The organism is Pseudomonadota bacterium (assembly GCA_016719885.1).
Taxonomy (GTDB): Bacteria; Pseudomonadota; Gammaproteobacteria.
In genome coordinates, this window is the sequence record JADJYF010000011.1 from 57,672 (window position 1) to 173,014 (window position 115,343).

At 66.5% G+C, this 115,343-nt stretch carries 92 protein-coding genes, 3 tRNA genes and 3 pseudogenes (2 of these 98 cut by a window edge); 59 read left to right on the forward strand and 39 right to left on the reverse strand.

The window, feature by feature from the left end:
* From IPM80_12605 to IPM80_12670, 14 genes are all read left to right on the forward strand, one after another.
* A protein-coding gene (locus tag IPM80_12605; GenBank protein ID MBK8959244.1) for a PQQ-binding-like beta-propeller repeat protein crosses the window boundary here: on the forward strand, positions 1 to 1,572 show its 3' portion. The gene continues 531 nt to the left of window position 1, outside the view; the window shows 1,572 of its 2,103 coding nt (coding positions 532-2,103); its start codon lies off the left edge, out of view; the stop codon is at positions 1,570 to 1,572.
* Between the two features lie 124 nt (positions 1,573 to 1,696).
* Positions 1,697 to 3,772 carry a hydantoinase/oxoprolinase family protein gene (locus tag IPM80_12610; protein MBK8959245.1) on the forward strand — a complete coding sequence of 692 codons (2,076 nt, stop codon included), beginning with the start codon at positions 1,697 to 1,699 and terminating at the stop codon, positions 3,770 to 3,772.
* Between the two features lie 3 nt (positions 3,773 to 3,775).
* Positions 3,776 to 5,782, forward strand: a complete 2,007-nt coding sequence (locus IPM80_12615) for a hydantoinase B/oxoprolinase family protein (GenBank protein ID MBK8959246.1) — start codon at positions 3,776 to 3,778, stop codon at positions 5,780 to 5,782.
* Positions 5,783 to 5,966: 184 nt separating this feature from the next.
* On the forward strand, positions 5,967 to 7,256 hold the full coding sequence (gene soxC / locus IPM80_12620; protein MBK8959247.1) for a sulfite dehydrogenase: 1,290 nt from the start codon (positions 5,967 to 5,969) through the stop codon (positions 7,254 to 7,256).
* Positions 7,243 to 8,205 carry a c-type cytochrome gene (locus IPM80_12625; protein ID MBK8959248.1) on the forward strand — a complete coding sequence of 321 codons (963 nt, stop codon included), beginning with the start codon at positions 7,243 to 7,245 and terminating at the stop codon, positions 8,203 to 8,205. The genes soxC and IPM80_12625 overlap by 14 nt, the downstream gene beginning before the upstream one ends.
* Before the next feature lie 78 nt (positions 8,206 to 8,283).
* On the forward strand, positions 8,284 to 8,742 hold the full coding sequence (gene soxY / locus IPM80_12630; GenBank protein ID MBK8959249.1) for a thiosulfate oxidation carrier protein SoxY: 459 nt from the start codon (positions 8,284 to 8,286) through the stop codon (positions 8,740 to 8,742).
* An 18-nt stretch (positions 8,743 to 8,760) separates the two neighbouring features.
* Positions 8,761 to 9,072, forward strand: a complete 312-nt coding sequence (soxZ, locus tag IPM80_12635; GenBank protein MBK8959250.1) for a thiosulfate oxidation carrier complex protein SoxZ — start codon at positions 8,761 to 8,763, stop codon at positions 9,070 to 9,072.
* The gene (locus IPM80_12640; GenBank protein MBK8959251.1) at positions 9,069 to 9,503 is read left to right on the forward strand and encodes a DsrE family protein; all 435 of its coding nucleotides are present in this window, start codon (positions 9,069 to 9,071) and stop codon (positions 9,501 to 9,503) included. Before soxZ ends, IPM80_12640 begins: the two co-directional genes overlap by 4 nt.
* 60 nt (positions 9,504 to 9,563) lie before the next feature.
* A complete protein-coding gene (gene soxB, locus IPM80_12645) occupies positions 9,564 to 11,273 on the forward strand; it encodes a thiosulfohydrolase SoxB (GenBank protein ID MBK8959252.1) in 1,710 nt (569 codons plus the stop codon).
* Positions 11,274 to 11,356: 83 nt separating this feature from the next.
* The gene (locus IPM80_12650) at positions 11,357 to 12,253 is read left to right on the forward strand and encodes an MBL fold metallo-hydrolase (protein MBK8959253.1); all 897 of its coding nucleotides are present in this window, start codon (positions 11,357 to 11,359) and stop codon (positions 12,251 to 12,253) included.
* 14 nt (positions 12,254 to 12,267) lie between these two features.
* Positions 12,268 to 12,558: a metal-sensing transcriptional repressor gene (locus IPM80_12655; GenBank protein MBK8959254.1), complete on the forward strand. Its 291-nt coding sequence runs from the start codon at positions 12,268 to 12,270 to the stop codon at positions 12,556 to 12,558.
* Positions 12,559 to 12,699: 141 nt separating this feature from the next.
* Positions 12,700 to 12,975, forward strand: a complete 276-nt coding sequence (locus IPM80_12660; GenBank protein MBK8959255.1) for a hypothetical protein — start codon at positions 12,700 to 12,702, stop codon at positions 12,973 to 12,975.
* A 120-nt stretch (positions 12,976 to 13,095) separates the two neighbouring features.
* A complete protein-coding gene (locus tag IPM80_12665; protein MBK8959256.1) occupies positions 13,096 to 13,359 on the forward strand; it encodes an NAD(P)-binding protein in 264 nt (87 codons plus the stop codon).
* A 213-nt stretch (positions 13,360 to 13,572) separates the two neighbouring features.
* Complete coding sequence (locus IPM80_12670; protein MBK8959257.1) at positions 13,573 to 14,700, forward strand: NAD(P)/FAD-dependent oxidoreductase; 1,128 nt, start codon at positions 13,573 to 13,575, stop codon at positions 14,698 to 14,700.
* Positions 14,701 to 14,720: 20 nt separating this feature from the next.
* On the opposite strand, the gene IPM80_12675 is transcribed toward IPM80_12670, so the two are convergent.
* Together IPM80_12675 and IPM80_12680 are read right to left on the reverse strand one after the other, a co-directional pair.
* On the reverse strand, positions 14,721 to 16,373 hold the full coding sequence (locus IPM80_12675; protein ID MBK8959258.1) for an alkaline phosphatase family protein: 1,653 nt from the start codon (positions 16,371 to 16,373) through the stop codon (positions 14,721 to 14,723).
* Between the two features lie 62 nt (positions 16,374 to 16,435).
* Positions 16,436 to 17,302, reverse strand: a complete 867-nt coding sequence (locus IPM80_12680; protein ID MBK8959259.1) for an EamA family transporter — start codon at positions 17,300 to 17,302, stop codon at positions 16,436 to 16,438.
* 1,091 nt (positions 17,303 to 18,393) lie between these two features.
* On the opposite strand from IPM80_12680, the gene IPM80_12685 reads away from it, so the two are divergent.
* From IPM80_12685 to IPM80_12710, 6 genes are all read left to right on the forward strand, one after another.
* On the forward strand, positions 18,394 to 19,143 hold the full coding sequence (locus tag IPM80_12685; protein ID MBK8959260.1) for an OB-fold domain-containing protein: 750 nt from the start codon (positions 18,394 to 18,396) through the stop codon (positions 19,141 to 19,143).
* A 100-nt stretch (positions 19,144 to 19,243) separates the two neighbouring features.
* The gene (locus tag IPM80_12690) at positions 19,244 to 19,462 is read left to right on the forward strand and encodes a hypothetical protein (protein ID MBK8959261.1); all 219 of its coding nucleotides are present in this window, start codon (positions 19,244 to 19,246) and stop codon (positions 19,460 to 19,462) included.
* Positions 19,463 to 19,528: 66 nt separating this feature from the next.
* Positions 19,529 to 20,620 carry a nitronate monooxygenase gene (locus IPM80_12695; GenBank protein MBK8959262.1) on the forward strand — a complete coding sequence of 364 codons (1,092 nt, stop codon included), beginning with the start codon at positions 19,529 to 19,531 and terminating at the stop codon, positions 20,618 to 20,620.
* A 68-nt stretch (positions 20,621 to 20,688) separates the two neighbouring features.
* Positions 20,689 to 20,937, forward strand: coding sequence for a zinc ribbon domain-containing protein (locus tag IPM80_12700; protein ID MBK8959263.1), 249 nt, complete (start codon positions 20,689 to 20,691; stop codon positions 20,935 to 20,937).
* A 284-nt stretch (positions 20,938 to 21,221) separates the two neighbouring features.
* Positions 21,222 to 22,400: an acetylornithine transaminase gene (locus IPM80_12705; GenBank protein ID MBK8959264.1), complete on the forward strand. Its 1,179-nt coding sequence runs from the start codon at positions 21,222 to 21,224 to the stop codon at positions 22,398 to 22,400.
* Positions 22,401 to 22,621: 221 nt separating this feature from the next.
* Positions 22,622 to 23,287: a hypothetical protein gene (locus IPM80_12710; protein MBK8959265.1), complete on the forward strand. Its 666-nt coding sequence runs from the start codon at positions 22,622 to 22,624 to the stop codon at positions 23,285 to 23,287.
* A 77-nt stretch (positions 23,288 to 23,364) separates the two neighbouring features.
* Here the strand turns inward: IPM80_12710 and IPM80_12715 are convergent, their stop codons facing one another.
* The 6 genes and pseudogenes from IPM80_12715 to IPM80_12740 all read right to left on the reverse strand — a co-directional run bounded on the left by IPM80_12715 (position 23,365) and on the right by IPM80_12740 (position 29,620).
* Entirely contained in the window at positions 23,365 to 24,555 is a 1,191-nt protein-coding gene (locus IPM80_12715) for a CoA transferase (GenBank protein ID MBK8959266.1), read from the reverse strand.
* On the reverse strand, positions 24,552 to 25,760 hold the full coding sequence (locus tag IPM80_12720) for a CoA transferase (GenBank protein MBK8959267.1): 1,209 nt from the start codon (positions 25,758 to 25,760) through the stop codon (positions 24,552 to 24,554). The genes IPM80_12715 and IPM80_12720 overlap by 4 nt, the downstream gene beginning before the upstream one ends.
* Complete coding sequence (locus tag IPM80_12725; protein ID MBK8959268.1) at positions 25,757 to 26,596, reverse strand: enoyl-CoA hydratase/isomerase family protein; 840 nt, start codon at positions 26,594 to 26,596, stop codon at positions 25,757 to 25,759. Before IPM80_12725 ends, IPM80_12720 begins: the two co-directional genes overlap by 4 nt.
* Positions 26,597 to 26,760: 164 nt before the next feature.
* Positions 26,761 to 28,168, reverse strand: a pseudogene (locus tag IPM80_12730) (class II fumarate hydratase).
* Positions 28,169 to 28,505: 337 nt separating this feature from the next.
* The gene (locus IPM80_12735; protein MBK8959269.1) at positions 28,506 to 28,901 is read right to left on the reverse strand and encodes a hemerythrin family protein; all 396 of its coding nucleotides are present in this window, start codon (positions 28,899 to 28,901) and stop codon (positions 28,506 to 28,508) included.
* Positions 28,902 to 29,068: 167 nt separating this feature from the next.
* Positions 29,069 to 29,620: a hemerythrin domain-containing protein gene (locus tag IPM80_12740; protein ID MBK8959270.1), complete on the reverse strand. Its 552-nt coding sequence runs from the start codon at positions 29,618 to 29,620 to the stop codon at positions 29,069 to 29,071.
* Between the two features lie 246 nt (positions 29,621 to 29,866).
* On the opposite strand from IPM80_12740, the gene IPM80_12745 reads away from it, so the two are divergent.
* The 4 genes from IPM80_12745 to IPM80_12760 all read left to right on the forward strand — a co-directional run bounded on the left by IPM80_12745 (position 29,867) and on the right by IPM80_12760 (position 36,893).
* The gene (locus IPM80_12745; GenBank protein MBK8959271.1) at positions 29,867 to 32,089 is read left to right on the forward strand and encodes a hydantoinase B/oxoprolinase family protein; all 2,223 of its coding nucleotides are present in this window, start codon (positions 29,867 to 29,869) and stop codon (positions 32,087 to 32,089) included.
* A gap of 71 nt (positions 32,090 to 32,160) precedes the next feature.
* On the forward strand, positions 32,161 to 32,745 hold the full coding sequence (locus IPM80_12750; GenBank protein MBK8959272.1) for an acetone carboxylase subunit gamma: 585 nt from the start codon (positions 32,161 to 32,163) through the stop codon (positions 32,743 to 32,745).
* A complete protein-coding gene (locus IPM80_12755; GenBank protein ID MBK8959273.1) occupies positions 32,742 to 34,910 on the forward strand; it encodes a hydantoinase/oxoprolinase family protein in 2,169 nt (722 codons plus the stop codon). The genes IPM80_12750 and IPM80_12755 overlap by 4 nt, the downstream gene beginning before the upstream one ends.
* 33 nt (positions 34,911 to 34,943) lie before the next feature.
* The gene (locus tag IPM80_12760) at positions 34,944 to 36,893 is read left to right on the forward strand and encodes an AMP-binding protein (GenBank protein MBK8959274.1); all 1,950 of its coding nucleotides are present in this window, start codon (positions 34,944 to 34,946) and stop codon (positions 36,891 to 36,893) included.
* A 195-nt stretch (positions 36,894 to 37,088) separates the two neighbouring features.
* Here the strand turns inward: IPM80_12760 and IPM80_12765 are convergent, their stop codons facing one another.
* The 3 genes from IPM80_12765 to IPM80_12775 all read right to left on the reverse strand — a co-directional run bounded on the left by IPM80_12765 (position 37,089) and on the right by IPM80_12775 (position 42,378).
* The gene (locus tag IPM80_12765; protein MBK8959275.1) at positions 37,089 to 39,107 is read right to left on the reverse strand and encodes a c-type cytochrome; all 2,019 of its coding nucleotides are present in this window, start codon (positions 39,105 to 39,107) and stop codon (positions 37,089 to 37,091) included.
* Between the two features lie 217 nt (positions 39,108 to 39,324).
* Positions 39,325 to 41,511 carry a TonB-dependent receptor gene (locus IPM80_12770; protein MBK8959276.1) on the reverse strand — a complete coding sequence of 729 codons (2,187 nt, stop codon included), beginning with the start codon at positions 41,509 to 41,511 and terminating at the stop codon, positions 39,325 to 39,327.
* 183 nt (positions 41,512 to 41,694) lie between these two features.
* Positions 41,695 to 42,378 (reverse strand): hypothetical protein, encoded by a 684-nt coding sequence (locus tag IPM80_12775; GenBank protein ID MBK8959277.1) that lies wholly within the window; start codon positions 42,376 to 42,378, stop codon positions 41,695 to 41,697.
* 389 nt (positions 42,379 to 42,767) lie between these two features.
* On the opposite strand from IPM80_12775, the gene IPM80_12780 reads away from it, so the two are divergent.
* The 10 genes from IPM80_12780 to IPM80_12825 all read left to right on the forward strand — a co-directional run bounded on the left by IPM80_12780 (position 42,768) and on the right by IPM80_12825 (position 53,225).
* Entirely contained in the window at positions 42,768 to 42,938 is a 171-nt protein-coding gene (locus IPM80_12780) for a hypothetical protein (protein ID MBK8959278.1), read from the forward strand.
* 36 nt (positions 42,939 to 42,974) lie between these two features.
* A complete protein-coding gene (locus IPM80_12785) occupies positions 42,975 to 43,514 on the forward strand; it encodes a cytochrome C oxidase subunit II (protein MBK8959279.1) in 540 nt (179 codons plus the stop codon).
* A gap of 10 nt (positions 43,515 to 43,524) precedes the next feature.
* Complete coding sequence (locus IPM80_12790) at positions 43,525 to 45,225, forward strand: cbb3-type cytochrome c oxidase subunit I (protein ID MBK8959280.1); 1,701 nt, start codon at positions 43,525 to 43,527, stop codon at positions 45,223 to 45,225.
* A 28-nt stretch (positions 45,226 to 45,253) separates the two neighbouring features.
* Positions 45,254 to 46,150 (forward strand): protoheme IX farnesyltransferase, encoded by an 897-nt coding sequence (cyoE, locus tag IPM80_12795; GenBank protein MBK8959281.1) that lies wholly within the window; start codon positions 45,254 to 45,256, stop codon positions 46,148 to 46,150.
* The gene (locus IPM80_12800) at positions 46,134 to 46,970 is read left to right on the forward strand and encodes an SCO family protein (GenBank protein ID MBK8959282.1); all 837 of its coding nucleotides are present in this window, start codon (positions 46,134 to 46,136) and stop codon (positions 46,968 to 46,970) included. Before cyoE ends, IPM80_12800 begins: the two co-directional genes overlap by 17 nt.
* Before the next feature lie 17 nt (positions 46,971 to 46,987).
* A complete protein-coding gene (locus IPM80_12805) occupies positions 46,988 to 48,541 on the forward strand; it encodes a hydrogenase iron-sulfur subunit (GenBank protein ID MBK8959283.1) in 1,554 nt (517 codons plus the stop codon).
* Positions 48,534 to 49,073 carry a hypothetical protein gene (locus tag IPM80_12810; protein ID MBK8959284.1) on the forward strand — a complete coding sequence of 180 codons (540 nt, stop codon included), beginning with the start codon at positions 48,534 to 48,536 and terminating at the stop codon, positions 49,071 to 49,073. Before IPM80_12805 ends, IPM80_12810 begins: the two co-directional genes overlap by 8 nt.
* Entirely contained in the window at positions 49,070 to 50,476 is a 1,407-nt protein-coding gene (locus IPM80_12815) for a cbb3-type cytochrome c oxidase subunit I (GenBank protein ID MBK8959285.1), read from the forward strand. The genes IPM80_12810 and IPM80_12815 overlap by 4 nt, the downstream gene beginning before the upstream one ends.
* Complete coding sequence (locus IPM80_12820) at positions 50,476 to 52,395, forward strand: cytochrome b N-terminal domain-containing protein (protein ID MBK8959286.1); 1,920 nt, start codon at positions 50,476 to 50,478, stop codon at positions 52,393 to 52,395. Before IPM80_12815 ends, IPM80_12820 begins: the two co-directional genes overlap by 1 nt.
* 131 nt (positions 52,396 to 52,526) lie before the next feature.
* Positions 52,527 to 53,225: a Crp/Fnr family transcriptional regulator gene (locus IPM80_12825; protein ID MBK8959287.1), complete on the forward strand. Its 699-nt coding sequence runs from the start codon at positions 52,527 to 52,529 to the stop codon at positions 53,223 to 53,225.
* A gap of 96 nt (positions 53,226 to 53,321) precedes the next feature.
* Here IPM80_12825 and IPM80_12830 read toward each other — a convergent pair whose 3' ends face one another.
* Both IPM80_12830 and IPM80_12835 read right to left on the reverse strand, forming a co-directional pair.
* Positions 53,322 to 54,731 carry a hypothetical protein gene (locus tag IPM80_12830; GenBank protein ID MBK8959288.1) on the reverse strand — a complete coding sequence of 470 codons (1,410 nt, stop codon included), beginning with the start codon at positions 54,729 to 54,731 and terminating at the stop codon, positions 53,322 to 53,324.
* A 231-nt stretch (positions 54,732 to 54,962) separates the two neighbouring features.
* A tRNA-Val gene (locus IPM80_12835) sits at positions 54,963 to 55,037 on the reverse strand.
* A gap of 104 nt (positions 55,038 to 55,141) precedes the next feature.
* Between IPM80_12835 and gltX the strand changes: the two genes are divergently transcribed.
* The 4 genes from gltX to IPM80_12855 all read left to right on the forward strand — a co-directional run bounded on the left by gltX (position 55,142) and on the right by IPM80_12855 (position 57,589).
* Complete coding sequence (gltX, locus tag IPM80_12840) at positions 55,142 to 56,554, forward strand: glutamate--tRNA ligase (protein ID MBK8959289.1); 1,413 nt, start codon at positions 55,142 to 55,144, stop codon at positions 56,552 to 56,554.
* Between the two features lie 140 nt (positions 56,555 to 56,694).
* A tRNA-Ala gene (locus IPM80_12845) sits at positions 56,695 to 56,770 on the forward strand.
* 5 nt (positions 56,771 to 56,775) lie between these two features.
* Positions 56,776 to 56,851, forward strand: a tRNA-Glu gene (locus IPM80_12850).
* Between the two features lie 342 nt (positions 56,852 to 57,193).
* Positions 57,194 to 57,589 (forward strand): HIT family protein, encoded by a 396-nt coding sequence (locus tag IPM80_12855; protein ID MBK8959290.1) that lies wholly within the window; start codon positions 57,194 to 57,196, stop codon positions 57,587 to 57,589.
* On the opposite strand, the gene IPM80_12860 is transcribed toward IPM80_12855, so the two are convergent.
* Positions 57,578 to 58,420 carry a trypsin-like peptidase domain-containing protein gene (locus tag IPM80_12860; GenBank protein MBK8959291.1) on the reverse strand — a complete coding sequence of 281 codons (843 nt, stop codon included), beginning with the start codon at positions 58,418 to 58,420 and terminating at the stop codon, positions 57,578 to 57,580. The genes IPM80_12855 and IPM80_12860 overlap by 12 nt on opposite strands.
* Positions 58,421 to 58,729: 309 nt before the next feature.
* On the opposite strand from IPM80_12860, the gene IPM80_12865 reads away from it, so the two are divergent.
* Positions 58,730 to 60,814 (forward strand): elongation factor G, encoded by a 2,085-nt coding sequence (locus IPM80_12865; protein ID MBK8959292.1) that lies wholly within the window; start codon positions 58,730 to 58,732, stop codon positions 60,812 to 60,814.
* A gap of 81 nt (positions 60,815 to 60,895) precedes the next feature.
* Here the strand turns inward: IPM80_12865 and pepN are convergent, their stop codons facing one another.
* From pepN to IPM80_12885, 4 genes are all read right to left on the reverse strand, one after another.
* Positions 60,896 to 63,538, reverse strand: a complete 2,643-nt coding sequence (gene pepN, locus IPM80_12870) for an aminopeptidase N (protein MBK8959293.1) — start codon at positions 63,536 to 63,538, stop codon at positions 60,896 to 60,898.
* A 9-nt stretch (positions 63,539 to 63,547) separates the two neighbouring features.
* On the reverse strand, positions 63,548 to 63,853 hold the full coding sequence (locus IPM80_12875) for an EthD family reductase (protein ID MBK8959294.1): 306 nt from the start codon (positions 63,851 to 63,853) through the stop codon (positions 63,548 to 63,550).
* A 120-nt stretch (positions 63,854 to 63,973) separates the two neighbouring features.
* Complete coding sequence (locus IPM80_12880) at positions 63,974 to 64,762, reverse strand: enoyl-CoA hydratase/isomerase family protein (GenBank protein MBK8959295.1); 789 nt, start codon at positions 64,760 to 64,762, stop codon at positions 63,974 to 63,976.
* Positions 64,763 to 64,783: 21 nt separating this feature from the next.
* Positions 64,784 to 65,998, reverse strand: a complete 1,215-nt coding sequence (locus IPM80_12885; protein MBK8959296.1) for an NAD(P)/FAD-dependent oxidoreductase — start codon at positions 65,996 to 65,998, stop codon at positions 64,784 to 64,786.
* 114 nt (positions 65,999 to 66,112) lie between these two features.
* On the opposite strand from IPM80_12885, the gene IPM80_12890 reads away from it, so the two are divergent.
* Both IPM80_12890 and IPM80_12895 read left to right on the forward strand, forming a co-directional pair.
* Complete coding sequence (locus IPM80_12890; protein MBK8959297.1) at positions 66,113 to 66,592, forward strand: peptidylprolyl isomerase; 480 nt, start codon at positions 66,113 to 66,115, stop codon at positions 66,590 to 66,592.
* A 71-nt stretch (positions 66,593 to 66,663) separates the two neighbouring features.
* On the forward strand, positions 66,664 to 67,974 hold the full coding sequence (locus IPM80_12895; protein MBK8959298.1) for a M18 family aminopeptidase: 1,311 nt from the start codon (positions 66,664 to 66,666) through the stop codon (positions 67,972 to 67,974).
* 12 nt (positions 67,975 to 67,986) lie between these two features.
* Here IPM80_12895 and IPM80_12900 read toward each other — a convergent pair whose 3' ends face one another.
* The 8 genes from IPM80_12900 to IPM80_12935 form a co-directional block, all read right to left on the reverse strand.
* Entirely contained in the window at positions 67,987 to 68,439 is a 453-nt protein-coding gene (locus tag IPM80_12900) for an acyl dehydratase (protein MBK8959299.1), read from the reverse strand.
* Between the two features lie 136 nt (positions 68,440 to 68,575).
* Entirely contained in the window at positions 68,576 to 69,757 is a 1,182-nt protein-coding gene (locus tag IPM80_12905) for a hypothetical protein (protein MBK8959300.1), read from the reverse strand.
* Positions 69,758 to 69,955: 198 nt separating this feature from the next.
* Complete coding sequence (locus tag IPM80_12910) at positions 69,956 to 70,735, reverse strand: EthD domain-containing protein (protein MBK8959301.1); 780 nt, start codon at positions 70,733 to 70,735, stop codon at positions 69,956 to 69,958.
* A gap of 130 nt (positions 70,736 to 70,865) precedes the next feature.
* A complete protein-coding gene (locus IPM80_12915; GenBank protein ID MBK8959302.1) occupies positions 70,866 to 72,614 on the reverse strand; it encodes a serine/threonine protein kinase in 1,749 nt (582 codons plus the stop codon).
* Positions 72,615 to 72,774: 160 nt separating this feature from the next.
* Positions 72,775 to 73,551: a nitrile hydratase subunit alpha gene (locus IPM80_12920; protein ID MBK8959303.1), complete on the reverse strand. Its 777-nt coding sequence runs from the start codon at positions 73,549 to 73,551 to the stop codon at positions 72,775 to 72,777.
* Entirely contained in the window at positions 73,544 to 73,846 is a 303-nt protein-coding gene (locus tag IPM80_12925; protein MBK8959304.1) for a nitrile hydratase subunit beta, read from the reverse strand. Before IPM80_12925 ends, IPM80_12920 begins: the two co-directional genes overlap by 8 nt.
* Before the next feature lie 40 nt (positions 73,847 to 73,886).
* Entirely contained in the window at positions 73,887 to 74,567 is a 681-nt protein-coding gene (locus IPM80_12930; GenBank protein ID MBK8959305.1) for an SDR family oxidoreductase, read from the reverse strand.
* A 125-nt stretch (positions 74,568 to 74,692) separates the two neighbouring features.
* Positions 74,693 to 76,030, reverse strand: a complete 1,338-nt coding sequence (locus IPM80_12935) for an aspartate aminotransferase family protein (GenBank protein ID MBK8959306.1) — start codon at positions 76,028 to 76,030, stop codon at positions 74,693 to 74,695.
* 253 nt (positions 76,031 to 76,283) lie between these two features.
* Between IPM80_12935 and IPM80_12940 the strand changes: the two are divergent.
* The 6 genes and pseudogenes from IPM80_12940 (at position 76,284) to IPM80_12965 (ending at position 81,457) form a co-directional block, all read left to right on the forward strand.
* Positions 76,284 to 76,439: pseudogene (locus IPM80_12940) on the forward strand (hypothetical protein).
* Positions 76,440 to 76,616: 177 nt separating this feature from the next.
* Positions 76,617 to 77,153: pseudogene (locus tag IPM80_12945) on the forward strand (hypothetical protein).
* 186 nt (positions 77,154 to 77,339) lie between these two features.
* Positions 77,340 to 78,143, forward strand: a complete 804-nt coding sequence (locus tag IPM80_12950) for a hypothetical protein (protein ID MBK8959307.1) — start codon at positions 77,340 to 77,342, stop codon at positions 78,141 to 78,143.
* A gap of 77 nt (positions 78,144 to 78,220) precedes the next feature.
* Positions 78,221 to 79,852, forward strand: a complete 1,632-nt coding sequence (locus IPM80_12955) for an acyl-CoA synthetase (protein ID MBK8959308.1) — start codon at positions 78,221 to 78,223, stop codon at positions 79,850 to 79,852.
* A complete protein-coding gene (locus IPM80_12960; GenBank protein MBK8959309.1) occupies positions 79,849 to 81,030 on the forward strand; it encodes a cupin domain-containing protein in 1,182 nt (393 codons plus the stop codon). Before IPM80_12955 ends, IPM80_12960 begins: the two co-directional genes overlap by 4 nt.
* Positions 81,020 to 81,457: a GNAT family N-acetyltransferase gene (locus IPM80_12965; GenBank protein MBK8959310.1), complete on the forward strand. Its 438-nt coding sequence runs from the start codon at positions 81,020 to 81,022 to the stop codon at positions 81,455 to 81,457. Before IPM80_12960 ends, IPM80_12965 begins: the two co-directional genes overlap by 11 nt.
* 76 nt (positions 81,458 to 81,533) lie before the next feature.
* On the opposite strand, the gene IPM80_12970 is transcribed toward IPM80_12965, so the two are convergent.
* Positions 81,534 to 82,349: a mechanosensitive ion channel family protein gene (locus IPM80_12970; protein ID MBK8959311.1), complete on the reverse strand. Its 816-nt coding sequence runs from the start codon at positions 82,347 to 82,349 to the stop codon at positions 81,534 to 81,536.
* A gap of 196 nt (positions 82,350 to 82,545) precedes the next feature.
* Between IPM80_12970 and IPM80_12975 the strand changes: the two genes are divergently transcribed.
* A complete protein-coding gene (locus IPM80_12975; GenBank protein MBK8959312.1) occupies positions 82,546 to 83,337 on the forward strand; it encodes a hypothetical protein in 792 nt (263 codons plus the stop codon).
* Between the two features lie 24 nt (positions 83,338 to 83,361).
* Here the strand turns inward: IPM80_12975 and IPM80_12980 are convergent, their stop codons facing one another.
* Positions 83,362 to 84,774 carry an amidase gene (locus IPM80_12980; protein MBK8959313.1) on the reverse strand — a complete coding sequence of 471 codons (1,413 nt, stop codon included), beginning with the start codon at positions 84,772 to 84,774 and terminating at the stop codon, positions 83,362 to 83,364.
* 162 nt (positions 84,775 to 84,936) lie between these two features.
* Between IPM80_12980 and IPM80_12985 the strand changes: the two genes are divergently transcribed.
* From IPM80_12985 to IPM80_13005, 5 genes are all read left to right on the forward strand, one after another.
* Positions 84,937 to 86,199, forward strand: a complete 1,263-nt coding sequence (locus IPM80_12985) for an MFS transporter (protein MBK8959314.1) — start codon at positions 84,937 to 84,939, stop codon at positions 86,197 to 86,199.
* Entirely contained in the window at positions 86,196 to 87,182 is a 987-nt protein-coding gene (locus IPM80_12990; protein ID MBK8959315.1) for an LLM class flavin-dependent oxidoreductase, read from the forward strand. The genes IPM80_12985 and IPM80_12990 overlap by 4 nt, the downstream gene beginning before the upstream one ends.
* Before the next feature lie 122 nt (positions 87,183 to 87,304).
* Positions 87,305 to 90,274 carry a response regulator gene (locus IPM80_12995; protein ID MBK8959316.1) on the forward strand — a complete coding sequence of 990 codons (2,970 nt, stop codon included), beginning with the start codon at positions 87,305 to 87,307 and terminating at the stop codon, positions 90,272 to 90,274.
* Between the two features lie 79 nt (positions 90,275 to 90,353).
* A complete protein-coding gene (locus IPM80_13000; protein MBK8959317.1) occupies positions 90,354 to 90,911 on the forward strand; it encodes a hypothetical protein in 558 nt (185 codons plus the stop codon).
* 185 nt (positions 90,912 to 91,096) lie between these two features.
* The gene (locus tag IPM80_13005; protein ID MBK8959318.1) at positions 91,097 to 92,533 is read left to right on the forward strand and encodes an amidase; all 1,437 of its coding nucleotides are present in this window, start codon (positions 91,097 to 91,099) and stop codon (positions 92,531 to 92,533) included.
* Between the two features lie 21 nt (positions 92,534 to 92,554).
* Here IPM80_13005 and IPM80_13010 read toward each other — a convergent pair whose 3' ends face one another.
* Positions 92,555 to 92,866: a Rieske 2Fe-2S domain-containing protein gene (locus tag IPM80_13010; protein MBK8959319.1), complete on the reverse strand. Its 312-nt coding sequence runs from the start codon at positions 92,864 to 92,866 to the stop codon at positions 92,555 to 92,557.
* Between the two features lie 148 nt (positions 92,867 to 93,014).
* Here IPM80_13010 and IPM80_13015 point away from each other — a divergent pair, with 148 nt between their 5' ends.
* On the forward strand, positions 93,015 to 93,491 hold the full coding sequence (locus IPM80_13015; protein ID MBK8959320.1) for a VOC family protein: 477 nt from the start codon (positions 93,015 to 93,017) through the stop codon (positions 93,489 to 93,491).
* Between the two features lie 230 nt (positions 93,492 to 93,721).
* Positions 93,722 to 94,855 (forward strand): PAS domain-containing protein, encoded by a 1,134-nt coding sequence (locus tag IPM80_13020; GenBank protein ID MBK8959321.1) that lies wholly within the window; start codon positions 93,722 to 93,724, stop codon positions 94,853 to 94,855.
* Positions 94,856 to 94,871: 16 nt separating this feature from the next.
* Here the strand turns inward: IPM80_13020 and IPM80_13025 are convergent, their stop codons facing one another.
* From IPM80_13025 to IPM80_13035, 3 genes are read right to left on the reverse strand one after another with little or no spacing between them, the layout of a single operon-like run.
* Entirely contained in the window at positions 94,872 to 95,180 is a 309-nt protein-coding gene (locus IPM80_13025; GenBank protein MBK8959322.1) for a DUF1272 domain-containing protein, read from the reverse strand.
* Positions 95,181 to 95,209: 29 nt separating this feature from the next.
* Positions 95,210 to 95,932, reverse strand: a complete 723-nt coding sequence (locus IPM80_13030) for a DJ-1/PfpI family protein (protein ID MBK8959323.1) — start codon at positions 95,930 to 95,932, stop codon at positions 95,210 to 95,212.
* Positions 95,932 to 96,966, reverse strand: coding sequence for a GlxA family transcriptional regulator (locus tag IPM80_13035; GenBank protein MBK8959324.1), 1,035 nt, complete (start codon positions 96,964 to 96,966; stop codon positions 95,932 to 95,934). The genes IPM80_13030 and IPM80_13035 overlap by 1 nt, the downstream gene beginning before the upstream one ends.
* 163 nt (positions 96,967 to 97,129) lie before the next feature.
* Here IPM80_13035 and glnD point away from each other — a divergent pair, with 163 nt between their 5' ends.
* Both glnD and IPM80_13045 read left to right on the forward strand, forming a co-directional pair.
* Positions 97,130 to 99,724, forward strand: a complete 2,595-nt coding sequence (gene glnD / locus IPM80_13040; protein MBK8959325.1) for a [protein-PII] uridylyltransferase — start codon at positions 97,130 to 97,132, stop codon at positions 99,722 to 99,724.
* Positions 99,725 to 99,760: 36 nt separating this feature from the next.
* On the forward strand, positions 99,761 to 100,897 hold the full coding sequence (locus tag IPM80_13045; protein ID MBK8959326.1) for an alpha-hydroxy-acid oxidizing protein: 1,137 nt from the start codon (positions 99,761 to 99,763) through the stop codon (positions 100,895 to 100,897).
* 186 nt (positions 100,898 to 101,083) lie between these two features.
* Here IPM80_13045 and IPM80_13050 read toward each other — a convergent pair whose 3' ends face one another.
* From IPM80_13050 to IPM80_13070, 5 genes are all read right to left on the reverse strand, one after another.
* Positions 101,084 to 104,440 (reverse strand): hypothetical protein, encoded by a 3,357-nt coding sequence (locus tag IPM80_13050; GenBank protein MBK8959327.1) that lies wholly within the window; start codon positions 104,438 to 104,440, stop codon positions 101,084 to 101,086.
* Positions 104,422 to 107,472 (reverse strand): hypothetical protein, encoded by a 3,051-nt coding sequence (locus tag IPM80_13055; GenBank protein MBK8959328.1) that lies wholly within the window; start codon positions 107,470 to 107,472, stop codon positions 104,422 to 104,424. The genes IPM80_13050 and IPM80_13055 overlap by 19 nt, the downstream gene beginning before the upstream one ends.
* Positions 107,469 to 109,208, reverse strand: coding sequence for an ABC transporter ATP-binding protein/permease (locus tag IPM80_13060; protein MBK8959329.1), 1,740 nt, complete (start codon positions 109,206 to 109,208; stop codon positions 107,469 to 107,471). Before IPM80_13060 ends, IPM80_13055 begins: the two co-directional genes overlap by 4 nt.
* Positions 109,209 to 109,283: 75 nt before the next feature.
* Positions 109,284 to 109,886 carry a response regulator transcription factor gene (locus IPM80_13065; GenBank protein ID MBK8959330.1) on the reverse strand — a complete coding sequence of 201 codons (603 nt, stop codon included), beginning with the start codon at positions 109,884 to 109,886 and terminating at the stop codon, positions 109,284 to 109,286.
* A 49-nt stretch (positions 109,887 to 109,935) separates the two neighbouring features.
* On the reverse strand, positions 109,936 to 111,717 hold the full coding sequence (locus IPM80_13070; protein ID MBK8959331.1) for a hypothetical protein: 1,782 nt from the start codon (positions 111,715 to 111,717) through the stop codon (positions 109,936 to 109,938).
* A 224-nt stretch (positions 111,718 to 111,941) separates the two neighbouring features.
* On the opposite strand from IPM80_13070, the gene hpnK reads away from it, so the two are divergent.
* Positions 111,942 to 112,772, forward strand: coding sequence for a hopanoid biosynthesis-associated protein HpnK (gene hpnK / locus IPM80_13075; protein MBK8959332.1), 831 nt, complete (start codon positions 111,942 to 111,944; stop codon positions 112,770 to 112,772).
* Positions 112,773 to 112,865: 93 nt separating this feature from the next.
* The gene (locus tag IPM80_13080; protein MBK8959333.1) at positions 112,866 to 114,026 is read left to right on the forward strand and encodes a DegT/DnrJ/EryC1/StrS family aminotransferase; all 1,161 of its coding nucleotides are present in this window, start codon (positions 112,866 to 112,868) and stop codon (positions 114,024 to 114,026) included.
* A gap of 106 nt (positions 114,027 to 114,132) precedes the next feature.
* Here IPM80_13080 and IPM80_13085 read toward each other — a convergent pair whose 3' ends face one another.
* Both IPM80_13085 and IPM80_13090 read right to left on the reverse strand, forming a co-directional pair.
* Positions 114,133 to 115,125, reverse strand: a complete 993-nt coding sequence (locus IPM80_13085; GenBank protein MBK8959334.1) for a flippase-like domain-containing protein — start codon at positions 115,123 to 115,125, stop codon at positions 114,133 to 114,135.
* Positions 115,122 to 115,343, reverse strand: partial view of a glycosyltransferase gene (locus IPM80_13090; protein ID MBK8959335.1) — the end only. Its footprint extends 933 nt past the window's final position; the window shows 222 of its 1,155 coding nt (coding positions 934-1,155); its start codon lies beyond the right edge, outside the window; its stop codon occupies positions 115,122 to 115,124. The genes IPM80_13085 and IPM80_13090 overlap by 4 nt, the downstream gene beginning before the upstream one ends.

Genomic DNA, 115,343 nt, shown 5'->3' on the forward strand with positions numbered 1-115,343 from the left:
ACCGACGACGGTCATGGCTTCAGTCCGCTCACGCAGATCAACAGCGCCAATGCCCGTCACCTGCGCCTGGCTTTCAGCCTGTCGTTGACGGCCGGTACCAATCAGATCACGCCGCTCGTGCATGACGGCGTGATGTTCGTCGACAGCAACGGCGCGGTGCTGGCCATCGATGCGCGCAACGGCGACATCCTGTGGAAGTTCAACCGCGTGGCCGCGCCGGTCACGCCCGCCGGGCCACCCACCACGCAGCCGCGCAATCTCGCGCTGTTCGGCACCACGCTCTACGTGCCGACCCTCGACAATCACATGCTGGCGCTCGATGCGCGCAGCGGCAAGCTGCTGTGGGATCACACCATCGAAGGATCCGACGGCGTGTTGCGCCTGACCGGCGGGCCGATGGTGGTGCACGGCAAGGTCATTCAAGGCGTGTCCGGCTGTTCCGGCGCCGGTCATGCCGGCGGCTGCTTCATCCTTGCGTTGGACGCTGCATCGGGCAAGGAGCTGTGGCGATTCAATACCATCGCGCGTCCCGGCGAGGCCGGCGGCGACAGCTGGAACGGCGCGCCGCTCGACAAGCGCTTCGGTGGCTCGGTGTGGGTGGCGGGCACCTATGACGCGACGCTCAACCTGGTGTATTTCGGCACCGGCCAGACCTATCACATCACGCCGCTCATGAAGGGCGATGGCGCCAGCGAAGCATCGAACGATGCGCTCTACACCGACACCACGCTGGCCTTGAATCCCGATACCGGACAACTGGTGTGGCACTACCAGCACCATGCGCGCGAAGTGTGGGATCTCGATTGGGCCTTCGAGCGCACGGTGCTGACCTTGCCGCTGCCCGGCGGACCGACGCGCGTGGTGGTGACCATGGGCAAGCTCGGCATACTCGATGCGCTCGACGCGCGTACCGGGCGTTATCTGTTCTCCCACGACATGGGCCTGCAGAACCTGGTGACGGGCATCGATGCCAGGACCGGCCGCAAGACCACCGACCCGGCGCTGGAGCCGGAAGCGGGCAAGCCCAAGATCGTGTGTCCCTTCCCCGGCGGCGCGCGCAGCTGGCCGTCGACCGCCTACGACGAACGCAGCCACACGCTCTACATCCCGATGTTCGAATCGTGCATGAGCTATTTGTGGAAGCCCAACGAAGAGTGGGACATCCAGTACACGGTGCTGCCGCGCCCCGACAGCGATGGCAAGTTCGGCCGCGTGGCGGCGCTCAATCTCGACACGCGCAAGCTGAGCTGGCAGCAGCGTCGCCGCGCTTCACAGGCCAGCGCCGCACTGGTCACCGCCGGCGGCCTGCTGTTCGAGGGTTCACGCGACCGCTATTTCCGCGCCTCCGACAGCGCCAGCGGCAAGCTCTTGTGGCAGACGCGTCTCGATCTCACGCCCAACGCCTTTCCCATCACCTATGCACGCGACGGCCGCCAGTACGTCGCCATCACCAGCGGTGGCGGCGGGCCGGTGGACGTGTCGTGGCAGAGCCTGACGCCGGAAATCGAGAACCCCGGCGGTGCGACCACGCTGTGGGTGTTCGCGCTGGACGAGGGCGTCGGCCCGCCCTAGGGCCGTGCGCCGCGCCAGCGGCTACGCTTGTGCAAGAGGTGAATAGGCGTGCCCGCGCACGCCGGGGTCGGGGGCGGTACAGACGACGGCCTTGAAGCGCAGACTTCGGCCGCGAGGAGGCAGCATGGCGTGGCGCATCGGCGTCGATACGGGCGGAACCTTCACGGATCTCGTGGCGGTCAACGAACACACCGGGCAGCGCTGCGTGCGCAAGACCTCGTCCACGCCCGACGATCCGTCGCGCGCCTTCACCCACGGCATCCGTGAACTGCTGGACGAGATAGGCGCCGGCGCCTCCGACGTCAGCTTCATCAGCCACGGCACCACGGTCGCGACCAACGCCATCCTCGAATCGAAATACGCAACGCTGGGTTTGATCGTCACGGCCGGCTATCGCGAGATGCTGGAAGTGGGGCGCCAGACCGTGCCCGGTGATTTCGGCGATATCACCTGGTGGCTGAAGCCGCCGCGCGTGGTGCCGCTCGAATTGATCCGCGAGGCGCCAGGAAGACTCGATTTTCGCGGCAATGAATTGATGCCGCTGGATGAAGAGGCGGTGCGCGCGGCGGCGCGCGATTTCCGCGACATGGGGGTCGATGCCATCGCAGTGTCGTTCATCCATTCCTATCGCAACGCCGCCCATGAACGTCGCGCGCGGGAGTTGATTCTCGATGAGCACCCGGCTTGCTTCGTGTCGATTTCGTCCGACGTCATACGCGAATACCGCGAGTACGAACGGACCTTGAGCACCTGTCTCAACACCGGGCTCATGCCGCTGGTGACGAGCTATCTCACCAGCCTCGAACGGCGTCTCGCCAATGCTGAAATCGACGCGCGACTGTTCGTCATGAAATCCAGCGGCGGCATCATTCGCGCCACGGACATGGCGCCGCAGCCCATCGCCGCGGTGTTGTCCGGGCCGGCGGCCGGCATCGTCACCGCCTGCTACTACGGCCGGGCCGCCGGTCACCCCGATCTCATCACCATCGACATCGGCGGCACCTCGACCGACATCTGTCTCATCGATCACGGCCAGCCCAACATGCTGACCGAGGGACGCATCGACATCTACAACATCAAGGCACCTATGATCGACATGCACACCGTCGGCGCCGGCGGCGGCTCGATCGCATGGCTGGCCGCCGGCCGCAGCCTGCGAGTCGGCCCGCAGAGCGCGGGCGCGCAACCCGGGCCGGTGTGTTACGGGCGCGGCGGCACGGCGCCGGCATTGACCGACGCCCACATCGTGCTGGGCCGCGTGTCGCCCTACCTGCTGGGCGGCGCCATCCGTCTCGACGTCGCGGCCGCGCGGCGCGCCATCCTGCAGCACATTGCCACGCCGCTCGCCATGAGCGTGGAGGAAGCGGCGCTCGGCATCCTCGATCTCGCCACCAACAACATCGCCCAGGGCATCAACGTGGTATCGGTCAAGCGCGGCCGCGACCCGCGCCACTACGCCTTGATGGCATTCGGCGGCGCGGGCGGTTTGAACGCCTGCCTGGTGGCCGATGCGCTCGGCATCCGCACCATCGTGTTGCCGCCGGCGCCCGGCGTCACCTCGGCCGAAGGATTGCTCGCCACCGATGTGCGTTCCGATCGCGTGGTGACCGACGTGCAGCGCGAGGACACGCTCGACGTCGCGCGTCTCGCCGCTGAATTCGCCACCGTGCATGAACAGGTGCGCGGTGACCTGGCACGCGAGGGCTTTGCCGCGGCGGACACCGCCATCAGCGCCTTCGCCGACATGCGCTACGTCGGCCAGGCTTACGAAGTGCGGGTACCGATCACGCTCCTCGACGGCAGTCTCGGCGAGGCCGCCGTGCGGCATGCCATCAAGGCTTTTCATCGCGCCCACGACGACCGCTTCGGCTACGAGTACGAAGGCCGGCAGCCGGTCGAAATCGTCAACATCGGCGCCACCGGCTTCGGCCTCTTTCCGCGCCTGGCGCTGGCGGCCGAAACGCGCGACGGTTGCACTTGGCAGGCGGCGCGACGCGAGCTGCGGCGCGGCGTGTTCCGCGGCGTCGGCGAGGTGGAGCTGCCGGTCTACGAGCGCAGCCTCGCACCCATCGCCGTGCCGCTGGACGGGCCCGCCGTCATCGAGCAGTACGACGCGACGTTCGTGCTCGAGCCCGGCTGGCGCGCAACGCTGGACCCGTACGGCCAAATCATTGCCACCCAAATCGCGAGCGAGGTCTGAATCATGACGCCGCCCAGCACCACCCAACGCCAACCGGACAGCGCCGTGCTCTTCGACGAGGCGCGCTATCTCACCGACGACTACGCGCCGCGCCGCAAAGTCAGCTTCACGCGCGACGACGCACACTGGCCGCGCATCCAGGCGCTCAAGGACAGCATCGACAGTGTCACCCTCGACGTTCTCGAATGGGCGCTGGAAGCGGCCATCGACGAGGGCGAGGCGGCGGTCGAGCGCACCGCGGTGTCGACCATCGTGCGCGAGCAGCACGACTACCGCGCCTCGCTGAATACCATCGACTGCAACAGCGTCACGCGCGTGTCGTGGGCGGCGACCGCCGATCCGATCCGCAACTACTACGCGCTCGATGACATCCATGAAGGCGATGTCTATCTCTATAACGACATCCACGAATCGAGCGGCACCATCGGCCACCTGCCCGACTTCTGCGTGGTGGTGCCGATTTTCTCCGATGCGCGCCTGATCGGTTTCGCGCAGGTGTTCGGGCATTGCAATGATGTCGGCGGCAAGGTCTCGGGCAGCTGGCCCCTGACCGCCACCACGGTGTTCGAGGAAGGCATACAGGTGCCGCCCATCAAGTTCTATGCACAGGGTGTGCGCAACGAGGAGGCGTGGAAGATCATCCTGCGCAACAGCCGCTACCCGGACGACCTGCGCGGCGACATCGACGCCTTCGTCGGCGCCACGCGCATCATCCAGCGGCGCGTGGAGGAACTGTGCCGCCGCTACGGCACCGACGTGGTGGAAGCGGCTTTCTACCGCATCATGGACCGCTGCGAAGAAATCGTGCGCGAGGAAGCGCTGCCGCACATTCCCGACGGCGAATACGTGGGCGAGGACTTCCTCGAAAACGACGGCATCGAGCTCGACAAGCCCATCAAGATCAAGCTCACCGTGCGCAAGGATCGCGAGAAAATCATCGTCGATTTCGCCGGCACCGACGGCCAGGTGCCGGGACCGGTCAACTGGGTGATGGACGGTCGGCACTATTCGAAATGGCTGGGCGGCTTCGTCAAGGCCCAGGTGCCGGGCATGATCGTCAACGAAGGTCTGACGCGTGTGTTCAAGGCCTACCTGCCGCCACGCACGGTGCTGTCGGCGGAATACCCAGCAGCCGGCGCCGATCGCATGGATTGCATGCTGCGCATGATTGGCGCCTACATGGCGGCCATGGCCAAGGCCACCAACGGCCAGATGGTCGGCGATTCGCAATGTATCCAGCTCTACGGCTTCTACGGCCGGGACCAACACGGCAAGGATTTTCTCTACCGCGAGATTTTCGGCGCCGGCTCCGGTGGCCGCCCGTTTGCCGATGGCACCGACACCGTCGACCTCGTGCCCGACTCCAAGAACCTGCCGACCGAATTCATCGAGCAGCGCTTTCCTGTCATCGTGCACCGCGTCGGCATGTTTCCGGATTCCGGCGGACCGGGCGCCTATCGCGGCGGTCTCGGTTATCTGAAAGACGTCGAGATCCTGGTCGACGGGCATTTCCTGACGGTCTCCTATCGCACCATCTTTTCCTGCTTCGGCGTCAACGGCGGCATGGCCGGACGCTCCGGCGGCGCGCTGATCAACCCCGGTACGCCGCACGAGCAACACGTGTTGTTCAAACGCGAGGCGGTGCCGGTCAAGGCCGGCGACATCGTGCGTATCCTGACGCCGGGTGGCGGCGGCTGGGGCGATCCGCTGGCGCGCGTCCCCGAGTGGGTGCGCATGGACGTGGTACGCGGCCTGGTGTCCTTGCAAAGCGCGCAGCATGACTACGGCGTGGTGTTGAATGCCGCCGCCGACAAACGTCGCGCCTATGAAGTCGATGAGGCGGCGACCTGCAGCCTGCGCGATCGGCTGCGCGCCGCCAGACCACCGCTCAAGATGATCAATCGCGGCGAACATGCCGAGCGCCTGATCCGAGAAGGGCGCATCAGCGTCAGCGACTTCGATTACCCGGCGGCCTTCGACGAAGCGGCCTACCTGGCGGCGGCGGGGTGAGGGTACGCGATATCGTGATGCCATCGCGTCGCGCGAATGTCGGGCGCAAGCTCGACCCACGGTGACAACCGTGTGGCGGTGTGCAGTGCAAGATTGATCTCCCCTGACGCGCCTCCTATAGTCCTTGCTGTATACGGGTAGGGGTATAAAGGCGTGGTCACTTCCGCGCTCCGACCCGAGGAGGATGGCGATGGGCGACGAGTTCCCGCGCGGCCGTTCGCTGCCTGCGAAGGCGGTCGATGTGTCTTCCCGGAGGCGGTTTCTGCAGCGCGTGGCGGGCGCCGGCGCCATCGCGGTCGGCGCGCCGACCTTGTCCGCCGAAACCTTGCCAGTGCTCGAGAGCGCCCGCGTGTTGGGCAAACCGGTTGCCGCCGATCCCTATGGCGCGCCGGCAAGCTTCGAAGCCAATGTCATTCGCCGCCAGAGCCCCGGCCTCACGCGCACGGCGGAATCCTCCATCGCCTTCGCGCCACTGCAGAACCTGTTCGGCATCATCACGCCCAACGGCCTGCATTTCGAACGCGATCACAATGGACGTCCGGATATCAATCCGAGCCAGCATCGCCTCGCGATCCACGGCATGGTGGCGTCGCCCAAGCTCTACACCATGGACGACGTGCTGCGTATGCCGTCGGTATCGCGCATCCACTTCATCGAGTGCGGCGCCAACACGGGCATGGAGTGGGGCAATGCGGCGGTGCCGACCGTGCAGTTCACGCACGGCATGCTGTCCTGCGCCGAGTACACCGGCGTGTTGCTTTCGACACTGCTCGATGACGTCGGCATCGATCTAAAGCGTGCGCGCTACGTGCTGGCCGAGGGCGCCGATGGCTCCTCGCTGACGCGCACGATTCCGTTGGCCATGGCGCTCGACGACGTGATGGTCGTCTACGGTCAGAACGGAGAGATGCTGCGGCCCGAGAACGGTTACCCATTGCGCCTGGTGGTGCCCGGCGTACAGGGCGTATCGAGCGTGAAATGGCTGCGCCGTATCGAAGTGGGCGACGCGCCCTGGTACACACGCGAAGAGACCCTGCACTACAGTGACCTCATGCCCGATGGCAAGAGCCGCCAGTTCACCTGGATCCAGGAAGCGAAATCGGTGATCACGTCGCCGTCCGGCGGCATGACCTTGCTCGACAAGGGCGGCTACTACGAGATCTCCGGCCTCGCCTGGTCGGGGCGCGGACGGGTGAAACGCGTGGACGTCTCGACCGATGGCGGTCGCAACTGGCGCACCGCCAGGCTCGAAGAACCGGTGCAGCGTAAATCCCTGAGCCGTTTTCGTGCCGACTGGGTGTGGGACGGTTCACCGGCGCTGTTGCAAAGCCGTTGCATGGATGACACGGGCTACGTGCAGCCCTTGCTGCGGCAGTTGCGCGAAGTGCGTGGCACCCGGTCCATCTATCACAACAACGCCATCCAGACCTGGCAGGTGCTGGCGAGCGGCGAGGTGCGCAATGTCCAGGTGTGAGCGCCTGTTGATGATGCTGGCGCTGCTCGCCGCGAGCACGGCGCTACACGCGGCGCAGCCCTGGCATACGCTCGGCAGGCCGCTCGGCGCGACCGAGCTTGCGAGCTGGGATATCGATGTGCGGCCCGATGGCGCCGGCCTGCCGCCGGGCTCGGGGTCGGTCGCTGACGGGCAACTTGTCTACGACGAGCAATGCGCGTCCTGCCATGGCTTCTTCGGCGAGAGCAACGACTATCTCGCGCTCACCGGTGGCATCGGTTCGCTGGCCAGCAACGCGCCGCAGCGCACGGTCGGCAGCAAGCTCGATCATGCCACCACCTTGTGGGACTACATCAACAGGGCCATGCCTTTCCCGCGCGCCAAGACGCTGAGCGCCGACCAGGTCTACGCGGTGACCGCCTACGTGCTCAACCTGAACGAAATCCTGCCGGCCGACGCGGTGCTGGATGCCAAGACCCTGCCACAAGTGAAGATGCCCAATCGTGAAGGCTTCACTCTCGAGCACGGTTTCATGAGCGTCGATGGCAAGCCCGACGTACACAACAGCGCCTGCATGAAAGATTGCATCGCCGGTGAGATCATCGTGAAGTCGAGTCTGCCGGACGGCTTTGCACAGCAGATGTACGGTGACCTGGCACAGCACTTTCGTGACTTCAAGCGCGGGCCGCCGGCCGCCACCGCAACGCCGACGGGTGGTGAGGCGCTCGCACAGTCCCACGGCTGCCTGGCATGTCACGCGCTCGAACAGGCGCGTGTGGGCCCTGCGTTTCGCGCGGTCGCGAAACGCTATGCCGGCCAGGGCGATGCACTCGCGATGTTGACCGCCAAGCTGCGCGCCGGTGGCGCCGGCAACTGGGGCAGTGTCGCCATGCCGGCCCAAACCGCGATTGGCGCCGCCGATCTGGAACTGTTGTTGAAATGGGTGCTCGCCAGTGGCGCGGCGCCGTGAATCCAAGCCCGTGACGCGCGTGCCGCCCGGCACGCCTCACACCGTCATCCAAGCCGGCCCAACAAGGAGCCCGTGACCATGCACACGCGTCGAACATTCTTGCAGCGCGCAACCTACGCAGCCGTGTGCGCGTGGTTTTCCTCGGGCCTGCTGCCGCGCATGGCGCACGCCGCGGAGGCGCGCCCCGCATTCGAGGCCACCGCCGTGGCCGATGCGCTCAAGGCGCTCGGCGCCGAGGGCGCGAAGGAATCGACCGACATCACCTTCAAGGCGCCGGACATCGCCGAAAACGGCGCGGTGGTGCCGCTCGAGATCGAGAGCAGGATTGCCAACACGCGTTCGATCGCCATCCTGGTGGAAAAGAATCCGCACGTCATGACGGCACAATTCAACTTTCCGGACGGCACCGAACCCTACGTCTCGACCCGCGTCAAGGTGGCCGAGAGCTCGGTGCTCCACGCCGTGGTGAAAACCGATGCGGGGGCGTTCTACATCACCAGGTTGGTCAAGGTCACGCTCGGCGGCTGCGGCGGCTGAGCCAGGGGAGAATCGAACATGAGCGACCCGATGCGCATACGCGCCGTGCTGAGCGGCGACAAGATAGACGTCAAGATCCTGATGGCCCACGTCATGGAAACCGGCCAGCGTAAGGACGCGGAAGGCAAGCTGGTGCCGGCGCACTACACCGTCAAGGTCAGCGCGAGCTGCAACGGCCGCGAGGTGCTGGATGCCGACTGGGGACCATCGGTGTCGAAGAACCCTTATCTCGGTTTCCGTTTCAAGGGCGCGGCCAAGGGCGACAAGCTCAAGGTCACCTGGACCGATACCGCCGGCGAGTCGCGCAGCGACGAAGCGGTGATCGCATGAGGCGCCGCAGCTTGCTGGGCGCGGCGCTCGCGGCCGTCGCCGTTACTCCGGCGCTGCGCGCGGCGGACGACGCCACGCCGATCCGCGTCGTCTACCATGTCAGCGAGGGCCTCGCCCAGGCCAAGCGCGCATTGCGCCTGCTCAAGAATCATCACCAGGCCGATCCCAGCGCCAAGCTGGTGGTGGTGGCGCTCGGTGATGGCATCGAGTTCCTGTTGCAGGACGCGGTCGACGACGGCAATTACCCGTTCGAACTGCTGGTCGAACCGCTGGCGGCCGAAGGCGTCGAGTTCCGCATCTGTCGCAACACGCTGGAATCACGCAAGGTGGATCTCACGCGCTTGCTGCCCCAGGCCCAGATCGTGCCGGCCGGCATTGCCGAGATCGCGCGTCTGCAGGCGCGTGAAGGCTTCGTCTACGTGAAGCCTTGATCGAGGCGCATTGCAGGACATCATGGCCATTTCGTTCGAAGACGCATCGCCGGTGAACCAATGAACCGTCGCCAATTCCTGGAGCTTCTCTCCATCGCGGCGGCCGCCGGGCTGGATCTCGGCAGGCGCTCGGCGCTCGCGCACGCCGACGGCGGCGATTTCTACGAGCTGCCGCCGTTCGGCAACGTCAGTGTCCTGCATTACACCGACGCACATGCACAGCTGTTGCCGGTGTGGTTTCGCGAACCGTCGGTCAATCTCGGTGTCGGCGAGTGGCGCGGCAAGCCGCCGCACCTGGTCGGGCAGGCGTTGCTCGCGCATTACGGCATCGCGCCCGGCAGCCGCGAGGCGCACGCGCTCAGCTGCCTCGATTTCGAGGCCGCGGCGCGCAGTTACGGCAAGGTCGGCGGTTACGCGCACCTCGCCACGCTGGTCAAGCGCCTGCGCGCCTCGCGTCCCGGCGCGCTGCTGTTGGACGGCGGCGACACTTGGCAGGGCTCCGGCACCGCGCTGTGGACGCGCGCGGCCGACATGGTCGCGGCGCAGCTCGAATTGGGCGTCGACGTCATGACCGCCCACTGGGAATTCACCTATGGCATGGCGCGCGTGCAGGAACTGGTCGACGGCCCGCTCAAGGGACGCATCGACTTCGTGGCGCAGAACGTCGTCACCGCCGACTTCGGTGACCCGGTGTTCAAGCCCTTCGTGGTGCGCGACGTCAATGGCGTGAAAGTCGCGATCATCGGCCAGGCCTTCCCCTACACACCCATTGCCAATCCCCGCCACCTGGTGGCGGACTGGACCTTCGGCATCCAGGAAGAGAACCTGCAGAAGCAGGTCGACGACGCGCGCGCCGAGGGTGCGCAGGTGGTGGTGCTGTTGTCCCACAACGGCATGGACGTCGATATCAAGCTCGCCGCGCGGGTGCGCGGACTCGATGCCATCTGCGGAGGCCATACCCACGATGGCGTGCCGCGACCGGTGGAAGTGCGCAACGCCTCCGGCATGACCTTGGTCACCAATGCCGGCAGCAATACCAAGTTCCTGGGCGTGCTCGACTTCGACGTGCGCGACGGCCGGATTCGTGACTGGCGCTATCGCCTGTTGCCGGTGTTCGCCGAACTGCTGCCCGCCGACCCGGGCATGGCCAAGCTCATCGACGCGCAACGTGCGCCGTTCAAGGACAAGCTCGCCGAGAAACTCACCGTCAGTGAAGGCCTGCTTTATCGGCGCGGCAACTTCAACGGCAGCTTCGACCAGGTGATAGTCGATGCGCTGATGGCGGTGCAGGGCGCGCAGATCGCGTTCTCGCCAGGATTTCGCTGGGGCACGACCCTGCTGCCCGGCGATGCGATCACGATGGAGCATCTCTTGGACCAGACCGCCATCACCTACCCGGCGGTCACCGTCAACGAGTTCACGGGTGAGCGCATCAAGGCCATCCTCGAAGACGTCGCCGACAATCTCTTCAATCCCGATCCCTACTACCAGCAGGGGGGAGACATGGTGCGCGTCGGCGGTCTGCGCTACAGCTGCGATCCAAACGCGGCCAGCGGCGCGCGCATTTCTGACCTGCGCCTCGGCGACGTGCCGCTCGATGCGGCGCGTACCTACAAGGTGGCGGGTTGGGCCTCGGTCGCCGAGCAGGTTGAAGGCCCGCCGGTGTGGGACGTGGTCGCGGAGTATCTGCGTGCCCGGCCCAGCCTCGCGGCGCCGAAGCTCAACCTGCCGCACTTGCGCGGCGTCGATGGTAATCCGGGGCTGGAGTGATCGCGCGCGCGCTGATCGCGTGTTGTGTCGCGCTGCTTGCCGCCCGCGGCTGGGCCGCGGACTGGGCGCCGGCCACCGTGCCCATGCCGCTGCACCAGGTCGGACCCCACAGCTGGTATGTGCAGGGTGTGCTCGAGGAAGCATCGCGCGCCAACCAGGGCTTCATGTCGAATGCCGGCTTCGTGATCACGCCGGCCGGCGTCGTGGTGTTCGACGCGCTCGGTTCGCCGGCGCTGGGCGAACGCCTGTTGGCGGAGATTCGGCGTCACACCGACCTGCCCATCAAGCGCGTCATCATCAGCCACTACCATGCCGATCATTTCTACGGCATCCCTGCGCTGCGCGCGGCGGGCGCCGAGATCTGGGCGCCGGCGGCCGCGCGGGCTTACCTCTACAGCGAGGCTGCGGCGCGGCGCCTGGCCGAACGTCGCGAATCGCTGGCGCCGTGGTTGGGTACGGGTTTCACCCTGCCGCTGCCCGATCGCTGGGTGGCGGACGACGAGCACTTCGAATTGGGCGGCGTGCAATTCAGTCTCGTGCACGTCGGCCCCGGGCACGCGCCCGAGGACTGGGTCATGAAAGTCGCGCCCGACGAGGTCGTGTTCGGCGGCGACACGGTCTACGCCGGTCGCGTGCCCTTCGTCGGTGACGCCGACAGCGCCGGCTGGTTGCACGCCATCGAACGCCTGCTTGCCATGCCGATGCGGGTGCTGGTGCCTGGCCACGGGCCGGCGTCCTTGCAGCCGCGTGAGGACCTGACACTGACGCGCGACTACCTTGCATTCCTGCGCAGCGAAATGCAGCGTGCCGTCGCCGAGTTCCTGCCCTTCGACGAGGCCTATGCGCGCATCGACTGGCAACGATTCGCGCACCTGCCGACCTTTGATGCGGCCAATCGCGCCAACGCGTATAACGTGCACCTGCAGATGGAGCAGGAGGCGCTGGGCGCGGCCGTGTCGCCCGCCGGCGCCGAGCAATGAAACGGGAGACAGACATGGGCAATCCTGCGAACGCGGCGAACACGCTTGCCGAACACAAGCGCGGCATGATCACGCGTCTGCGCCGCGTCGAGGGCCAGATACGTGGCATCCAGGGCATGATCGAGGCCGATGCCGGCTGCGAGGCGGTGGCCCAGCAACTGGCGGCGGCGCGCCGTGCCCTCGATCGCGCGTTCTACGAAATGGTGGCCTGCTCGATGGAAGCGGAAATGGAAACCGCGGGCGACTTGTCGAGCGCCAAGGCGGCCGGCGCACAGGTGGCGAAGATCCTGTCCAAGTACGGCTGAGCGTCGCGGCGCGTCCGCCACCGGGTACGGGCGTCGTCAACAGCGTTGGCGGTCGGTGACCGCGCACGTAAGATGGCACGCGGTTACCACGCGGATGCGTAAGCGGCCATGGGCCTGTGCAAGTGCAGACAATGCGGAGAAGTGGCGCCAGCCAAGGCGTGGCCGGCGGCCAAGGAGCCGGCCTGCCCGCACTGTGGCCATGGCCAATTTTCTATTTCGTTTCCGGCCAAGGCGCCGCCGCCGGCGAGCCAGCCCCGGCCCGTCGACGGGCCGCTCGATGCCCATGGTCGACGCCGTAAGTCCATCCGCCTCGAAGATTTGACCAAGCCCGCACCGGCCGCGCCCGGCAAGGCCGGCTTCCGCGACCGCATGCAGGCCCTGCGCGAGCGGGCGCCCAAGACCGGCGGCGAGGAGTAGACGCGCCGGCGCGCCGCCCTGGCGCGACCCTATACGATCGGGGAGGGCATCCCCAGCCGTATGGCCCCTGATATCCTCCGCGTTTTCCGTCGCCAGGGCTCCTGGGAGGAGCATTACGCCATGCAAGACAATGTAGACGTCATCATCATCGGGGCCGGCATTTCCGGCCTCTACGCGCAGTACCGCATGCGCGAGCTCGGCCTCTCGGTGCAGGGATTCGAAGCCGGTTCCGATGTCGGCGGGACCTGGTACTGGAACCGCTACCCGGGCGCCCGTTTCGATTCCAGTCCTACAGCTACCAGTTTTCGTTTTCCGATGATCTCATCCAGGAATGGACCTGGTCGGAGAAGTTCGCCGGCCAGCCCGAGATCGAGCGCTACGTGAACTTCGTCGCCGACAAGTTCCAGCTGAAACGCGCCATCGAATTCAATTCGCGCGTCGAAAGCGTGGTGTTCGACGACGCCTCGCGCACCTGGACGGTCGAGACCCTGAACGGCAAGACCTGCCGCGGGCATTTCGTGCTGTGCGCCACCGGTTTGCTGTCGGCCTACCAGATGCCGCCCTATCCCGGCACCGAGAACTTCAAGGGCCAGTCATTTGCACAGCGCGCGCTGGCCCAAGGAACCCATCGACTTCACCGGCAAGAAAGTCGCGATCATCGGCAGCGGCCCGACCGCCGTGCAGATCCTGCAGACCATCGCGCCCGAGGTCGGCGAGCTGAAGCTGTTCCAGCGCACCGCCAACTGGTGCACGCCGCTGCGCAACCAGCCGGTGAGCGCCGCCGAACAGGAAGAGATGAAGGTCAAGGCCAACGACATCTTCGAGCTGTGCAAGCGCACCGCGGCCGCCTTCATCCACGATATGGACATGCGCGCCAGCACCGAGGTCACGAAGGCCGAACGCATGGCCAAGTACCAGGAGCTGTATGAACGCGGCGGCTTCGCGCTGTGGCTCGGCAATTACAACGACGTGTTCCACAACCGCGCGCTGGCCGACGAGATCAGCGAATTCCTGGCGGAGAAGATTCGCCAGCGGGTGAAGGATCCGGTCAAGGCCGAGAAGCTCATTCCCAAGAACCATCCCTATGGCACCAAGCGTCCGCCGGGCGAGAAGAACTACTACGAGGCGTTCAACCAGGACAATGTCGACGTGGTCGATCTGCGCGCGACGCCCATCGTCAAGATCACCGAGAGCGGCGTCGAGACCACCGACGCCAAGTACGATTTCGACGTCATCATCTACTGCACCGGCTTCCAGAGCCTGACCGGCGAGTTGATGCGCATCGACATCCGCGGCGAGCAGGGCGTGGCGCTGAAGGACCATTGGGCGAAAGGACCGAAGACCAATCTCGGCGTGCAGTTCGCCGGCTTCCCCAACCTGTTCGCGATCATGGGCCCGCACAATCCCGGTACGTTCTGCAACATCACCCGTTGCGTGGAAAGCAATACCGATTGGATCACGGGCTGCATCCGTTACGTGCTCGAGCATGGCTACAAGACCATCCAGGCCACGCCGGAAGCGGAAGCGGCGTGGACCGAGAAGTGTCACCAGTCGGTCAAAGGCATGCTCATCGACGAGATGCGTGACTCCTGGTTCTTCGGCAACAACAACCGTGACGGCGGCGTCGGGCAATACCTGATGTATGCCGGCAGCGTGCCGTCCTACCGCGCGCTGTTCAACGAGGTGGCGGCGAAGGGCTACGAGGGCTTCGAATTCCGCGCCTGAGCGCGGACTTCACCATCGCTTCATCGCGACGCGCAGCTGCTCTCCACGCCGCGCGTCAGGTCCAGACAACGGCCGTCGATCTCGGCGGCCGGTACCTGCAATCCGATCTGGGCCGCGAGCGTCGGCAGGATGTCGACGGTCTCGACCGCGTTGGGCTGTTCGAAACCCGCCAGGCCGCGTCGCCAGAACAGGATGGGCACGCGTCGATCGTAATCCCAAGGGCTGCCATGGGTGGCGACGTAGCCCGGCGCGGCGCTGGCGATCGGCGTGACGCGCGCTTTCAGCAACACCACGAAGTCTCCCGAACGCTCGGCATCGAAACTGGCGCGCGCTTCCTGTACGAGGCTCCACTGATCGGGCGGACCGTGCGGCGATGGCTGCGCAAGCAATTCATCGCGGGTGAAGACCGCCGCCACCTGCGGATGTTGTCGCCATGCCTGCACGGCCGCGTCGCTGACCGCGCGGCGTTGCGCGGCGTCGAGATGGCGCGCGAGGTAGACATCGCCGTTGGCGCCGTCGCCCAGCAGCACCGGTGTCGGCAGCTTCAGCCGCGCGGCGATGCGCTCGCCGAGCGCGGCCGGCAGCAGCGCATCGTCGACGCGCGCGGCGTCGACGATGGCGTTCTCGGCCGCGCGCTCCGGCGCGTCATGACCGCCGTGGTCCGCGCTCAGCATCACCAGGTAATCGATACCGCGCGCATCGAGGCGCGCGAAGAACTCGCCCAAGGCCGCATCCAGCGCGGCGAGCTGCACGCACATCTCGCTGCCCTCGGTGCCATAGGCGTGGCCTATGAGATCGGTGGCCGACAGACCGATGGCGAGCAGATCGGTGTGCGGCCCCTTGCCGAGCGCCAAGGCGTCGAAGAGGGCGCCGGCCAGGGTGAGGGTGGCGGCATCCAGCGCCGGCGATGCGCGGAATGCCTTGGCATCGCCCGCTTCGCGCGCGAAGCGCCCGCTGCCGACCTGTTGCCCATCGCGCAGCGCCACGGCGTAGTCGCGCGCCTTGCAGAACGCGGGCAACGGCAGCGGCGCGCGCGCTTCGCCGAGCTGCTGGCGCACGGCGGTGTTGACCGCGGTGACCGCCGCCGACGCCTTGGCGTCCGCGTAACTCACGAAGCCGGCGCCGCCCCACCACCAGGTCTGGTCGGCATCGGCGCCCGCCAGCAACACCGCCGCGCGATCCTTGCCGGCCACCGACACCACGCGCGTGGCGGGCGTTGCAGCTTTCATGCGCATGCCTAGCGTCGGCACACGCAGATGGCGCGTCGACACCTGGTACTGACGCGAACTGCTGCCCGGCGCCTGTGCGTCTTCGACGCAGTACACCTGCTTGTCGTCGCGCGCGAGGCCTTGGTCGAACCAGTGGTTGGCAATGATGCCGTTGCGCGCTGGCCGCGCACCGGTCAGCAGGGTCGCGTGGCCCGGGCACGTCTCGGTCGCGGCATGGCTCTGGTAGCCGCGCGTGAACACCACGCCATCCGCCAGGCGTTTCAGACCGCCGCTGAAAAACGCGCGGTACTCGTTGAACAGATCGCCCGAGAACTGATCGACCGAGATGGCGACGACGAGGGTGGGGCGAGGCGGCGTGGCCTGCGCGGGCAAGGCCGCCAACAGCCCCGCAGCAGCGCGACGCGGCGCGGAATATCCAACATGAAAGTGCCATCCGGCTGTGATTTCGCTCGAGTGTAACGAGCGACCGCGCGACAAGACAGGCGGCCCACCTGCCGCACCCGTCGCTAGGCGACCGCCACCGCCTTCCTGCGTGTCGGCAGCGCCAACACTCCCACGCCGACGAACGCCGTGACCGCACCGATGACGATGCGCGGACTGACGTGCTCGCCCAGCATCACGATGCCGAACACCACGCCGAGCAGGGGCGAGATCAAGGACAGCGGCGCGATCAGCGACACCTCGTAGCGTTGCAGCAGGTAGTAGTAGGCGTTGTGGCCGATGAGACTCGCGCCGATGGTGGTGAACATCAGCGCCGCCCAGGTGATGGGCTGCGCCTGGCTGAGGGCGGCGCCCTGTCCTGATTCGAACACCAGGCTCGCCCCGATCAGCAGCGGCGCGGTGATGAAGGCCGTCCACGACTGCAGCTGGAACATGCCGACATTGCTCAAGCTGCGCATGCACACCGCGGCAATCGCGGCCGACAGCGCCGCGCCGGCCGTGAACAGCACGCCGGTCAGGGCATCGAACACGTGCGGATCGAAACTGACGATGGTCACGCCGACGAAGGTGAGGGCGATGCCGAGCCAGCGGCGCAGGTGCACGACTTCGCCCAAGAAGAAAATCGACAGCAGCGTGGCGAAGGGCACGTTCAACTGCGCCACCACCGCCACCACCGAGGCCGCCGCCATGGCGATGCCGATGAACATCAGGCCGAAATGAAACGCGCCATTGAACAGTGCGATCACCAGCACGTCACGCATGCGACCGCGCGCCGGTTTCAGAAACGGCAAAAGCACGATGGCCAGCATGCCGAAGCGCAAGCCGGTGAAGAGCAGCGGCGGGATCTCGCGCACACCGACCTTGGCCGCCACGAAGTTGAAGCCCCAGATGGTGCAGGTCAGGAGCATGAGCGCGAGATGTCGTAAGGCCATGACGTCGATGAATCGTTTGCGGACCGAGAGCGGCGCGGGAGTATATCGACTGACACGCGTCAGTGGCTGCTGCTCGTCATGTGCGCCCGGCTGGTGACGGACGGTGCTGCCGTTATACTGCGGCCATGCGCGTGGTCGTCCCTGCTTTCGTACTATCGAAAGGGGGTGGGGCGGCGGCGCCCTGGCCACACCAGATTCGCAGGTCTTCGAGGGGGAGGCATGTCAGAGAGAACACTGCGCGGCAAGACCGCGATCGCCGGTATCGGCGAGACCACCTATTACAAGCACGGCCAGTCTCCGCACAGCGAGTTCAAGCTGTGTCTGCAGGCGGTGGTCAATGCCTGTGCCGATGCCGGCATCAGCCCGCACGAAGTCGATGGCTTCGCCTCCTATGGCGATGATCGCTCCGACGCCGGCCACCTGGCCGCCGCGCTCGGCATCAAGGAACTGAAATTCTCCAACATGTTCTGGGGCGGCGGTGGCGGCGGCGTGTGCGGCGCCATCGGCAACGCGGCGGCGGCGGTCGCGACCGGCATGGCCGATTGCGTGGTGGCGTTTCGTTCGCTCGCGCAGGGCCAGTATCGCCGCTATGGTCGCAGTTCAGCGGCCGCGGTGTTGTCGGGCGATGATTCCTTCGTGGTGCCCTACGGCATCATGTCGCCGGCGCAGCGCTTCGCCATGAAGGTCACGCGCTTCATGCACGATCATGGCATTCACCAGAACGCGCTGCGTGCGATTTCGCTGGCCTGTTATCACCATGCGCAGACCAACCCCAATGCGGTGATGCGTGGCCGCCCGCTCGACGAAGCGAAGTACGACAACTCGCGCTGGATAGTCGAGCCCTTCTTCCATCTCTTCGACTGCTGCCAGGAGAACGACGGCGCGGCGGCGGTGGTGGTGGTGTCGGCCGAGCGCGCCCGCCAGCTCAAGCAGAAGCCCGCCTACATCATGGCTTGCGCGCAGGGCTGCGACCATCGCAGCGCGGCGCCGGTGCACAACATGCCGAACTATGCGAGCAGCCATTTCGGCCAGCTGGGCCCACGCCTGTACCAGATGGCCAGGATGACGCCGGCCGACATGGGCATCATCGAATGCTACGAGAACTTCACCGGTGGCGTGCTGATGAGCCTGGTCGAACATGGCCTGGTCAAACCCGAGGAAGCGAACGAGGTGCTGGTGAAGGACAACCTCATCGCGCCCGATGGCCGCCTGCCGCTCAACACCAGCGGCGGCAATCTCGCCGAGTGCTACATGCATGGCCTGGAACTGGTGCACGACGCGGTGCGCCAGATCCGGGGCGTGGCCATCAACCAGGTCAAGAACAACGACGCGGCCATCATCATGGGCGGCCCCATGGTCACGCCGGTCAGCTCTCTCATCCTCGGCTCGGAGGCGACACTGTGAGCAGCACCTATCTCCCCGCGGGCTTACCGCAACCCGGCACCGGTCCCGACGGCGTATCCGAACCCTATTGGGCCGGCACCCGCGAAGGCAAGCTGCGCATTCAACGCTGCAGCGCCTGCCAGGCCTGGCAGTGGGGCCCGGAATGGATCTGCCATCGTTGTCACTCCTTCGACATCGAGTGGGTGGAGATAGAAGGGCGCGGCGTCATCTACAGCTACGAGCGTCCCCATCACCCGGTGCATCCCGCGCTGAACGGTCATGGCCCCTACCTGGTGGTGCTGGTGGAACTGCCGGCCCATGGCAAGGTGCGCATGCTCGGCAACCTGCTCGGCGACCCGCTGCAGGAGGTGGTGATCGGCGCGGCGGTGGAAGCAGTGTTCGAGCCCCATGACGACGCCGACCCGCCATACACGCTGGTGCAATGGCGACGGGTGTGATGCCAAGCCTCGTAGGTGCGAATTCATTCGCACATTCAAGGATGGATACAGCCCACAGGTCGAGCATCAAGGTGCGAATGAATTCGCACCTGCAAGCGCCATGAGTGACGACGAACTGGCCGGCCTGCGCGATCTGGCCGGCACGCTCGAGGACGCCATCGAGGTCATCGCGGACTTGCTCGGCGAGGCCATCCACGCCCGTATTCCGAGCGAGGCCATGATAGACGCCGCCCATCACGTGGTCGGCGAACTCGCGCAATGGCGCGCGACCCTCGAAGAGATCGTCGAACGCGACGACGACGCCACCGGCGTGCACTGACATGCCTCTCGTTGAAATGACGTCCAAACCCCGGAGTGTCCGCCCGTGAACAATCGCCTGTGTGAGATGTTCGGTATCGATGTGCCGATCTTCGCGTTCTCCCATTGTCGCGACGTGGTGGTCGAGGTGTCGCGCGCGGGCGGCATGGGCGTGCTGGGCATGGCGCGCATGAGTCCGGCGCGCCTGCGCGAGGAACTGAAATGGATCGACGACCACATCGAAGGCCGGCCCTACGGTATCGATGTGTTGATGCCCACCACCTACAGCGAAGCGGGCGAGCTCAAGTTCGACGCGGACAAGCTGTTTCCGGAAGAGCATCTGGCCTTCGTGCGCGGCCTGCTCGATGCGGCCGGCGTGCCGCCGCTGCCGGCCGCGGAACGCGACGCCATCATTCGCGGCCTGCTCAGCGAACTGTCGTTCACGCCGCGGGAAAGCATGGCGATGATCGACATCGCCATGCAGCATCCGATCAAGCTCATCGTCAATGCGCTCGGTTCGCCGCCGGTGGAACTGGTGGAAGCTGCCCATGCGCGCGGCATCAAGGTGGCGGCCATGGCCGGCAAGCCCAAGCATGCGCGGAAGCACAAAGAGCGCGGCTGCGATTTCGTGATCGCGGTCGGCACCGAGGCCGGCGGTCATACCGGCACGATTTCCTCCATGGTGCTGTGGCCGAGCGTGGTCGATGCCGTCGCGCCGCTGCCGGTGCTGGGCGCCGGCGGCGTGGGGCGCGGCCGCCAGGTGGCGGCGGCGCTGGCGCTGGGATGTGAAGGCGTGTGGTGCGGCTCGGTGTGGTTGCCGAGCGCGCAGAGTGAAGTCATGCCCGAGATCAAGGAACGCTTCTTCGCCGCCGAGGCGGAGGACGCGGTGCATACGCGCGCGGTCACCGGCAAGCCGTGCCGCACGCTGCGCTCGGCCTTCACCGATGCCTACGAACGCAAGGGCGCGCCCGAGCCCTTGCCGGCGCCCTTGCAGAACATCCTGTGGTGGGGCGAGGGCCGCACACGGGTGGAGCGGGTGCGGGCCCGGGACTTCCTGACCTACCCGGTCGGCCAGATCGTCGGCAATTTCACCGGCCCGACCTCGGTGCGCGAAATCGTCTACGGCATGATGGAAGAAATGCTGGCCGCGCGCGAACGCCTGGACGACATGCTGGGCTGAACGGGGCTTGCCTGGGGCGGCCGGAATTTCGGACACTGTCGCCATCACGAATTCACGGAAAGCCAGCCATGCCCACCTACGACTACCATTGCGCAACCAACGGTCGCACCGTTGAAGTCAAACATGCCATGAGCGAGAAGGTTCGCACCTGGGGCGAATTGTGCAGCCTCGCCGGGCTGCCGCTGGACGCGACGCCCGCCGATGCGCCGGTCGCCAAGCAACTGGCGGCGACCAGCATCGGTGGTGGCGTCAAGGCGCCCAGCGCGCCGATGCCGAGCGGCGGTGGCTGCGGCGCGGGTTGCGGTCACCGGCATTGAGCCGCCTGGCGGTGCGTCCATGCTGATCACCCACGGATAAAACGGTTGACGCATCGCATCGCCGGCAGGCACACTCCGCGCCCCATGAACAAGCCAATGCAAAAAGTACGTCGTCGTCTGCACGCCTCGCAAGCGAGGGCTGCGCGCGTCTGTTAGCTGTTTGCACTGCTAAAAGTTCCAGACGAAGGCCGCAGCAACCCTGCGGCCTTCGTCGTTTTAGGGCCCGAAAAATCATTGCACCTGTGCAAGAGGAGGTCATCGCCATGCAAGCCACCACCACCGAAATGTTCGAAGCCATGAATGCCGTCATGCCGATCACCTCGCGTCCGGCCTTGGCCTTCGTGCGCGGCCGCGGCAGCTGGCTGTGGGATCACGAAGACCGCGCCTACCTCGATTTCGTGCAGGGCTGGGCGGTCAATGCGCTGGGCCACTGCCCGGATCTCGTGGCGCGCGCGCTCAACGAGCAGGCCTCGACGCTGATCAACTGCAGCCCCGCCTACCACAACCTGCAGGCGGTGCTGTACGCGCGCGCCCTGGCCAAGGCCAGCGGCATGGATCACGTGTTCCTGGCCAACAGCGGCGCCGAGGCCAACGAGGGCGCCATCAAGCTGGCGCGGCGCTGGGGCGCACGCCACCGCGCGGGCGCCTACGAGGTCATCACCTTCGAGGGCGCTTTTCACGGTCGCACGCTGGCCACCATGTCGGCCTCGGGCAAGCCCGAGTTCGCCGCGCTGTTCGAACCCAAGGTGCCGGGCTTTCCCAAGGCGCGCCTGAACGACCTGGCCTCGGTCGCAGCGCTCATCACGCCGCGCACCGTGGCGGTGATGCTCGAACCCATCCAGGGCGAGGCGGGCGTGGTGGCTGCGTCCGACACGTTCCTGCGCGAGCTGCGTGCCCTGACCACGGCCCATGGCCTGCTGCTGATGGTCGACGAAGTGCAGACCGGCATGGGCCGCACCGGTCGACTGTTCGCCTGCGAGCATGCCGGCGTGCGGCCCGACGTCATGACGCTCGGCAAGGGCCTCGGCGGCGGCGTGCCCTTGGCGGCGCTGCTCGCGACGCGCGAGGCGAGCTGCTTCGAGCCGGGTGACCAGGGCGGCACCTTCAATGGCAATCCGCTGATGGCGGCGGTGGGTCTCGCGGTGCTCGAGCACATCAACGACGCGGCATTTCTCGCCAACGTGCGCGCGCAGTCGGTGTACTTGAGGGCTCGGCTCGAACGCCTGGCCGTCACCCATGGGCTGGGCGCGGTGCGTGGTCGCGGCCTGCTGCTGGCGATGGAACTCGGCCGCGCTTGCGGCGCGGAAGTGGTGACGGTGGCGCGCGAGCACGGCCTGCTCATCAACGCACCGCGCGCGCACCTGCTGCGCTTCATGCCGTCGCTGACCGTCAGCCGTGCCGAGATAGACGAGGCCATGACGAGGCTCGACGCGACCCTGGGCGAGGTCGCAAGGTCCGCGTGAGGGGTGGGGCGGACAGGCGCGGGCCTGTCCGCCCGATGTCGAAATCGAGCACTGGGTCTTTGTCAGGCGGACCGGCCTTCAAGATAATCGGGGTCGGTCGTGCTGGTCGCGGCCCTGCGACGCCAGCAGCATGGACGCGGCCCCCGCCGGCCTGGCCCGACACAGGGAGTTTCATCCCAGCGCACGCCGCCGCCCCTGGGCGCGTCGTCGAGACCATCGCCATGCAGGCCGTACATTCCGAGATTGCCCGTTCCCTGCTGCCTTTCGGGCTGGCCAAGACGCTGCTGGTCGAGCCGCAGGCGCACGGCTTCTCCGTCAAGCGCGTGCAGGCGCGGCGCGATGCGGTCGACTACCGATCATTGGCCAACGTGGAAGTGAAGAACATCGAGGTGATCGGGCGCGTCGGCCTGCCCGACCCGCGCCTGGGACTCGCCTGGACGCGCAGCATGACCTTCTACGGTCGACGCTTCGACGCGGTGGCGAGCGCCGATCCCCATTACGGTCTGCGGCGCAAGCTGGCGGTGCAGTCCGACGCAGTGGCGCGCCGCCAGATCGCGCGCGACGATCTCTACCCGGTGGTCGGCAGTTACTACGCGGCGTTCCGCAACATCATCCAGGTCAAGCGCCGCACGCCCTTCGTGCTGATGTCGAGCACCCTGCACGCGGCGCGCAGTTTCCCGGTGGTGCTGCTCGATTGCACCGACAGCCAGCTGGCGGCGACGCTGGCCACCAGCCTGCGCTTGATCCTGCGCCACGGCGGGGCCGACGAAGCGGCGCGCGAATCGCACACGGCGGATACCGGTATCGATGTCGTGGAATTGCCGGCCGAGGATTTCGAGAAGTATTTTTCGCAGATACGCGTCGTCGGGCGCGGGAAGTCAGACTGAAGTCCGACCCACGGAGACGCACTCGATGAGTGTGGGTCAGACTTCAGTCTGACTCTTGGCTGCGAATGAATTCGCAGCTACGAGCTTGCCTCCATCACCGCGCCGCTTTCGATGAGCGCCGCGATCTCCTGCTCGGAATAGTCCAGCTCCAGCAACACCTCGCGCGTGTGCTCGCCGAGTCGCGGCGCCGCGCTTGCCCACGGCACGGGTTCGCCATCGACCAGCCACGGCAGCCGCACCAGCGGCACGCCGTCGGAATCGGCGAAGGTGCGGCGCTCGGCCGCGATATCGCTCACCACCGCCTGCTCGAGACCATAGACGCGCGTGGCCGGCACGCCGGCGGCGGCGAGCCGTGCCAGCCACTCGGCCAGCGGCGCGCGGGCGAACAGCGCATTGAGCGCCACTTCGAGTTCGGCGCGATGCTGGCTGCGTGATGCGACGCTGGCGAAACGCGCATCTTCACGCAGCGCCGGCGCCTCCAGCACCTCGGTGACCAGCAGCCACAGCTTCTGGTTGGGCGCCGCCAGCAACAGTTCACCGTCGGCGGCGGTGAAGCACTGGTAGGGCGCGGCGATGGGATTGCCCGAGCCGGCGCGCGGCGGCCGTTCGCCGCTCGTCAACGCGGTGCTGGCCTGGTAGGACACGAAGTTGAAACCGGTATCGACCAGCGCGGTTTCCAGCGTGCCGACCGCCTGGCCGCGCTGCCTGGCCAGCACCGCCGCCAGCACGCCCATGGCTATCCATTGGCCGGTACCGAGATCGATGATCGACGGCGCGCAGCGTGTCGGCGGCGCATCGTCGTGGCCGGTCATGGCCATGATGCCGGTGAAGGCCTGCACCATCGGATCGTAGCCCGGCATGTCGCGACCGATGGCGCCGCTGCCGAAGGCATTCATGTCGAAATAGATGCACTCGGGATTGCGCACACGCACGGCGGCGGCGCCGATGCCGATGCGCTCGGCGACGCCCGGGCGCATGGTCTGCAACACCACGCTCGCGCTGTCGGTGAGTTTCAAGGCCACCTCCAGCGCCGCCGCCTGTTTCAGATCGAGCACGATGTCGCGCTTGCCGACATTCATCTGGCGGAACACCAGGCTGCGATCGCCGAGCTGCGGCGGCCAGGCGCGCGCGTCATCGCCTTGCGGCGCTTCGACCTTGATCACGTCGGCGCCGAGCTGGGCGAGGATCATGGTGGCGGAGGGGCCGGCGATGCTGGTCGAGAACTCGACGATGCGTATGCCCGCCAGCGGGCTGAAGGCCGTGCTCATGCGATCACCCCTGTTTCGCGCAGACGCGCCAGTTCGTCGTCGTCGAGACCGAGAGCACCAAGCACCGCGTCGGTGTCGGCGCCGATGGTGGGCGGCGCTTTCAAGGGCGCGAGTGCGGTGGCGCCGAAGTCGACCGGCGTGGCGATGGTCATCTGCGTGTCGTCGCCGCCGCCCATGGTCGGCATGGACACGAAGGCGCCGGCCGCCTGCACCTGCGCGTCGGTCAAGAGGTCCTCGAAGGTATTGACCGGCGCCCACCACACGTCGTGGGCGCGGAGAATCGCGGCCCATTCATCGCGCGTGTGGCGTGCAAACGCGGCGTCGAAGATCTCGACCAGCGCGGCGCTGTTGCGATGCCTGTCGCGCGTGGATTTGAAACGCTCGTCATCCTGCACCTGCGGCACGCCGAGCGCGGTCGTGATCGGCTGCCAGTGACGCGAGGCCTCGACGCCGATCAGCCACAGCCATTTGCCGTCGGCCGCACAGTAGGAATTCATCAGCGGATTGGGCGGCTTCACGCGCGACGGCGCCGACTGCACGCGGCCCAGCGCCAGGCGCGCCGACATCTCCATGCTCACGCAGAAAATGCCGGTGCGCATCAGCGAGGTCGATACCAGTTGCCCGACGCCGTGGCGATCGCGTGACCACAGCGCACCGAGCAGTCCCGCCACCAGCGCCAGCGCGGTGACATTGTCACCGAGCCCGCCGGGAATGACCGGCGGCACACCGCCGGGCGGCGTGGCCCGACCCGCCACGCCGCCGCGCGAGGAAAAGCCGGCGACATCGTAGCCCGGCGCATCCTTGTCGGGGCCGTCGAGTCCGTAGCCGGTGAGGATGCCGTACACCAGCCGCGGATGGGCGGCCAACACCTGCTCGTGGTCGAGGCCGGCGCGTTTCAGGTATTGCGGACGCATGTTGGTGATGAAGATGTCGGCGTCCGCGATCAGGCGCATGGCGAGCGCCTTGCCCTCGGGCTGGTTGACGTCGATGGCGACGCTGCGCTTGCCGCGATTGTGCATGTCGAACGGTGGGCAGCGCGTTTCCGCCGAGCCCGACAGCGCGCCGTAGATGCTGCGCATCGGATCACCGCTCGGCAGTTCGAGCTTCAGCACTTCGGCGCCCCAATCGGCGAGGATGCCGCCCGCCGACGGGCCGGCAACCCAGAAGCCCATCTCCACCACCCGCACGCCGGACAGCAGGCTCATGCTTCGGGCAGCTTGCCGGTGAATACCGGTGGCCGCTTCTCCATGAAGGCGCGCGGGCCTTCCTTGGCGTCGTCGCTGCGCGCGTTGTCCTTGGTGCATTGGGTTTCGATGGCGAAGGCTTCCTCGAGCGGGCGGCCACTGCCGCGCACCATCGCCTCCTTGGATTTCATGAGGGCAATCGGTGCGCCCTTGCAGATGCGCCGGGCGAAGTCCTCGGCCACCGGCAGTACCTGGTCGGGCGCCACCACGCGATTGACGAGGCCGACGGCCAGTGCCTGTTGTGCGCTGATCGGTTCGCCGCCCAACACCAGCTCCATGGCGTGGGCCCACGGGATCTGGCGGGTCAGACGCGCCAGCGAACCGCCGGAGGCAAGCAACCCGCGCCGCACTTCGGTCAGCGCGATGGTAGCGTCGCTGGACATGATGCGAATGTCGGTGCTGAGCAGGAACTCCGCGCCGCCGGCGTGGGCATGACCGTTGATGGCGACCACGATGGGCTTGAAAAAATCGGTGTTGCGCAGGATGGCCGCGCCGAGCTGTTTGCGATCGGCCGAGAAGCGCTGTTCCCATTCGCCTACCGGTTCGCGCGTGCGCATCATGAGCGGAATGGTCGAGCCCATGTCGCCGCCGGAGCAAAAGGCCTTGTCGCCGGTGCCGGTCAGCAGTACCACGCGCGTGGCCGGGTCGGCCTCGATGTCGCGCCACGCATCGCACAAGCGCACCAGCATCTCGGGCGAGAGGGCGTTGCGCTTGTCGGGGCGGTTGAGCGTGACGTAGGCAATGCCGTCGCGTTTGTCGACGAGGAGATGGGGCGGGGAGGAAGGAGAACTGCTCATGCCTGCGAAGGTCCTGTCTTGATCACGTGCTATCCCGGGCAACGATGCCATCGGCCGCACTCCACCCTCGGAGCGCCGGCCGTGCGCCTCGGGATTTTATCGGAGCGGGATGTTTTCGCGAGCGTGTCGGCCAGTGCGCATCGCGCACGGCGCAAGGCTTGCATTCAGCCCGAGTGGTGGTCGCCGCCCAAGCCGCCGGCCGTCATTGCCGCGGGATCCAGCAGTTCGCGTAATCGGTCAGCGCTCAGGCCCGAGTCTTCGAGCGCCACGTCGAATATCGGTCGACCTTCGCTGTACGCGCGCTTGGCGATCGCCGCGGCCCGTTCATAGCCGATGACCGGGTTGAGGGCGGTCGCCAGTATCGGGTTGCGGGCCAGCACCGACTGCAATCTCGCCGCAACGGGTTCGGCGCCGGCAATGCATTGCGCGGCCAGCGCACGCGCGGCGTTGGCCAGCAGCGAGAGACTCGTCAGCAGGTTGTGGGCAATCAGCGGCAGCATTACGTTGAGCTGGAAGTTGCCCGACTGGCCGGCGATGGCGATGGCCGCATCGAGTCCCATCACCTGGGCTGCCACCATCGCCACGGCCTCCGGGATCACCGGGTTGACCTTGCCCGGCATGATGCTGCTGCCTGGCTGCAGGGCGGGCAGTTGCAATTCGCCGAGACCGGCCAATGGTCCCGAACCCATCCAACGCAGGTCGTTGGCCATCTTCATCATCGCGACGGCCAAGACGCGCAGCTGGCCGGAGAATTCCAGCGCCGTGTCCTGGCCCGCCAGCGCCGCGAAGTAATTCGGCGCGTGGGTGAAAGGCACGCCGGTCAAGGCGCGCAGTGCGGCGATGCACTCGACGGCAAAGCGCGGGTGGGCATTGATGCCGGTGCCGACCGCCGTGCCGCCCTGGGCGAGCGCCAGCAGCCGCGCTTCACTGCTCACGAGCCTGTCGCGCGCGGCCTCGATCTGCGCGCGCCAGCCCGATACTTCCTGGCCCAAGGTCAGTGGCATGGCGTCCATGAGATGGGTGCGGCCGGTCTTGGTCAGCCGCGCCCAGGCGTCTTCCTTGTCGCGCAGTTCATCGATGAGTGCGTCCAGCGCCGGCAGCAGCGCGCCACGCAGCGCCAATACCGCGCTGACGTGAATCGCACTCGGGATGCAGTCGTTACTGCTCTGGCACATGTTGACGTGGTCATTGGCATGCACCGTCACGCCCAGGGTGCGTGACGCCAGCGTGGCGATGACTTCGTTGACGTTCATGTGGGTGCTGGTGCCGCTGCCGGTCTGGGAACACGTCGAGCGGAAACTGGTCGGCATGTTCACCGCGCGCCACCGCCAGCGCGGCCGTGACGATGGCATCGGCGCTGGCGTGCGGCAGCAGGTCGAGGCGCGCATTGGCTTTCGCGGCCGCCGCCTTGATCAGCGCGAGTGCAGAGATGAATTCGGTCGGCAGTTGCGTGCCGCTCACTTGAAAATTGCGACGCGCCCGCTCGGTCTGCGCGCCCCACAGCGCACCGGGGGGCAATTCGATGTCGCCGAAACTGTCATGCGCGCTATGCGCTGTAGGGTCGGATGTCATGGCCGCACCTGCCTGGCCAGGAAACAGGGGAACCGCCGCATGTCGCGCGGTATTCGCGGCCATCCTACAGAATCGGACCATCCGTTCCAGGAGCCTGTCACACGCTCGAAGCCGGCCTTGCCGGCGAAGCGCGAGTCAGCCGGATTGTCGGGCTCGAAGCGCGCCCGCCCCAAGCGGCCGCAGTCTTGGCCGATTCCTGGCCAAGGCCCGCGATCGCCGTGGTGTGCGTACCTGCTCTACGCAGCGACGCAAGTGCGCGGTTCGCGACGCTTGCCCGAGTGTCATCGTCGTCGGCCCGGGCAGGCACCCATTCGCTCCAAGCTTCCGATGGTGGCGCTCATGGCCGTAGGCCATGCAACTGCGCGTCGTGGGTACGAAAGTGCGTTGCGAACCACTCTTCGAGTTGCACGCCCAGCAGGTCTGGCGCGACCGTGTCGAAGCCACGGCTGCGGTCCACGATGTCGACGATGTCCGCCAGCAGCCGCTCGTGGTCGCGCTTGTGAACTTCGTACTCGGGGTAGGCGTTGCGCTGCATCAGGCGCTCCTCCAGCGCGAAATGATCGGCGACCCGCGCGCGCACGCCCGATAAGAAGCCATGGACATCTTCGCCGGCTGCACCGCCGAGCAGCGCCCCGTGCAGGGTGTTGAGCATCTCGATGAGTTCCCGATGATCCCTGTCCACTTCGGGAACGCCGAGCGCGTAGCTGTCTTTCCAATTCATGAAATTTTTCATGGTAGTTTTCACTCCTGGTTCGTCAATTCCGTCCTCGTGCTTGCGGTCCTTTGGCAATGTTTCATGCGCAACTGGCCTTGCATATGAGGCAGATCAAGTGGCGGCCGTAGGCCAACGGCGCAAATCCCGGGCGGATGACGACGCATGGCCGGCATCGAATAGAAATCTCATCGATAGCGCGCGTGCATTTCCGCCGCCAGCGTGCGCCCACGGCGAACGCGCTCGGCATAGTCCGCGTCCGCTTGCAGCGCGTCACATTCACTCAGCACGCGTGTGGCCTCATCGCCGCGCAACATGTCATCCGCCATGACGAACAGCACGCCGTTTTCCTTGGCGATGTGGTTGCGCAACAGGTCGATATAGGCGCGGCCTTGCTGCTGGAAAAGGCCCAGGGCGCGGCCCTCATCGTGCGCCGCGATGGCCACGGCTTCGTCCAGCGCCGCCAGGCAATCACGCCCGGCGCGATGCTCGTCCAGCATGCAGCCAACCGGGCCGAGACGCGCGGGCAGGCCGGCGCGCACCAGCGCCGGGAACAGGCTTTGCTCTTCCTTCAGGTGATGGCAGTGATCGGCGAAGTCACGAAAGAATTCGACAAAGGGCGCCAGGGCGATTGGTTTCAGTGTCTGCGCGTCGCGCGCCTCGGCCAGCGCTGCTTCGAAGCAGTCGAGCATGCCGAGTATGAGTTCATGGTCGCCACGCAGGTCTTCGGTTGTTGCCATATCGATGCTCTCCGCGGTTGAGGTGGCGCCGCAAGGACGGTGGCGGCGCGGCGCCAATGTGCCACCGGCGCCGCGCGTCCTGCCTTGACCCAGGTTATTGCGCGCCGTGCGAGATGCGGCGCAAGGCATGCGCGAAAGCGAAGCTACCTCGGTGCCGATCATGGTTGATTTAGGTCAATGCACATTCGCTTGCGTGTCGTTGAAGATTCTTCCATCGCGCCTGTTGCGCGGCAGGGGAGAACCGCTATGTCCACGGTCGCTTTCAACCCTTCCGCGCACTTGCGTGCGCCCGGCGCCGCACAGTCGGTCCGCCACAAGATAGACCAGCGCGAAAAACTCACCGAAGCCACCGGACATTACTGGGGCGTCACCGACTTCCCGGTCAAGCAAGCCGATCCTCTCAAGTTCGAGCGCTTCTACTCGCGCCTGCAATCGGCGTGCATGGCCGCGCGCGAAGTGGCGCGCTTCGTCGCGGCTTCGCCGGGCGGCCGCGAAATGGGCGAGGCGGTATGGGCGCTGGCGACGGCCGAAGGCGATTCGATTGCCTTGTCGGAAGGGTTCGTGGCGCATTCGGCGGCTTTCCCGGTCGCCATCCGCTTCATGGTCGAACACGGCTACGAAGACAACCCGGGCTTTCACGACGGCGACGTCTATGTGTCCGATGACGGCGCGACCTGCGGTGCGCCCCATCCCGGCGACACCTATACCTATGTGCCCATCGTGGTCGAAGGTGAGGTGATCGCGTGGGCCTGCGCCATCAATCACATCATGGAAGTCGGTGCGCCGCAGGCTGGCAGCTGGGCGATGTTCTGCGTCGATACCTACATGGACGGTTTCGTCTTTCCGCCGACGCGCACCGGCGAGAACCTGCGCCAGTACGCGTGGTGGGACGAGATGTGGAAGCGCCGCACGCGCGCCGGCACCATGAACATCCTCGACGACAAGATGCGGCTCGCCGGCGCCGGCATGATCCTGCGCAGCGTGCACGAGGTGGTGGCGGAGTTCGGCGTCGAATACTTCAAGCAGGCCGCGCGCGAAGTGATCGAGGAAAGCCGGCGCGTGGTGATGGACAACATCCGCAACTGGATGGTGCCCGGTACCTACGAACAATGCGGCTTTCGCATCTGCAAATTCAAGGGCCTGCAGAGACTCTGGGAACGCGCCGACACCGACACGCTCATCCACATGCACATGCGCACCACGCTCGACGAGCATGGCCGCATCTGCAACGACATGACCGGCAGTTCACGCTGGGGTTACCACGCCTTCAATGCATTTCCGGGTGGCGTCAAGGTCGCTTTCATGCTCGGCCTGGCGGGCGCGCTCGCCTACAACACCAAGTTCACCGCGGGCGGCAATTACGCGGTCACCGGCGTGCTGCCGGAGGGTTCGATCTACAACCCCGGCACGCAGGTCGCGTCCCATTCGAATGCCTGGGCGCAGATGCTGCAGGTCACGACCATGGCCTACAACTCCCTCATCCGCGGCCAGTTCATGCGCGGCTACATGGAAGAGGCTTATGCCGTGAGCGCGCCGTGGGATTCGGTGCAGGGCGAAGGCGTGCTGGCCGACGGCACGCCCTACGGCTACACCAATTTCGAGTTGCTGGGCGCCTGCGGCCATGGCGCGTTCGCCTATCGCGACGGCGAGCCGGCGGTGTGGTTCATCGCCAGCCAACTGTGCAACATGGGCAATTCCGAGGAATTCGAATACCTCATTCCGCCCTTGTTCCATCTCGGGCGCAAACTGCAGCCCGGCTTCTGCGGCCATGGCAAGTTTCGCGCGGGCATCGGTTTGACCACCGTGCACTGGGTGGTGGAACCCGGCCAACGCCTGACCGCTTCGCGCGCCGGCAGCGCCTGTTCGTTCAACACCGAAGTGGGCCAGGGCATGATGGGTGGCTATCCCTCGCCCGGCGCGGCGGTCGTCATCGCACAGAACACCAACCTGCCGGATCTCATCGCGCAGGGCATCACGCCCACCACGCTGCAGGAACTGGTCGAGCTCGAGGCGAGCGGCCAACTCAAGGTCGAAAAGCTCGAAACCTGGAAGTCCGACGCGCCGGATCACAATCTGAAAGACAACGACCTGTGGGCCGAGATCGCCGGCACCGGGGGTGGCTGGGGCGATCCCTTGGAACGCGACCCCCTGGCGGTGCTGGCCGACGCCAATGCCGGCCAGGTGCCGGTCGCCTTTGCCGAGGGCCTCTACGGCGTCGTGCTGGCGACCAGCGGCGCCGGCTATCGATTGGACGAGGAGGCGACGCGCGCCAAACGCGTGGCGCTGCGCGATGAGCGCCGCGCGCAGTCGCTGCCGGTCAGTCAATGGTGGCAAGGCGGTCGCCGCCAGGTGCTGGACGGCGCGATGCCTGAAGCGATCCGCGAGATGTATCGCAGCTCCACCAGCTTCACTGAATACCGCACGCATTTCCGTCGCTTCTGGCAGCTGCCGGAGAGTTTCGAGATTTGAATCACGAACCGTAACCGGCGACAGGGACGCCGCCGCATTCAGCACCGCGGGCCTGGCCCGGGAAGGGAGCGATGATGTCCAAGATCGACAAAGAACTGGTGCGGCAACTGGTCGACGGCCAGATCTCCCGTCACGACGCGCGCACCTTGCTGCGCATGGAGAACAAGGACACCGAGAGATTCACGGTCTACCTGGAGGTGCTGCAGGAACGCGTGAGTTGGCCGGACCGCATCCTGTTGCGCATTTCCGATCATCTCTACGTCGTACGCCGACAGTCCGATGCTGAGCGCGTGGTGAAATGCGATTGCGGCCAGGAGTTCGGAGATTATCGCTGCAACTGGAAGACCGCCGCCCAGGTGCGGGTCAAGACCACGGCCGCGCAATTCGAGGGCGTCTACTATCCACCCGCCGCCGCGCCGGAACCGGAGTGGAACGAGATCCGCGAATTCTTCTGTCCCGGCTGCTATGCGCAACTCGCCGTCGAGGTGGTGCCACCTGGCTATCCATTGATCTTCGAGGTTTTGCCCGACCTCGACCGTTATTACCGCGAATTTCTCGGCCAGCCCCTGCCCGATGAAGACCCGGGCTGGTACCAGGACTTGACCATGCGCCGCACCGCCGAATGGGCAGCGAGCGCCGAGGAGCAGCGCTCATGAGCACACTGGCGCCCGCCCTGCCGGGCAAGAAAGACTGCATCCTCGCGCTCGACGCCGGTGGCACCATGACCGACACCATCCTGGTGCTGCCCGATGGCAGTTTCAAGGTCGGCAAGTCACTCACCAATCGGCGCGACGAGGCGCGCAGCTACCTGGAGTCGGTGGCCGATACCGCGCAGGCCATAGGCTTGAGTTCCGCCGACGTGCACGCACGCGCGGCGGTCTCGATCTACGCCGGCACCGGCATGCTGAACACCGTGCTGACCGGCACCGGGCGCAAGGCCGGGCTGCTGGTGACACGGGGCTTCGAGGACATCACCATCATCGAAGGCGGCCTGACCTATCTCGGCCAGGCGCAGAAGGACAGCCTGCACAACCAGCTCCACGAACACACCCGCCCCATGATTGAACGCCATCACGTGCACGGTGTGTTGGAGCGCACCTGCGGCGGTTCCTATTTCATGGAAAAGCACATCGCGCCCGGCAAGATCCTCATCCCCTTCAATGCCGATCACGTGCGTAGCGCAGTCACGCGGTTGCTGGCCGATGGCGTGGAAGTGATCGGCATCCTGTTCTTGAATTCCTTCATCAACCCCGCCAACGAACTCGGCGCCAAGGCCATCGCCGAAGAGGTCATCGCCGCCCACGGCCGGGCCGTGCCGGTGCTGACTTCCTACGAAGCGGCGCCGGTGTTGAAGGAGAACAACCGCGTCAAGAGCCTGCTCCTGCAATGTACGGCCGCCGAATCGACCCGCAGCGCGCTGCTCGAAGTGCAGAACGCGGCGCAGGCCGATGGCTATGACGGCCAGTTGCTGACGCTGTTGTCCTATGGCGGCGCGGTCAATGTCAGTTACCCGCGCCTGTACGAAACGGTCATCTCCGGACCGATAGGCGGCATGATGGGCGCGCAGGTGTTGAGCCGCGTGCTGGATCTCAATCGCGTGCTGTGTTGCGACATGGGTGGCACCAGTTTCGATGTCGGCCTGGTGTTGAACGGTCAGATCCCGATCCGCAAGGATCCCGAATTCGCGGGGCACCGCCTGGCGCTGCCGATGGTGGCGCTCGACTCGGTCGGCGCGGGCGCCGGCTCGGCGGTGTGGCTGGACAAGTACAAACGGCTCCGGGTCGGGCCGGAAAGCGCCGGCGCCGAAGTCGGCAGCTGCTATCTCTACGACCGTCTCACCATCACTGATGTCAACGTCGCGCTGGGTTATGTCGACCCCGACTACTTCCTCGGCGGCAAGGTCAAGCTCGACTACGAGCGCGCGGTCGCGGCGCTGGAGCAGACTGTCGCGCGGCCGCTGGGCATGGATCTGCATACCGCCGGCAGCGGCATCCTGGAAGTGGTCGGCACGCAGATGCGCGATGCCGCCGCCACCATGATGCTGGCCAAGGGCTACAACCCGGCCGAATTCACCGCCTTGATCTACGGTGGCGCGGGACCGGTGCACATGTGGGATTTCACCGCCGGGCTCGGCGTCGCCGACATCATCACCGTGCCCTACGCGGCGGCGTTCTCGGCTTTCGGTGCGTCCTGCGCCGAGTACATGCATCGCCATCACAAGGGCTACGTGGCGACCGTCGCCAACGACGCCAGCGCCGCGCACAAGGAGCACGTCGGGCGCGAGGTCGCGGCGCTGTTCACGGACATGGAAGCCGCCGCGAGCGCCGAAATGCGCGCCGAGGGCGCCGACGTCAGCGACATCACTTTCCAGTACGGCATCTATGCCCGCTACATCGGTCAGCTCGAAAGTTTCGATACACCGCTGGGCATCGCGAGCGCCGCGCAGGCCGCCGACTGCGACGCCCTGGTTGCCGCCTTCGAGACCATGTATACGCAGATCTACCCGGAGGGCGCGCGTTTTCCCGAAGTCGGTTACGCGATTTCGGAGCTGTACATCAAGGCCTCGGTGCCGAAAGCCATGCCCCTGGTGCCGCGTTACGAACTGGCGTCGCCGAAGCCGCGCGACAGCGCCTATGTCGGCAGTCGGCCGGTGCATCATCGCGGCCGAAAATGCGACTTCGCGATATGGCAGATGGGTGAGCTGCTACCCGGTAACGTGGTGCCGGGACCGGCCATCGTGCGCGATCCGATGACCACCCTGGTGGTGCCGCCGCACAAGCAGATCCGTTTCGATGAACACATGATCATCCACTACAGCTGACTTAAGGCGCGAGCGCGCGGCGGGGTACCCGGCATGGATTTCGAGCAGACATCGGAAATCGTGTGGCGCCCGGGCAGGGCCGAGCTCGAATCTTCACAAATCGCGCGCTTCATGCGGCATTGCGGGGTGGCGGACTACGACACCCTCATGCGGCGCGCGGATGGCGAGGCCGAGTGGTTCTGGCAGCATGTCATCGATTTTCTCGGCATTCGTTTCACGGTGCCCTATCGCCAGCTGATAGACGCTACACGCGCCCCGCAGTGGAGTGACTACTGCATCGGCGGCGAGACCAATATCGTCGCCAACTGCCTCGACTGTCATCGCGACACCCCGACCTACGACCAGGTCTACATTCAGCACGAACGTGAATCCGGCGAGCAGCGTGCGCTCTCCTACCGCGAAGTGGACGCCGAAGTCGGCAAACTGGCAGCGGCCCTGCGCAAGCTCGGCTTGGGCGTGGGTGACGGCATCGGCATCTACATGCCGATGATCCCCGAGGTGGCAATCGCCTTCCTGGCGATCCTCAAGATTGGCGCCATCGCCATTCCGCTGTTCTCGGGCTTCGGCCCCGAGCCGATAGTCATCCGCCTCAACGACGGCGGCGCGCGTGCGGTGCTGACCGTCGACGGCGCACCGCGACGCGGCGCGCCGGTGGCCTTGAAGGCGGTGGTCGACGAAGCGCGTCAGCACATTGCCAGCCTCGAGCACGTCATCGTGTTCCGCAACCAGGGCAATCACGTGGCGTGGCGGGACGGTGACCATTGGTGGCACGAGTTGCTGGCCGCGGCGCCGGGCGACACCCATACCGCCATCGTCGCGGCGGAAGCGCCGATGATGCTGGTCTATACCTCGGGCACCACGGGTCTTCCCAAGGGCACGGTGCAGAGCCATTGCGGGCTCATGATGAAGATCCTGTTCGATATGTGCGTGGCCGCCGAATTCTCGGCGGGCGATCGCATGCTATGGATGAGCGACATGGGCTGGGTGGTCGGTCCCATCCAGATCATCGTCTCGGCCTTTCGCGGCGCGACGCTGGTGATGGGCGAGGGCGCCTTCAATTATCCAGAGCCGGGGCGCATCTGGCGCCTGGTCGAACAGCAGCGCGTGAGCTGGCTGGGCCTCGCGCCGACGATTGCGCGCCACTACCTGCTGAGCGCGCGCGATGCGGCGCGTCGCTATGACTTGAGTTCACTGCGCATCCTGCTCAGCACCGGCGAACCCTGGACGCCGGACGCCTGGACGTGGCTGTTCACCGAAGTTGGCAAGCGGGCCGTGCCGATACTCAATTACAGCGGTGGTACGGAAATCGGCGGCGGCATTCTCGGCTGCACCGTGGTGCGACCGCTCAAACCTTGCTGTTTCAATACCGCCTTGCCCGGCATGGGCGCCGACATCGTCGACGGCGATGGCCGCTCGGTGGCGGTCGGCCAGGTCGGTGAACTGGCATTGCGCCATCACTCGCCGGGCCTGACGCGCGGCTTGTGGCGTGACCCGCAACGCTATCTCGACAGCTACTGGAATACCGTGCCGGGGGTGTGGATCCACGGCGACTGGGCGGCGCGTGACGAAGACGGCATGTGGTATGTGCTCGGCCGCTCCGACGACACGCTGAAGATTTCAGGCAAGCGCACCGGCCCCGCCGAGATCGAGGGGCCGTTGCTCGCCACCGGCAAGATCTCGGACGTGGCGGTGGTCGGCATTCCCGATGACACCCAGGGTTCGGCCGTGGTGTGCGTGTGTGTGCCACTGCCCGGGCAGGATCTCATCCCGCTGCGTGATGCACTGGCGGATGTGGTCGTGCAGTGCATGGGCAAGGCCTATCGCCCCCGCCATGTGCTGTTCGTTGCCGATCTGCCCAAGACCCGCACGCTCAAGATCATGCGGCGCGTGGTCAAAGCGGTGCTGCTGGGCAAGGAACCCGGCGACCTGTCTTCCCTCGCCAATCCCGAATCGCTGGACGCGCTGCGCCTGGTGCGGCTGTAGCGCTTGCGGCCCGCGCCGCATCGCGCGGCGCACGCTCGAGGAAGCTTTCTATTTTGGTGCAGACCTGCGCGTGACCGCGCCGGGTAGAACAGCGCGCGCCTCGAACGAGGCGCGCTTTGCATAGTCGTGAAGGATTCGGCGGCAGGAAGGAGCAAGCGACCGTCGCGGCCTGCGCCGCGACGGTCCCATGGTGACTCAGTAGATGTCTTCCATGGTGTTGTGCACGTTGAACTTGCCGGTCGGGGTGATGAGGCGCTCATCCTTGATCACGGCTTTCAGCTTGCGGGTCTTGTCATCGACGATGACCAGCGCCGATTTCTGATCCTTGCCGTTCCACACCGAGAACCACACTTCGTCGCCGGCGGCGTTGTACTCCGGCTGCACGACGCGCTTGGCGCCTTCGCCGAGATCGGCCCAGGCCGCGATCGGCAGCACCTCGAAGGGGGCGTCGGGGTTCTTGACGTCGAACACCGCCACGCTCTGCGAGATCTTGGCGTCCGGATTCAAGGGCGCATCCACCCACAGGTTGTTGGAGTGCGGATGGCTCTTGACGAACAGCGAACCGCCGCCCATGCCCTGCAGCGTACGCACCACCTTCCACGCATGATCCTTATGCGAGGCGGGATCGGTGGCGATGAAAGTGACATTGGGATTGCCCAAGGCACTGGTCACCCACACCGGCCCGAACTTCGGGTCGTTGAGATTCGCGCCACGACCCGGGTGCGGAATCTTCTCGACGTCGATGAGGGCGGCCAGCTTGCGCTCCTTCGAATCGATCACCGCAACCTTGTTCGACTGGTTGGCGGCGGTCAGGAAGTAGCGCTTGGTCGAGTCCCATCCGCCGTCATGCAGGAATCGCGCGCCGTCGATGGTGGTTACCGACAGGTTGTTGATGTCCTCGTAGTTGGCCAGCAGGATCTTGCCGGTCTCCTTGACGTTGATGATGAACTCCGGATGCTGATGGGAGGCGACGATCGCCGCCACGCGCGGTTCTGGATGGTATTCCTGGGTGTCGACCGTCATGCCGCGCGTCGAGATGATCTTGAGCGGCTTCAAGGTCGGGCCATCCATGAACACGTACTGTGGCGGCCAGTAGGCGCCGGCCACCGCGTAGCGGTCCTCGAAGCCCTTGTACTTGGTGGTCTCCACCGAGCGCGCCTCGAGGCCAATCTTGATCTCGGCAACCTTGGCCGGCGGATTCATCCACAGGTCGATCATGTCGATGCGGGCATCGCGACCGATGGTGTAGACGTAGCGCCCCGAGGCCGACGGACGCGAGATGTGCACCGCGTAGCCGGTCTTGATGATGTTGACGATTTCCTTGGTGTCACCATCGATCACCGCCACTTCGCCGCTGTCACGCAAGGTGACGACGAAGAAGTTGTCGATGTTGCGCTTGTGCATCGGTGCGGTCGGACGCTTCTCCGGCGCCACCAGCACCTTCCAGCTCTTCATCATCTGCTCCATGCCGAACTCCGGCGGTTCGGGCGGCGGATGTTGCAGGTAGCGGGCCAGTCCATCGATCTGCGCGTCGGTAAGCGCACCGGAGGTTCCCCAGTTCGGCATGCCGGCCGGTGAGCCATAGGTGATCATGGTCTTGAGATATTCGGTGCCCTTGACCCGCGCGATGTCGGTCGTCAGCGGCTTGCCCGTTGCGCCCTTGCGCAGCACACCGTGGCAGCCCGCGCAACGCTCAAAGTAGATCTGCTTCGAGGCGTCGAACTCGGTGACCGTCATCGGCGGCCCGTCGGAGGTGATCATGTCAGCGGTCTCGCCGGCCGGGATCGGGCTCGGCGCGCCGCTGTAGGCATGCTCGGCGTCACTGGCCAGCGGGTGACGGGATTGCGCCGCCGCGTCCGCCGCCGGTGCCGCGCCGCCGCGCGTCGCCGCCACCTGCGCGGGAGTCACCGCACCGCCGCCGTTCCACTTGGTCAGCACGTAGCTGAGTGCCGCGGCGATTTCGTCGTCCTTGAGATAGGCCATCGGCGGCATCGCGCCCTGGTAATCGACGCCATTGACGGTGATCTTGCCGGTCAGGCCCTTGACCACCGCGGTAATCGCGCGGTTGACATCAGCCTTGAGATAATCCGAATTGACGAGGGGAGGGAAGGCGCCCGGCATGCCGAGGCCTGTCGCCTGGTGGCAGGCTGCGCAAACCCGCCCATAGACCTCTTCACCGAGCTTGAGCTGGTCCGGTGCAGCAGCCTGTTTCATCTCCGCCTCGTGGCCCGCGGTCGGACCGGGCTCGGCGCTGGCGAGCGAGGCGACGAGCGACAGCGCGCCCATCACGCACCCCGCCCCCACTGCCCTCAATGCCTTTCTTGCTCTCATTTCGCACCCCCATGGTTCACAAAAAAAATAACCTGTCGTCATTAAAGGTAATAGCAGTGCATTTGTTCCTTGATCAATATCAAGCTGCACCCGTCGCCGCTCAATAACGCAGGTTGACGGTGAAATTGGCATGCACTCCCGGCCAGCTCGCGATCTCGACTCGCGGGTCGTCCGGCGCCAGGCGCCGTACCTCGGCATAGGACCACACCCGCTGATTGCCAAGGTTGTACAGACCGAGATGGCAGCTCGCATGGGGACTCGGCGCCCAATGCATGATGAGGTCGACCACCGTGCGTGCCGGCGGTACGAAGAACGGCGCGGTGCTGAAATCCGTGCGGTTCTGATGCGCGTAGTGGGTGACGTGCAAGTCGGCCGCGAACGGCCACGCGGAGGGTTGCCAGCGCAACGAGAACAGCGCCTTCATCGGCGTGACGGTGTTGAGCGGCTGCTTGCTGACTTCGTTGGTGCCGTGCGCCCAGTGCATGCTGGAGGCCAGCCGGAAATCTTCCAGGCGCGGCCACAGCGCGCCGAGCTGCTGTTCGAATTCCGCCTCCACGCCGTAGATGCTGGCTTCGGCGAGATTGCGCGATTGGAACAATTGCGCGCCGCTCACCGGATCGACGCCGAGTCGCGCGCGGCTCTCGATGAAATCCTCGTAACGCGCATAGTAGGCGCCGGCCTCGAAGCGCGTGCCGCGCCAGTCGAAGCGAAAGCCGGCTTCGGCATTGCGTGATCGTTCGGGCTTCAGATCGGGATTGGGCAGTGCGCGCACGTTGAGCGCGGCGAGATCGAGATAGAGATTGACATCAGCGGCGGGCGGCGCGCGAAAGCCTTCGGCGTAATTGGCGTACAGCGCCAGCGCATCCACCACCCGCCAGGTGGCGCCCAGGCGCAGCGTGAGATCGTCGTCCTCGAGATCTGTCATGCGTGACTGGTCGGTGAATATGCTGTCGGTCTTGGCATTGAGGTCGAAGTGATCCCAGCGCAGCGCCGGCACGATGCTGACGCGGCCGAGGATGATTTCGTCCTGGCCGTACACACCGACCTCGGTGGAATCCGAGACCGGCATGTCGCGCAGCGGAAAGCGCTCGCCGAGCAAGGTCGTGCTGGCGATGCCGGTGACGCGGTCGGTGGACAGGCCGGTACGCGATTCGGTCAGGCGCGAATCGTCCCACTCGACGCCCGACACCAGCACGTGCTCGAGGGGGCCGGTGACGAAATTCCAGCGTGTTCGCATTTCACCGCCGTAGCCGCGCTCGCGCAGCTTGAAATTGCGCTCGAGAAACAGCGCGTGGCCGGTCGGTCCGAGGCGCTCCTCGTCGGTGAACTGGCGCGTGCTGTCGTCCTGGCGATAGAGCGTCACGCTGCCTTCGTCCATCCAGCCGATGCGCGGCAGCGTATAGGTCACGGCCGTGCGCCAGCGGTCCTGCTGGTCATCGCCGCCGAGACGACTGGTGGTGGCGAATCGCCCAAAGCCGAGCAGGGCATGCAGATCGCTGTCGGCGGCGCGACGAAAGTAGTCGAGCGAGGTGCGCAGCGTGCTGCCGTTACTGAAGTCGTGGGTCCATTTGCTGAACGACTGCCATTGGTAGAAATCGACGCGGTCGTCGGCCACGCCGCGCGCGCGGTTGTCCGGCTCGTCGCCGCTGCGATAGCTGAAGGATGTCACGAGCGCGTCGCTGGCTTGCGCATAGGCGTAGGTGCCTTGGCCCATGGCACTGTCATTGCCGCCGAAATATCCGGCATTACCACACACGTAGTGAGTGCGCCCGGGTGCCACCAGGTCGCGACCGTCGACCGAGTCAATCACCATCACGCCGCCGAGCGCATCGGAGCCGTACAGCGCCGAGGCCGGGCCGCGCAGGATCTCGATGCGCTTGATGATCGCGGGGTCAAGGCTCAAGCGGCTGCTGTCGGCAAAATTGCCGACATTGAACTGCTGCGGCAGCGGCACGCCATCGAACTCCAGTGCCACGCGATTGCCGCCTATGCCGCGAATGCTCAAGCCGGTCGCGCCAAAGCGCGGGGTGTCGACGTCGCTTTCCAGGCTTGCCTCGTAGCGCGATATGTCGCCGAGGCCCTGCGCCTGTTCCATCGCCAGGCGCTCCTGCGTGATGACCGTGACCGGCGCCGGCACCGTCCAGCGCGGTCTTTCGGTCTTGGCGCCGACCACCACGATTTCCTCGAGGTGGCTGGGCGCGTCGGCGCTCGCGGCCTGCGCGCCCCATGGTGCGAGCAGTGCGAATGCCGCGCAGCATCGCAGTGTTATCGGGTATTTGAGATCCATGTCTTCGCTCCGGCGACTCATTGCGTTGATTGAGTATGGTCGGCAACGCAACGCGCGCTTGGCAACCGCGTCGACGTGCCCGTGGGGCGCGTTGGCATCACCTGCGCGGAAAGGATCTATCGTGACGCGAGCGCTTACATGATTTCGATCATGGTTTGCATCGCGAGCGAACCGCCATCGACTTCAAGCGCTGGCTGTATGCGCGTGGCGTCGTCGCATGCCGAACATCAAGGCCACGCCGCCAGCGGCGCACACATCGTGCGCCACCAGCAGCGCGGCGGGTGCGCCGAGCCATGCGGCACTGGCGCCGATGAGCCATTGCGCAAGCGCGAGTGTCTTGAGCAGGCGCGCCTCGAAGGCGAGACCTGCCGCGCGTGCCTGCCGGGCCACGCGCATCGCCCAGCCCGCGGCGACGATCGCCAGGCCCAGGTGCACGAAGGCCGCTGCTGTCGGCGCGCCCGCGCCGGCGGTCGCACCGAGCGCGATCTGCATGGCCCATAGCAGCACACCCAGGCGCGCATCGCGGGCAAGGCGCTGCGCGGTGCGGGCATCGTCCACTGCCTGCGTGCGCGTGATGCCGAAGGCGACCGCCAGCATCGCGTAGCCACCGAACAGGTTGCCGAACACCACCGGCAGCGCGCGCGAGCCGGCGCTGGCGATGCCGAGCACCGACAGCGCCACGGCCAGCAGCAGCAGTAGCCAGGCCGCGCGCGCCGTGTCGCGATCGCGTGGTGGCCGCGCCAGGGCCACGACCAGCAGCACCAGTATCACCAGCAGCGCGGAGGAGGCGGCCACGCGGTGCACGGCGCGTGCCGGGCGCAATTGTTCGGCGCTGGCGCTCGCGTGCAGGGTCGCAGGGGTCGTCATGACCGCTCTGCACAGCGGCCAGATGTCGCAGGTCGCGCGCGGCTGCGCGAGGCGCAACCAGGCGCTGACGCCGATGACGACGAGCATGAGCATGACCAGCGTCCAGGCCAACGCCTGGACGGTGTGATGGCGACGGGCGGACAGCATCGTGCTTGAGAACTGCGATTAGCCTGCCTAACATCATAGGCGAAGTGCGGCGTCGTCACGACGCAACGTCCTGTGCAAACACGCTTGAAGACGTGAGCACCCTTGAGCTAAGTCAAGGCATTGTTGCGACGCATTTCCGCACTATCGGCATACGACTCCAATCAGCAGCCATGGACACGGCATCGTGCGTGGCTGCGCGATTGGATATCCCAACAATGTGCCCGCAGTGGAGGAACAGACCGATGAGCGATCACCCAGACGATCATGGAGATGACGGACACGGCCCCGTGCCCTTCATGCAGCAGCTGCTGGACAACCCGTTCATGCTGCTGTTCCTCGGGGTGCTGATCCCGATGGTGCTCTACAACCTGTGGGGCGTCATCGACATTCTCAGCGTGCCGGTCAGCAAGTAAGCATCGCTTCCACCAGCAGCCAAGAGGATTGCAACGATGAGCGCGATACTCCCCCCGTCGGAACGAGTCTGGTACAAGCACCCGATAGACCGCGTCGAGGGCACCTGGATAGCGATAGCGCTGACCTGGTGCCTGATCATGTTCTTCATGATGATCGGCTGGCATATCTGGGGCAAACAGAATCTCTCCACCGAGACCTACCGGACCACCGCCGAGCAATACACCGCCAAGGTGCAGGCGATGGTCGACAAATACACGGTGCGCACCGAAACCGATCAGAAAATCCCGGTGGTCGCGGCGCCGCCCGGCAGCGACATCTTCCTGGTCGCGCGCCTATGGAGCTTCTGGCCGATCCTGGAACTGGAGAACGGCAAGACCTACCGCCTGCACCTGAGCTCGATGGACTACAACCACGGGTTCTCGCTGCAACCGGCCAACATCAATATCCAGGTCGTGCCGGGTTATGAGCACGTGGTGACCATCACGCCCAATCAATCCGGGCAATATTCGGTGGTGTGTAACGAATTCTGCGGCATTGGCCATCATGCGATGGTCAGCCGGCTGTATGTCAAGTGAGGAGAGTACGATGAGCATCGCAACCACTTATCGCACCTGTCCACGGTCCGGTCTGCAGTTCGAGAAGAACGCCGAAGCGCTCATGAAGGCCAACGCCTTCATCGGCGTGGTGTGGCTGCTGATCGGTGGCATTCTCGCCGTCGGCGTGGTGCTGACGCGCTGGCCGGCCGTGCATTGGCTGCCAGCCGACAAGTTCTACATGGTGTTGACCGCCCACGGTATCGACATGCTGATCTTCTGGATCATCTTCTTCGAAGTCGCGGTGCTGTACTTCGCCTCGTCGAGCTTGCTGCGTTGTCGACTCGCCACGCCACGTGTCGCCTGGCTCGCCTTTGCGCTGATGCTGATCGGCTCGGTGCTGAACAATGTCACGGTCTTTCGCGGCGCCTCGAGCGTGATGATGACGTCCTACGTGCCGATGATGGCCGAGCCCAATTTCTACCTGGGCCTCATCCTGTTCGCGGTGGGGGCGCTCATCGCCTGCTTCGTGTTCTTCGGCACGCTGGTGGTGGCGAAACGCGAAAAGACCTATGAAGGTTCGGTGCCGCTGGTGACCTTCGGCGCCATCACGGCGGCCATCATCGCGGTGTTCACCATCAGTTCGGGCGCCATCATCCTGATCCCGACCTGGCTGAAAGCGCTGGGCATCGTGCACGAAGTCGATGCGCTGGTGTATCGCACGGTGTGGTGGGCTTTCGGGCATTCCTCGCAGCAGATCAACGTCGCCGCGCATATATCGGTGTGGTACCTGGTCGCCGCCGTGGCGTTCGGCGCCAAACCGATGAGCGAGCGCGTCAGTCGCATGGCCTTCCTGCTGTACATCCTGTTCCTGCAGCTGGCCAGCGCGCATCACCTGCTCGCCGACCCGGGCCTGTCGACGCCGTGGAAAGTGGTCAACACCAGCTACTTCATGTATTTCGCGGTGCTGGCCTCGATGATTCACGGCCTGACCATCCCGGGTGCGATGGAAGTGGCGCAGCGGCGCAAGGGCTATACCAAGGGCCTGTTCGAATGGCTGCGCAAGGCGCCGTGGGGCAACCCGACCTTCTCCGGCGTGTTCATTGCCATCATCGGCTTCGGCTTCCTGGGCGGCATCTCGGGCGTGATGATGGGCACCGAGCAGCTCAACATGATCATCCACAACACCATCTACGTGCCTGGTCATTTCCATGCCACGGTGGTGATAGGCACCACGCTGACCTTCATGGCGCTGACCTACTACCTGATCCCGGTGCTGTTCAAGCGCGAGATGATCGCGCCGGGACTCGCCAAGTGGCAGCCCTACCTGTTCGGCTTCTCGATGTATTTCTTCTGCCTGGTGATGATGGGCGCCGGTACCTTGGGCGTCGAACGCCGCCATTGGGACATGGCCTTCGGCGGTTCGCCGCTCGCCTATGAGTGGCCGGGCGCGGCCTATCTCATGATGGGGCTGGTGGGCGTCGCCGGTGTGGCGGCCATCCTGGGTGGCGCGATCTACATCTTCATCACGGTCGGGTCGCTGCTGTGGGGCCGCCGGCTCGAGGACGGCGAAGTCAGCGCGCGCTTCGTGCCGGTGGCGCGCGCGGCGCCGACCGCCATTGCCCAGACCTATGGCTCGGCGGGCTTTGCCGCCCCCGGTACCTTTGCGCTGGCGATGGTGTTCCTGATCTCCTTCGTCCTCTACTACTTCATCAACTGGAAGTACCTCTCGACCCTGTGGGGTTTGAGTTGAGCACCGGTCACTGACGCGGGGGATCTCCATGAACAGCGCACCCATGGCCTTATCAGTCGACGACCAGCCGCGTTGGCGGCTGGTGGCCGGCGTGTTCAAGCTGCGCATCGGCATGCTGATCATGCTGACTGCGCTGGCGGGGCTGGCCATAGCGCCGGCCCCCGCGCCGGCGGCCTGGCGCGTGCTGGTGATGGCGCTCGCGGTGTTTGTCGCCTCGGCGAGTTCGGGGGCATTCAACCAGTTCGTCGAAGCCGACAGCGACCGGCGCATGGTGCGCACCCGCAACCGTGCCTTCGCGAGCGGCGCGCTGCGTGCCGGCCCGGCCTGGATGGGCGTGATTGTCGGCCTGCTGGCGCTGGCGGTTGCGACCACCTGGGCGGTGCTGAATGGTACGGCCGCGGTGTTCCTGTTCCTCGGCGCCTTCACCTACGGGGTGGTCTACACCGTGGCCCTGAAGCGCCGTACCTGGCTCAACATCGTGTTCGGCGGCTTGGCCGGCAGCTTCGCGGTCCTGACCGGCGCGGCGGCGGCCGATCCGCAGCTCGGCGTGCTGCCCTTGCTGCTTGCGTTGATCCTGTTCCTGTGGACGCCGCCGCATTTCTGGAGTCTCGCCATCGCCAACTGCGCGGACTACGCGGCCGCTGACGTGCCGATGTTGCCGGTGGTGGTCGGCGTGCCACGCGCGGCGCGCATCGTGCACTGGAATGCCGTCGCGCTGGTGGCGGTATCCTTGCTGCCGGCGGCCTTCGGCGCCGGACTTTGCTACCTGCTGGCGGCGACCATCGGCGGCGCATGGTTCGTCTACAAAACCCGCGCGCTGGCGCGCAATCCCGCGCGCGATACCGCCATGGCCGCGTTCTTCGCCTCCATGGTGCAACTCGCGGTGCTGATCGGTGGTGTGGCACTCGATGCGCTGGTGCACTGACACGGCAGGGAGTCTGGTACTGCTGCTGCTGGCAGCACTGTGCGCACCGGCGGTGCACGCACTCGGCGTGCCCAAGCTCGATGCCGAGGCGGCGCTGACCGCCAGCCAGGCCGTGCTCGGCAGCCAACCAGCGGATTTCACCTTGCTCGATACCCGCGAGCGGCCCGTGCGCCTGGCGAGCCTGCGCGGCAAACCGTTACTGGTCAGCTTCATCTACACCGGCTGTTTCACGGTCTGCCCGACCCAGACCCGCACTTTGCACGAGGCGGTGCGCGGCCTCGACCGCATGCTCGGTCCCGATCAGTTCAACGTGGTCAGCATCGGCTTCAACCAGCCATTCGACAGCCCGCAGGCGCTCGGCGCCTTCGCGGCCCAACATCGCATCGACTATCCGAACTGGCAGTTTCTGAGTCCCCACGCGCGCATCGTCGCGGACCTCGCGCGCGCCTACGGCTTTTCCTACACGGAAACGCCGGCCGGTTTCGAACATGTCGTCGGCGTGACGGTGGTCGATGCCAACGGCCGCATCTACCGCCAGGTTTACGGTGAACGCTTGAACGCCGAAGCACTGGGCGAGCCCCTGCGCGAACTGCTGTTGTCGACGCCGGTGTCCGCCGCCGCCGGGTCGACATCCTTGCTCGAGCGCGTGCGCCTGTTGTGCACGGTCTATGACCCCGACACCGGCCAATACCGCTACAACTGGTCCTTGCTGCTGCAGGTGGTGAGCGGGCTGGCGTTCTTCCTGACCGTCGGCATCTACCTGTGGCGCGAACGTCGGCCGCACCCGTCCGCCACGGCGGTCGCCGAGATCCAAACATGAATCGTCGTTGACCACCCATGATCGAGACCATCGCCCCGTCAGGAAACGCCGCCTGGCGGTGGTTGGAACAGGGCTTCGACCGTGTCTTTGGGGCCAGCGCCAATCCCCTGCGCCTGCTGGGCGCGCTGCTGTTCCTGAGCTTTGCGCTGCTGGTGGTGAGCGGGGTGTGGCTGTACGCGGTGTTTGATACCTCGGTCGCCGGCGCCCACGCCTCGGTGGCGCGCCTGACCCAGGCGCGCTGGTCCGTCGGCGCACTCATGCACAGCGTGCATCGCTATGCGACCGATGCCTTCGTCATTCTCACGGTCCTGCACCTGTTGCGCGAGCTCTTGCATGGTCGCTGGCGTCACTTCCGGCGCTTCTCGTGGTGGACGGGTTGCGTGCTGCTGCCGCTCATTGCCGTGTGCGCCATCGGTGGCTTCTGGCTGAACTGGGACGAGCTCGGGCAATTCTCCGCCATCGCCACCGCCGAGTGGCTGGATGGTCTGCCGCTGCTGGCGCAGCCGCTGGCGCGCAATTTCCTGTCGGCGGCCGCGGTCAGCGATCGCCTGTTCTCGTTGTTCGTGTTCGTGCATATCGGTGCATCGCTGCTGCTGCTGCTCGGCGCGTGGTTGCATTTGCAACGCATGAGCCATGCGGTGGTGTGGCCGACGCGCAGGCTCGCGCTGGGCACGGTGTTGACGCTGACGACGCTGGCCGTGGCCGCGCCAGTCACCGAACTCGGCGCGGCGAACCTCGCACGCGTCTCGCCGGCCTTGAGTTTTGACTGGCTGGTGCTGTGGTTGCATCCGCTGATGTACGCAAGTTCGTCAGCATTCACCTGGACGCTGGTGCTTGCGCCGTTCGCGCTGTTGATGGCCTTGCCGTGGTTGCGCGGCGGGCCGTCGCCATCCGTGGCGGTGGTCGATGCCGGCAACTGCAATGGCTGCCGTCGCTGCTTCGCCGATTGTCCCTACGGCGCGGTCAGCATGATTCCCCATCCCGATGTCGGGCATGGTCGCGAACTGGCGGAGGTCGATGCCGCGCTGTGCGCGGGCTGTGGCATCTGTGCCGGCGCCTGTCCGTCGGCGACGCCGTTTCGCAGCGTGACGGCGCTCATCAACGGCATCGACATGCCTGCCTTGACCGTCGACACCTTGCGCCGGCGCCTGACGACGGGACTGCGCGACATCGCCGCACCGCGGCCCATCGTGTTGTTCGCCTGCGCGCGCGGCGCCGACAGCACGCGCGTGGCCGCGCCCGATGTGCTGGTGCTGCCCTTGCTCTGCAGCGGCCAGCTCGCGCCGGCCTTCGTCGAATATGCCTTGCACGATGGCGCGGCGGCCGTGCTGGTGGCGAGTTGCCATGAACTCGGCTGTGAATTCCGCCTCGGCGCGCGCTGGAGCCGCGCGCGCCTGGCCGCGCGACGCGAACCGCGCTTACGCGCGAGCGTGTCGCGCAAGCATGTCGAAATCGTGATGGCGGAGCGCGGCGAAGAAGGGCGCCTGGCCGTCGCGTTGAATGAATTGCGCCGCGGCATCGCGGCCGACGTCACGCACGCGGCGAGCGGTACGGAGGCATCCCATGGCTGAGCTCGACGGCTTGGCCAAGGATACCGATGCCCTCGGCTGGCGCGCGTGGCTGGGGCAGGCGCTGTTGTACGGCTTGTTCGCGCTCGTCATCGGCGTGTTCTCGCACTGGCCGCCCTACCGGCATCTGCCGCCCGATACCGCGGTCATCAAGCTGAGCGTCGTGCATACCGGCAAACCGGTCAGCGATTGCCACCAACTGAGTGCCGAGGAACTGGCGGCGCTGCCGCCCAACATGCGCGCGCCGGTCAGCTGTCCGCGCGAACGTTCGCCGGTGGTGGTCGAGCTCGACATCGACGGCGCAGCGGCGGCGCGCATCACGGCCCCGCCTTCGGGCCTGTCCGGCGATGGCGCGTCGGCCATCTACGCGCGCTTGCCGGTCGCGGCCGGCGAGCGCGCCATCGCGGTACGCCTTCGTGACGATGCGCGCGGCGAGGTCTTCGCCTACCACGCGGAACGCCGCATCACGCTCGCGCCGGCCCAGGTGCTGGTCATTGATTTCGATGCGCAACATGGAGCGATCACCCTCAAATGAACACCCTCATTCGCTCGCATTTGTATGCCGACGACAGTACACCGATGGCAGCGGACAACCACTACCGCTTGGCGGTCAGCGCCGGCGCGAAGGCCCTGGCCCGCGGCTGGCTGTGGCTGGGTCTCGGCGCGCTGGTCGGTTCTGGCCTGTTCTCCATCCTGCTGGTGCTGGCGCGCACGCCCGGCATCAACGCAGCCCTGCCCGGCATCGATTTCTTTCGCACGGCGCTGGTGGTGCATGTCGACCTGTCGGTGTTGGTGTGGTTCGTGGCGATTGCCGGCATGTTGTGGAGCACCCAGACCTCGGCGCGCGGCCAGGCGTGGGGATGGTGCGCGCTGACACTCGCCGCGCTCGCGACGGCGATGATGGTGCTGGCGCCGTTTCTCGCGCCGGGCAATCCGGTCATGGCCAATTACATTCCTGTACTGGAATCGCCGTTGTTCCTGGCCGGGCTCGTGGTGTTCGGCGTGGCGGCACTGGTACTGGTGGTACGCACGCTGCTGTGCATGTCGCTTCTCGATGCGCGCTTCGATGGCGCGGCGGCGCTGCGTTTCGGGCTGTATGCCGCGGCCGTCGCCACCGCGGTGGCCTTGCTGGCCTTCGGCTGGTCGCTGGCGGCGGTGCCGCTGGCGCTGGACAGCAAGGCCTACTGGGAGATCCTGTTCTGGGGCGGCGGCCATGCGCTGCAATACACCTGGACGCTGCTGCTGCTGGTGGCGTGGTTGTGGCTGGCCGACGCTTGCGGCGCGCGCCTGGCCTTGAGCGCGCGGGTCAGCCTGTTGCTGTTCGTCATCGCGCTGGCACCGGTCTTCATCACGCTCTACGCCTACCTGGCCGCCGATGTGCTGTCGGTCGCGCATCGGCAACTCCATACCATCGGCATGCGTGTCGGCGGCGGCATGGCGATTTTCCCGGTCGCGCTGGCGGTGGTGTTGGCCTTCCGCGAACGCAAAACGGTGAGCGAGGCCGCGCGGCCGCTGCGCGCGGCGCTGTTCTCGTCCATCGCGCTGTTCGCGGCCGGAGGACTCATCGCGCTGGCCATCAGCGGCAGCAACGTCAAGATCCCGGCCCATTACCATGGCTGCATCGTCGGCGTGACGCTCGCCATCATGGGCTTGGTCTATCACCTGCTGCCGCAACTCGGCTATGGCACGCCGCGCGGGCGGCTGGCGGTCAGTCAGCCCTACCTGTATGGCTTGGGCCAGCTCATGCACATCGTCGGCCTGGTGTGGTCCGGTGGCTACGGCGTGCAGCGCAAGGTGGCCGGCGCCGAACAGGTCTTGCGCAGTCCCGGCGAGATCTTCGGCATGGGCCTCATGGGACTCGGCGGCCTGGTTGCAATCGTCGGCGGCCTGCTGTTCGTGGTCGTGGCGTGGCGCGCGCTGCGTGACGGTCGCCGTTGATGGCCTACGGAGCCCGGCCATTGTTGCGGGCGTGCTTCATGCGCGCCGAGGCCTTGTTCAACCGCGCCTTCGGCGACAAGCTGAACCCCTTCTATCATCTCGGCGCCTTGGCCTTCTTCCTGTTCTGGCTGGTGGTCGGCAGTGGTCTGTATCTCTACGCGTGCTTCGATACCAGCGTCGAGGGCGCCTATCGCTCGGTCGATGCGCTGACCCACCAACAGTGGTTCGCCGGCGGCATATTGCGCAGCGTGCATCGCTACGCATCGGACGCCATGGTCGTCACCATGCTCATTCACCTCGCGCGCTACTGGGCCTTCGATCGACTGCGCGGTTTCCGCTGGTTTTCGTGGGTGACCGGCGTGGTGCTCTTGTGGCTGGTGTTCGCGGCGGGCGTCAATGGCTACATGCTGCCATGGGACAAGCTCGCGCAATTCGTCACCCAGGCGAGCTTCGAATGGCTGGACTGGCTGCCGGGTTTCGGCGGCACCTTAATCCGCAATTTCATTTACGACCACAGCGTGAGCAACCGACTGTTCTCGCTGCTGGTCTTCATTCACATCGGCGTGCCGCTGCTGGTCTTGCTGTTGATGTGGGTGCATGTGCAGCGTGTGCCCAAGGCGCGCACCCAGCCGCCGCGCGCTATCGCCGTCAGCGTGGTGGTGATGCTGGTGGTGTTGGCCCTGTTGCGACCGGTGCTCAGCCAGGGTGGCGCGGCGCAGCTCGACAGCGCACCGGTGGTGCTCGACTTCGACTGGTTCCTGCTCGCGCTCTACCCGCTGGTGTACGTGTGGCCGATAGGCAAGGTGTGGGCCCTGGTGATCGGCGCGAGCACGGTGTTGCTGCTCGCGCCCTGGCTGCCGCCGCGTCGCGCCGCCGCCGCCAATGCATTCCAGCTCACGCTGCATCCGGGCGCCGCGACCGTCACCACCCGCAGTGGTGAGACGCTGCTCGAGGCGGGCCTGCGTGCCGGCCTCAAACTGCCCTACGAATGCCGCGCCGGTGGTTGCGGTGTGTGCGTATGCACGGTGTTGAATGGCCGTGTCGATCATGGCAACTACCAGCCCTCGGCCCTGAGCGCGGCGATGCGCGCACGCGGTCAGACGCTCATGTGCTGCGCCACCGCCGAGGAGGATGTCGAAATTGAAATCGACGTCGACACCCTGCTGACGCCTGGCGCGGCCGGCGACGGGCCGGTCCTGCACGCGACGGTCAGCGGCATCGACACGCTGGCGCCGGATGTGCGCCGCCTGTGGTTGACGCTGGAAGGCGATCGGCGACTTGCTTTCACCGCCGGTCAGTACATCAATATCGTGCTCGACGACGGCGCGACGCGTTCCTATTCCTTTGCCAATGCTCCCCACGAAAACGCGCGTATCGAATTGCACGTGCGGCGGGTCGAGGGCGGACGCTTCACCGAGTACGCTTTCGAGCGTCTGCGCGTCGGTGACACGCTGAACTTCGAGGGACCCTTCGGGCGCTTTGCCCTGCATGAGGGCACCAGCCCCATCCTGTTTATCGCCGGCGCCACCGGTTTCGCGCCGATCAAGAGCATTCTCGAAGATGCCTTCGCGCGTGGCATCGAGCGGCCCATGTACCTGTACTGGGGCGTGCGCTCGCGGGCCGATCTCTACATGGCGGCAGTGGCCGAGCGCTGGGCCGCCGAGCATGCCAACTTTCATTTCGTGCCGGTATTGTCGGCGCCGGCGGCAGACGATGGTTGGACGGGGCGGCGCGGCCTGGTGCACGCGGCCATGCTGGAAGACTTTCCCGACATGCGCGGCTACGAGCTCTACGCGTGTGGCTCGCTCAACATGATCGAAAGCGCCGTGCCGGCCTTCGTGGCGCAAGGCCTGGACGAGAACGCCTGCTATTCCGATGCCTTTCTGCCCGCCCACGCCACCCACGGGGAGCGGCCATGAGCGGCGGGGATTCGCGCCCGCCCACGGCCTCGCCTGGCGTCGCGCCGTCGCGCCACGAAGGCACGACCCACTTTGCTTCGCGGGAAGATTGCACTACCGTGGGGCGCGCCGACCCCAGCGGAACTGATGACATGACGACGAAACAGGTCAATCCCGACGAGATCCGCGGTCTGCCGCTGTTCGCCGGGCTCGATGAAGAACAATTGAACCTGATCGCCCGCCACACCGGTGTCGTCGAACTGCGACGCGGCCAGCCGCTGTTCCGTAACGGCGATCCGGCCGTCAATTTCTTCTACCTGCAGCGCGGGCAGTTGAAGCTCACCCGTTCGTCCTTCGACGGCGACGAGAAAGTCATCTCGGTGGTGCGTGCGGGCCAGACCTTCGCCGAGGCCGCATTGTTCATGGAGGCGCCCGGCGGTTACCCGGTGAGCGCTATCGGCATTGAAGAGAGCAGGGTGCTGGCGCTGCCCGGCGAAGTGATCAAGAAGCTGCTGCGCAATTCCCCCGAGACCTGCTTTCGCGTCATGGCGGTGATGAGCGTGCGCCTGCGCGAACTGGTGCTGCAGATAGACGAACTGACGCTGCACAACGCCACTCACCGGCTCGCGTCTTACCTGTTGTCACGCCTGCCGGACGGCGCGAATTCCGAACCGGGCAGCGATATCCGGCTCGTGACGCCGAAGGTGGTGATTGCCTCGCGGTTGTCAATTCAACCGGAAACTTTCTCGCGCATACTCGCGCGGCTGCGCGACGAAGGCCTGGTGGCAAGCGAAGGCTCGAGCATCGTGGTCAAGGATGTGACCGGTTTGCGGCGCTTGGTTCAGCCGTGAAGTAAGGCTGCGGCGGAAACCGTCGCGACCGCTGTCGGGCACGACGGCAAAGCCCTGCAGGCGCGAAGCGATTCGCGCCTGCAGGGCTTTCGATCATCAGTAGCGATACTCCAGCCACACCCACACCTTGCGCAGGTCGAACGCCTGGCCCGAGCCGCTGTTGCGCGCGATGTTGTGCGCGTTTTGATCGGCGTCGTAGTCGGCGTACTTGATGCCGGCGGTGTACTTGGTCAGGAAGGTCTTGGTCAACTGCACGTCGAGTTCGTGACCGTAGCTGTAGCTGCCATTGTCCGAATCGAACCAGTGGTGCTCGATCATGAAATTGGCGCCCAACACCACGGCCTGGAAAGTGAGATAGACATCCTGGATGCCGTCGCCAGGCGTATTCAGAAAGCGATCGGCCCAGCCCTGGAAGGCATGACCGGTGGCGAGCGGGGCGGTGAAGCGGTTCGCGCCGCCGTCGCCGCCCAGGAATTCCACGCTGGCCTTCATGGTCACCGACTGCACGACGCCACCAAGCTTGTAGCTGCCACCGAGCATGCCCCACAGGAACGGCTGGTCGATGTTGCCGGTCGGGTTATGGGAGAAATCACCCTGCCAGGCGCCCTCGGCGATGTACAACACATCGAACTTGGGATTGAGCGCGTACTTGCCGTCGAAGCGTGCGCCATAGGTCTGGGTGGACGGATAGAACGAGCGAATGGCCGGCACCACGCTGCGTTCGAAATCGAGCAGGTAGGCATAGAACTCCAGGCGACCGAAGGGCAGGCCGGTGTAGACCACGTTGCCGAGGTAGCCGTTCAGGCCTTCGTCGTCGAAACCGCGGGTCGGGTGGCCTTCGCCGAAAATGCGATTGACGTTCCAGGTGTACCAGAAGCGGACCACGGTATCGGGCAGGGAGTTGTTGGCGACGCTGACTGCATCGAAGGTCTGCCAGTTCTGGCGCCACAACACGTTGCCGAGGTAGCGATGGAAAGGCGCATCGCGGTCGAGGATTAACTGGCGGCCGGCCTGGATGACGGTGTGCGGGATGGCGTCGATGCCGACATAGGCCTGGTTCAATTCCACGCCTTCCGGATCGACCACCGCCGAATAGCGCGGCGCCATGCGCCGGTTGGTGCCGCCGTCGTCATAGGTGCCGACCGCGAGCACGTCTTCCACTTCCGCGAGGCCGAACAGGCCGTGAAAGCTGGCGGTGCGGAAGCCCAAGGCCGTGCGCAGCGATCCGACGTCGACCGCTTCCTGGCGCGCGTCGTCGTCCGCGTTTTCGTAGCGCATGCGCAGATGCAGAAGCAGCTTGCCGTCGCGAAACATGCCGGCCAGCGTATCGGTATGCGGGATCACCGGTACCGAAGCGGTCGGAGGCGGCGCTGGGGCGGGCGCCGGCTTGTCCGCGGGGGCCGCAAGCACGGGCCATGCCGTCGCTGCGCCGAGGGCGAACAATAGTACGCCACCGAATTTCTTGATGTTCTTCATGTCGGTCTCCAATGCGGCGGACCAGGCCATGACCACGTGCCCCTTTCAACGTGGGTGGGCATGTACGCCCCCGCCGCTAGGCCCAAGCTAGAAGAAGAAGGCGCAGAGGCGCATTGATGAAGGTCAAGGGGAGCGGCGGCGAGGTATTTTCCACCGCGCGCAGGGCGGGTTCATGCAAGCACGATGATGCACCGCTGTGCGCTGTTCCTGCGGCGGTGGCGGACGCGGGAGAAGGCGATGTGCGTGGCGTGTTGAATCAATTGGTGGGCGATAGTGGGATCGAACCACTGACCCCTGCCGTGTGAAGGCAGTGCTCTCCCGCTGAGCTAATCGCCCCTCATCGAGGAAGGCGGATTTTAGGGCGGTGACGCGGGAGGGTCAAACGTTTCCGGTCAATTCCCTATAATGCCGGCGATTCCATCCTGACTGCGCCGCGCCTCATGACCATCGTCACCCGTTTTCCGCCCAGCCCGACCGGCGACCTGCATATCGGCAGCGCCCGTACCGCCCTCTACAACTGGCTGTACGCGCGTCGTCACGGCGGCCGCATGGTGCTGCGCATGGAGGATACCGATCGCGAGCGTTCCACCCAGGCGGCGGTCGATGTGATCATGGACGGCATGGCCTGGATGGGCCTCGACTACGACGAGGGCCCGTACTACCAGACCCAGCGCTTCGATCGCTACAAGGAAGTCATCGACGATCTCTTGGCGCGCGGCAAGGCCTACCGCTGTTACTGCAGTCGCGAGCGTCTGGACGAACTGCGCGCCGCGCAGATGGCGGCCAAGGACAAGCCGCGTTACGACGGCCTGTGTCGCAATCACCCCAACCCCGACAATGGCAACCCGCCGGTGGTGCGTCTCGCCACACCGCTGGACGGCGCCGTGGTCATCGACGACCGCGTGCGCGGCGCGGTGACCATCCAGAACTGCGAACTCGATGACCTCATCATCGCGCGCTCCGACGGCAGCCCGACCTATCACCTCTCGGTGGTGGTGGACGACATCGACATGGGCATCACCCATGTGGTGCGCGGCGACGATCATCTCAACAACACGCCGCGACAGATCCACATTCTCGAGGCGATCGGCGCCAAGCGTCCGGTCTATGCGCATATTCCGATGATCAACGGCAGCGACGGCAAGAAGCTGTCGAAACGCCACGGCGCGGTGAGCGTGCTGGCCTATCGCGACGACGGCATCCTGCCGCAGGCCTTGCTCAACTACCTCGCGCGGCTCGGCTGGTCCCATGGCGATCAGGAGATCTTCTCGCGCGAAGAAATGATCGCGGCCTTCGATATCGAAGACATCAACAAGTCCGCCGCGACCTTCGATCTCGACAAGCTGCTGTGGCTGAACCAGCACTACATCCAGCACATGCCGCTGGATGAGCTGGTCGCTCATGCGCGGCCGTATTTCAACCAGGCGGGCTTGGACACCGGCGATGCGGCGCAGCTCGCCGCGGTGGTCGACGCGCAGCGCACCCGCGCCAAGACCTTGGTCGAGATGGCGGACAAGAGCCGCCCGTTCTTCGGCGAACTGACCAGCCTGGACGAGGAGGCGATGGCCAAGCACCTGACGCCACCGCTTGCCACGCCCTTGCGCGACTTGCGCGATCGGCTGCTCGGTCACCAGCCTTGGCAGGCCGCGAGTCTGCATGCCTTGGTGGAAAGCGTCGCCGCCGCCCACGACATGAAGCTCGGCAAAATCGCCCAGCCGCTGCGCGTGGCCGTGACCGGCTTCGCCGCCTCACCCGCGATCGACATCACCCTGCAACTGGTCGGCCGAGAGCAATGCATCACGAGGCTCGATGGCGCGCTCGCATACATCGCGTCCCGCACAGATCCGGCTTGACAGTCCCACCCACCCCCGGTACCCTGCGCGGCCTCTGACGGATTCGGTAAAGATCTGAAATTACGAGCGCTTAGCCGCTCGATTTCACCCTCCGAAACCGACTCCCGCAGGTGTGTGGTAACACCTGCCACGGAATCCGCGGGGCTATAGCTCAGCTGGGAGAGCGCTACAATGGCATTGTAGAGGTCAGCGGTTCGATCCCGCCTAGCTCCACCAAATCCGTCCCCTTCGTCTAGAGGCCTAGGACACTGCCCTTTCACGGCGGCAACAGGGGTTCGAATCCCCTAGGGGACGCCACATACAAACACACCGGCTCATGCCGGTGTTTTTGTATGTGGCGTCCCCTAGTTGATGAAGAGAACCCCACGGTTCGACAAACTCGCAAAGCGAGTTTGGACGCCGCGTAGCGGCGCCCCGCAGGGGCGAGCACGCGCAACAAGCGCGGGCGAGTCACACTCGCAGCGCTTGCGCTGCGGGTGAACAGCGGCGCTGTGCGCCGCTGGCCCGAAGGGCGAGGCCACACTGTGGCCGAGTAATCCCGCCATCGGCCAAGCTCGTACCGGCGCAAATGACGCCGATGGCTCAGGCCGCCGTTTTTAATGTGCGAATAAATTCGCTCCTACAGATCGGTCCGAATCCATGCCCGACACCAAACCCTGCATCTTCTGCCACCTCGACCGGCCCATCCTCGCCGAGTCCGAGCTGGCCCTGGCCTTCGCCGATGCCTACCCGGTCTCGCCCGGCCATACCTTGATCGTGCCGAAGCGCCATGTGCGCACCATCTTCGATACCACGCCCGAGGAATACGCCGCCTGTTTTGCGCTGGCGCGCGAGGTCAAAGACCTGCTCGAGGCCAGCCATCAACCTCAGGGCTTCAATCTCGGTGTGAACTGCGAAGAGGCGGGCGGCCAGTCGGTGTGGCATGCCCACCTGCACTTGATCCCGCGCTATACGGGTGACAGTCCCGACCCGCTGGGCGGCGTGCGCAACGTCATTCCGCGTAAACGGAAGCCGGCGCCCGATTCAGCCCCCTGAGGCGGGACGCAGGCGCTCCTTAAGGCAGGATTCCAGGATCGGCAGCAGGCACTCGCGGAACGGCCACACGATGCCGAGTTCCGCTTCGAACTCCGAGGGCTCTTGGCGATCGCGCCCCGAGTAGACGCCAATGAAGCGCAGGTCGTCGTGGCTGGCGCGGCCCTCGCCGAGGCCGCGCTTGACCATCACCGGCGAGCCGGACATGCCGGTCTTGGTCTTGCCGTCGATGTAGATGCGTGGTTGGGAATCGAACACCGCCGGTTCCGAGGCGATGGTGCCGCTCTTGTAAATCGGCAGGCTGTTGGGCGTGGTGCTGGCGCGCAGCGGAAAGCCGGTGACGAAGGCCTGGTCCATCACCGCCAGGCGCGCCTCGGCGGCCAGTTCGCGTTCGAGATCGATGGGGCAGACCTCGGTACCGAGCGGCAGGGCGCCGCCGATGTCGAGCGCGATGACGTCGATGTCGGCACCGAACAGCGGATGTTCGTGCCAGCGCGGGCGGCCGTCGTCGCCGAGCAGGGGCATGCGAAAGGCGGTCGACGCCGAGGGCACACCGGCGGTGTCGCGAGCGCGCATCACGTGGGCATGCACGGTCAGAGTACCTGGCAGGGCGCGCGAGCGATGCAGGGCCTGGCGCGTCTGGAAATGACGGCCGGACACCACGTGCCAGTTGGTGACCAGGAAGGTGCGGCCCTGGAAGCGGCAGAAAAAGCCGGTGGCCTCGCCTAGCGGCGCGGCGGTATCGCGCGCGAAGACTTCGAGCCGCGCGACGCGGAAGGAATGCAGGTTGACGTTGAACAAGGGCGCGGCCGGCTCGCTTGGGTGGCCCATCATAACGCCGGCTCGCGCGCCGTCAGCCCCGGGCGGCAGGCGGCGTGGCCCGATGTCGGCCGTTTTGCCGGGAATGGGGCAGCGGGCCGCCGGATCGCGGCGCGTTTCGCACAGTTCTTTGCAGGTTTTTTGTCAAAAACCTTTGGGATTCTGGCCCGAGGCCATTAAGATGCGCCCCTGCGCGGCACTAGCCCGCCGCGCCGCGACCTCGAGGGCCGGCGCCCCGGCCAGTTACACAGGTGGTACAGGTTCGCTCGAACCAGGATTTTCGAGCGGCCGTTGCGTATTGCCGCAGGATATTTGAGAGCCAATATGACAGACCTCACACGCTACCGGAACATCGGCATTTTCGCCCACGTCGACGCGGGCAAGACCACGACCACCGAGCGCATCCTCAAACTGACCGGCAAGATCCACAAGATCGGCGAAGTGCACGACGGCGCCACCACCACCGACTTCATGGACCAGGAACGTGAGCGCGGCATCACCATCCAGTCGGCCGCCACCACCTGCTTCTGGAACGACCATCGTCTGAACATCATCGACACTCCCGGGCACGTCGACTTCACCATCGAGGTCTATCGTTCGCTCAAGGTGCTGGACGGCGGCGTGGGCGTATTCTGCGGTTCCGGCGGCGTGGAACCGCAGTCCGAAACCAACTGGCGTTATGCCAACGATTCCAAGGTCGCACGCATCATCTACGTGAACAAGCTCGATCGTACCGGCGCTGATTTCTATCGCGTCGTCGACCAGGTCGAAAAGGTGCTGGGCGCGCGCCCGATCGTGATGGTGCTGCCCATCGGCTTCGAAGACAGCTTCAAGGGCGTGGTCGATCTGCTGACCCGCAAGGCCTGGATCTGGGACGACTCCGGCGACCCGATGAAGTACCGCCTCGAAGACGTGCCGGCCGACATGAAGGACAAGGTCGAAGAGTGGCGCCAGAAGCTCATCGAAATCGCCGTCGAGCAGGATGACGACGTCATGACCGCCTATCTCGAAGGCGAAGAGCCGGACATCGACACCATCAAGCGCTGCATCCGCACCGGCACCATCAAGCTCGACTTCTTCCCGACCTTCTGCGGCTCTTCGTTCAAGAACAAGGGCGTGCAGCTGGTGCTGGACGGCGTGGTCGATTACCTGCCGAACCCGATGGAAGTGAACCCGCAGCCGGAAGTGGACCTGGAAGGCAACGAGACCGGCAAGTTCGCCATCGTCGACGCCGACCGTCCCTTACGCGCACTGGCATTCAAGATCATGGACGACCGCTACGGCGCCCTGACCTTCCTGCGTCTCTACTCGGGGCGCATCGAGAAGGGCGTGACGGTGTTGAACACCTACACCGGCAAGACCGAGCGTATCGGCCGTATCGTCGAAATGCATGCCGACTCGCGTAACGACGTCGAGTCCGCGCAGGCCGGTGACATCGTCGCCGTGCTCGGCATGAAGAACGTGCAGACCGGTCACACCCTGGCCGATCCGAAGGACCCGGCGACCCTCGAGCCGATGGTGTTCCCGGCGCCCGTGATTTCGATCGCCGTGTCGCCCAAGGACAAGGCCGGTTCCGAGAAGATGGGCATCGCGCTCGGCAAGATGATTGCCGAAGACCCGTCCTTCCACGTCGAGACCGACGAAGAGTCCGGCGAGTGCATCCTGAAGGGCATGGGCGAATTGCATCTCGACATCAAGGTCGACATCCTGCGTCGTACCCATGGCGTGGAAGTGGTGGTCGGCAAGCCGCAGGTGGCCTACCGCGAAACCATCACCCAGCGCGTCGAATTCTCCTACACCCACAAGAAGCAGACCGGTGGTTCGGGTCAGTACGCCAAGATCGACTACATCGTCGAGCCGGGCGAGACCGGCACCGGTTTCGAGTTCCAGTCCAAGGTCACCGGCGGTAACGTGCCGCGTGAATACTGGCCGGCGGTGGAGAAGGGTTTCGAGAACAGCATCGTCGAAGGCGTGCTGGCGGGTTACCCGTTGCTCGACGTCAAGTTCACGCTGATTGACGGCGCCTTCCACGCGGTCGACTCCTCGGCGCTGGCCTTCGAAATCGCGGCCAAGGCGGCTTACCGTCAGACCGTGCCGAAGGCGCAGCCGCAACTGCTCGAGCCGATCATGAAGGTCGACGTGTTCACGCCCGATGCCCACGTCGGTGACGTCATCGGTGACTTGAACCGCCGTCGCGGCATGATCAAGGCGCAGGAATCCGGCGTGCTGGGCGTGCGCATCAAGGCCGAAGCGCCGCTGGGTGAAATGTTCGGCTACATCGGCGACCTGCGTACCATGACTTCCGGTCGTGGCCAGTTCTCGATGGAGTTCTCGCACTACTCGCCGTGCCCGCGCAACATCGCGGACGAGGTGATCAAGGAAGCGAAGGAGCGCAAGGCCAACAAGTAGGCCTTACGTTTCGTGAAATGAAAACGGGCCGCATTGCGGCCCGTTTTTTGTGAGGCCCTGAACAATCCGATGTGCCTTGTGTCAGGCCAGCGCCCGCGACACCACCTCGAAGGTATCCTTCGACAAGCCCGCCGTATCGCGTATGCGCATCAAGGCCGCCTCGGCATGGGCCTGGTGCCCGGCGTCGAACTTCCGCCAGCGATCGAAGGAGCGCGCCATGCGCGCCGCGACCTGCGCGTTGTGCGGGTCGAGGGCGATGACCTGCGCGGCGGCGAAGGCGTAGCCCGAACCGTCGGCGGCATTGAATCGCACGTGGTTGCCCTGGCAGAACGCCCCGATGACGGCGCGCACCTTGTTGGGATTGCGCATGTCGAAGGCCGGGTGCTGGAGCAGGGCTCGCACTTCCGCGAGCGTGTCGGGCAGGCGTGAACTGGCCTGCACCGTGAACCACTTGTCGACCACCAGCGGTTCGCCCTGCCACTTCTCGTAGAACCAGCGCAGCGCCTCGACGCGCTCGGCGCAATCGCTGTTGGCGAGCGCACTCAGCGCTGCCATGGCGTCGGTCATGTTGTCGGCGTCCTTCAATTGCGTCAGCGCCAGTGCGTGAATCTCCGGTGTCTCGAGTTCCATGAGGAAGCCGAGCGCGAGATTGCGCAGGCTGCGACGTCCGGCCGAGGCTGCATCGGGCGAGTAGGGGCCGGCCACCACGTTGCTCATGTACAGGCGGCGCCATTCGTGCTCGAAGCGGGCAGCGAGATGCTGACGCAGCGCCAGGCGCGCGCTGTAAATGGCGTCGGCGTCGACTTCGTCCATCTGCTCGGCGATATAGCCGGCGGCGGGCAGGCTCAGGGCTTCCGCGGCGAAGGCCGGGTCGTGGGCGGCGTCGGCGATCACGCGTCCGCAGGCGGCGATGAAATCGTCCGGCCAGCGCGGCGCGCGCGCGGCGCGGATGTCGGCGATGGCGGCGAGCAGCACGTCGAGCGCGAGTCGCTGCCCGGCTTCCCAGCGATTGAACGGATCGCCGTCGTGGGCCATGAGATGGGCGAGCTCGGCGGCGCTGTAATCGAACCGCAGCACCACCGGCGCGGAGAAGCCGCGCAGCAGCGAAGGTACCGGTGCGACGTCGACGTCTTCGAACACCCATTGCTCGCGCGCCTCGCACAGCGACAGCACACGGCTGGTGCCGGCGGCCGCGCGCTCGCCGCCAAGGCGCAGCGGCAGTTCGCGGCCTGCCTGGTCGAGCAGCGCCAGCGCTATCGGGATCTGGAAGGGCAGCTTGTGCGGCTGGCCGGGGGTGGGTGCGCAGCTCTGCTCGAGCTGCAAGGTATAACGACGCGTGGCCGCATCGTAGCTGCCGGAGACCTGCACGTGTGGCGTGCCAGCCTGGCCATACCAGCGTTGGAACAGGCCCAGGTCGACGCCGGATGCGTCCTGCATGGCGGCGACGAAATCCTCGGTGCGCACCGCCTGGCCGTCGTGGCGCTTGAAATAGAGATCCATGCCGGCGCGGAAGCGCTCGGCGCCGATCAGGGTGTGGATCATGCGCACCACTTCCGCGCCCTTGTTGTAGACGGTGGCGGTGTAGAAATTGCTGATCTCGATGAAGGACTCGGGCCGGATCGGATGGGCCATGGGGCCGGCATCCTCGGGGAACTGCGCGGCGCGCAGCACGCGCACTTCCTGGATGCGTTGCACGGCATGGGAGTAACGGTCGCCGCCGTATTGCTGATCGCGGAACACCGTCAGGCCTTCTTTCAGGCTGAGCTGGAACCAGTCACGGCAGGTGACGCGGTTGCCGGTCCAGTTGTGGAAGTATTCATGGGCGACCACGCGGTCCAGCATCATGAAGTCCATGTCGGTGGCGGTATCGGCGCGCGCCAGCACGTACTTGGTGTTGAAGATGTTGAGGCCCTTGTTCTCCATCGCGCCCATGTTGAAGTCGCCGACGGCGACGACCATGTACTGGTCGAGATCGAGCTCGAGACCGAACACTTCTTCGTCCCAGCGCATTGCCGCCTGCAAGGCTTCCATCGCGAACGCGCATTGGTCGAGCTTGCCGGGTTCAACGAACAGTTTGAGTTTGACCTGGCGTCCCGAAGCGGTCACGAAATCGCTTTCGCGCTCGTCGAGCCGCGCGGCGACCAGCGCAAACAGGTAAGAGGGCTTGGGAAAAGGATCGACCCAGCGCGCCCAGTGCCGGCCGCCGGCCTCTTCGCCGCTGGCGTCGAGATTGCCGTTGGAGAGCAGCAATGGAAAGCGCGCGCGATCGGCGTGAATGACGGTGGTGTAGCGCGCCATCACGTCCGGCCTGTCGATGAACCAGGTGATGCGTCGAAAGCCTTCCGCCTCGCATTGCGTGAAATAGCCGTCCTGTGAAGCATAGAGCCCCATGAGCTGCGTGTTGTGCTCGGGATCGATACGCACCACGGTGTCGAGCGTGAAGCGCGCCGGCACGCGCGCGACGACGAGCTGTTCGGCGTCGAGCCGGTAGTCATCGGCGCCGAGCTCGCGCCCGTCGAGCGCGATGCCGAGCAGCTCGAGGCTGTCGCCGTTCAGCACCAGCGGCGCGTCGGCGTCGGCGCCGGCATTGCGTTCGACACTGAGCGTCGCGCGGACCACCGTCGCGTCACCTTGGATATCGATATCCAGCATCACCTCGGTGATGAGGTAGGCCGGTGGACGATAGTCCTTGAGATAGGTGGTCTGGGGCGTGGGATTCAACATGGCAATGGCTTACTCGACGATGACGTGTTCTTCAGTGAGGAGAATGGCGATGTTGGAAGCGGTGACGGTGGCGCCGTCGCGTGCGTATTGACCTTCCGGCGTGTGGAACACCGCATCCATGTCCGCCCTGGTCTTGAACCACACTTCGGCCATGCCATCGAAAGCCTGGTCCGGCGTGGTGCACAGATTGATGTGGTACTTCACCAGCCCCGGCCATTTCTTGACCTTGGGCGCGTGCTCGGTGAGCCACCAGGTCTTGAACGCTTCGAACTCCATGCCCTGGGGGCGCTTGATGATGCCGACGACTTTGTACATGGCTGCCTCCGTTGCGGATCTCAGGTGACAAGTTAGCGGGTGAGGGCCGGTCGGGCAAACAGGGTGCCGTCACGGAACCCAGGTGCGAATTCAGTCGCACACCGTCGCCTGGCAAGCTGCTCAATACCCCTGGTATTTCCCCTCGCGCCGCTCGCGGAAGGCGCTGATCGCTTCCGCGTGATCGGGGCCGCCCTTGGCGATGGCGATGTGCGAGGAAATCAAGTCGAAGGATGCCGTCATGTCGCCGTTCAAGGCGTGATTGACCGCACGTTTGATCAGGCGCACCGACAGCGGCGGCATGTGCGCCATGCGGTGGGCGAGGGCGCGCGCCTCGCTGAGCAGCTGGTCGTCGTCGTAGACATGATTGACGAGGCCGATGCGCTGCGCGGTGTCGGCGTCGATGAAGTCCGCCGCCAGCAGCAATTCCAAGGCCCAGGCCTTGCCTACAAGGTGTGGCAGGAACCAGGCGCCGCCGCCGCCCGGCAGCAGGCCAATCTTGGCGTAGGTTTCGGCGAAGCGCGCACTGCGCGCGGCGACGCGCAGGTCGCAGGCCAGCGCGAGATCGAGGCCCCCGCCGGTGGCGACGCCATTGACCGCGGCGATGATCGGTTTGTCGAAATGGGCGAGGCGCTTGGGGAAGGCCTGGATGGTGTGCCAGATGTATTCCTTGGTGACGTGCGCGCGATTGTCCGCATCGCCGCCCATGGTGCTGACGTCGCCGCCGCTGCAGAAGCCGCGACCGGCGCCCGTCAACACCACCGCGCCGACGTCGTCGCGTGCCGCGCATTCATCGATGCGCGCCACCAGCAGCATGAGCATCTCGTCGCTGAAAGCGTTGAGCTTGTCGGGGCGGTTCAGGGTGATGAGCGCGACGCGCTCGCTGACCTCCAGCACTACCGTATCGGACATGTGTCGCTCTCCTGGAAAAATTCACACGGCGCGGCCGGCGGCCACGCCCGACGACCACGCCCACTGGAAATTATGGCCGCCGAGGTGACCGGTGACATCCACTGCTTCACCGATGAAATGCAGGCCCGGCACCGCGCGTGCTTCCATGGTCTTGGAATGCAGCCCGTCGGTGTCGATGCCGCCGACCGTGACTTCGGCCTTGCGCAGTCCCTCGCTGCCGTCCGGCATCACCTGCCAGTGTGCGACGCGCTCGGCCAGCGCGCGCAGTTTCGCATCGGACAACTCGGCGAGATTAGCTTCCGCGCAGTCGGCGTGTTCGGCCAGGCGCTGCGCGAGGCGGCGAGGCAGCACGCTGGCGAGGGCGCTGGCGGCCTGCTGGCGGGGATGACTCGCGCGTTGCGCGCGCAGCAGCGCCAGCACGTCGGTGTCGGGCGCGAGATCGATGAGGAGCGTCTGGCCCGGCAGCCAGTAGGAAGAGATCTGCAAAATCGCCGGTCCGCTCAGGCCGCGATGGGTGAACAGCAGCGCCTCGCGAAAGTGCGCGCTCCCGCACCGCACCTCGGCGTCCACTGCCACGCCGCTCAAGCCCGCCAGCGCGGCTTTCAGCGCCGGCGAGAACACCAGCGGCACAAGGCCGGGGCGCGGCGTCACCACCTTGAGGCCGAACTGCGCGGCGAGCGCATAGGCATAACCGCTGGCGCCGATGGCCGGGATGGACGGCCCGCCGGTCGCGCACACCAGGCGTTCGCTCATGAACACGCCGCTGGCGGTGGCGAGTTCGAAGCCGCTCTCGCCACGGCGGACCGTGGTCACCGGCGTGGCCAGCCGCACTTCGACGCCGCCGCGCGCGCATTCATCGAGCAGCATGTCGATGATGTCTTGCGCCGAGTCGTTGCAGAACAACTGGCCCAGGGTCTTTTCATGCCAGGCGATGCCGTGCCGCTCGACCAGCGCGATGAAGTCATGCTGGCTGTAGAGCGCCAGCGCGGAGCGGCAGAAATGCGGGTTGGCGGACAGGAAATTGCCGGCGCCGCAATACAGGTTGGTGAAGTTGCAGCGGCCGCCGCCGGAAATGCGGATCTTCTCGGCGGCGACCTCGGCGTGGTCCAGCACCAGCACGCGACGGCCGCGCTGGCCGGCGGTAAGCGCGCACATGAGGCCCGCCGCACCGGCGCCGATGATGATGACGTCAAAGCTGGGCAAGGCGCACGTCCCGTGGCGTTGGCACGGGACCATCCCGTGTGTAGGCCAGCGATTTTAAAGTATTCTTGGCGCCGCGAATCTGCGCGCGCGGCGCCCGCCGTGCCATGCCGACAGCAGCCATCCAAACCAAGTCACGAGGACGTCGGCATGCCGATAGACAAAGACAGCGTAGTCACTTTTCATTACCGCCTGAGCGTCGATGGCGAGCAGGTGGAAGACTCCCACCAGGGCGAGCCGCTCGCCTACATGCACGGTCACGGCAACATCATTCCCGGCCTCGAGAACGAGATGGCCGGCAAGAACGCCGGCGACAGCTTCACCGCCACCATTGCACCGGAACTGGCCTACGGCGTACGCCGCGACGACGCCGTGGCGCGCGTGCAGATGAAGCACGTGCTGACCAAGGGCCGTTTGCAGGCCGGTCAGCCGATCATGGTCAATACCGAACACGGCCCGCGCCAGGTTCGCGTGATCAAGCCCGGCAAGTTCGTGGTCGACGTCGATGCCAATCACCCCATGGCCGGCGCCACCTTGAACTTCGCCATCGAGATTGTCGAAGTGCGGGAAGCGAGCGCCGAAGAACTGGCCCATGGCCACGTGCACGGCGCCGGCGGCCATCATCATTGAGCATCGGGCGTGCGTGGATTCGTTCGCGCACGCCGACGCCTGACTTCCGACCTGTCCTGACCGTGCACGCCATGTCCAAACCGCAATTCAACGCCGCGCTTCTCAACTTCCTTCAGCGCGCGCCCACGCCTTTTCATGCCGTGGCGCTAATGCGCCAAAGACTGCTGGCCGCCGGCTTCGTCGAACTCGACGAAAGCGAGGCCTGGCGCATCGTGCCGCGTGGCCGCTATTTCGTGACACGCAACCAGTCGTCGCTGGTCGCCTTTCGCAGCGGCCAGCGGGCGCTCGGCGAAGAGGGCCTGCGCATGGTCGGCGCGCATACCGACAGTCCCTGCCTCAAGCTCAAGCCCAATGCCGTCAACGAGACCGTGGGCTACGTGAAGTTCGGCGTCGAGGTCTACGGTGGGGTGTTGTTGAACCCGTGGTTCGATCGCGACCTGTCGCTGGCGGGACGCATCACGCTGCGCGACAAACGGGGCGCCTTGCGCAGCGTACTGGTGGATTTCGAGCGTGCGCTTGCCATCATTCCGAGCCTCGCCATCCACCTCGATCGCGAAGCGAACGACAGCCGCTCCATCAACAAGCAGACCATGCTGCCGCCCGTGCTGGGCCTGGCCGGCGCTAAACCCTTCGATCTCGAGGCGCTATTGCAAGGCGAGCTCAAGAAGCAGGACGCAAGCCTCGCGCGCGCCGACATCCTCGACTTCGAGCTGTGCTTCTATGGCACCCAGCCACCCGCCATGGTCGGCGTGGCGCAGGAATTCATCGCGGCCGCGCGCCTCGACAATCTCTTGAGCTGCTTTACCGGCCTCGAAGCCCTCATCGACAGCAAGGCAAACACCGCGCAGCTCATGATCGCGAGCGATCACGAGGAAGTGGGCAGCACCTCGGTGGCGGGCGCGCGTGGCAATTTCTTGAAGAGCGTGCTGGAACGCTGGGCCGGCAACGACGAGGTCTACGCCCGCGCCATCGCCCGCTCATTGTTGGTGTCGACCGACAACGCCCACGGCATCCATCCCAACTTCTCAGACAAGCACGACAACCGCCATGGCCCGCTGCTGAATCGCGGGCCGGTGGTCAAGGTCAACAGCAACCAGTCCTACGCCACCAACAGCGAAAGCGCCGCGTTGTTCAGGCATGCGGCCGAGCTGGCGAAGGTTGAACTGCAGTCGTTCGTGACCCGCACCGACATGGGCTGCGGCAGCACCATCGGGCCGCTCACGGCCGCCGCGCTCGGCGTACGCACCGTGGATGTCGGCGTGCCGACCTTCGCCATGCATTCCATCCGCGAACTGGCGGGCGCCGACGACGCCCATGCGCTGTATCGCGCGCTGCTGGCGTTCTACGGGTTGAAGAGCCTCGCGGTCGCGAGCTGGTCCTGACGCGCGTGCGCGTCACGCCATGCGGCGCGCGAACATCACCGTGTCGAGATAGTTCAGCACCGTCACGTCGTCCTGGTTGCTGACGCGGAACGCGAATTTCACGATGCCGCGGTCCGGCTTGCTGTTCGAGGCGCGCAGTTCCAGGCATTCAATGGTCAGGCGCAGGTCGTCGCCCGGATACACCGGGTGCGGAAAGCGCAGTTCGTCGAAACCGAGCGCACCGATCACCGCGTCGGTCCACGCCGCGCCGTTCAACATCTTCTGTTTCACGCACAGCGTGTACTGGCCCGAGGCCGTCATGCCCTTCAGGCCACGCGCCTGGGCGGCGCTGTCATCGAGGTGGATGGGCAAGGGATCCCAGCGCGTGTTGAATTCGATCAACTCCTCACGCGTCACGTGATAGGGACCAAAGTGGAAGCGATCGCCGGGCTTGAGGTCGTCGAAGTAGAGAGTGGTGGCGGTCATGTCGGCGGTCGGCTGCTGTGGGCAAGATGGGGTGACCGATCAAGGCGGACGGTCACCGTGCGATTGTGCCACAGGTTTTGCGCGTGGCGAGCGACGGGGCCCCACCGTGCTCGACGTACCAGCCGTGCGGACGGCGCTATTGCGCAGCGATGTAAGCCTTCTTCAACCCCGTCAATTTGTTGCCGACCGCGATCATGTCGCCGTGGGCTTTCTCCAGCAGCTGCCAGGCCTCTTCGAGTGGTTTGTTGTCGGGCGCGGCCTTTGCCAGCGCCTTGACGGCCTCCACCGGTTCATTCAACGCGAGGATCGCCGCGCTGATCTTCGCCACTTCGGTTTCAGATGTGATGCTGGGACTGTTGCCGCCAGCCTGGATCACGTCCCATCCCGTGGACAGCGTATCGTGGGCCGTGCTGAAGGCCTGGATGGCGGTGGCGAGTGCGGCGTTGGTGTTGGCCTTGAGCGCATCGAAGGATTTCCTGGCGGTGGCGCGGGCGAGCAATACCTCCGACAGCGAGTTTTCTATCGACCTGGTCGGTGTCGGCGCGAGCCTTCCGGCTTGCTGGATCTTGGTTGTCCAACTGGTGGCATCGAATTCATAACCCGCGATGTCGACCGCGCTTTGAATCAGGTTCTTGATCTCCGAACCCGAGCACAGCTGGTGATACTTCAGCAGTTCCGCCTTGGCGACTTCGTAGCTCGTGATCGGGTTACTCGTGCTGCGAAACTTGGCATTGACCGCCTGCTCACGCGATTCGGCGATGCGCTTGCGCACCGTCTGCATGTTGGGCGAGAACAGGAAGGTCGACTGGAAATTCTCGAAGCCGGCATTGATGCCGGCGAATCCCGCCGCGACGATGGCTATTTCCCTGGCGGCCGCATCCGCTGCGCCCATGATGGTGGTCGCGGTGGCGGCCGTGATCACCGAGTTGTTTTTCCAGAACTGCGTATTGGCCTGCGCGCGTTCGAGCAGGTTGAACCAGGTGTCGCAGACGTTGTTCGACAGCACGATGCCCTGCTCGACGTAGCGCCTCAGCAGTTTCTCTTTATCGTCTTTGTCCGCGGGGTCATTCAGCTTGCGCTCGATGGCGTAGAACTGGTCGAACTCGCTGGGACGATCGCCGCTCGTGCTCCAGGTGTTGGCCACGGTGGCCGCGGCACGCGGGCTCTTGGGCACGATTTGCGCCGGATTGAGCAGGGCGCGCGGCCCCCACTCGTCCTCGCGCGCCCTGTCGTACAACGAAGAACAGGCAGCCAGTTGCAGACCGATGATCGCAAGCAGCGCGGCGCGAGCGAGCCGCGAACAGACGTGTAGGGACATGATGGCCGGACCTCCTTGGCAGTGGCGCTCAGTGGGGCGACTGAACTGTGCCAAAGATTAGCGCTCGCGGGGTGAGCACGACAGCCTCGATTGGGACGCTTGCCGTGCTTCAAAGAGAGGAGGCCTGCGGCGCGGCGACGCGTGCTGGCTTGTTGCGGGCGAGAGGGGGCGCCGTTGCGGCGCCCACCTCGGATGCGCTCAACGCCGGTCGATGAACACCTTTTCCTTGCCTATCCACATCGCCGAGCGCTTGAAGTCGATGAACTTCGCTTCGTCGGCGATGGCGATTTGCATGGCGCCGGCCGCTTCCGGAATATTCGCCATGGTCATCAGGTCGCCGCGGTTGAACCACGCTTCGGCGTGACCCGAATAGGGTGGCGTGGTGATGCCGCGTGCGTCGCTCATGGCCTTTACGCCTGCAATGTCCTCGCAGTAATGCACCTGCAGGTAGCGCTGCATGCGGAAGCCCGGCGCCACGCTGCGGATCAGGGGGCCGTGGTTGGTGCGCCAGTAGAGCTGGCCTTCGGCCAGAGACTGGTGCGGCAGGTGACGCAGGCAGAAGAACAGCTTCACCAGCGGGCCGTGTTCATGGGCGATGACGTATTCGGAAGGATTGACCTGCGGGTACTCGTAGGCGAACCACATCGGCGACTTCGGTAGGTCGATGAAATTCTTTTCGTCCTCCAGCAGTTCCGTGAGGGCGGCCGCACCGGCGGCGGTGTTGGCGGCGGCCAGCGCCTCGGGATTCTCCCACCACAGTTCGGCGACGCCGTCGTATTCCGGCTCCATGCCGCCGCGCGCCACCGCCAGCGCATCGTTGATCGGATCGTCGAGCGTGTGCAGCTGAATGTAGCGATGAATGCCGAGGGTGGTGGAGTGCCTGGCCACCAACGGACCGTGCACGTTGCGCCAATAGGCCTGGAAATCCGCGCGGCTCATGCCGGGCTTGCGACGCAGGACGAATTCTAAACGGATCATGGGCTCCCCCTTCGTTGGTCTGTGGCTGTGACGGGCGCTGCGGCCGTCGAAGCCAGACTATAGCCGAGGAAGCGCGCGCCGCGCGCAGCGCGACGGCGAATGCGCTATCCAACGGGGAGGATGGGACGACTCAGCGCGGCGCGCCGCGCGCGTTGGAAGACATCTCGACTATCGGTGCGCCTTTGCGCGGCGCGATGACCGGCACCGCCGAGTTGTCCGCCACCGGGCGTCGCGTGGCGAGCGTGCGCCGCGCGTCCGCGAGCGCCGCAAGCTTGGGCGCGGCGGTGGCGGCGTTGGCGATGTAGCTCGAAGCAAGCTCGAAGCGTCCGGCGTCCATTTCGCGGTAGGCCAGCGCGAGGTAGCGCTCGGCGAGCGTATTCAAGCCCTCACGGGCGGCGGCGTTGGCGGGTTCAATGTTCAACACCGCGCGATATTTTTCGTAGGCATTCTGACCGGCCGGCGACATCAGGCGCGCGGCTTCGATGTCACTGCTGGCGGCGAACAGCAACAGTGCCACCTGTTCCGAGGACGAGGTGACGCCGGTGCCTGCTGGCGCCGCGCTGGGCGCCGGCGGTATGACTTCCGGCGCTGCCGCGGGGGCCGCCTCGACTGGTGTTGCACCGGCGGGCGCCGCCGCGACAGCGGCGCTTTCGGCCGCCGGCGCCGGCAGTTCGATGGTGTGCGGCTGTGGCTCGATCACGCCGCGCCCGAGCCAGCTGCCCACCGCGAGCGCCGAGATCACCAGCACTGCCAGTCCGTAGGCGTAGTGGCGTTTTTCGATGCGCGCCAGGCGCGCGCGGGTCAGCGTGCCGAGCTGCGCCGGCGCCTCGGCCGGCGCGCTGGCAGGGTGCGTATCGACGCGTGGCGCGGTGGCGAGGCCGGTGGCGATGGTCACCGCCAGCGTCGGCGCACCATTGTCGATGGCAATGGTGGGCGCGGTGGCGCTGTCCCAGTCGGCGGTGTTGATGTCGGCTTCGACTCGCGGCGGCAATTCCTGGCGCCACGCGGCGATGTTCTGCGGCCGGTCCTGCACGCGAAACGCGAGGGCGTGATCGACCGCGCCCAACAACTGCGCGCTGTAGCTGCGCTTGGCGTGACGCGCGCCGACCTGGTAACTGTCGATGGTGTTCTGCGCCAGCGCCTGGGAACGCTCCACGGCATCGTTGGGCGCGCGCGCGGTCATGGCGCGATACATGGTCGCGCCGAGCGCGTAGATGTCGCTCCACGGACCCTGCTGATCGCTCTTGCCGGCGTATTGTTCTATCGGCGCGTAACCCGGCGACACGAAATTGGTGATGGTGCGCGACTCGCCGGTCATGGCCTCGCGCGCCGAGCCGAAATCGAGCAGCACCGGCGTGCCGTCGCTGCGCACGAAAATGTTGGCCGGCTTGATGTCGCGATGCACGAAGCCCGCGCCGTGGATCACTTCCAGGCCGTCCAGCAAGGGATGCAGAAGCTGCAGGATCTCGTGTTCGGTCAGCGTGCCGCGGGCTTTCAGCAGGCGGTCCAGGCCTTCGCCCTGCTCGTACTGCATCACCATGTAGGCGGTGCGGTTGGCTTCGAAGATGTTGTGTACGCGCACGATGGCCGGGTGTTCGAAGCGGGCGAGGGTGCGCGCCTCGAAGATGAAGCGCTTGAGGCCGGCTTCGTATTCCTCGACCAGTTCGTCGGTCAGTGCCAGCACCGAACCGTCCTGCTCGCGATGCACGAGCTGGCCCGGCAGGTATTCCTTGATCGCCACCGGCCGATGCAGGTTGTTGTCGGTGGCGAGGTAGGTGATGCCGAAGGCGCCTTGGCCGAGCACCCGGTCGATGGTGTACCAATGCAGCTCCGTACCGTGACGGAGGGCATTGAGATTGAACGACGGACTTACGGACATGCGGGGACGTTGTGTGGCGGGCGCCGTTTTCGTATACCGCTTAAGGGTGGTCAAGGCAAGCAAGGTCGGGCCGCCACGCTGGGGAGATGCCGGGCTTAGCGGCCGGCCGCGCGCCGGGCTGTAGTCGCGCCGCGGCGATAGTGCCCGCCGCGTCAGTGGCTTAGGCGGGGGGCGTGACCTCGGTCACGCCGATCATGGCGTCGCGGCCGACCAAGGCCGCCAGCGCCTCCTCGCTCCAGTCCTCGGTGCCGGCGGGACGCCGCGGCAGCACCAGGTAGCGCATGTCGGCGGTGGAATCGTGTACGCGTATGTCCCGGCCGGGCGCGAGTTCGGTGCCGAACTCGCGGAGCACCGCGCGCGGCTCGTGGACCGCCCGCGAGCGGTATTCGCGACTCTTGTACCAGTCCGGCGGCAGGCCCAGCAGCCAGCGCGGGTAGCACGAACACAGGGTGCAGACCACGAGGTTGTGGGTGTTCGCGTCGTTCTCCACCACCACCAGCGTGTAGGGGCCGCGGTCGATGCCCAACTCCACCAGCGCCGCGTTACCGTCGGCCAGCAGTCGCTGCTTGAAGGCGGCATCCACCCAGGCCCGCGCCACCACGCGCGCGCCGACCTGCGGCGTGCGGTTGTCCATGTTCTCCACCTGGCGGCGCACCGCATCGGCCGACAGGATGCCCTTGTCCTGCAGCAGTTCGCGCACCGCTATCTCGAGCCACACTTCGCACTGGCGAAAGCGCACCCGGTACAGCGGCTGACGCGGCAGGCCGTCACGACCGTAGGCGAGTTCCTCGGGATTGGCGAAGCTGCCGCACAGACGTTCGACGATTCCACGCTTGCCGCGAATGTAGAACGGCGTGCGCACATGGCCCGGTGGCTCGGCGACGCGCACCGCCACGCGGTCGCCGGCCTTGAAGCGCGCCCGCGGCGCTTCACTCATGGCCGCGCAACTCCACTTCGCGCATGCGCTGGCCGATCTCGTCGACGGTCAACACGCCGCGCTGGATGAGGGTCTGGCTGATGGCATGTATCCAGCGTTCGTAGTAACTCATGCTGTCGTAGGCCTCGGCGCCCAGCGCTTCGATGTTGCGCCTGAGTTCGTCGACGGTCATGAGCTTCTTCGCGGTCAGCATCACCAGCAGGGCGTCGACACGTTTTTCCCACAGCGCGTAATCGTGCTCGCTGGCGTTGATCTCGGCGGCGGGCAGCCCGCCCATGTCGTGATGGCTGCGCATGGCATCAAACCTCCGATTCGATGTGCGAATGAATTCGCAACTACTGTACCCAGCCGCCGCAGAACGGAATGGCCTGGCCGGTGAAGAAATTGCTTTCATCGCTGGCCAGGAACAGCGCGAACAGCACGTCTTCGCGCGCGCTGGCCAGACGCGCGGCCGGCACCTGGCGGCGCAGCGAGGCCTGGAAGGATTCGCGGCTGGTGAGCGACGGCGGATAGTAGCTGGGGTTTTCCACGTAGTTCTGCGCGATGAGATTGACCTGCACGTTGTGGCTGGCCACTTCCACGCCGACCGATTGCACGTAACCGACCTGCGCCGCGCGCGCCGCGGAATAGGCGGCCAGCGTCTTCATGCCCTTGAGGGCCGAGGCGCTGCCATACACCACCACCTTGCCGGCGCGTCGCGCAATCATCTGCGGCAGCACCGCGCGCGTCAGGCGGTGCAGGGGATGCACCATGAGATCGAAGGTGGTGGCGAAGTCTTCATCGCGAAGTTCGCTGGTGGCGATGCCGGTGAAGGTCGGGCCGGCCAGGTTGGCGATGAGGATATCTATCCGGCCGCTGTCCGCGACCAGCGCTTCGCAGGCGCCGGCACCGCGCAGGTCGCGCTTGTCGGCGATGACCTCGGCGCCTTCCTCGCGAAAGATCTCGACCGTGGGCGGGCCCATGTAGTCCTCGCATTGGGTGACGAGTACGCGTTTGCCGAGCAGGCGTTGGCTCATGGTGTTGGCTCCAAAAATCCGAAATCAGGATATTGTGGGTCAGACTTCAGTCTGACACCGCATTCGCTTCGCGAATGTCCGACTGAAGTCGGACCCACGGCCACGTACCCAACCCTCGGAGCGCTTCACCGCGCCGCCCGCAGCGCCTGGCGCAAAGTATCCACCATCATGCCCAGTTCATCCTCGCTGGCGGTGGCGGCCGGGCCCAGGGCCAGGATGTCGCCGGTATAGCGCAGCATCACGCCTTGCGCAAAGCAGCGGTCGAAGACCTCCATCGCGCGCAGCGATACGCCGTCGGCGCGCGGCGCCAGTTCCACCGCGGCGGCGAGACCGAAGTTGCGAATGTCGATGACATTCGGTTCGCCGCGCAGGCTGTGCACGGCGTCGGCCAGCACGGGCTCCAATTGGCGCGCGCGCTCGAACAGCGCCTCGTCGCGATACACGGCCAGCGCCGCGAGGCCGGCGGCGCAGGCCAGCGGGTGTCCCGAGTAGGTGTAGCCGTGGAAGAACTCCACCAGGTGTTCGGGCCCCTGCATGAAGGCCTGGTACACGTGGTCGCGCACCAGCGCGCCGCCGAGCGGCACCATGCCGCTGGTGATGCCCTTGGCGAAGGTCAGGATGTCGGGCATCACGTTCAAGCGCGTCGGCGAGAACAGTTCGCCGATGCGGCCGAAGCCGGTGATGACTTCATCGAAGATGAGCAGGATGCCGTGCTTGTCGCAAATGGCGCGCAGGCGCTCGAGGTAGCCGCGTGGCGGCACGATGACGCCGGCCGAGCCCTGCATCGGTTCGACGATGACGGCCGCGATCGTCGACGCGTCGTGCAGCGCGACGATCCGCTCGAGGTCGTCGGCGAGATGCGCGCCCCAGGTCGGTTGGCCGTTGCTGAACGCCATGTGTTCCAGGCTGTGGGTGTGGGGCAGGTGATCGACGCCCGGCAGCAGCGCGCCGGCGAAAGCGCGGCGATTGGCGCTCATGCCGCCCACCGAGATGCCGCCGAAGCCGACGCCGTGATAGCCCTTGGCGCGGCCAATGAGGCGATAGCGGCCACCGTCGCCGCGCGCCTTGTGATAGGCGAGCGCCATCTTGAGCGCGGTATCGACGGCTTCCGAACCGGAGTTGGTGAAGAACACGTGGTTCAGATCGCCCGGCGCGGCGGCGGTCAGCGCGTTGGCGAGCTCGAAGGCCTTGGGGTGATGAACCTGGAAGGCTATCGCGTAATCGAGTTCATCGAGCTGCGCCTTGACCGCTTCGACGATGCGCGGATGGCGATGGCCGGCATTGCAGCACCACAGGCCCGACAGGCCGTCGAGCACGCGGCGCCCGTCGGGCGTGGTGTAGTACATGCCCTCGGCGCCGCTGACCATGCGTGGATGCTGTTTGAAATGGCGGTTGTGCGTGAACGGCAGCCACAGGGCTTCGAGCGCAGGTTGGGCGGTGGCGGGCGGCAGGCGGTCGGACATCGGGCTGGCTCCAGCGAAAGGCGGCGTCATCGGTTGGCGCGTGATGATGGCCATGATACCCGCCAAGCATGGGGCGCGTGCGCCGGGTCGCCCTTGCACTCAATACGGCGCGAGGTTCCCGCGACGACGAGCCCATCGGTAAACAATTGACAGATTCCCGAAACGCGGCGCTTGGTCATGGTCGGCGCCGGTCCGGCACGGTATAAGGTCGCCAGCGCGCCATGTCGGCGCGGTGTTGCGAACGGACGGCGAGATGGCGAAGAAAACCGGCACGGACAAGGCGGAGACCCTGACAGGCACGGCCAAGGCCGACGAGCTGTACGGCTTGGGCGGCAAGGATGTGTTGATCGGCAACGGCGGTAATGACTATCTCGACGGTGGCGCGGGCGACGACGATCTGCGCGGCGGTGCGGGCGACGACACCTACATCGTCGATAACGCCGGCGACATCACCCGCGGTCTCGCCGATCCGGGCTTCGACAGGGTCGGCGCGCTCGTCAGCTACACGCTTGGCGTCAACCAGGAGCGCCTGATCCTGTTGGGCAATGCGCGCCTGACCGGCACCGGCAACAATCTTCGTAACGAGCTGTTCGGCAACGATGGCGCCAACATCCTCATCGGGCTGGGCGGCAACGACTCCCTGGTCGGCGGCAAGGGCATCGACGACCTGCGCGGCGGGGCGGGCGATGATGTCTACCTCATCGACAACATCCGCGAGATCAACAAGACCTTGGCCGACAAGGGCCACGACCAGGTGCAGAGCGTCGTCAGTTACGCCTTGGGCGCGTTCCAGGAAGAACTGATTCTGCTGGGCAAGGCCGCCCTGACGGCAAACGGCAACAACGGCAATAACGTCATCCAGGGCAATGACGGCGCCAACACCCTGCGTGGCCTGGACGGCAACGACAGGCTCGCGGGCGGCAAGGGCAACGATGCGCTGTCCGGCGGTAACGGCGACGACAAGCTGGGCGGTGGAATCGGCAACGACACACTCGATGGCGGCGCGGGCAACGACCTGCTGTTTGGCGGCGCCGGCAACGACGTGCTCAACGGTGGCGACGGCAACGACACGCTGCAAGGCGACGCGGGCGTCGACGTACTCAGGGGCGGCAACGGCGACGACACCTACATTCTTGACGGCGTGGTGGCCAAGGATGTCGCGGCGGAGATCGCGACCGGTGCCGATCCGGGCCTGCACGACACCGTGTTCGTGAATTTCGATTTCACGCTCGCGGCGAATGCGGGCCAGGAAGACATCACGCTGTACGGCACCGTCGGCCGCCGCGCGCAGGGTAATGACCACGACAACATCCTGACCGGCAGCAGTGGCGTCGACACGCTGCTGGGCCTGGACGGCGACGATGTGTTGGACGGTCGCGGCGGCGTCGACCACCTGATAGGCGGCGGTGGCAACGACCGCTACGTCATCGATGACGTCAACGAGATTGACCCTCTCCAACCGGTGGACGATCCCGGTACCGATACCGTGTTCAGCTCCATCAGCTACACGCTGCTTTCCCAGCAGGAAAACCTGACCTTGCGCACGGGTGCCTCCGCCCTCAACGCCACCGGCAACACCAAGGGCAATGTCATCATCGGCAACAGCAACGACAACGTGTTGCACGGTCTCGATGGCAACGATCAGTTGATTGGCGGCCTCGGTCACGACAGCCTGTTCGGCGATGGCGGCGACGACATCCTGCATTTCAGCGCCAATGCCACCCTCATCGACGGCGGCGCGGGCGCCAGCGACAGCCTCTACCTGGTCGGCCAGGCGGCGACGGTGTCGCTGGATCTGACCGCCATCGATGACGCCCTCATCAAGGACATCGAGGTCATCCTGTTCGCCTCCAACAGTGATGCGCCCGGCCAGGCCCACACCCTCGAACTGAACGCCGGCGACGTACTGGCGCTGTCATCGACCACCGACTCGCTGTTCATCGAGGGCGAAGCGGACGACGCCGTGGAACTGACCGGCGGCGGTTGGACCAAGGACGTGGCCCTGACCGGCATCTTCCAGGGCTATACCAATGTCACCGGCAATGGCAGCGCCCACGTGCTGTTCAATCTCGATATCAACCAGCACGAGCTCGTCACCGTCACCCTGACCTGAGTCGATTGCCCGCCGCCCACCCCTCGCGTCGCCCCGGCCTATCGCCGACAATGGCGAAAACGCCGAGGGGGTAGGTCATGGTCGAAACGCATTACGGAGCGATCTGGGAAGCGGTCGCCGACACGTTGCCAGACGAAGTGGCGGTTGTGCAGGGCGCACGCCGCTACAGCTGGGCGCAGTACGAACAGCGCGCCGCGCGTCTCGCGCAGTGCCTGCTGGAGGGCGGCCTCGGGCCCCACGCGCGGGTCGGCATGTACTTGTACAACTCGCCCGAATACTGCGAGACCAATTTCGCCGCGATGAAAATCCGCGGCGTGCCGATCAACATCAACTACCGCTATCTCGACCAGGAACTCGCCTACCTGCTCGACAACGCCGATGTCGAGGCGCTGGTCTACCACAGCTCGCTGGCCGATCGCGTGGCGCGGGTGCGTGGCCAGGTGCCCGGCCTCAAGCTGCTCATCGAAGTCGACGACGGCCCCGCGGCCGACGGACGTCACGCCGTGCCGGGCGCGCTCCGTTACGAGGACATCCAGGCCAGCGCGCAGCCGGCGGCGCGCATCAAGCCCCACGGCGACGAGCTCTACATTCTCTATACCGGTGGCACCACCGGCATGCCCAAGGGCGTGACCTACTCGATGCAGGAGTTCACGCGTTTCTTCTACCAGTCCTATCCGACCATGTTCGGCAAGCCGCCGCTGGAGAGCACCACCCAGCTGCTCGACGCCGCGCGCGCGCGCGCCGCGGCAGGCGCGCCCTTGGTGGCGATGTCGGCGCCGCCGCTCATGCATGGCACGGGCTGCTGGCTGGGCATGATGGCGCCGCACATGCTGGGTGGCGCGACGGTGTTTCTCGAGGGCCGAGGTCTCGACCCGATAGAACTATGGGACACCATCGCGCGCGAACGCGTGCAGCAGCTCATCATCGTCGGCGATGCCTTCGCGCGGCCCATGCTGCGCGCCCTCGATGCCGAGCCCAAGCGTTGGGATCTCACCTGCATGCAGGCCATCATCTCGTCCGGCGCGATGTGGTCGACCGAGGTCAAGCGCGCCATGCTCGAACACCTGCCGCAGGTAGCGCTGGCGGACCTGCTCGGTTCGACCGAGGGCGGCATGGGCCAGTCGGTGATGACGCGCGACACGCCCGCCAGCGAAACCGCCAAGTTCGCGCTGCGCCCGACCACCAAGGTCTTCACCGACGATGGCCGCGAAGTGGCGCCGGGCTCGGGCGAAGTGGGCATGGTCGCCAACGGCGGCATGGTGCCCTTGCGCTATCACAAGGACGAAGAGAAATCGGCGCGTACCTTCCGCACCATCAACGGCCAGCGCTATTCCTTTCCCGGCGACATGGCGACGGTTGAAGCCGATGGCAGCATCACCCTGCTCGGGCGCGGTTCGAACTGCATCAATACCGGCGGCGAGAAGGTCTTTCCCGAAGAGGTGGAAGAAATTCTCAAGCGTCACGCGGCGGTGGAAGACGCGCTGGTGTTCGGCGAGGCCGATGAGCAGTTCGGCCAGCGCGTGGTGGGCGTGGCGTCCTTGAAGCCGGGTGCCAGCGCCACCGCGGAAGCCATCATGGCCGAAGCGCGCACCCAGCTTGCGAGTTACAAGCTGCCCAAGCGCCTGGTGCTGGTGCCGCACACGCCGCGCGCGCCCAACGGCAAGGCCGATTACGTGACGGCCAAGGCCTTGTTCGCCGCGGCGCCGTGAACGACGGCGAACAGGCGCCCACCGCTTACACCTGGCGCGAGGATTTCAATCACCGCGACTTCCTGGCGCGAGTGTGGCAGCGCAAGCCGCTGTTGATCCGCCAGGCCTGGCAACAGTGGCGCAATCCGCTCGCGCCTGAAGAGCTGGCGGGTCTCGCCTGCGAACCCGACGTCGAGGCGCGACTCGTACTGCGTGACAAGAAAGGCTGGCGCCTGGAAGCCGGGCCGCTCGCGGCCGCGCGCTTCGGGACGCTGCCCAGGCGCAACTGGACGCTGCTGGTGCAGGCGGTCGATCACTCGGTGCCCGAAGTGGCGGCGCTGCTGCAGGCCTTCCGTTTCGTGCCGGATTGGCGCATCGACGACGTGATGGTGAGCTATGCCGCCGATGGCGGCGGGGTGGGGCCGCATTTCGACCAGTACGACGTGTTCCTGGTGCAGGGACTCGGCACGCGGCGCTGGCAGGTGGGGCCGCGCTACGACGCCGACAGCGCGCTGCTGCCGAACGCCGATCTGCGTTTGCTCGCGAACTTCGAAGTCGAGCATGACTGGCTGCTGGAAGCCGGCGACATCCTCTACCTGCCGCCGGGCTATGGCCACCACGGCGTGGGCGTGGGCGAGCATTGCATGACCTATTCGGTCGGTTTTCGCGCGCCGTCGCGCAGCGAACTCATCAGCCACTGGGCCGACGCCGCGCTCGAGGGGCTGGTCGAGGACGATCGCTACAGCGATGCCGGCATGACCCTGCCCGCCAACGCCGGTGAAATCGATGCGACGGCCATCGCGCGTCTGCATGGCATGATCATGGAACGCGTGGGCGATGCCGAGGCTTTCCGCCGCTGGTTCGGCCGCCATGTCAGCGAGCGCAAGTATCCCGACCTCAAGGACCGGCCGACGCGGCCCTTGCGCATCGAACAGTTCGATAAGCGTCTGGCCGACGACAACGCGCTCACGCGCCATCCCGCCAGCCGCTATGTCTTCATGCGCGCGGCGCATGGCGTGTACCTGTTCGTGGACGGCGAGGGCCTGGCGTGCAAGGGCGCCGCCGCGCGCTTCGCCGAGCGCCTGTGCGCTGACGCGGCGTGGCGCATCACGCCACGCCAGCTGCGCGCCCGCGATGCCCGCGCGCTGGCGCTAGAGCTTTACAACTTTGGCGCGCTGCTGTTCGACGATGAGCGTTGAGTCCGCCGCGATAGCGGTGCGCGCGGCCGACTGGCGGCGCGACCACGACGCGCTGTGTTGCGTGCGGCGCGCGGTGTTCATCGACGAACAGCAGGTGCCGGAAGAGCTCGAGTGGGACGGCGAGGACGAGAGCGCGCGGCATTGGCTGGCCTGGCACGGCGAGGTCGCGGTCGGCACGGTGCGCCTGCGCGCCGGCGGCCACATCGGGCGCATGGCGGTGTTGGCCGCCTATCGCAAAAGCGGCGTCGGCTCGCGCCTGTTACACGCCGTCATCGAGGCGGCGCGCCGGCAAGGCCTGGCCGCCGTGCACCTGCACGCGCAGGTGCAGGCCATGGCTTTCTATGCGCGTCACGGTTTCATCGCCGCGGGCGACGAGTTCATGGATGCCGGCATCCCGCATCGCGAGATGCGCCTGCGTTTCCTGTAGGTGCGAATTCATTCGCACATTGGCGGGCGCACATCGATGCGAGTGTGCGAATGAATTCGCACCTACGGGCAAGACCTCAGCCGGCGCGCGTGAACACCACCTGCGCCGGCGTCGGCGCCGGAAAGCCGGCCGCCGCCAGCGACTCGCGGATGGCGCGGTTGCCGTCGAAGTAGACCTGCCAGTAATGATCGTTATGGCAGAACGGACGCACCGCCAGCACCGGTCCGACCAGGTTGAATTCCAGGATCTCGACTTCCGGCGCCGGCGTCTTGGCGACGTTGGCGATGGCGGCCATCTGTGTGCGCAACAGTTCCATGGCCGCCACGTGATCGGCGCTGCCGGCCAGCTGGCATTTCAGCTCGACGCGGCGGACCGGGTTGTGGCTGTAGTTCTGGATGTTGTCACCGAAGATCTTGTTGTTGCCGATGATGGTCAGCACGTTGTCGGGCGTGTCGATGGCGGTGGCGAACAGGCCGATCTCCTTGACCGTGCCGGTCACGCCGCCGGCCGAGATGAAGTCACCGACCTTGAACGGTTTCAACACGATCAGGAAGGCGCCGGCCGCGAGGTTGGACAGCAAGCCGCCCCAGGCCGCGCCGATGGCGATGCCGACGCCGGCGACCAGGGCCGCGAAGCTCGTGGTCTCGATGCCGCAGTAGCCGAGGATGGCCACCACCAGCGCGATGTTGAGCATCACCGACAGGATGTTGCCCAAGTAACGCATCAAGGTCGGGTCGACCTTCTGGCGTTGCATGAGCTCCTGCAGCAGGCGTCCGACCAGCCCTATCAACCAGCGGCCGACGATCCAGAACAGCAGTGCGGCGCCGACCTTGAGCGCGCCTTCCGTGACGTATTGGCGGGCGATGAGTCCGTAACCTTGCAGCGAATCCATGGTGCTCTCCTCTCCGTTGGATGGTGTCACGAGCCTGAGCATAGCAGCGCGTGAGCGCCTGCGGCGATTCGCGCGGCGACGCGCCTGCGCCCTAACAGTTTTGACACGTCACGGCCGCTACTGAGTGGGTTCGCCGATTCCTCGCCGCTTGGGCCTTGGGATCGAACTTCCAGGAACCACCGTCGTGAGGTAGAAGATGGCGGCCGAAGCGTCCCATGCGTTATCCGGTATTCCCGCGGCCGAGCCCGTCCACGTATTCGGCACCGACCAGGCCGGTCGGCACGACCTGCCCGGCGCCGCCTTCGCGGCGCGCGCGCATGGCGCGGCGATCGGCGTGGCCAACGGTCCGTCGGGCAATGCCTACGCGATTCCTTTCCGCGGCGTCGAATGTCAGTTGCTGCCTTTGAAGATGCTCGGCGTCTATATCAAGGAACTGATCGAATACGCGGCAGCGCGCAAGGACCAGACATTCCAGATCATGCGTTTCGCCTGCGGCACCAACGCCTACGACGATGCGCAGCTCGCCGTGCTGTTCGCCACCGCGCCCGGCAACTGCCTGTTGCCCGGCGTGTGGCAGCGCTGCCTCGATCGCAAGATGCCGGCGCGGCTCCTGCTGTTCGACCCGACCGCGCGTCTCAGGGAGCCCGAATGGCGTGAGCGCGTGAAGCGTTACCTCGCGCTCAACCAACCGCTATGGAATGTGCCGTCGGTGGAACTGGTGAGCTTCGGCGCCGCGCGCAGCGTGGTGGCCAACGACGCGCTGGCGCGCAGCCTGGGGCTCAAACATCGCATCATGGGCGCCAACGAAGACTATTACGGCCGCGATGGCACGCTGGCGGCCGAAGCCAAGGCGGTGTGGTACGCCACCCATTTCCTGTCGCTGTGCGATTTCGATCAGACGGCGCAACCCAACCAGATCCGCATCACCGGCACCGCCGTCTCCGGCGGTTTGCATATCGACCAGTTGAACGTCAACGCGGACGATTGACGCGCAGCAGGCGCCGCCGGCTCGTCACGGCGCCAGCCGCGGGCGCAGCCGGTGATGCGCGGTGGCGCGCTGCCAGGCATGACCGGCGCGCAGCAGCAGGCTTTCTTGCAAATGTCCCGCCACCAGCTGGAAGCCGAAAGGCGCGCCGTCGGCATTACGCCCGGCCGGTAGCGACAAGGTCGGCGTGCCGCTGATATCGAACGGCGCGGTGAAGCGCAGCAGGTTGGGCCAGTCATCGTCCTTGTTGCCGAAGGCCGCGAAATCCTCGAGCGTCAGGTTCTGGCGCGCCAGTGCCGGCGAGATCGCCACGTCCACGCCCTGGAACAGGTGCGCGAACTCACCGCGCAGGGCCTGGCGCACGTCATGGGCGCGCGCATAGTCGATGCCCGAGGTGGCGATGCCGATGTCCAGCAGGCCGGCCAGGCCCGGACCATATTCGGCCGCGCGCGCCGGGTAGGTGGCGGCGTGATAGGCGGCGACTTCGGCACAGGCGAGCGGCGTCCATGCCGCCAGCGCGGCGGCCGTGTCGGGAAAGCGCACCGGCACCACCGTCGCCCCGGCGTCTTTCAACACCGACAGGCATTCGCGCATGGCGGCGACGGTCGCGGCATCGACGTTGCGGGTCGCGAAATCTTCGTCCAGGCCCACGCGCAGACCCTTCAGATCGCCATCGAGCCGGTAGCTGTAATCCGGCACCGGTGCGCACAGCGCGGTCGGGTCGGCGGCATCGGCGCCGGCGAGTGCATTCAGCATCAGGGCGCAATCGGCGGCGCTGCGCGCCATCGGCCCGATGTGATCGAGCGACCACGACAAGGCGAACACGCCGGCGCGACTCACGCGTCCCCAGGTCGGTTTCAAACCGGTGATGCCGTTGGCGAAGGACGGAAAGCGGATCGAGCCGCCGGTGTCGGAGCCGAGCCCGCCGAAGCACAGGCCGGCGGCCACTGCCACGCCGGTGCCGCTGGACGATGCGCCGCTCCAATAGCCGGCCTGGTGCGGATTGATGGGCGGCACGATGTCGGGATGATGATGCGCCACCGCGCCTTCGGTGAGCTGCAGCTTGCCGAGGATCACGGCGCCGGCGGCACGCAAGCGCGCCACGACCGTCGCATCGCTGGTCGCTGGCGCGACCTTGGCGCGCACACGCGGCATGCCGGCCGAGGTCGGCACGCCGGTCGCGTCACACAGGTCCTTCACCGCCAGAGGTACGCCGTGCAACGGCCCGCGATAGCGCCCGGCCGCGATTTCGCGTTCGGCGGCCCGCGCTTCTTCGCGCGCGGTGTCGGCCATGGTCGTCACGTAGCTCAGCAAGGTCGGATCGAGCTCGGCGATGCGCGCCAGCATGGCCTCCGTCACCGCCACCGGTGACAGGCGCCGGCTGCGCAGTTCGGCGCTGAGTTCGGTCAGATCGAGATAATGAAGCGGCGTGCTGCTCATGGGCCGGTCTCGTGCGTTGGAGGAATGGCCGAACTATGGCGGCGCGGGCGCGGCGGCGTCAATCCGGTGCCTGTAGGTGCGAATTCATTCGCACACCGAGCGCCGTTGTTGCCTCCGCGCCGTTCAAGTACCCTGCACCGGCCTTCAATTCCAGGGATAGTCATGCCTGCGTCACGCGAGAAACAGGTGGCCGCTGCCGTGCTCGGCAACGCGCTCGAGTGGTACGACTTCGTCGTGTTCGGCATGTTGAGCGTATTGATCGCCGACCTGTTCTTTCCCGGCGATGATCAATACATCCGCCTGCTGAAAACCACCGCGACCTTCGGCGTGGGTTTCGTCATGCGTCCCATCGGTGGCGTGCTGATGGGCATCTATGCCGACCGCAAGGGGCGCAAGGCGGCGATGCAGATCATCATCGCGCTGATGACGGTGTCGCTGCTCACCATCGCCTTCGCGCCGACCTACGCCAGCATCGGCTATATCGCGCCGGCCCTGATCGTGTTCGCGCGGCTCCTGCAGGGCTTCGCCACCGGCGGCCAGTACGCCATCGCGACGTCGTTCCTGGTGGAAGTCGCGCCGCCCGGACGCAAGGGACTGTACGGTTCCATGACCCAGATCGGCCAGGCCCTGGCGGCGCTCGGCGGCGCCTGCGCGGGCATGGCGCTGAGCGTGGCGCTGACCCCCGAGCAGACCATGGCCTGGGGCTGGCGCCTGCCGTTCGCGGTGGGCCTGTTGATCGCGCCGGTCGGCGTCTATATCGCGCGTCATCTCGAGGAGAGCGATGCGTTTCTCGATCACCAGAAGTCGGGCGCCGAGCGCCTGCCCCTGATGACCATGCTGCATGAAAACCTGCGCGGCGTGCTGGTGACTTTCGGCCTCGTGATCTGCGGCACCATCACCTACTACGTCATCCTCATCTACATGCCGACCTTCGCCCAGCACGAGCTCAAATTCAGCGCCCGCGATGCCTTCAAGGTGCAGGTGCTGGCGCTGGTGACGCTGTCCGTCCTGACGCCCACCGCCGGCTGGCTGGCCGATCGCATCGCCATCCGGCCCTTGTTGATGTTCGGTTCGGCGGCCATGCTGTGCGTGTTGCTGCCGCTGTTCCACCGTGTGCACGCGGCGCCGACCATCGCCAATCTCCTGCTTTTGCAGGTCACGGTCTGCGTGCTGTTCGCTTTCTACTTCGGCCCGGTCGCGACCGCCGTCGCCGAGCAGTTCCCGCCCGGCGCGCGTTCCACCGGCCTGTCGTTGGCGTATAACCTGGCGGTGATGCTGTTCGGCGGCTTCGCGCAGTTCATCGTCACCTGGTTGATAGGCACGACCGGCGACCCGTATGCGGCGGCCTATTACGTGATGTTCGGCGCCGCCGCCGGCTTCGGCGCGGCCTGTTTTGTCAAACCCATCGAGCAAGCGCGCGCATGATCCCGTTCTCCGTTCTCGACCTGTGCCCGGTGGTGGTCGGCGACACGCCGGCCGATGCGTTTCGCAACAGCCTCGATCTCGCCCGCCATGCCGAGCAGTGGGGGTACCAGCGCTACTGGCTGGCCGAGCACCACAACATGGTCGGCATCGCCAGCGCCGCCACCGCGGTGGTGGTCGGCCACATCGCCAGCGGTACCGAACGCATACGGGTCGGCGCCGGCGGCGTGATGCTGCCCAACCATTCGCCGCTGGTCATCGCCGAGCAGTTCGGCACCTTGGAATCGCTGTATCCCGGCCGCATCGATCTCGCGCTCGGTCGCGCGCCGGGCTCCGATGGCATCACCGCGCGCGCCCTGCGGCGCGATGCCATCAGCGCCGCCGAGCGCTTTCCGCAGGACGTCGCCGAACTCTTGTCGCTGTTCGAACCGGCGCAGCCGCGCCAGGCCATCCAGGCGGTGCCGGGCTGTGGTCTCGAGGTGCCGGTATGGATCCTGGGCTCGAGCCTGTTCGGTGCGCAGCTCGCCGCGACGCTCGGCCTGCCCTATGCGTTCGCCTCGCACTTCGCGCCGGAGATGCTGCTCGATGCGCTCGACGTCTACCGGCGCTACTTCCAGCCCTCGCCCCGTCTGGAAAAACCCTACGTCATGCTGGGTGTGAACTGCGTGCTGGCCGACACCGACGCCGAGGCGCGGCGCCTGTTCACGTCCGCCCAGCAGCAGTTCACCAACCTGTTCCGAGGCGCGCCGGGCAAGGTGCAGCCGCCGCTCGATTCCATGGATGACTACTGGACGCCGGGCGAGAAGGCCGGTGTGGACCGCGCCCTGCGCTTTGCCATCGTCGGCGCGCCCGACAGCGCACGCGCCAGGTTCGATGAATTCATCGCCCGCACCCAGGCCGACGAACTCATGCTCACCGCGCAGATTCACGATCACGGCGCACGCCTCAATTCCTACCGCCTGGCCGCCGCCTTGCGCGAGCGCTGAACCTGCGGCGCCTCGAATGCCGCCCCGGATCAAGGTGACGTATTTCGGCATCGTGGTACAAATACCGGGCGTGACGGACGGGGGCCCGGCGAATGCGTAGGCAGATAAGAGACCAGCAGTTGATGCTGGCCGCCGTGGCGAGCCTTGCCATGGTCGCCATAGGCGCGGTGGTGCTGCTGGGCTGGCTGGCGGATATCGACCAGATGAAGTCCCTGGTGCCGGGCTTCGCCACCATGAAGGTCAATACAGCGCTGGGCAGCGTGTTGCTGGGCGGCGCGCTGTTCATCGCGGTCGGGCGCGAACGCAACCCCGCGCACGCCGCGCGGCCGAGCGTGGCCATGCTGCTGCTGGCACTGCCAGTGATGGTCATCGGTCTCATGACCTTGGCCGAATACCTGTGGGCGCTGGACTTCGGCATCGACGCGCTGCTGGCGCCGCCCGTCGAGTGGGAGAGCTATCAACGGTTCCCGGCGCGCATGGCGCCGGTCACGGCGCTGTCTCTGGTACTCGGCGCCGGCGCCCTGTCGTCCCTCGCCTTGCCCGCGGCACGTCAACGCAATCTTCCGCAGAATCTCGCCACCCTGCTCAGCGTGCTGATGCTGACCGTGACCTACGGTTACCTGTATACCGCCGAGACCTTGTATCGCTCCGGCGGGCTCGCTTCCATCGCGCCCCATTCGGCCTTGGCCTTTCTGCTGCTCGGTCTCGGCGTGATGGCGGTGACCGCCAATCGCGGCTGGATAGCGGATTTCTCGCAGCCCACGCCATCGGCGGCGGCCGCGCGCAATACGCTCATGATCATCACGCTGGCCGTGCCGGTGATCGGTTCGTTACGCCTGGCCGGGCAGCGCGCCGGTTGGTACGACACTCCTTTCGGCCTCGCCATCATGTCCGTGGTGTTGACGCTGGTGGTGGCGGTGCTGCTGTGGTTCAACGCGCGCCGCGCCGGTGTTCTCGATCGCGAGCTGGCGCGGCTGTCGCGCCTGTATTCGCAGCTGTCGCAGACCAACCAGGCCATCGTACGCTGCCCCGACGAAGCGTCGCTGTTCCCGCGCGTATGTGAAGTGGCCGTCGAATTCGGCCAGTTCTCGTTTGCGTGGATAGGCCTGCTCGACGCTGACGCTGGTGTCACGCGCGTGGTGGCACAGGCCGGCGAGGCTCGCGATGTCATCGACGCCGGCGGCGGACAAGCGCGCCAGGAGTGGCCCTTCGCGCCGACCTTGTTGCTGAACAAGTTCCTGTTCAGTGCCAGTCGCGATGTCGATCCGCCGCCGACGCCCTGGCACCACCAGGCGCTGCGCGCCGGCTATCACGGCGCGGCCGTGCCAATTCGGCGTGACGACGTGGTGGTCGGTTCGCTCAACCTCTACGCGCGCGACCCCGAGTACTTCGGCGCCTACGCGGTGCCGACGCTCGAGGAAGTGGCGCTCGACGTCTCCTTCGCGCTCGACAACTACCGACGTGAAGCCGAGCGCGCCACCGCGCTCGCCGCCCTGCAGGCCTCGGAACAACGTTTCGAGGAACTGGCCGTGCGCCTGCCGGTCGGCCTGTTCTCGCTCAGCATCGACCGGGAAGGCGGCTACCGCTACACCTATGTCAGCCCGCAATACTGCCGGCTGATGGGCGTCACCCAGGAGCGCATGCTGCGCGACCCGACCACGCCGCTCAAGATCGTGCATCCGGACGATCTGGCCGAGTACCAGCGCATACGCTCGCGCAGCCGCCAGTTGCATGGGCCGGTAAGTCTCGAGATGCGTTACCTCATTCGCGGCGGCGTGCGCTGGATCCGCACCCTCGGTCAGCCGCATCCTGAAGAGCGCGGCGAAGTGGCGTGGAGCGGCGTGGTGATGGACATCACCGATCAGAAGCTCGCCGAGCAGGAACGCGATCGCCTGCGCAGCCAGCTGACCCAGGCGCAGAAGATGGAAGCCATCGGCCAGCTGACCGGCGGCATCGCCCATGACTTCAACAACATCCTCGGCAGCGTGCTGGGCTTCACCACCCTGGCGCTGACGCGTGAAGTGACCGACCCCGACAGCAAGCTCGCCAATTACCTCACCGAGGTGCAACACGGCGCCGAGCGCGCGCGCGACCTGGTCACCAAGATGATGCGCTTCAGCCGCGCCGACAAGCCGGACGCGGTGCTCGACGTGTTGCAGCCACAGCCCACGCTCGAAGAGGTGACGAAACTGCTGGGCGCGGTGCTGCCGGCCAGCATGTCGGTGGTGCGCGAATACGACGAGCGACTGCCGGCGGTGGCGGTCAGTTCGGTGGCCTTTCACCAGGCGGTGATGAACCTCGCCATCAATTCACGCGATGCCATGCACGGCCAGGGCCATTTGACTCTCGGCGTGCGTCTGCGCAAGGTCGAGCGCGGTGTGTGCGCGTCCTGTCAGTGTGAATTCTCCGGCGAGTACGTGGCGGTCAGCGTGGCCGACGACGGCCCGGGCATCCCGCCCGAGAGCCAGGCCGAAGTGTTCAGACCGTTCTTCACCACCAAGGAAGTCGGCAAGGGCACCGGCCTCGGTCTCGCCATGGTGCATGGCATCGTGCACGACGCCAACGGCCATATCCTGTTGAGTTCCGACGCGGGCCACGGCACGCGCTTCGAACTGTTGTTCCCGCCCCACACGGGCGTCGCGCCGACCGACGTCGGCGCCGATCTCAAGGCCGCCCTCGACAATGGCGGCGGCGCACGCATCGCGGTGGTCGATGATGAACCGGCGCTCACGCGCCTGTGGCAGGAATTGCTGGAAGGCAACGGCTATCGCGTGGTGACCTTCAACGACAGCGGTGCGGCGCTGTCGACCTTTCTCGCGCACCCCGAGGGTTTCGACGCGATGGTGCTGGACATGACCATGCCGGAGCTGTCCGGCGACAGCCTGGCGCGCCAGATCCTGTCGCGGCGTCCCGAGTTGCCGGTGTTCATCTGCACCGGCTACAGCGACCGGCTCGATACCTTGATGGCGCAAAGCCTGGGTGTGCGCGGCGTGTTCAGCAAGCCCGTCGATTTCGACGAAGTGCTGAAGGGCATCGGCGAAGCCGTGCGCGCTTCGTCGCTCACGTCGCTCGCCAGCGAGTCGTCCGACTGATCCTGCACGTCGTCCTGAACGTCGGCGAGTCGGCCTGCTACCATGCGCGCCGCGATCCGAATTGAAAGAGACGACAGGCATGGCAACGAAACGGGCAGGGATGACAGGCGCGGCGCGCTGGCTACGCATGGCGCGCACCTGCGGCCTCGCGCTGCTGCTGGCGGCCGGTGTCGCGGCGGCCGACGACATGCTTCGCGCCGGCGGTCTCGATGAACTCGGCGACGCCGCGCTCAGCCAGGCCATCATCGACTACTACCAGGCCGAGCAAGGCCATGACTGGCAGACCACCTACGCGCTGCGCGGCCCGCGTTTCGCGGCCGTCGTGCCCTACGAAACCTATGCGCGGCAAATGGATCTCGATGCGCGCGGCTGGCAACTGGTCGCCATCGAGGGACGCACGGTGCGTGTCGATGGCGGCGTCACCAGCGTCACGCTGTCGTTCCAGGAAGATCTCGACCACGACATCGCCGCGCGCCTGCTCGGGGCGGAACTCGCCGCGCCGGCCAACGATGCCACGCCGCAGCGTTACAGCCAGCCCGAAGTCACGCAATGGGCGATGGAGGAGGGGCGCTGGATCGCACTGATGCCGGGCGCCCGCCAGCATTTCGTATACAACGAACGCCTGGTGTGGGACTGAGCCGCCAGGAGTGAGCGCATGACGGCGTCCGGCGCCACGCACTCGCGCGTGCCAATGCATGCGTTGCGCGCGCGAGGCCTTGCCGCTACCGCCGCTTCGGGCATGCCGAGCTTCCCCATTCGGTGGGCTCACCTCGGGCTCGCGACGCGCCATACTCCGCCAAGCCTTGCACTGGGAGAATGACCGTGGCCTTGCCGGAATATGATCAATACGACGCGGTCGGGCTGGCAGACCTGGTGCGCACCGGCAAGCTGTCGGCGCGTGAAATCATCGATGAAGCGATCGCGCGCGCCGAGGCGGTCAACCCGGCGCTGAATTTTCTCTCTCATCGTGCTTACGACGTGGCGCGCGCGGCGGCGGATTCACCGCGCCTGCCACGCGGGCCACTGGCGGGCGTGCCGTGGCTGGTCAAGGAACTCGCCAGCAGCTGGGCTGGCCAGCCCTTCACCAACACCGTGCCTTACCTCAAGGACCTGCGCGCGCCCGCTGATTCGCTGCTGCTCGAACGCATGCAGGCGGCCGGCATGATCCCGTTCGGCAAAAGCACCTCGCCGGAGAATGGCTGGGCGCTCAGCACCGAATCGAGCCTGCACGGCATCACGCGCAGTCCCTGGCATCTCGAGCGCACGCCGGGCGGTTCCAGCGGTGGCTCGGCGGCGGCGGTCGCGGCGCGCGTGCTGCCCATGGCCGACGCCTCCGACGGCGGCGGCTCGATACGCGTGCCGGCGGCGAACTGTGGTCTGTTCGGACTCAAGCCGGCGCGCGGGCGCATTTCGCTCGCGCCCGGCGTGGTCGATTTCTGGTACGGCGGCGCGACCTTGCACTGCGTGTCGCTGAGTGTGCGCGACAGCGCCGCGCTGCTCGATGTCACGGCCGGCGCCTTGCCTGGCGAACCCTATGGGCTGCCGCGGCCCGCGCGTCCGTTCGTGTCCGAGGTCGGCGTCGATCCGGGGCGCTTGCGCATCGCCATCGTCACCGACACGCCCGCGCACGGCACGCCGCTCGATGCCGAGATCCGCCAGGCCGTCGAAGAAGCGGGCCGCCTGCTCGAGAGTCTCGGCCACGACATCGAACCGCAAGCCGTGCCCTACGACTTCTGGCCCTTGTACAAGACCTACACCGCGCTGGTGGCGGTGCAGACCGCGTGTTTCTTCGACGCCATGGCGCCGCTGGTGGGGCGCGCGGCGACGCCGGCCGACATGGCGCCCCTGTACTGGTCGATGATCGAAAAGGGGCGACGTTACACCGCCACCGATCACTCCAATCACATCGAGGCCATGCGCCTTGCCTGTCGCGACCTGCTGACGCGCATGGCGGCCTTCGACCTGTGGCTGATGCCGACCGTGCCGATGCTGCCGCGCGCCCATGGTTATTACGACATGAACCTCGATGTCGATGCCTATGACGACACGCGCATGGGGCCGGACTGCTGCTATACCTCGCCCTTCAATGCCGCCGGCTCGCCGGCCATGTCGGTGCCGATGGGCTGGTCGCGCGCAGGGCTGCCGATTGGCGTGCAGTTCGTGGCGCGCGATGCCGACGAGGCGTTGCTGTTGCGCGTGGCCGGACAGATCGAATCGGCGCGGCCGTGGCGCGGACGCAAGCCACCGGTGTGTGGCTGAGGCGCGGCGCGTCGGCGCGTATCAGTCGAGCTCGGCGTACAGCACGCCGTGGTCGACGCTGACCGCGTAGCAACGTTGCGCCTGCGCGCAGGGCGCGCGCGTCGCGGCGCCGCTGCGGATGTCGAAACCGCCGCGATGATGCGGGCACAGGATCTCGTCGCCGAGCAATTCGCCCTCCGCCAGCGAGGCGGCGCCATGGCTGCAGGTGTCGTCCATGAGGTGGTAAGCCTGCCCGCTCGCGATCAACAGCAGCGGCGCACGGCCGGCGATTTCGATGCGTCGCAGGCTGTGCGGCAAGACTTCGGCGACGGCAAGCAGGGCGACGCGCGGCATGGTCGGAGGCTCGTGAACGGTTCGCCGCATTGTGCCCGAGCGCAGTGTTCGCGACGACGGTTCGCCGGCCGGCGCGCTCGAGGCTCGACGCCACGCCGGCGGCGCAGTAGGGTGAACGCCTCAAGTCGCCGGCCCACGAGGTTTCCCCATGGCATCCGCCCCTCCGTTTCGCTATCACGGCCTGGATCACGTGGTGCTCAAGGTCACCCACATCGAACGCACCCTGCATTTCTACTGCGAGGTGCTGGGCATGAAGCTCGAGCGCATCATCGAGGACTTCGGCATCTACCAGCTGCGCTGCGGGCGCCACCTCATCGACCTGCAGGTGGTGCCGGCCGGCACCGGGCTCGCCACCAAGGCCTCGCGCGGCATCGACCACCTGTGCGTGCTGATCGATGGCGACATGGGCGAGGTGCTGGACCATCTCGCGGCCCACGACGTGCCGGTGGAGTGGGGGCCGGTCGAGCTGTACGGCGCCACCGGCTTCGGTACCTCGGTCTACGTGCCCGATCCCGACGGCCACACCATCGAGCTCAAGGTCGACCACGCCGATTTTCCGCTGCGCACCAGCGGCAGGGATGCGCTGGCCACGCTCACCCGGCCACCGCCCAAGGCGCGTCCCTGAGCGCTGCGTTCTACAAGTTCTGGACTTGTGGCCGCTGTTAAGCTGTATTGTGGGTCCACGCCGCCTGAACCACGCGGCGTGCACGTCCGTCGCCCGACTCGCAAACGCGACTATCACTGAACTCGACATCCGCCTGGGCGGCGCGCCGCTCACGGTGGCTAGCGGGAGTGACTGAACGCCATGCATATCTCGAGTGTTGCAAATTTGGATCTCGACGCGAGCCCACGGCCATGAACGAGAGCGAGGATCTGCTGCGTTTCGCCGTGGAAGGCGCGCGGCTCGGCACCTGGCGCTGGAACCTGGTCGACAACAGCGCCCGCTACTCGGCGCGCTCGGCGCGCCTGTTCGGCCTGCCGCCCGGCCAGGCCCTGGATCGCGCCCTGTCGTTCCGCATGATCCATCGCGACGACCGCGCGCTGGTCGCCAACACCATCGAACAAGCCATCGCCAGGCAGGGCGACTGCGAGTTCGAATTTCGCGCGGTGTGGCCCGACGGCAGCGTCCACTGGCTGATCTCGCGCGGCCATGCCCGTTATGACGAGGCGGGACGCGCGCTGTACATGGACGGCGTGATGTGGAACATCGACGCGCGCAAGGCCGCCGAGCAGGATCATCAGCGCCTCGAGGCGCAGTTCCTGCGCGCGCAGAAGATGGAGGCCATCGGTCAGTTGGCCGGCGGCATCGCCCACGACTTCAACAACATCCTGACCGGTGTGCTGGGCTACGCCAAGCTGGCGCTGGCCAACAAGCAGCTCGACGCCGACAGCAAGGTGCGCGGCTACCTGCACGAGATCGTGGTCGGCGCCGAGCGCGCCGCCGACCTCGTGCAGAAGATGCAGATCTTCAGTCGCGGCCCGCGCAGCGGCGAGCTGGACGCCACGCTCAGCACGCGCGCGGTGATTGAAGAGATAGTGAAGCTGCTGCGCGCCGCGCTACCGGCTACGCTCACCATCGACGAGACGCTGGAAGACATCCCCGAACTGCCGATAGCGCCGGCCGACATGCACCAGCTGTTGTTCAATCTCGCCATCAACGCGCGCGACGCCATTCGCGAAGTGCGGGATGTCGGGCGCATGACGGTGGTGCTGCGTGCACCACGCGCACTGGATACGACCTGCAGTGACTGCCGCGCACATTTCAGCGGCCGCTACGTCGAACTCGCGGTACGCGACGACGGCTGCGGCATCGCCGCCGAGTGCGTGCCGCAGATCTTCGAGCCCTTCTACACCACCAAGGAGGTCGGCAAGGGCACCGGCCTCGGCATGTCGGTGGTGCACGGCATCATGCACGGCCTGGGCGGCCACATCATCGTCGAATCTCGCATCGGCGAGGGCACCCTGATCCGCCTGTTGTTCCCGACGTAAGACGCCGGCGCGGGGTTCAGCGCTGCGCCGGCGGCAGCCCGGCGAGGTGCGCCGCGAACACGCGATGGGCCGCGATGTCGACCGGCCGATGCTTGACCGTGGTGCTGGCCGGATCGGCGCCGAGGTAATTGCCGCCCTTGCGATCCTCGCGCGGCCGTATCGGTCGCGCGCACAAGCCGCCGCCGCAGTTGGGACACACGTTGTCCAGCACTTCCTCCACGCAGCGCCGACAGAAGGTGCATTCATAGCTGCAGATCATGGCCTCTTCGCTGTCGGGCGGCAGCGCGCGGTTGCAGTGTTCGCAGGTCGGTCGCAATTCGAGCATGGTCTTGGCTCCGGACTGTGGGTCAGACTTCAGTCTGACACTCGATGCTGAGGTACGCATGCGGGCCAGCTACTGCGCGCGCGATGCTCGAGATGGGCCTCGAGCCGTTCGAGTTCGGGCCCGAACAAACCCAGCACCTGCTCGCGGATCGCGGCCGGCGCGGTGGCGGGCGAGCCGCAGTCGAAGGGCGGCGCCGGCTGGTACTCCAGCAGCAGTTGAATGGTCTGCGCGAGCGGCGCGCCGCCCACTTCGGCCACCACCGTCAACGCGAAATCGATGCCGGCGGTGACGCCGCCGCCGGTGATGCGATTGCCGTCCACCACCACCCGTGCCGTTTCCACCGCGACTTTCTCGTAACGACGCAAGTGCGGCAGGCAGGCCCAATGGGTGGTGGCGCGATAACCGTCGAGCAGGCCCGCCTCGGCCAGGATCAGGGCGCCGGTGCACACCGACGTCACGTAGCGCGCACCGCCGCCCAGGCGTTGCAGGCAAGCCTGGGTGCGCGCGTCGCGCATCGGTCCCAGCACATCGCCGGCGCCCGGCACCACCAGGATGTCGAGCGGCGGACAATCGTCGAAATCATGATCGGGCGTGAGACGCGCGCCGCAATCGCTCAGCACCGGCGTCTTGTCACGCGCGAACGTGAAGGCATGGAATTGCGGCACGAAGGCGAACACCTGCAACGGGCCGAAGCCGTCCAGCATGGTCATGCCGTCGAACAACAGGATGCCGACCTTGAGACGTGTATCCATCAGTGTTTGCTCCGCGTTGAGCTTGGGGATGTGGGGGACGATTCGAAACGCGTGCGGTAATCGCGCGGGTTGACACCGAGGCGCCGCAGGAAAGCGCGGCGCAGGCGCTCGCTGGCGCCGAGGCCGCAGGCGCCGGCCACGCTGTCTACCGAATGCTCGCCGCGTTCCAGGTAGCGACGCGCGGCTTCGATGCGCAGGCCTTCGACGAAGCGCGCCGGCGTCACGCCGAGCTCGGCCTGGAAGACCCGCGCGAAATGGCGCGGGCTCATGGCCATGCGCGCGGCCAGCGCGTTGACGCTGAGATCTTCATCGAGGTGCGCGGGCATCCACGCGCACAGCTCGGCCAGCGTGCCGCGGCTGGGCGCGCGCGGCGGCAGCAGCGTGCTGAACTGTGACTGGCCGCCGGGGCGCCTGGCATACAGCAACCAGCGTCGCGCTATTTCGAGCGCCAGCGCCGACCCGTGTTCCTGTTCGACAAGGTGCAGGGCGAGGTCCATGCCGGCGGTCACGCCGGCCGAGCAGTAGTACTTGCCGTCGTTGACGAAGATCGCCTCGGCGTCGAGCTCGACGGCCGGAAAGCGCGCGCGAAAATCCGCGCTGTAGGCCCAGTGGGTGGCGGCGCGTCGGCCGTCGAGCAGGCCGGCCGCGGCGAGCAGGAAACTGCCGGTGCAGATCGACACCACGCGCCGCGCGCGCTCAGCCTGGCGCGCGATGAAGCGCAGCAGCGCGGGACGTGTCAGCGCCTGCTCGACACCCACGCCGCCCGGCACCAGCAGCGTGTCGATGGCGATGCGCGTGGCGCTGGCCAAGGGTTCGCTGTCGAGGCTGAGACCGCTCGGGAAGGTGCGCACCAGGCCGCCGTGTTCGGACACCGTCAAGGCGCGTTGCCGACCTTGGCGTGTGCGCGCGCCGGCCGCGCACAGGATGTCCAGCGGCCCGGCGATGTCGAGCACTTCGGCGTCCTCGAACGCCAGCATGACCAGCGCACCGCGCGGCGCGGCGGGTGATGGGGTGGCACGGCTTGGTGTTTTCATGGCGCCAGCATGGCCTCGCGGCGGTATGGCAGCAATGACTTCCTGCCCACCATTTCTGCCATCACCGACCGGCGCGCGCCTGCCTTTCGCCGCGCGCCTCGACTTGCTACGCTCCGACTGTAGCGGCCCTCCGCGGGAGGCCGTCCCAGGGGAGCCCGTCCACGTGCTGGATATCGATCTTCGCGAGTTTGCCAAGGCGCGTCGCCAGGCCATCATGGCAGCCGCCGACAACCGCCTCGATGCCCAGCAGGGCGGCCGCGCCATCGTCAAGTACGTGAGCGGCGCGGTCGATGAGCTCATCGTCGACCTGTGGCGACGGGTGGCGGGCGATGCGGCACGCGGCGTCGACGTGGTGGCGGTAGGCGGCTACGGGCGCGCCGAACTGTGCCCGCATTCCGATTGGGATCTCTTGTTCCTGGTGCCGAACGCCGACGACGCGCGCGTCGACGCGGCGATCAAGACCTTCGGCCAGACGGTGTGGGACAGCGGCGCCCATCTCGGCCACGCGGTGCGCACCGTCAAGGAGGCGCGCAAGTTTGCCCGCGACAATCACCAGGCGCGCACCGCGCTGCTCGAATCGCGCATGGTCAGCGGCAGCGGCGCGCTCTACGCCGAACTGTTGAAGAGCAGCGGCCAGCAGCACTGGAGTCGCCGCGAACGCATCGAGTTCTGCACCCTCAAGATAGACGAATGCACCGATCGGCGCCGTGCCCAGGGCGATACCGCGTTCTGCATGGAACCGGAACTCAAGAACGGCAAGGGCGCGCTGCGTGACGTCAGCACCATCTTCTGGTTGTCGATGGCCTGGTACGGCGTGCCGACCGCGCGCGAGCTGATTGGCCAGGGACTGGTGTCGGACGACGAGTTCAACGCCTTCGTGAAGAGCCGCGATTTCCTGTGGCGGGTGCGCAGCGCACTGCATCTCGCCACCGGTCGCGAGACCGACAAGCTGCGCTTCGATCTGCAGCCCGAACTCGCGGCGCGTTTCCGCTATCGCGACAGCGAACGCTCGAGCGCGGTGGAACGCTTCCTCAAGAATTATTTCCTCAACGTGCGCACCATCGCCGACCTGGCGGACATCTTCCTGCTGCACTTCGAAGAGCAGATCAAGCCCGGCGGCCGCCTGCGTCGGCGGCGCAGGCTCGACGGCGGTATCGAGGTGCATGGCAGCGAGGTCGGCGTGTACGACGTCGACGCCTTTGCCGCCGATCCGCACAATCTCATCCGCATTTTCGTCGAGGCGCAGAAAGAGCGGCGCTTCCTCAACAGCCGCGCGCTGCGCATCGTGCGCAAACATGCACGCCTGGTCGATGCCGCGCTGCGCGTGTCGACGCGCGCCAACGACATGCTGATCGCGATCCTGCGTTCGCCGCGCAATGTCGCGACCGCGCTGCGCCAGATGCACGAGACCGGCGTGCTGGGGCGCCTGATCCCCGACTTCGGGCGCATCACCGGCCACTGCCAGTTCGATCGCTACCATCACTACACGGTGGACGCGCACACCATCCGCGCCATCGACATCCTGCGTGATTTCCGCCTCGGCGAAGGCCAGTTCATCACCATGCCGCTGGCCTCGAAACTGATGCCGGCGCTGGAGCGGCCCGAGCTTTTGTATATCGGCTTGCTATACCACGACATCGCCAAGGGCCGCGGCGGCGATCATTCCGAGATCGGCGAGAACCTCGCGCGGCGTTTCTGCCGGCGCCTGGGCTTGTCCCACGACGACGGCGAACTGGTGGCGTGGCTGGTGCTGCACCACCTGCGTTTTTCCAAGACCGCCCAGCACTACGATCTGTCCGACGTCGGCGTGATTGCCGAGTTCTGCCGCTTCGTCGGCGATCACGAGCGCCTGGTCTACCTGTTCCTGTTGACGGTCGCCGACGTCACGGCGGTCGGGCCGGGCGTGTGGACGGACTGGAAGGGCACGCTGTTCGCGCAGCTCTATCGCGCCGCCGATGCCTTCCTGCGCACCGGCCAGGTATTGCCGGCCGATCACGCCGAGCGCCTGCAGTCGCGGCGCGACAGCGTGCTGGGTCTCGCCGGCCCCGCCGAGCGCGATACCGTCGCGACCTCGCTGGCGGCGGTATCGAATTCACTGATGCTGCATTTCCCGCCGGCGCGCCTGTTGGACCTGTGTCGCCTGCTGGCGCGCGACAGCGGCGCCCATCTCGAGGTCAACGAATCGATGGGCTACACCCAGGTGCTGGCCTGGGGACACGACAGGCCCAAGCTCTTTTCCCATCTCACCGCCGCGCTCGCCAACGCCAACACCAAGGCCCTGACCGCCCACGCCTACGCCTTGCGCGACGGACGCATCCTCGATGAATTCCACATCACCGATGCCAACGACGTGGCGGTGAGCGAGCGCGACCAGATGGAACGTTTGCGTCGGCGCCTGGAAGCGGTGCTGGCCGGCGAGGAGCCGCCCGCCATCAAGCGCCCGGCCAAGCCCGACGTGTTGATGAAGGCGCTGCCGGTCGAGGTGCGCAGCCTCGAGGCCGCCGCCAAGTCGGTGACCGCCATCGAGGTGGTGGCGGCCGATCGCAAGGGCTTGCTCGCGACCCTCGCCGCCGCCATCGCCGACGCCGGCGTCGACCTGCGCGGCGCCAATATCGCGACCTTCGGTGAAAAGGCGGTCGACGTGTTCTTCGTGCACGATGGCCACGGCCAGAAGCTCGCCGATGCCGACGTCGAACGACTGATCGAAAAGCTGCAACTAGCGGCGGAATTGAATCCGCCGGAAAGCGCCGCGGCCTGACCGCCGGCGCACCGATTCCTTTGGGGGGAGACCAGCGTGACCGTCGTCACCACTGTTGAAGATCTGCGCGTATTGATGAAGAAGCGCGTGCCGCGCATGTTCTATGACTACGTCGACACCGGCTCGTGGACCGAGAGCACCTACCGCGCCAACGAAGCGGATTTCAAGCCGCTGAAGTTCCGCCAGCGGGTGGCGGTCAACATGGAGAACCGCTCGCTGCGCACCACCATGATCGGCCAGGACGTGGCGATGCCGGTCGCGATCGCGCCCACCGGCTCGACCGGCATGATGCATGCCGACGGCGAGATCCTGGCGGCGCGCGCGGCCGAGAAGTTCGGCATTCCGTTCACGCTCTCGACCATGAGCATCTGCTCGATTGAAGACATCGCCGCGCATACCAAGGCGCCGTTCTGGTTCCAGCTCTACGTGATGCGCGATCGCGCTTTCGTCGAAGGCCTCATCGATCGCGCCAAGGCCGCCGGCTGTTCGGCCTTGATGTTGACACTGGATCTGCAGGTGCTGGGCCAGCGCCATCGCGACATCAAGAACGGCCTGTCGACGCCGGTCAAGCCGACGCTCGCCAACCTGCTCAATCTCGCCCTGCATCCGCGCTGGTGCTTAGGGATGCTCGGCACCCGGCGCCGCAACTTCGGCAACATCGTTGGCCACGTGAAGGACGTCGACAACATCGGCTCGCTCGGTGAGTGGACCGCGCGCCAGTTCGATCCGCGCCTGTCGTGGGCCGATGTCGAATGGATCAAGCAGCGCTGGGGCGGCAAGCTGATCCTGAAAGGCATCATGGACGTCGAAGACGCACGCCTGGCCGCGGACAGCGGCGCCGATGCGCTGATCGTGTCCAATCACGGCGGCCGTCAGCTCGATGGCGCACCGAGTTCAATCTCGGCGCTGCCCGCCATCGCCGACGCCGTCGGTTCGCGCATCGAAGTGTGGATGGACGGCGGCATACGCAGCGGCCAGGACGTGCTGAAGGCCTGGGCGCTGGGCGCGCGCGGCACGCTGATCGGCCGCTCGTTTCTCTATGGCCTGGGCGCGCTGGGTGAAGTGGGCGTGGCCAAGGCGCTCGAGATCATCGCGCGCGAACTCGAACTCAGCATGGCGTTCTGCGGCCATACCGATATCAACCGCGTGGATTCGAAGATCCTGATCCCGTAGGCGCGAATTTATTCGCACATTCGCTGCATGCCGAGCCGCCAATGCCACGAATGTCAGACTGAAGTCTGACCCACAAGAGAAGTAGTCATCAGGCCTGTGGGTCAGACTTCAGTCTGACATTGGCACCCGGGCCCGCCTGACGCATTGGAACGTGCGAATGAATTCGCACCTACAGGGCCTCCGCATTCAGAAGGTCTCGATCTCCCACGCGTTCTCGCCATCGCGCATGAATCGCCGAACATCCGCCAGCGCAAGCGTCACACCGGCCTCGCGATAGGGATTGGCGAGCGCCTGCCCCGTCAATGGCGCGCCGTTGAGACGCACGCTCTTCACGCCATGTCCCCGCGTGCCGACGCGATAGGTGTAGCGACAATCGTGGCCGGCGAGCGGCAGGCTGACGGCCAGCCCATCCAGCGATGTCGGCATCACCGGGTCGATGTGCAGATCGCGGCCGGCGAGTCTCAAGCCCAACAGGCTGCGAATGAGGATGGCGATGGCGAGACCGGGGCCGCTCGAATACACGCGCCAGCCGCCGTCAAAGGCAATCTCGCCGCGCGCGATGCGGCCGTAGTCCTCGAAGGCCGCGTAGCGATCGGGGAAGGCGGCGTCGGAACTCGAGTAATAGCAATGGGACGGGCGCGGCGACGCGCCCGGCAGGCGTTGCGCGAGACCGATGGGATTGACCAGGTTGAGCGCGGCAAAGAATGCGTCGGCGCGGCCGACATGGGCCAGCGCCTCGGCATAGCGCAGGTGGGCGTGGGTGTACATGAGGCCGATCTCGCGGCCGAAGAACGCCGCGCTCTCGGCGCGTTGGAACAGGCTGGTCGGGCCGCCGCGATAGCGCATGGGCTTGTCGAACAGGCGCGCGCCGTCGGGGCCGAGCAGGTGCTGCTCGATGAGCGCCAGGTGCCGCGCGGCCTGGGGAGGCGTGAGGATGCCGCTCAGGATCGCATGGGGAATCGGCAGCATGCTGTAGTGCAGGCCGGTCAGCGTGTCGCGTGGATGCAGGAGATAGTCACGACTGCCATCGGCGCGGGTGTGCATGTAACCGGGCACCACCTCGTCGATCACCAGCAGCCGCTGGAAATCCTGTTCGATGCGGCGCGCCATCTCACGCAGGGAATCGGCGCGCGCGGCGTGGGCGCCGCCGCCGAGGCTCGCGGCCAGGGTGTTCAACATCTGGAAATGCAGGGTCACGGTCCAGGCACTGCACAGCTCGTCGCGCAGCTGCGCCGAGGCCGGCTGCATCGAGTCGTTCCAGTCACCATGGCCGTAGGCGATGAGCAAGGTACCGGGCAGGCAGTGCGCCTCGATATGGGCGAGTGCGCGCTCGACGTGTTGCCACAGCGTCGGCACGCCGTCGCCGGCCTGGTGAAACGCCACACGCTCGTCGAGGAACGCCAGATCGTGACTCGCCTCCAGATACCGCGCCAGCGCCATCAAGGGCCAGAAGATGATGTCGCCATGGGAATCGCCGGCGCGAATCTCGCGCTCGCGCTGGAAGAACGTGAACCACTGCGGCCAGTCGCCGGCCTCGTTCTGGGCGGCGAACACGCGCAGCAGCAGGTCGCGCGCCGGCGAGAGCTGGCCGAGCGCCAGCAGCATCTCCAGCGGACCCTGGCAGATGTCGCGCGAGCCCCAGCCGCCGCCGGTGAATTGTTCGAGTCCGCGCGGCGCGAGGTAATGCACCAGCGCGTTGTCGGCGAACCACGGCAGCACGGCCGACCATTGGCGGATTTCCTGCGCCTGCGCGCTGTGCGGCGCGATGTCGAGCCGCATGGCGTTCGCCATCGCCACCGGCGCGCCTAACAGCGACGCCGCGATCGGCGGCGCGTCGAGCAGCTCGCCTGTGAACGTGAAGCGCGCGGCGATGCACGGCGCGGTGCGCAGGCACACATAGGGCGTGTCGTGGGCCTGTCCGTCGTCGAACAGCAGCTCATCGCCGCCGCAGGCTTCGAGCACGGTGTCAGCGGCGGCGCGCAAACGGAAGCCACGCGTGCCGAAGCGCGCGGCGACGGCGCTACCGGCGTGGGCATGCATGAATACGTCCTGGCCTTCACGCCGCCACGCGACGGCGCCGGTATCAGCGCCATCGTCATCGTCGAGCGCGATGTGGTTGGCGAGCAGCACGCGCAGCGGCGTGCCGCGCCGCACGTGGAATTCGACATCGATGCGATGCGCGACTTCATCGGCGCGCGTTTCGACTTCGAGCTCGTGCTCGGCATCGCGATAGAACCAGCGACAGCCGCGCGGCGTGACGGTCCATGCCGACGGCTGGTCGAGCAGGCGCCAGCCGCCCTGCTGTTCGACGAACGCGCGCTGGCCGAGCGCGCGGAACAGGCCGAGATAGCCGCGCGCCGACGACAGCAGTCGATTGATGCCGACATGGCCCTGGGTCAGCATGGAATTGAACACGCCGCCCATCAGCACGGTGCTGGTCAGCGCACCTTCGTCCGGCACCAGTGCGCCACCGCTGCGCAGGATCTGGGCATGGGCGCGCTGCACGGCGTTCTCCTTGGCCGGCGATACCCAGTGCAGGTCGCCGGCATGGAAGCTCGCGATGGTCTCGGCGCCGCGCTTTTCTTCGACCCGCGGCGCGCCGAGCTCCGCGACGAAGGACGCCAGCGGCGCGGCCTCGGCGGTAAACAGCGGCGCGCTGGTGAAGAGCGTGCGTGGCAGCGCGACCAGCGTGACGGTCGATGCCATCTCGGTATCGGGCTGTGCTTCCGGCAGCGCGCGCGCGGCCTGCAGGCGCTCGAGATCGGCGCCGCCGCTGGCGCTCGCATGGTCGGCCTCGAAGCAGCCGACGAAGCCGCGTTGCGCGCTCATGCCCGGCGCGAGTGTGAGCGGCGCGTCCTGCAGGCAGACCAGTGCGTGTTCGTGTTGCAGGCGCATGCCGGCCAGGCCGTCGACCAGCGCGACGGCCTCGGCGCCGGCGCGCGTTGCCGTACCGTGAAACTGCAGTGCATCGGTCGAATAGCTGACCGCGCGATGCAGCGAGGCGATGAGACACCAGGGATGACGGCCGCCCATGGCGAGGTTCTGGCGCGTGGCGATGACGCGACCGTGCGCGGCGTCGAACAGCGGCGTGTGGTCGAGATACTGGCTCGCGAAGTATTCGCTGGTGCGGATGAAGTTGTAGTCGGCGAGCCCGAGATCCTGGCTGTGGATGACATCGACCGTCAGCGCATGCGTGTTGCCATTGCGCAGCGCGACGTGCCAGAACCAGGTTGCGCTGTCCTGCGCCAGGCGCAGGCTGACGCGATAGCTCAAGCCCTGCCACACACCGCGCACGGCAAAGCCATCGTCCCCTAGTTCGAGGCGCGAGGGGCTGCGCGGCCCGAGCAGCGCGGTCGCCGCCGGACTGCCGCCGAGACGGCGCAGGTAGAGATTGCACGGCCCGCCTTCCATGGCGTTGCCGCGAAACAGGTTGAGCATCAGCGCTTCGTGATCGATGCGCGTCACCGTGGCGTTGGCGTCGACGGTGAAGCGCAGTCCGGCGGCGTTGGTGAGCGTGCGGCGGGTCATGGCTGATCTCCACATACAAAAACAATATGCGCGGGCAGCGCGTGGCAACGCCAGGAGGCCTGGTCGAAATCGTGCCGCGCGATGCCGTTGACGGTCAGCGCGCGCAGCGGCGCCGGTAACGGTGGGCGCAGCACCAGGCCACCGGCCGGCAGCGTGATGCCCGCGTCGACATGCATCTCCACGCGCTGCGCGTCGAGGCGGCGCAGGCGGTAGCTGAGTGGGCCGTGATGCGTGGCGAGCGCGGTGACGGTCACGCCCTCGTCGTGCAACCACGCTCCGTCGACGCCGGCCGCCAGCACCAGGCTCGCGTCGTCATGGTGCTCGTAGGCGAAGGCGCTGGTCAGGGCGTGGATGTATTCGGCGCCTATCCAGCTATGCGGCAGGTCACCGAGGAAGGCCGGCGCGTCGTAGTCGCGCCACGATTGTTCGGGCCACTGGCGCCACGCGGCGGGGCGGCAGTCGGCCAGCAAGGCATGCAAGACCGCCAGCGCGTCGTCGCGCCGCCCGAGGCGCAGCAGGGCGCCGACGATGCGGATCTCGTAGGCGCTGTAATTGCTCCAGCGCGTGCTGTCGCTGCGTTCGGCGCGGATCGCGAGGTAACGGTCGAAAGTCGCGTCCAGCGCCGCGCGCGGCAGACCGTCGCCGTCATCGGCGACCGTCAATGCAATGGCGATGGCGGTGGCGTCGAAATCGCCGAGTTCGACCGAGCCCGGAATGAAGTCGATGCCGTGGGTGGCCATGCTGCGCGCAAGCGACGCATGCAGGTCGGTGCGGAATTCAACGGCGAGCGCCGTAATGCGCCGCGCCTCGTGTTCGTCGCCGGCCTGCGCGGCCAGCCACGCGACATCGCGCAGGCCGCGCAGCGCCCAGAAATCGTCCCAGTAGGCGTGTACCGGCTGCGCCATGTAGCCTTCGTGGCTCATGGACTCGGGCAGCAGTCCGAAGCAGGCGGTGTCTCGATACTGCTCGTCCAGGCGTCGTGCACGCAGGCTTTCCAGGCGCGCCAGCACGCGCTGCGCGCGCGGCCATTGGCGGGCGAGGAAGGCCGGGTCAGGCGCGAGGCGCAGCGCTTCGGCGACGCCGTGCAGGTACTGGCCATAGGCGTCGTATTCCGGCAGCCATTCGGCGCCATCGTCATCGACGCAGTCCGGCAGTTCACCATCGTCGCGTTGGAAGGGTCCGTACCAGTCGAGCAGGCGCTTCAGCGGCTCCACCATGCCAAGGCGCGCCAGGGCCGTGCCCATGCCGACCGCGTCGCGCAGGTAGGCGCGCGTGTAACGACGCGGGCCGGGCTGCAGGCGCGCATCGCGACGATTGACGAGGATGTGCGCCGCGGCGGTGAGCAGGGTCAGGACCGGCGCGCGCTGCGCGGCGGGCAGGCGCAGCGGCGCCACGCCCAGGCGGCTGCGCCATTCATCGGCGGCGTGCGCATGGGCGAGCGCCGCGTCCGTGCACGACGGATTGCCGCCGGCCGCTGCGACCCGGGCGTGGATGTCGATGCTTTGCCCGGCCGCCAGCGTGCGGCTGAACACCAGGCCCGCGCTGGCCAAGCCTGCGTCATCGCGGACTTCGCAGGCCGCGAAGCCCTGCGCGCCACGCAAGGCTTCGAGCAGCGACTCGCCGGCGCCATGCTCGGCGACGACGGCGTCGGCGGCGGGCGTCACCGCCAGCCGGCGCGCGTGGTTGACCGTCAGCCCGTCTCTGTCGGCGGCCAGGTGATGCAGCGACGTGATGCCGCCGTGGCCCTGCCATTGCTGCCAGATCGGCGTCACCAGGAACGGCCGCACCACGAGCTGCAGGGCGAAGGTTTCGGCCGCGCTGCCGTGATGGCTGAGCCGGTAGCGCACATGGAGGGCGCTGTCCTCGCCGCTGCCCAGCATCACCGGCGCGATGTCGAGCGTGAAGCCCGGGCCGCGCCAGCGTACGCGCGGCAGCGGCAGGCAATCGTCCTCGAGGGAGGCTTCGAGTTCGACATCGGCCCAGGTGAAGAGCGTGGTACCTGCCGCGACGAACGGCTCGACGGCGAAATCGCCGCCATCGACTTCGACCAGGCCCTCGGTGTTGATCAAGGCCACGCCCGAGCCGCCGGCGGCGCCGGTCACCGTCCAGTAGCTCTGCTGCTCGCGCAGCGCCTTGGGATAGACGCCGGGCGCCGCTTCCAGCGCCATGGACGCGAGGCCGTCGTAAAGATTCGGCGCGTAGTACCAGGGCGCGAACGCGATGTGACGCACGGCCGCGCGCGCGGCGCCGCCGTCGACGCGCAACCTCAGGCCGGTGCTGCGCGTGTCCGGCAACAGCACCGTGCTGCGCGGTCCCGGGCGCTGCTCGCTGCGATGGCGGCATTGCCACGCGCCATCGGCATCACGCACGTCGATGGCATGGGCGACCGGCAGGGCGTCACGCCGCCAGTCGATGTGCACGGCGCTGAAGGCGCGCTCGCCGCCGAAGTCCAGGCAGAGGGACTGTTCGCCGGCCGCCGCGCTTTGCCAATGGCGCGGGTCGTCGACGAGTACGTCGATGGCGGGATGCGCGGCCTCGGCGCTGGACGCGTGCACGCGCGGCGTCGCGTCATAGGTGAGATCGCACAGGCGCAGATTACGCAGGCTGAGCGTGCCGCGGCCGCTGCCGACCACCGCTATCTCCAGCGCATCGCAGTGCGCCAGTCGCCGCGTGCGCCGCGCGCCCCAGGCATAGATGATGTCGCGCGCCGCGATGTGCCATGGCGTCCACGCGACGCCCAGCTCGAAATGCTCATCGCGCAGCCGCCACACGTTGGCCAGGCTGTCGTCCACCAGCTTGAATTCGACGATGTGCTGCCCGCCGTGGCCACGACGTTCGAGCGTGAAGGCGTAGTCTTCGGGCAGGGTCAGTGCCAGCGCGCGTCGCGCGATGACGAAGCCGCCGCCGGCGAGATCGTAGTCGAGATGCATGATGCAGCCGTCGCCGTCACGCGCGTGGCGCAACTGCAAGCGCGCCGCGCCGGGCGCGATCGCCTGCCACGGCGCGAGATCGCAAAAGTCGTCGAGCAGGGTGTCCTTGCCGGTCACGCGCGACCGCCATGCTCCGGCAGCATTTTGCCGTGGGCCACGCGCCGCAGCTGCCAGGAACCACCTTCGGCGAGATCGAGCACCAGGTCGAAGTGCTCGAGATCCTGCGTTTCGGGTTCCAGCGCGATGTAGGTGATGCCGCGTTGCGCGAACAGGTCCAGTATGTGGTTGATGGTGTGCCGCTCGAGCGTCACGCTCAGGCGTTCCAGCATCACGAAGCGCGGTCGCGCCAGCAGCACGTGGGCGCATACCAGGAGCTGCTGTTCGCCGATGGTCAGCAGCGAAGTCCACTTCTGCTCGGTGTCGATGTCCACGCAGCGCGCCAGCACCGCCTCCAGGCCGACCATGCGCAGGGTCGCGAGCACGGTGTCGCGAAACGATTCCACGTCCGCCTGCTCGCGATCGTCGGCCAGCAGTACTTCGAGCAAGGTGCCGTCGGGCAAGTAGGGTTGTTCGGTGACGAACATCATCTGTTCATTGCGCGGGCGGATGATGCGGCCGCGGCCCCAGTTGCGGATGCCGGCGGTGGTGCGCATCAGCACCGAGCGCACGTCGTTCTGTGCGCCGCGCACCAACAGGCACGCGCCCGGCAGCAGCACCAGGTTCAGGTCGGCGATCAGGATGCGATGGCGATGGGCCGACAGCATGGTGACGTTCTCGAACGCCAGGCGCCCATCGTCCTCGACGGTGGTGATGCCGTGATGCGGATCGTGGTCGCCGTTGTCGATGGCCATGATCAACGCGTCGAGACGTGCCACCACCGCCGCCAGCGACGACAGCAGCTGGGTTTGGGTGACGATCAGCGAGAACGCGCCCAGCAGGTGGGTGAAGGCCACCGCCGACTGCGTGATGACGCCGAACTCGATATCGCCGCGCATGAACAGCGGCGCCACCATCAGCGCCGGGATGATCTGGATGAGCCAGTTGTAACCGGTGGTGAAGAAGCTCAGGTTGCGCTGGACCACGATCACGCGGCCGGCGTTTTCCACCAGGTGGTCGAGATGGCGGCGCAGGTGGCCGGAGAAATTGCCTTCGCGGCCGGTCAGCGCCACCAGCGCGGCATTCTCCTTGACGTGCACCAGGGCCGCGCGAAAGTCCGCTTCGCGGTCGAGCTGCTGGTAATTCAAACGCACCAGCGGGCGCCCGAGCAGCAGGCTGAGCAAGGTGCCGACGGCCGCGTACAGCACGCCAACACCGAACAGCGCGGGGCTGATGGTCCACAGCACGGCGGCGAAAGACACCACCGTCAGGCTGCCGTTGAAGATCATCAGCACGAAGGACAGGGTGACGGTGGTGAACGACCTGACATCCTCGGCGATGCGCTGGTCCGGGTTCTCGATGCCGGCCACCGTCGCGACCTTGAGATAATTGCGCCGCGCCATGTAACGCTCGAGCAGGCGCGTGGTGGCCCAGTTGCGCCACACCAGGCTCAGGCGATCCTCGTAATAGCGGCCCAGCACCGAGCACAGCGTGGCGACCGCGAACACGCCCACCCACACCAGCGCCTGGGCGACGAAGGCCGGGTGGTTGCGTTCGGCGAGCGCGGTCATGAAGTTGCGCCCGACGTAGCTGTTGACCACGTTCAGGCCGTTGCAGGCGAGCGCGAACAGGATCACGACCGCGAACAGGGTGCGCGCCATGAGGCCCGCATCGGGCGCGCGCGCGAAGGCGTGGATCTGGGCCAGCCAGTGCTGCCAGGTCTCGCGGGTGAAGGTGATTTCGGGGCGCGGAGTCACGAAGCGGGAGTGGACCGGCGGACAGCGTCCGTGCGAAGCGCGCGCCGCGGCGTGGGCCGACAGCGCGCGTTGCGGTTACAGGGTGATGAAGCCGCGCCGCACCGCGATGGTGACAGCGTGGGTGCGATCGTTGGCGTTGAGTTTCACCATGATGTTGCGCACGTGCATCTTCACGGTTTCTTCGCTGATCGAAAGCTTGTGAGCGATTTCGCGGTTGCGATGGCCGCCGGCGATGAGCTTCAACACTTCGAGTTCGCGCGCCGACAGGTTCTTGTCGGTCAGGTGCTCGGCGATGTGGGTGGCGACGCGCTCCGGGATGCGGGTCTTGCCGGCGTTGACGCTGCGGATGATGTCCAGCAGTTCCGACATCGCCATGCCCTTCAGCACGTAGCCCTTGGCGCCGGCGTTGAGCGTGCGCTGCATGGGCACGTCGCCGGTCTCGGTGGTCAGCACCACGATGCGGGCATCGGGGAACTCGGCGCGGATGGCGGCGATGGCCTCGGTGCCCGAGATGCCCGGCAGGCGCAGGTCCATGAGCGTGACATCGGGCCGGTGGGTGCGGAATTTCTCGATCGCTTCCTCGCCGGTGCCGGCCTCGGCCACCAGCTCGAAGCCGGGGTCATTGGCCAGGACCGCGGACAGTCCTTCGCGGAATATCGGGTGATCGTCCACGCACATGACGCGGATCGGCGAGGGGGTGATGTTTTGTGCCAACACGTGCTGTCCTTCAGTCGAGATATGCCGAGGCGCCCGGCAGGGTCAATGTTACCGCGGTCCCACCGCACTGTCGCCGCTGCAATTGCAGTTGCGCACCGATGGTCGCGGCGCGTTCGCGCATGCCGCGGATGCCGTAATGGCCTGGTCGGCCGTGGGTCATGAATTCTTCGCGGATGCCGGCGCCGTCGTCGCTGACCTCGACCGTGAGGTCGTCGCCGAAATGCACGTGCAGGCGGATCACCCGCGCGCTGGCGTGACGCACCGCGTTCAGGCCGGCCTCGCGGCAGATGACCTGGATCTCGCTCGAGATGCTGGGATGGATGTTGCGTTCCATGCCTTCGATTTCCACCACGCAGCGCGCGTCGGATTCGGTGGTGAGTTCGGCGCTGAGGTTGTCGAGACCGGCCGACAGTTCATAGACGCCATGGGACGACGAGCGCAACAGCGACAGCACTTCGCGGCCTTCGGTCACCGCGTGGCCCGACGCCGCCAGCGCGCGGGTGAACAGGTCCGCCGCCGACGGGTCGCCGGCCTTCACCCTTTCCAGCCCCGCTTCCAGCATGAACTGCATGCCTTGCACGCTCTGCAGCAGGGTGTCGTGCAGATCACGCGCGATGCGCAGGCGCTCTTCCTGCTGCGCCACGCGCGCGCGGGTCTGCAGGGCCTTGATGCGGGCATCCTCCTGCTGGTGGGCGAAGGCCTCGCCCAGCGCGCGCATGATCTGATCGGCCAGCATGCGGAAGAAGGTGATGTGATCGTCGTCCAGTCGCTTGTGCGGACTGACGCCCGCCACCACGATGGCGCGCGGCGCGCGCGTGTCGGGCGACACCAGCGACAACACGGCCAGCTGTTGCGCGGGGATGCGCCACGCGCCGAGCGGCAGCGGCTGCAGGGACGGTGTGACGTCGAGAAACTGCAGCAGCGGGCGCACGTCGCGCGTGACGAAATGTGCGAGCGGCGAGGCGCTGTCGGCGCGCAGCACCGCTGGGCTCAGGGGATGATCGCTGTCGATGTTGGCGACCGCGTGCAGCTGCGCCTGGGCGCCGTCTTCGTCGCACAGGTACAGCGCGGCGAAGGGAATGTCGTAGGGGTTCTCGGTCAGCACCTCGGCGGCCACGCGCAGCGTCTCTTCGCTGCGCCGCGCGCGACGCGTGGACAGGCCCAGGCGCTGCAGGGTGTGCAGGCGCCGCTCGGCGATGACGCGCGTGGAGGTTTCCGGCACCGTGACGAACGCGCCTTCGATCTGTTCGTACTCGTTGACGATGGGCGCGTAGCTGTAGGTGCAATAGAACTCTTCGAGGTAGCCGCGGCGGTTGATGAAGCTCGGCGAATCGACGGTGCCGGAGGATTCGCCGCGATACAGGGTCGCCTCGAGCTGCGGCTGCATGATCTCGAAGATCTCCGGCCACACCACGTCGGCCGGTTGCAGAAGCGCCCACGGATGCTTGGTGCCAAGCAGCGAGGCGAAGGCGTCGTTGTACAAAAGCAGGTGCTGCGGGCCCCAGTAGATGCAGCTGCACAGGCGCGAGCCCAGGCACAGGGTGACGGCGGTGCGCATGGCGTGGGACCACTGCTCGGGCGCGCCGAGCTCGGTGTGTTCCCAATCGATCTGGCGCATGCGCATGGCCATGCCGGAGTTGCCGCTGAACAGGCGCAGACGCGAGGGCGTGGTGACGGCGGCGCCACGCCCGAAATTGCGCGGTGAACCGATGGCGGACATGGTCAGGCGCGTGCGCGCCGGCGTGCCGCCGGTGGCGTGTCGGTAGCCGCGTCCGAAGGCGCAGTGCGGCATGTGCTTGCTCTCCCCTGTGAAGGCGCCATGCGTGCGGCCGCCTGGGCCTATGGTAGACCCGTACGGCGGCGGATGCGACCGCGGGCGCGGGTTGCTCCGCGCCCTGTAGGTGCGAACCAATTGGCACATTGGGTCAGGCCGAAGCGACCCACAGGATGCTGCGGGTCAGGCACCTACAGGCGGCGCGCCGTCGTCGATGCCGCCCGTAGTAAACTCCGCCCCCCATGCGCAGAATCGTCATCACCGCCGATGATTTCGGCTTCAGCGAGTCGGTCAACGAAGCGGTCGAACGCGGCTTTCGCGATGGCGTGCTGCGCAGCGCCAGCCTCATGGTATCGGCGCCGGCGGCGGCCGACGCCATCGCGCGTGCGCGGCGTCTGCCGGGGCTCAGGGTCGGCCTGCACGTCACGGTGGTGCAGGGCCTGTCGGTGCTGCCGGCGGCCGACATCCCGCATCTCGTCGATGACCACGGGTGCTTTCCCGATAACCTGCTCAGCGCCGCCCTCGGCTGGTTCTTCCATGGCGCCACGCGCCGCGAGCTCGGGCGGGAAATCGCCGCCCAGTTCGCCGCCTTCCGCGCCACCGGCCTCACCCTCGACCACGTCGACGTGCACAACCACATGCACCTGCACCCCTCGGTGCTGAGCGAGATCATCGCCAACCTCGCCCCCGGCGAGGCGGCGGTGCGCCTGCCGCGCGAGCCCCTGGCGCAGGCCGGCGTGGCCGGCGTGCTGCTGGCGCCGTGGATTGCGCTGATGCGCGCGCGTTTGCGGCGCGCGGGGCTGGCGCATAACGATTGGCTGCTGGGCATACGCGACAGCGGGCGTGTCGACGAGGCCTGCCTGCTCGCTTATCTCGAGCACCTGCCCGCGGGCAGCGTCGAAATCCACCTGCATCCGGCGGTGACGCGCGACGCCGCGGTGGCGGCCGCCATGCCGGGCTATTTCAACGAGGCCGAGTGCGCGGCGCTGCAAAGCGCGGCGGTGGCGGCGCGGCTGCGCGCACTGGCCATCGAGCCCGGCGGTTTCAGCGACCTGTTCGATGCCGGCCTCTGAGGCCGACCAGCGACGCGGGCATTCGACCTCGGGCGCGCGCTCGGCGATGATCGCGCCAGTAATTTCAACCTCGACACATTGACGGACATTCCCATGGCTTCCATTCCCGCATCGGGCGCCGCGCGCCCGCCGGTTCCCCCCATTCGCATCGATTTCAGTGCCGAAGACCGTCGCTGGATCACCGAACGCATCGACGAAGTGCTGGCCAACGGCCAGCTCACGCTCGGCAAGTACGGTGCCGAGTTCGAAGCCGAGTTCGCCCGCCAGGCGGGCGCGAAGCACGCCATCGCGGTGAACAGCGGCACCTCGTCGCTCGAGATCATCCTGCGTGTACTGAAGGTCGAAGGACGCGACGTACTGGTGCCGGCCGACACCTTCATGGCTACCGCCACCGCCGTCATCGCCGCCGGCGGCAATCCCATCCTCATGGACAGCGATGTGCGCACCATGTCGACCACGCCCGAGGAGATCCTGCGCAAGCTGACGCCCAATACCGCCGGCATCATGATCGTGCACATCGCCGGCATCGTCACCGACGCCATGCCCGCCATCGCCCAGCTCGCCAAGGACAAGGATCTCTGGCTGGTGGAAGACGCCGCCCACGCGCACGCCTCGCGGCTCGACGGCAAACACGCCGGCACCTTCGGCATCGCCGGTTCCTTCAGCTTCTATCCGACCAAGGTCATGACCAGCGCCGAGGGCGGCATGATCGTCACCGACGATGACGATCTCGCCAGCGAAGCGCGCATCTACCGCGACCAGGGCAAGGCCAGCTTTCACCAGAACCTGCACGTGCGCATCGGCAGCAACTGGCGCATGTCCGAACCGCACGCGATCATCGGTCTGCGTCACCATGCCCACCTCGAACAGATGGTCGCCGATCGGCGCAAATGGGCGGCGCGCTACGACGCGGCTTTCGCCGCCCAGGACTTCGGTGTCACGCCCATCGCGCCACCGGCCAACTGCCACGCCAATTACTACAAGTACCCGGTGATGCTGCGCGACGGCGTCGATCGCGCGGCGCTGAAGCAATGGCTGCGCGAAAGCCACGGCGTGATCTGCGCCGGCGAGGTCTACGAAAAGCCCTTGCACCAGCATCCGGCGCTCGCGCACCTCGCCACGGCGGGCCTCGAACAGGCCGAATACCTGTGCGCGCGCCATATCTGCCTGCCGATGTTCGCGAGCATGACGGCCGAGGAAGTGGATCGCGTGCTCGAAGCGCTGGCTGACGCCAAGGCCAAGGGCATGCTGTAGGTGCGAATTTATTCGCACCTTCTTCGCTCAGGGCAAGCCATTGTCGCCAATGGCTGACAAGGTGTGCGAATTGACGGGTCGACCAGTCTGACCTGGTGATGCGATTTCAGCCCCGCATCGCGGCCCGCCAATCGAGGTGATAGGCGGCGCCGACGCCGAGCCCCAGCGCCGACCACGCGAGTTCACGCGCGCGGCGCAGGGCGGCAAGGGCGAGGCCGACTTCGGCGCTGCCGCCGAGCGCGCCGATCACGTATACCGTCACCGCTTCCACCGATCCGAGCTGGGCGGGCAGGAAGAAGGTCAGGGAGCGGATGGTGACCACCGCCGCTTCCGCCACCCAGCAATGGCTGAAGGGCAGCGCGGCATCCAGCAAGGTCAGCAGCAGCCACACTTCCGCGGCGCCGCCCAGCCAGTTCGCGAAGAACAGCAGGGTGCTGCCGGCGAAACGGCGCGGCTGCGCGCGCGCGAAGTCCGCCAACGCCGCTTCGATGTCTTCCAGGCCATGCTTGACGGCGGCGTAGCGCGCGCCGCCCCAGCGTCGTTCGAAAGCGTGCAGGGCGTGGCGCAGCCAGCGCTGGTGCAGGCCGACCATGGCGAGCGCCATCAGCGCCACGAGGGTCAGGGCCGCGCCGCTCAACATGTCGGCGATGGCCGGCGGCAGGATACCCAGCCACGCCGCGAGCAGCGCACCGATGGCGACGAACAGGGCTTCGGCCAGCGCCAGCAGGGTCTGCATCAAGAGCAGCGTGGCGGCGGCTTCGCGGTAGCCGACCGCGTAGTGCTGCTTCAACAGCCACGCCTTGATCGGTTCGCCGCCCAGCGAGCCGAACGGCATCACCACGTTCATCGCTTCGCCGACCATGTTGACCAGCCACAGCTGCCATAACCAGGCGCGGCGCACGGCGCGCCCGGTGAAGGTCAGGGCCCAGGCCCAGATCTCGGCCGCCCACGCCAGCGCGAACAGGCCCAGCACCGCCAGCGCGCCGGGTATCGACAGGCGCGTCAGCCGCTCGCCAACCGCGGCCATGTCGCTGTTCGCAATGACCAGGCCCAGCAGCGCCAGCGCAACGGCGAGCGCCAGCAGTCCGCCCAGCTTCACGCGGTCTCGTCGCGCGGCACGATGCGGCCGCCGCGCGTCAGCTTGAAGGTGTTGCCGCGCCATTCGAAGGTATTGCGGGTCAGGGCCAGCGCCCACGACGCGAGCGCCAACACGTCGCGCAGCGGCAGCCACGGCAGCGTGACGAGCGTTTCGTCGTCCTGCTGGATGCATGCCACCAGCGCGGCGCTCGCCACGCGCACCGCGACGCTCGAGCCCAG

Bases quoted from the DNA above. Each gene is read 5' to 3' on its own strand.
- IPM80_12915 (MBK8959302.1), bottom strand. From the start codon at position 72,614: ATGTCCGTAAGTCCGTCGTTCAATCTCAATGCCCTCCGTCACGGTACG.
- IPM80_12775 (MBK8959277.1), bottom strand. From the start codon at position 42,378: ATGACGACCCCTGCGACCCTGCACGCGAGCGCCAGCGCCGAACAATTG.
- IPM80_12650 (MBK8959253.1), top strand. From the start codon at position 11,357: ATGCCGCTGCACCAGGTCGGACCCCACAGCTGGTATGTGCAGGGTGTG.
- IPM80_12770 (MBK8959276.1), bottom strand. From the start codon at position 41,511: ATGGATCTCAAATACCCGATAACACTGCGATGCTGCGCGGCATTCGCA.
- IPM80_12805 (MBK8959283.1), top strand. From the start codon at position 46,988: ATGATCGAGACCATCGCCCCGTCAGGAAACGCCGCCTGGCGGTGGTTG.
- IPM80_12765 (MBK8959275.1), bottom strand. From the start codon at position 39,107: ATGAAACAGGCTGCTGCACCGGACCAGCTCAAGCTCGGTGAAGAGGTC.
- pepN (MBK8959293.1), bottom strand. From the start codon at position 63,538: ATGTTGAATCCCACGCCCCAGACCACCTATCTCAAGGACTATCGTCCA.
- IPM80_12680 (MBK8959259.1), bottom strand. From the start codon at position 17,302: ATGGCCTTACGACATCTCGCGCTCATGCTCCTGACCTGCACCATCTGG.
- IPM80_12975 (MBK8959312.1), top strand. From the start codon at position 82,546: ATGGCGGCCGAAGCGTCCCATGCGTTATCCGGTATTCCCGCGGCCGAG.
- soxZ (MBK8959250.1), top strand. From the start codon at position 8,761: ATGAGCGACCCGATGCGCATACGCGCCGTGCTGAGCGGCGACAAGATA.
- IPM80_12685 (MBK8959260.1), top strand. From the start codon at position 18,394: ATGCTACGAGAACTTCACCGGTGGCGTGCTGATGAGCCTGGTCGAACA.
- IPM80_12750 (MBK8959272.1), top strand. From the start codon at position 32,161: ATGATGTCCAAGATCGACAAAGAACTGGTGCGGCAACTGGTCGACGGC.
- IPM80_13080 (MBK8959333.1), top strand. From the start codon at position 112,866: ATGGCTTCCATTCCCGCATCGGGCGCCGCGCGCCCGCCGGTTCCCCCC.
- IPM80_12965 (MBK8959310.1), top strand. From the start codon at position 81,020: ATGAGCGTTGAGTCCGCCGCGATAGCGGTGCGCGCGGCCGACTGGCGG.
- soxC (MBK8959247.1), top strand. From the start codon at position 5,967: ATGGCGATGGGCGACGAGTTCCCGCGCGGCCGTTCGCTGCCTGCGAAG.
- IPM80_12865 (MBK8959292.1), top strand. From the start codon at position 58,730: ATGACAGACCTCACACGCTACCGGAACATCGGCATTTTCGCCCACGTC.
- IPM80_12875 (MBK8959294.1), bottom strand. From the start codon at position 63,853: ATGTACAAAGTCGTCGGCATCATCAAGCGCCCCCAGGGCATGGAGTTC.
- IPM80_12970 (MBK8959311.1), bottom strand. From the start codon at position 82,349: ATGGATTCGCTGCAAGGTTACGGACTCATCGCCCGCCAATACGTCACG.
- IPM80_13000 (MBK8959317.1), top strand. From the start codon at position 90,354: ATGGCAACGAAACGGGCAGGGATGACAGGCGCGGCGCGCTGGCTACGC.
- IPM80_12715 (MBK8959266.1), bottom strand. From the start codon at position 24,555: ATGAGCACGGCCTTCAGCCCGCTGGCGGGCATACGCATCGTCGAGTTC.
- soxB (MBK8959252.1), top strand. From the start codon at position 9,564: ATGAACCGTCGCCAATTCCTGGAGCTTCTCTCCATCGCGGCGGCCGCC.
- IPM80_12800 (MBK8959282.1), top strand. From the start codon at position 46,134: ATGCGCTGGTGCACTGACACGGCAGGGAGTCTGGTACTGCTGCTGCTG.
- IPM80_13025 (MBK8959322.1), bottom strand. From the start codon at position 95,180: ATGCTCGAATTGCGACCGACCTGCGAACACTGCAACCGCGCGCTGCCG.
- IPM80_12930 (MBK8959305.1), bottom strand. From the start codon at position 74,567: ATGAGCCAACGCCTGCTCGGCAAACGCGTACTCGTCACCCAATGCGAG.
- IPM80_13050 (MBK8959327.1), bottom strand. From the start codon at position 104,440: ATGTGGAGATCAGCCATGACCCGCCGCACGCTCACCAACGCCGCCGGA.
- IPM80_12720 (MBK8959267.1), bottom strand. From the start codon at position 25,760: ATGAGCCTGCTGTCCGGCGTGCGGGTGGTGGAGATGGGCTTCTGGGTT.
- IPM80_13065 (MBK8959330.1), bottom strand. From the start codon at position 109,886: ATGTGCGTGGACGATCACCCGATATTCCGCGAAGGACTGTCCGCGGTC.
- IPM80_12695 (MBK8959262.1), top strand. From the start codon at position 19,529: ATGTTCGGTATCGATGTGCCGATCTTCGCGTTCTCCCATTGTCGCGAC.
- IPM80_12615 (MBK8959246.1), top strand. From the start codon at position 3,776: ATGACGCCGCCCAGCACCACCCAACGCCAACCGGACAGCGCCGTGCTC.
- IPM80_12830 (MBK8959288.1), bottom strand. From the start codon at position 54,731: ATGGCCTGGTCCGCCGCATTGGAGACCGACATGAAGAACATCAAGAAA.
- IPM80_12855 (MBK8959290.1), top strand. From the start codon at position 57,194: ATGCCCGACACCAAACCCTGCATCTTCTGCCACCTCGACCGGCCCATC.
- IPM80_12625 (MBK8959248.1), top strand. From the start codon at position 7,243: ATGTCCAGGTGTGAGCGCCTGTTGATGATGCTGGCGCTGCTCGCCGCG.
- IPM80_12860 (MBK8959291.1), bottom strand. From the start codon at position 58,420: ATGATGGGCCACCCAAGCGAGCCGGCCGCGCCCTTGTTCAACGTCAAC.
- IPM80_13010 (MBK8959319.1), bottom strand. From the start codon at position 92,866: ATGCCGCGCGTCGCCCTGCTTGCCGTCGCCGAAGTCTTGCCGCACAGC.
- IPM80_13035 (MBK8959324.1), bottom strand. From the start codon at position 96,966: ATGAAAACACCAAGCCGTGCCACCCCATCACCCGCCGCGCCGCGCGGT.
- IPM80_12900 (MBK8959299.1), bottom strand. From the start codon at position 68,439: ATGACCGCCACCACTCTCTACTTCGACGACCTCAAGCCCGGCGATCGC.
- hpnK (MBK8959332.1), top strand. From the start codon at position 111,942: ATGCGCAGAATCGTCATCACCGCCGATGATTTCGGCTTCAGCGAGTCG.
- IPM80_12890 (MBK8959297.1), top strand. From the start codon at position 66,113: ATGCCGATAGACAAAGACAGCGTAGTCACTTTTCATTACCGCCTGAGC.
- IPM80_12925 (MBK8959304.1), bottom strand. From the start codon at position 73,846: ATGCGCAGCCATCACGACATGGGCGGGCTGCCCGCCGCCGAGATCAAC.
- IPM80_12935 (MBK8959306.1), bottom strand. From the start codon at position 76,030: ATGTCCGACCGCCTGCCGCCCGCCACCGCCCAACCTGCGCTCGAAGCC.
- soxY (MBK8959249.1), top strand. From the start codon at position 8,284: ATGCACACGCGTCGAACATTCTTGCAGCGCGCAACCTACGCAGCCGTG.
- IPM80_12825 (MBK8959287.1), top strand. From the start codon at position 52,527: ATGACGACGAAACAGGTCAATCCCGACGAGATCCGCGGTCTGCCGCTG.
- IPM80_12690 (MBK8959261.1), top strand. From the start codon at position 19,244: ATGAGTGACGACGAACTGGCCGGCCTGCGCGATCTGGCCGGCACGCTC.
- IPM80_13015 (MBK8959320.1), top strand. From the start codon at position 93,015: ATGGCATCCGCCCCTCCGTTTCGCTATCACGGCCTGGATCACGTGGTG.
- IPM80_12760 (MBK8959274.1), top strand. From the start codon at position 34,944: ATGGATTTCGAGCAGACATCGGAAATCGTGTGGCGCCCGGGCAGGGCC.
- IPM80_12665 (MBK8959256.1), top strand. From the start codon at position 13,096: ATGCAAGACAATGTAGACGTCATCATCATCGGGGCCGGCATTTCCGGC.
- IPM80_12735 (MBK8959269.1), bottom strand. From the start codon at position 28,901: ATGAAAAATTTCATGAATTGGAAAGACAGCTACGCGCTCGGCGTTCCC.
- IPM80_12885 (MBK8959296.1), bottom strand. From the start codon at position 65,998: ATGGTCCCGTGCCAACGCCACGGGACGTGCGCCTTGCCCAGCTTTGAC.
- IPM80_12710 (MBK8959265.1), top strand. From the start codon at position 22,622: ATGCAGGCCGTACATTCCGAGATTGCCCGTTCCCTGCTGCCTTTCGGG.
- IPM80_12785 (MBK8959279.1), top strand. From the start codon at position 42,975: ATGAGCGCGATACTCCCCCCGTCGGAACGAGTCTGGTACAAGCACCCG.
- IPM80_12990 (MBK8959315.1), top strand. From the start codon at position 86,196: ATGATCCCGTTCTCCGTTCTCGACCTGTGCCCGGTGGTGGTCGGCGAC.
- IPM80_12740 (MBK8959270.1), bottom strand. From the start codon at position 29,620: ATGGCAACAACCGAAGACCTGCGTGGCGACCATGAACTCATACTCGGC.
- IPM80_12790 (MBK8959280.1), top strand. From the start codon at position 43,525: ATGAGCATCGCAACCACTTATCGCACCTGTCCACGGTCCGGTCTGCAG.
- IPM80_12700 (MBK8959263.1), top strand. From the start codon at position 20,689: ATGCCCACCTACGACTACCATTGCGCAACCAACGGTCGCACCGTTGAA.
- IPM80_12920 (MBK8959303.1), bottom strand. From the start codon at position 73,551: ATGAGTGAAGCGCCGCGGGCGCGCTTCAAGGCCGGCGACCGCGTGGCG.
- IPM80_12820 (MBK8959286.1), top strand. From the start codon at position 50,476: ATGGCCTACGGAGCCCGGCCATTGTTGCGGGCGTGCTTCATGCGCGCC.
- gltX (MBK8959289.1), top strand. From the start codon at position 55,142: ATGACCATCGTCACCCGTTTTCCGCCCAGCCCGACCGGCGACCTGCAT.
- IPM80_12895 (MBK8959298.1), top strand. From the start codon at position 66,664: ATGTCCAAACCGCAATTCAACGCCGCGCTTCTCAACTTCCTTCAGCGC.
- IPM80_12985 (MBK8959314.1), top strand. From the start codon at position 84,937: ATGCCTGCGTCACGCGAGAAACAGGTGGCCGCTGCCGTGCTCGGCAAC.
- IPM80_12910 (MBK8959301.1), bottom strand. From the start codon at position 70,735: ATGATCCGTTTAGAATTCGTCCTGCGTCGCAAGCCCGGCATGAGCCGC.
- IPM80_12755 (MBK8959273.1), top strand. From the start codon at position 32,742: ATGAGCACACTGGCGCCCGCCCTGCCGGGCAAGAAAGACTGCATCCTC.
- IPM80_13030 (MBK8959323.1), bottom strand. From the start codon at position 95,932: ATGGATACACGTCTCAAGGTCGGCATCCTGTTGTTCGACGGCATGACC.
- IPM80_12655 (MBK8959254.1), top strand. From the start codon at position 12,268: ATGGGCAATCCTGCGAACGCGGCGAACACGCTTGCCGAACACAAGCGC.
- IPM80_13020 (MBK8959321.1), top strand. From the start codon at position 93,722: ATGAACGAGAGCGAGGATCTGCTGCGTTTCGCCGTGGAAGGCGCGCGG.
- IPM80_12880 (MBK8959295.1), bottom strand. From the start codon at position 64,762: ATGTCCGATACGGTAGTGCTGGAGGTCAGCGAGCGCGTCGCGCTCATC.
- IPM80_12610 (MBK8959245.1), top strand. From the start codon at position 1,697: ATGGCGTGGCGCATCGGCGTCGATACGGGCGGAACCTTCACGGATCTC.
- IPM80_12745 (MBK8959271.1), top strand. From the start codon at position 29,867: ATGTCCACGGTCGCTTTCAACCCTTCCGCGCACTTGCGTGCGCCCGGC.
- cyoE (MBK8959281.1), top strand. From the start codon at position 45,254: ATGAACAGCGCACCCATGGCCTTATCAGTCGACGACCAGCCGCGTTGG.
- IPM80_12780 (MBK8959278.1), top strand. From the start codon at position 42,768: ATGAGCGATCACCCAGACGATCATGGAGATGACGGACACGGCCCCGTG.
- IPM80_12640 (MBK8959251.1), top strand. From the start codon at position 9,069: ATGAGGCGCCGCAGCTTGCTGGGCGCGGCGCTCGCGGCCGTCGCCGTT.
- IPM80_12905 (MBK8959300.1), bottom strand. From the start codon at position 69,757: ATGTCCCTACACGTCTGTTCGCGGCTCGCTCGCGCCGCGCTGCTTGCG.
- IPM80_12955 (MBK8959308.1), top strand. From the start codon at position 78,221: ATGGTCGAAACGCATTACGGAGCGATCTGGGAAGCGGTCGCCGACACG.
- IPM80_12810 (MBK8959284.1), top strand. From the start codon at position 48,534: ATGGCTGAGCTCGACGGCTTGGCCAAGGATACCGATGCCCTCGGCTGG.
- IPM80_12815 (MBK8959285.1), top strand. From the start codon at position 49,070: ATGAACACCCTCATTCGCTCGCATTTGTATGCCGACGACAGTACACCG.
- IPM80_12725 (MBK8959268.1), bottom strand. From the start codon at position 26,596: ATGAGCAGTTCTCCTTCCTCCCCGCCCCATCTCCTCGTCGACAAACGC.
- IPM80_13070 (MBK8959331.1), bottom strand. From the start codon at position 111,717: ATGCCGCACTGCGCCTTCGGACGCGGCTACCGACACGCCACCGGCGGC.
- IPM80_12980 (MBK8959313.1), bottom strand. From the start codon at position 84,774: ATGAGCAGCACGCCGCTTCATTATCTCGATCTGACCGAACTCAGCGCC.
- IPM80_12995 (MBK8959316.1), top strand. From the start codon at position 87,305: ATGCTGGCCGCCGTGGCGAGCCTTGCCATGGTCGCCATAGGCGCGGTG.
- IPM80_12705 (MBK8959264.1), top strand. From the start codon at position 21,222: ATGTTCGAAGCCATGAATGCCGTCATGCCGATCACCTCGCGTCCGGCC.